The sequence below is a fragment of the Rhodoferax sp. genome, assembly GCF_028714215.1.
GTDB lineage: Bacteria > Pseudomonadota > Gammaproteobacteria > Burkholderiales > Burkholderiaceae_C > Rhodoferax.
The window spans coordinates 1-112,284 of sequence record NZ_JAQTMS010000002.1 but is presented as its reverse complement, the minus strand read 5'-3'; the positions used below and the strand labels follow the sequence as shown (position 1 = coordinate 112,284).

The window sequence follows — 112,284 nt, the reverse complement described above, 5'->3', positions numbered from 1 at the left end:
GCACGCGCAGCCTGAATATCAATGGTCGCTTTATGCCCGTGCTTTGCTAGCAAATGGAGCAAGTTGCTTCCGTTGAGCAAGGTCAGCGGCTTCCCCTTGGCAAACTCGTAGGAATCAGCGCCGTAGTCTGCTGTGGTGACAAGAATGCCTTTTGTTGCACCTTCATTCATGACAGTGCCGTACAAGTCACGCACCGCCGACACTCCAACCACGTTGGTATAGCGCTTGGCCTGGATGACAATTTTTCCTCCCCTTATCGGGTCTGGATCAAACGCGACGGCATCAACACCACCATCGCGGCTAGCCTGCGTAATGCGCACCTCGCCACCGGTAGTGCGAAACTCTTTTTCAAATAATTCACGTACCAGGTGCTCAAAGTCTTCCCAGTCCATCGCTGCCAGGTTGGTTGCTTCATCCAGGCCGTCTGCAACGGCATAGGCGTCAACGAATCTGCTGTCGGACTTTTCAATCCACAGAATGGGGGCAACCGGCGACAGACCATGCAGTTGACTGCTGCCAACCCCTTTCAGCTTCTTGAAACATGCCTTGGGGTCGATGTTGGCGAGTTGGATCGCCATGAATTCCTCTTTGCTCGCCTGTAGTGACAACACGCAGGCCGTGGTGTTATGTCCATTGGTCTTGTCAACCCCGTGAACAATGCCATTGAAGACGATCGCGTCCAGCGCGTTGGCATAGTCAGACTCAAATAGTTCATGCACGGTTCTTAATGTGATTTGATACAAAGCCGAGTCGTAAAGAGCATTGGTTTCGCGCTCACCGAAAAATGATTCTTTCAGCTCATCCCTAGTTACCAAGTACTTCACCTCTTTTAGCGTTGGCATGTGCGACGGCGCGGGTAGCGTGAAGTTGACCACAAGAGTTTTGATGTCTGCCAAGTAATCAATCTCCCATTCGCGCGGGAAGTGCTCCGGATACTCCGAGGCATTGAGTACCAGGTCGAAATAATCAAACACAGCGCCGGTCTCCAGCGCTTCAAAATTTGCCTTGTGTTTGTCGATGCTTTGATTGTGTTCTTCCTGCTGAATCTCAAAAGCAGTCTTGGCAGCCTGATAACGACTTAAATCTTGCTCAAATGACAGTTTCACCCTCTCAGTTTCAGTGTCCAGTTGAGCTTTCAGGCGTGCGTTTTCCTCTTCTCCTTTTTGTTTAGCTTCACACCATAATTCCGTCATCCGATCAAACTTGGCCTGCAATAGTCGCTCATTTTCAACATTCACTTGTGCGCAGCGCGCAACCCAGTCAGGAAGAGCAAGTTGACAAGCTGCGTCAGCCATCTCCTGCTTGCGCTTTTCGGAGGTAAACAGCCTTGCAAAGAAACCTAAGACTGGACGAAATTCTTGGTCAAATGGAGAAGGTTGGCGTGGAACGGATGTCAGATTCGACGACGCGACCAGATCGGCATTGAAACGTTTGTCTGCGCGGTCCGGTTTGGGTGGAACGTTAATGTAAGTTGGCTCGGCAACCTGCGCCCGTCTTGGTCTGGGTTGAGAAAATTTTTCTCGGCGCTTGAGCCTGTCCCAATTCACCATGTCGTTTACCGAAAGGGTGTGAGTCAGCAAGCCCTTGACCGCATCAATGGCGTCAACCGCCTCCTGGGTGCGCTCCTGGGCCGTTTTGGCTTGATCTTCCTTATAGGACTGCAGCTCTTCTCTAGACTGTTGTTTGTTGCGCAGATCAGCCTGACGATTTGCCTCCTTCTTCTCTCTGTCTTGCAGAGCCGCCTGCTTGCGGGACCATGCCACGTTCCACTCTTGTTCCAGCGCCCCCGCCTTTTCTCGCACAACGAACTGATTGGAACCTGTTATTACTCTGCTTTTTCCAAGTCCGTCGTGGGTGACCGTGACTGTGTATACATCGCGTGCCATTATTTTCCCCTCCTATCATTGAACAAACCTCAATTCGCATTCAGCCATGTGCGGTCCTGGGTCGCGCAAATCGTAGTTGGCGGGGGGTGTGAGTGGAAAAAAACCGAGTGAGTGGGGGAATTACCACTCCCCGGTCTCCACCCGAATCGCCACCTCGCAGTCATCGAAAATTTCCAGTTTCGCAATTTTCACCCGCACGCCCAGCACGCCCGGCAATTGCAGCAAACGGTTGGCGAGCTTGCCGATCAGGGTTTCCAGCAAATGGACATGTTCGGCGGTGCACTCGTTGATGATGATCTGGCGCACCATGCGGTAATCCAGCACGCGCTTGATGTCGTCGTCGTGCGGCAGCAGGGGTTGCTGGCCGAGGTTGAGTTCGGCATCGACCTGAATCGGTTGCGGCGCCGATTTTTCCAGCTCCAAAATGCCCAAGCTGGCATTGAACCGCAAACCGGTAAGCGTGAGGGTCTGGCGACCTGGGGTATGGGGCATGGTGAAGTACCGTAAAAAAGGTATCGGTTCGCTGCTAGTACTCAGACACAGAGGTGTCGGAACAAAATGAAAGCGATGGATTCGCGCTCAGGCCTAGGCGCAAACCGCAGACATAGCTGTAGCTATGGCGAGGCTGAGGCCCGCGGCTCCAAGTCTGCTGAGCAGACTTGGACGGGCCGAAGGGCCGGAGCTCAGCGACGGCGCGGCCTGCAAGGCTTGCAACGACGGCATGGGTGCGAAGACGCGCTTTCATGTTTCGATATTTCCGTGTCTGAGTACCTGGGCATCACAGCAGGGAGAAATCGCGTTCGAATTTCATCAGGTGCTGGCCGCCATCGACCAGCAGGGTGGTGCCGGTGATGGATTGGTTGTCGATCGCAAATTTGACCGTGGCTGCCACATCGGCGGCGGTTGAGGAACGGCCCAAGGGCGACAACTGGTGCAGCGCCTCGAACTTCTTCTGGCTCAGCAGGTGGCTGGTGAGGGTCAGGCCGGGCGCCACGCCGACGACCCGAAGCTGCGGGCTCAGTCCCATGGCCAGCATGGTGGTGGCGGCTTCCAGCGCCGCCTTGGACAGCGTGTAGCTTAAAAAATCGGGGTTCTGGTTCCACAGTTTCTGGTCCAGCAGATTAACCACCACGCCCAGCGGCCGGCGCGCTTGCGCGCTGGCCGACCCATCGCGGCCCAGCACATGGGCATGCAGGGCCTGCGCCAGAATAATGGCGGCCCCGGTGTTGCTGCGCAAGTGCTTGTCCATGGCGGCAAAGCTGAAACTGGCCACCGTGTCGTGTTCAAAAGTGGAAGCGCTGTTGACCACCGCGTCGACCCGGCCGAATTGCTGGATCACTTTTGGCAGCAAATTGCGGACTGCCGTCTCATTTGTCAGATTGGCCCGAAAAGCGGCACTGCGGCCGGCCAATTGGGCGCAGTCAGCCACGGTCTTGGTGGCTTCTTCCAGTGAATCCCGGTAGTGCACGGCCACCTGCCAACCGTCTTTGGCCAGCGCCAGCGCAATTTCGCGACCCAATCTTTTGGCGGCGCCAGTGACTAGAACGGTGCGGGCAGGAGCGGGTGCGGACATTCGAGGACAATTCGGGCTGTGATGACAACAGCCTACAGTTTAACGAGCGCCCTGCACAGCCATGTGGCGCAAACCATTGCCGCGGCCGGCGGCTGGATCGGCTTCGATCAGTTCATGGCGCTGGCCTTGTATACGCCGGGCCTGGGTTACTACGCCAACGACAGCGTCAAATTCGGCACCCTGCCGCACGGCCGTCAGGCCGGCCAGCTGCTGCCGGGTAGCGACTTCGTGACTGCCCCCGAGATGACGCCGCTGTTTGGTCAGACGCTGGCGGCCCAGGTGGCGCAAGCCCTGGAGGTGACGCAAACCAGCGAGATCTGGGAGTTTGGCGCCGGCTCCGGCGCGCTGGCGCTGCAATTGCTGGAGAGCCTGCAGGCGATGGGTCGGCCGTTGCCGCGTTACCGCATTGTCGAGCTGTCCGGCAGCTTGCGTTCGCGCCAGCAAAAGACGCTGGAAAAGTACGTCCACAACGTGCACTGGGTCAGCGAGTTGCCGGACGCCTTGCAAGGTGTGGTACTCGGCAATGAGGTGCTCGATGCCATGCCGGTCAAGCTGCTGGCCCGCAGTAGCGGCGTCTGGTACGAGCGCGGCGTGGCCTTGGCAGCGGCTGCGCAGCCATCGCAAGCCGAGGCGGCAGCGGCGTTTGTCTGGCAAGACCGTCTCACCGATCTGCGTCCGCCGGTCGAGATTGACGGCGCGCACGACTATCTGACGGAAGTTCATCTTCAGGGCGAGGCTTTCATTCGGACACTGGCCGACAAGCTGCGCGTCGGCGCGGTCTTTCTGATCGACTATGGTTTCCCGGAGCACGAGTACTACCACCCGCAGCGCCACATGGGTACCGTGATGTGCCACCGTGCCCACCAGTCCGACGGTGACCCCCTGTCGGACGTGGGACTGAAAGATATCACCGCGCACGTCAATTTCACCGGTATCGCGCTGGCCGCACAGAACGCCGGCCTGGGGGTGCTGGGGTATTGCACGCAGGCGCGGTTCCTGATCAATTGCGGCCTGGCCGGGCACCTCGAAAATGCGTCTCTGGCGATGCGGGTGCAGGCACAAAAACTGATCATGGAACATGAAATGGGCGAACTGTTCAAGGTTATTGGCCTGTACCGCGGCGAACCGTGGGATGCCATCGGTTTCGCGCAGGGCGACCGGACCCATACGCTTTAAGCGAGCGACACAAAGGCTGGAGGCGGGGCTTGAAGTCGGCCGGTTTAACCTCTATCTAAGAGGCTGAAAGGCACTTCCATGAGCGATTTCCTGCACCTTGTCTGTCCCCATTGCCACACCACCAACCGGGTGCGTGGCACCGATCTGGCCCGGGCACCTGATTGCGGTAGCTGCCACAAGCCGCTGTTCGTGGCCCATTCGCTGGCACTCGATGAAAGCAATTTTGAGCGTCACATCAGCCGCAACCAGATTCCGGTGCTGGTGGATTTTTGGGCGCCCTGGTGCGGGCCCTGTCGCCAGATGGCGCCGGCGTTCGAGCAGGCGGCGGCGCAACTGGAGCCCCGGGTGCGGCTGGTCAAGGTCGATACCGAAGCGTCGCCGCAACTGGGTGCGCGCTTCAACATCCGCAGTATTCCGACACTGGCCCTGTTTTCCAACGGGCGCGAAGTGGCGCGCCAGCCGGGCGCCATGGGGGCGGCCGACATCGTGCGCTGGACGCAGCAACAAGCACGCTTCAGTTGAACGGTTTGGCGGCCAGGAAAGTTTCGAAATCACTCGCCGACATCGGCCGCGCGAACAGGTAGCCCTGACCATAGTCGCAACCGGCTGCCGTCAGCAGGTCGCGTTGCTGCACCGACTCGACGCCCTCGGCAATCACTTTCATACCCAGTTCGTGCGCCATCACGATGATGGCCTTGCACAAGGCCAGATCGGTGGAGGTGGGCACCAGGTGGCGCACAAACGACTGGTCGATCTTGATGAAATCGATGTCGAATTTCTGCAAATAAGAGAGGGACGAATAGCCGGTACCGAAGTCGTCCAGCGACACCGCGATGCCGGCACGATGGAGTTCCAGCAGTTGCTGGGCCACGCTGGCGCTGGAGTTGAGCAGCAGCCCCTCGGTGATTTCCACCACCATGCTCTGGCCCGGTAGACCCAGGGCGTCGAGTTGGCGCAACCATTGCTGGTCGATACTGCAGTTGTGGTGAAACTGGACCGGCGATTTGTTGACGCTGATCTGGAATTGGGGGTCCAGCCTGGCGCGCCAGCTCTGTGCCTGTAGCGCCGCTTGCTGGAATACCCATTCACCGATATCGACGATCAGGCCACTGGTCTCGGCAATCTCGATGAATTCGCCAGGGCTGACGAGTCCGCGGGTCGGGTGCTGCCAGCGGATCAATGCCTCGGCTTTGCGGATGGTTCCGGTGGCGAGCTCGACAATGGGCTGGTAAACCATCCGGAATTGCCGGTCGGTCAGCGCCGTGCGCAGGTCATTGCCCAAACGCAGCCGGTTTTGCGCTGCTTCCTGTAGCGCCGGCGTGAAGAAGCTGAAGCGATTGCGCCCGGCCCCTTTGGCGACATAGAGCGCCTGGTCGGCGTTTTTGAAAAGGTCCTCGATTTCGGTGGCATCGTGCGGGTAGATCGTGACCCCGATGCTGGCTGAGATAAAGATGGTTTCGTGGTTCAGGCGGAACACGGTCTCCAGCGTACGCAGCAGTTTCTGCAGGATGCCCTCGGCGCTGCTGGCGTCGGTCAGCTCGGTCAGGATGACGGTGAACTCGTCGCCACCCATGCGCGCCACGCTGTCGGACTCGCGCACACAGTTGCGCAGGCGCCGGGCGGCTTCGATCAGCAGCAGGTCACCGCTGTCATGCCCCAGCGTATCGTTGACTTCCTTGAAATGGTCCAAGTCAATGAACAACAAGGCCAGTTGCTGGCCGTCACGCCTGGCTTTCTTGATCTCCTGTTCCAGTCGCTCGTGCAGCATGCGGCGATTCGGCAGGCCGGTCAGTGCGTCGATATGGGCTTGCTGCCAGATCAGAGATTCCGACTTCTTGCGCTCGGTGATATCGGTGTGGGTGCCTATCATGCGCAGCGGCTTGCCCTGGGCATCGCGATTGATCACCATGCCGCGGGACAGCACCCATTTCCAGCTCCCATCCTTGCAACGCAGGCGGCGTTCATTACTGAAAGTAGGTGTCAGGCCGTCGAAATGGGCCTGCCGGTCAAGCTGCAGCTGGGCCCGGTCATCGGGGTGGGTGCGCAGGTCGAATTTGTCGACCGGATCGATTGCATCGTCGTCGCCATAACCGTACATTTTCAGCAAACTCTTGGAGAAAAATTCTTCATCGGTTTGGATGTACCACTCCCACATGCCGTCTCCGGTGCTCTCCAGCGCCAGTTTCCAGCGCTGCTCGTTTTCGCGCAAGGCGGCCTCACTGTGCTTGCGTTCGGTGATGTCGGTGTGGGTGCCTATCATGCGCAGCGGCTTGCCCTGGGCATCGCGGCTGATCACCAGGCCGCGCGTCAAGACCCATTTCCAGCTGCCGTCCCGGCAGCGCACCCGATGTTCATTGACGTAAGTCGGTGTCAGGCCGTCAAAATGGGCCTGGCGGTCGCGCAGCACTTGCGCCTGGTCATCGGGATGGGTGCGCGTGTCTATTTCGTCGCGATCGAGTTCTTCGTGCTCGGCAAAGCCGTACATTTCCTTCAGACGTTTCGAAGAAAACCGCTCGCCGGTCTGGACGTGCCAGTCCCACACACCGTCGCCGATACTCTCCAGCGCCAGCTTCCAGCGTTGCTCGTTCTCGCGCCATGCCGCCTCGGCCTGCTTGCGTTCGGTAATGTCCTGCAGCATCGCCGTGCGCTTCACCGGTCGACCTTGCTCCCAGGTGGTTGCGCCCATCGAATGAACCCAGATGTGGCGCCCCTTGGCGGTGATCATCTCGATCACGAAATCATGGGTTTTGGGCTGATTGACGACGTCCGCGTAAGACGCCTTGACCACGACGCGCGATTCGGGTGTGAAAAACTGACTGGTCGTGGCCAGCTCCGGTGAGTACTGCTCGGGCGAAGTTTCAAGAATGCGGTAAACCCCCTCCGTCCAGAACAGCCGGTCATTGGCGATATCGGCATCCCAGCCACCGACCCGGGCAATGGCGTGGGTGGCATTGATCAGCAGGTTCAACCGCTGCCGGTCGGCCTCGGCCTGAACGTAGTCGGTCACATCGGTGAAGGTGCGCACCATGCCGCCGCTGGGCAGGGTTTGCGTCTTGACTTCCAGTGTCCGCCCGGCCGGCGTCACCCGCAAATAGCGCTGCGGGATCTCGCCCTTGCCGGCGGCTGCCACGTAAGCGCGCGCGTGGCTGTCGACCAGACCCTCGGCCGGACCGAAGTCGCCTCTTTCGAGCTGATAGCGGGTCAACTCCTCGATGCTGGAACGACTCGCCAGCAGGCTCTCCGGTAGCTCCAGCAACTCCGCCACCCGGTGATTGAAGGTGCTTACCCGTCCATCGGCATCGGTCATGAAAATGCCCTGGCTGATGCTGTCCAGGGTGGTTTGCAGCAGTTGGGATTTTTCGTTCAGTTGCGCGTTCATCTCCAGCAGCGTGATCTCGGTCAGCTTGCGTCCGGTAATGTCACGCATGGCCACCAGGGCCGCCGGTTTTCCCTCGAAGATGATGGGCATACCCTGAACCTCGACGTCGATGGCCGTTCCATCGAGCTTGAAATATTTCAGTTCGCGCATTGTCGTTGCGCTGCCCTGGTCGAGAATGCTCTTGGCACGGGCCAGGGTGATTTGATGAAAGTCCGGATGCACCAGGTCGAGGATCGATTTACCTACCAGCTCTTGCGCCGAGCGTGCGCCAAACAGCTTGACGGCCGCCTGATTGACGTACAGCAGCTTCCCGTCGCGATGAATATTGAACGCTTCGGGCGACCACTCGATCAAGCTGCGGTAACGGTCTTCGCCCTCGGGCAACACCGCCTCCAACGGTGCTGGTCGAGCAGGCGCCATCTCGTCGTTCGGTGGCAGGGCGTCGTTCACGTTTCTGCCGGGCAGGTGGGCCGTTCAGCGGCTGCTGGCCGAGGCTGCCAAACGGTAGGGCTCTTCGAATGCCAGAAAGTCTTTCTCGGCCAGCGCCAGACTGATCCAGGCCTGCACGCCGGGCAGCGCGCAAACGCGTTCCAGGTACTCGGAAATGTCGGCTGGCAGCGGCAGCGCGTAGCTTTTCAGGCGCATGCAGACCGGGGCGAAGTAGGCGTCAGCGATGCTGAAACCACCAAACAGCAGGGGGCCGCCATATTGGCTCAGCAACTCGCGCCACATGGCGACCAGACGTTCCACGTCGGTCCGCACCGCCGGCTTGTCGCGCCAGATCAGCGCCCCGGTGTCGGCCAGCGCGGCTTCGATGTTCATCGGACAATTGCCGCGCAAGGCGGTGAAACCGGCATGCATCTCGGCGCACAGGCTACGCGCCCGGGCTCGGGCTGCCTTGTCCTGCGGCCACAGCGCTTTGTCGGGGAACTGCTCCGCCAGGTACTCCGCAATCGCCAGCGTGTCCCACACCACCAGCTCGCCGTCCACCAGCACCGGCACCTTGCCGGTGGGAGTCAGCGCCTTCATGGTGCGCTTGAAACCGGAGCCGGCGTCCTCGTCGAACGAGTCAAAACGGACCATCACCTCCTCGAACGGGATGCCGGCCTGCTTCAGCAGCACCCAGGCGCGCATGGACCAGGAGGAATAGTTCTTGTTGCCGATGTAGAGCTTGAGCATGGGTTTCTCCAAAACGTCACAATTCTATTCAGATCAACCGGCCGCGCGAGTCGCCACAAGCGCAAGCGCGGCGGCCGGAGTGACCCGTCAGGCCCGCTCAGGGCAGGTCCAGGCCCGGTTCGGGCGCACTGGCGTCGCGCGGCCCCACCAGTCCCAGACGCGCTTTCAGCGACTGCGGCTGACCGGTCATCAGCGCCGCATAGCTGCTGGTGTTCGACAGCACCTTCTTGACGTAATCGCGGGTCTCTGTAAAAGGGATGTTTTCAATCCAGATGGCGGCTTCCAGCAGCGGCGCGCCATTTTGGCCGCGCCAGCTGCGGGGTCGGCTGGGGCCTGCGTTGTAGGCAGCAGCGGCCAGTGGCAAGGAGCCGTCGAAGCCGTCCAGCAGCAGCTTGAGGTAGCCCACGCCGATCGCGATGTTGGTGTCGCGCTCGTTGATCTGGTACGGCTTGAAATGGGGCAGGCCGATTTTTTTCGCGGTCCAGCGCGCGGTGGGCGGCATCACCTGCATCAGACCGGCGGCGCCGACCACCGACTGGGCGTCCATGATGAAGCGGCTTTCCTGCCGGATCAGGCCGTAGACGTAGGCCGGGTCGATGCCCGTTTGAGCCGCGCGTTGCAGCACCGCTTCCTTGTGCGGCATGGGAAAGCGCTGCTCGAAGTCGATCTGGGCTTTGGTCCGCTCGCTGGTGTTGATGCAACGGTCCCAAACCTCGCGCTGGCAGGCCAGATCGGCCGCCGCCAGCAACTCGCGGTCGTTCATGCCGCCGCGACTGTGCAGGCTGGTGCTGTAGTTCCACTCGCGCACGCCGTCGCTGCGCAAACCGATCTGGATCGCGTACAGGCCGCGCTTCAGACCTGCGTTCAGGGCAGCGCCGTCCTTCTCCTCGGGGCGCAGGGGTTCCGGGCGGGCCGGTACCGTGATGCCCCGGCCCAATTCTTCCAGCGCCAGTTGTTCGTAAAAACCGCGTACGCCGGCAATGCTCTCCAGCAGATTCCTGGCCGCGGTGCGGTCGGGCTCGGTCCGGGCCAGCTTCAGCAGGGCCCGGGCTTGCCAGTAGACCCAGACCGCTTCCTGCCGGACCGGAAGGCTCATCGCCCGGGTCGCGCCCAGCACCTCCTTCCATTGGGACTGGCGCAGGGCGGCGCGAACTTTCCAGCCGAGCTGGCTGTCGCTCAAATCGCTGTCTTTGGCCTTGGCATAGTGCTGCAAGGCGTCGCTGCCAGGGCGCTGCGCCACCTGTTTGCCGATCACGCCCCAGACCCATGAGCGCTGCTCGGGGCTGAGGTGCACGCTCCAGTGGTTCTCCAACAGGCTGGCGGCCTTGTCGGGCTCGCTCAGGGCCAGGCGGATCAAGGCCAGCACGACCGCTTCCTTGCCGGTGCGGCCGGCCGCACCGACGCGCTTGGACAGGAAACGGGTTGGATCCTTGCTGATCTCGTCAATCGGTGCGGCCGCTGCCGGCGAGATGATCTCGGCCGCCAATCTGGCGACTTTGGGGCGATTGGCCTCCATCGCCAGCCGCGCCTTGCGCCAGACGTCGGCATCGCTCAGTTGTTGGGCGGCATACAGGTGGGCCGCGGCAAAGAAACAAGCGTCGTCGGCTTCCCTTTGCCCGTACCACTGGCGCTTCAATTCGTCGGCGCGCTCCACGCCGCCCGGGAGCGGCTCCAGGGCCAGCGCATAGCAGCGCACCTCGCGGTCGTCGTTCATGCGAAACAGCGGCAGCTGGGCGGCAAAGTCGCTCCAGTAGCGGCGCTGACCCAGCAGCAGCAGCCAGTCGTCGCGCAGGCGGTCTTCCTGGTAGCTGCCGGCAAAACGGGCAAAGAATTGCTCCACTTCACTGGGGACAGCAGTGTCGAGGCGGGCGCGCAGTTCCCAGTAGGCGGCCCAAGGTTCCAGCAAATGGTCGCGGACTTGCGGCAGCAGCGCCGTCAGGCGCTTGCTGTTGCCGCTTTTGAAGGCTTGGCTCATTTCCAGAATCGCCTCGTCGCCATGGACCTTGGTCGCGGCCGGGGGCTGCGCCCGCACCGGCGAGATGGCTGTCAGCAACAGGCAGATCGGGAGCGCAATCGATGTCAAAATGGCGTGAAACTGCATGTGGGGATTATGGACAACTTGAATGGAAAAAAGGCGCTTGAGAAAAAAGCACTGCGCAAACTCCTGATTGAGCAACGTCTGAACCTCCCGGATCGCCGACAACGGGTCGATTTATTGCAGCGCGTGTTGCGCATCTGGCTGGTCGGCCGGCCCGATAGCGTGATCGGCGCCTATTGGCCGATCAAGGGTGAGTTTGATCCGCTGCCAGCCCTGCACCGCTGGAAGGAAGATGGTGAACTGATCGAGCAGCCGCAACCGCGCCGGATCGGTTTGCCGGTGGTCGACAAGGTTCACAAGAGCATGACTTTTCATGCCTGGTATCCGGGCTGCCCGATGGAAGAGGACGCCTACGGCATTCCCAAGCCCAAGGACACCGAGGTGATCACTCCGACCCTGTTGTTTGTCGCCTGTGTCGGCTACGCACCGGGCGGTTATCGGCTCGGTTACGGCGGTGGTTTCTACGATCGCATGCTGGCCAAACTGGAGCCGCGGCCGTTCACCGTGGGGCTCGGCTTCGCCACCGATTTTCTGCCGGATTTCGAGCCCGAGCCGCATGATCTGCCGCTCGACGCGATCCTGAACGACAACGGCGTGGTCTGGCCGGCCTGAACGGGCTTACAGGGTCTCGCCGATCGCCAATCGCGTCAACTCCGCCTGCGCCGTCAGCCACTCGCAGAAGGCCCGGACCTCGGGCCGGGCGGCACTGCGCGGGCCGACGATCAGCCAGTAGGCCAAAGGCGAATCCAGGCGCATGCCTGGCAAAACCTCCACCAGGTCGCCGCTGGCCAGGCTGTCCGCCACCAGCGGCATGCGCGCCAGCGCCACGCCTTGCCCAGTCAGCGCCGCCTGCGCAATTTGGTGGGCGTAGTTGAAGTAGAGCCAGCGCTTGGGTTCCAGTTTTTTTAAATCGTGCTGATCCAGCCAGCGCCGCCAGGTCAACCACTCCAAAGATCGCGTCTGGTGCGCGACGCTGTCCTCTATCAAAGCGAAATGCGCCAGATCCTCCCCACGTTTCAGGGCGTGGCCGCTTTTCAGCAGCCAGGGGCTGGCCACGGCGGTCAGTTGTTCCCCGAACAGGCGTTGCGCATGGGCCGGCACGGTGCCGGGTTGTTTGTAGCGCAGCGCCAGGTCGACGTCGCTGGTGTCCAGGTCGACCGCCACATCGGTGGCATCAATCCGGATGTCGATGTCGGGGTGTTCGCGCTGAAAGGCCTCCAGCCGCGGGATCAGCCACATGGAGGCAAAGGAGGCCCAGGTGCTGATGGCCACATTTTTGCGCCCGGCGCTGCGCCGGATCTGCCGCACCGCGCCGTCCATGCGTTCCAGCGCCGGTACCACCGCGCGCAGCAACTGGGCGCCGGCGGCAGTCAGCTCGACCGCCCGCGTGTGGCGCAAAAACAAGGCCACGCCGACCTCGTCCTCCAGGGTTTGAATCTGGCGGCTGATGGCGCTTTGGGTCAGCGACAACTGTTCCGACGCGGCGCGGAAGTTGAGGTGCCGCGCCACCGCCTCGAAGGCGCGCAACTGGCCGACCGAAATCGGTCGCGTGCGCTGCTGTTTTTCAGAGTGTGGCATCGGTACGAGGGTTCGAATGGGTCAATCAATTGATGCGTAAATAGAATCAATAGCTTATCCCGAATTCATTGGACGAACAAGCTTGTCGAAGCCATCATGGGTACCCAACTGAACCCAAGGAGGCTGTCATGACGAGCCAAAATAATCTTCCATTCCAATTCTCCGACGCCGGCCCCGCCGTCGCGGGACGCTGGCAGCTGGCGGCCGGACGCGCCATCAGCCTGCGCCCGCGTCAGGCCGGCATGCTGCGTATTACCCAGGGGCGGGTCTGGGCCACGTTGGACGGCCCGCAGCGGGGGGCAGGCAACGAATCGGGCGATCGTTTCTTGCAGCGCGGCCAGCGCCTGCCGGTAGGCGCCGGGCAGCACCTGGTTCTGGAGCCCTGGCCTGACTCGGGCGAGGCGCCGGTTTACTTCGAGTGGACACCTGTTGCCGCAGCGGTAACCGCATCCGCAGCGCGCTGGAATGCGGCGGTGATTGAGCCGCTGCACGAGGCCGGGCAGGCTGTGTTGATGGCCGGCAGTGCCTTGGGCCGACTGGCCCTGGGGCTTGCCGGTTACGCCGAGTTCCTGGTCGCCGGGCGCGGGCGGGTGCTGTCCAAATGTGAAGCTAACCCGCCTTGACGCCGGAGCGTGATTTGCTCGGAGCCTTGGTTTTGGTCTTGGCCGCGCGGCGCACGACGGGTTTCGATTGATGCGCCTTGAGTGCCGCTTCCAGCGCCAGCCGGGCCCAGGGTGCCATCAGTTGCGTCGACTCCATGGCGTCATCGGGTGCGCTGTAATAGTTCATGCTCTTGGCCTGGCCTTTTGCCAGGTAGGTAAAACGCGCGCAACCGGCGGCTTCAAAGACCGGCCGCGACGATTCGTCGGCTTTGAGCCAGAGTTTCTCGCCGTCACCCAGATCGACCAGCAAGGCCAGCGTCAAGCCGTCGCTGCTGATGCCGTAGCCGCCGAACATGCGGCGTGCCAGACAGGGACCGGCCGCGCTCAGCAGGTCGCAGCAGTACTGGGCAAATTCGTTGCGGGGGGCCGCCATGGGTAAATCCTTGGGATGCTCAGCATTCGACGATGTTGACCGCCAACCCGCCGCGCGAAGTTTCCTTGTATTTGGTTTTCATATCGGCGCCGGTCTGACGCATGGTCTTGATCACGTTGTCCAGCGACACCACGTGCTGGCCGTTGCCGGCAATCGCCATGCGGGCGGCGTTGACGGCCTTGACCGCGCCCATCGCGTTGCGTTCTATGCACGGCACCTGCACCAGGCCGCCAATTGGGTCGCAGGTCAGGCCCAGGTTGTGCTCCATGCCGATCTCGGCCGCGTTTTCCACCTGCTCGGGGCTGCCGCCCAGCACCGCTGCCAGTCCGGCGGCGGCCATTGAGCAGGCAACGCCGACCTCGCCCTGGCAGCCGACCTCGGCGCCACTGATGGATGCATTGAGTTTGTACAACATACCGATCGCTGCGGCGGTCATCAGGAAGTCGATCACCGCCTCGGTCCCTTGGTCCTGGCCGTTGCGCTGGCCGTGGTTCAGGATAAAGCGGTCACAGTAATGCAGGACCGCCGGGATGACACCGGCGGCGCCGTTGGTGGGGGCCGTCACGACGCGGCCGCCGGCCGCGTTTTCTTCATTCACGGCAAAGGCCCAGACATTGATCCAGTCCAGCACCGACAGCGGATCGGCCAAGGCGCGTTCGGCGCGCTCGCGCAGTTGCGCCGCCAACAGCGGCGCACGACGCTGCACCTTGAACGGGCCTGGTAGCGTGCCCTCGCTGTTCAAACCGCGCTGCACGCATTCGCGCATCACGCGCCAGATATCCAGTAGTCCGGTCCGGATTTGCTGGTCGCTGCGCCAGGTTCGTTCATTGGCCCACATCACTTGCGCAATGCTCAAACCATGTTGCTGGCAAATGGCCAGCAGATGGTCGCCCGAAACAAAGGCATGCGGCACTTTTTGATAGGCGCTGAGCACGGCCTCGTTGGCGGCGCCCGCGGTGACCACAAAACCGCCGCCGACGCTGAGGTATTTGGCTTCCCTGAGCAGGTTTCCCTGGGCGTCCAGGGCGCTGAATTTCATGCCGTTGGGGTGCTCGGCCATGGCCTCGCGCCGGTACATCAACAAGTGCTCCGGTTCCCGGAACGCGATCATTTTGTCGCCCAGCAAGGGGAGGATTTGCTGGCTGCGCACCCCCTGCACCATGCCGGGCACGGCTTGCACGTCGACGCTGTCCGGCGCGTGCCCCATCAGGCCCAGCATGACCGCGATGTCGGAGCCGTGGCCTTTGCCGGTGGCACCCAGCGAGCCGTAAAGCTCGCAGCGCACACCCTCGGTGGCAGCGAGCAGGCCGTCACGTTGTAGCGCCAGGGCAAACAGGCGGGCCGCCCGCATCGGCCCCACGGTGTGCGAGCTGCTGGGCCCGATCCCGATTCTGAAAAGGTCAAAAACACTGATTGCCATGGCCCGATGTTAGCGACTTGGCGCCATCAGCGAGCGGGCATCGGCTGCATAGTCCTGCAAGGTTTCAAGCAAGCGCTGGCGCTGGGCCGGCGTGGCGCTGTTGTGCAGGGTGGCCAATAGCCGGCAATTTTCCTGGGTCGATCGTTCCGCGTAACTTCGATAGTCCGCAGCGGGCGAGTTCAGGGTGCGCTCCAGCAGGGCGTGGACGGCTGTTTTGACGTGGCCCGCCGGCCCCGGGTCGGCCTGCAACTGGCGCAATGTTTGCAGCGCGTCCTGCTGGCGGCGCAGTGTTTCCCGGTATTTCACATCTGCATCGAAAACAGAGCGCGCCACGCTGGCGCGCAACATCGCCAGTTGGGCTTCCTCCAGGGGTCCGTAGAAGTGCTCGGCCCGGTCCGTTAACTGCTGGGCGCGCCGGGCGGCCTGTTCTGCTGCGGAGTTGTCGAGCCACTCGGCGCGCCATTTCCCATTGCGCTTATTGAACTGGCGTGCCAGATGCTCAAGTTGCGTGGCCGTGAGGGTGGGCGCCAGAGCTACCAGCGTGGGCTCGGCCCGATCGAGCAAGACCTGCAGCCGTGGCCGCAGTTCCTCATACAAGGTACAGACTTGCAGCGGGGTCACCTCAGTGGCGGCCAGGCGCTGCAGTCTTTCCAGCGTGCTGACGTATTGGGGGAGTTCCATTTGCCGATGCCAGGCTTGCAGGGCAGTCAGGTCGGAGCGCAGTTTGAGCGACTGCGTTTCGTTCAGGTCGAGGTAACTGTCGAGCCACCAGTAGGTCAGCTCGGGGGCGTTGTTGTAGCTCAACTTGACGGCGCTACAGCCCGACAAGCCCAGCGTCGCCAGCACCAGCAACAGCGCACCGATAATGTGGCGCAGGCAAGAGAACTGACTTGGCAATCGAACGGAGATGGGCATGACGGATTATTCAACAAACGCCACAACGCCGGGCGCGCTGGACGTGGTGATCATGGCGGCGGGCAAGGGCACGCGCATGAAAAGCAAGCTGCCCAAAGTGCTGCACCGCTTGGCCGGGCGGGCCCTGTTGCAGCACGTGGTCGACACCGCGGCTGAATTGGCGGCGCGTCAGGTGGTGGTGATCAGCGGCCATGGTGCTGCCGAAGTGGAACTGGCGCTTAAAGCGGGCAGCAGCACGGCGGCTGGATTGGCGATTGATTTTGTGCGCCAGGAGCCGCAGTTAGGCACCGGCCATGCGGTGCAGCAGGCAGTGCCGGTGCTGCGCGATGACGGCATCGTGGTGGTGCTGTCGGGTGATGTGCCCTTGATCCGCAGCGACACCTTGCGCCAGTTGATTGCGGCCTGCGGCGGCAACGCCCTGGCGCTGCTGACGATCGAATTTGCCGACCCCGCCGGCTATGGCCGTATTGTTCGTGACGGCGAGGCGGTACGCGCCATCGTGGAGCAAAAAGATGCCACGCCCCAGCAACGTGCCATTACCGAGGTCTACAGCGGCATCATGGCGGCGCCGGCCAGGCAACTCAAGGCCTGGCTGGCACGCCTGGACAACCGGAACGCGCAAGGCGAGTATTACCTCACCGACGTTGTGAAATTTGCCGTTGCCGAGGGCATGGCGGTGGTGGCGCACAGAATCAGCGACGCCTTGCAGGTGGCGGGCGTCAACAGTCCGCTGCAATTGGCTGAACTGGAGCGGGCCTATCAAATGCGAACAGCGGTGCAGTTGATGGAGCAGGGCGTGCGCCTGGCCGACCCGGCGCGGCTGGATGTGCGGGGTGATTTGCAGTGTGGGCAAGACGTCTCGATCGATGTCAACTGCGTCTTTGAAGGTCAGGTGCGCCTGGGCGATGGCGTGACGATCGGCGCCAACTGCGTGATCTCCAATGCCACCATTGGCACTGCCGCAGTGATCCACCCGTTTACCCATATCGAGGGCGGCAAGGCGGGGAGCAAGGACTCCGTCGAGGTTGGCGCCGGCGCGCTGATCGGTCCGTTCGCCCGCTTGCGCCCGGGGGCCAAGTTGGGCGAGCAGGTCCACATCGGCAATTTCGTCGAGGTCAAGAACTCCACCCTGGCCAAGGGCGCCAAAGCCAATCACCTGGCCTATCTGGGCGACGCGACGGTGGGTGAGCGCGTGAACTATGGGGCCGGCAGCATCACCGCCAATTACGATGGCGCCTTCAAGCACCGTACCGTGATCGAGGCCGACGTTCACATCGGCAGCAACTGCGTGCTGGTGGCTCCGGTCACCATTGGCGCTGGCGGCACCGTGGGCGGCGGCTCCACCATCACCAAAGACACGCCGCCGGGCGCCTTGAGCGTGGCGCGCGGCAAGCAAGTGAGCATTGCCGACTGGAAGCGGCCGGCAAAGTAGTAGCCCCCCGCAGGGACTAATTTTGGCTTACGCCGAACTTTGTTTCCTTGGGGCGGCCCGGCGAAAAAATCAGGCTGAACCCGGTTTCGATGGCAGCGTCAGGCGGGCGCCGAATTTGCTGCGCTTGACGCTGAAGAAGGTCTTCACATTGCGCACATTGGCATCCGCGGTAAAAAGCCGTTGCACCAGGGCCAGGTAATCGGGCATGTGGGCCGCGTGCACCACCAGGCAAAAGTCCGGTCCGGGTGAAACCCGGTAACACTGCTGCACCGCGTCGTCGAGGGCGACGCGCTTCTCGAACGCTTCCAGGGCGTCGCTGTCCTGGCGGTCCAGGGTGATTTCAACGATGGCGCACAAACCGTGGCCGGCCAGCATCGCCAGCTTGTCGACGCTGAGCACGGCAATCTCGCGCTCGATCAGCCCGGCGTCGTGCAATCGTTTGACGCGCCGCAAGCAGGTGGGGGGTGAAATATGAACGCGCGCCGCCAACGCCTGGTTGCTCAGCGAGGCGTCGGTCTGCAACTGTTCCAGCAGTTGCAGGTCTACCGAATCAAGGCTTGCGGGTTCCATGGCTTCATGACGATTCGCCTAGGCAGACGCGCCGGGTTCAGGGTTTGCTGGCGGCAGCACGGCGGCGGCGTTCCAGAAAGGCCTGCAGTTCGCCGACCACGCCCTTGCGGAAGGCCAGCACGCACAGCACAAATATCACACCAATGATCACCGTGACCCAGGCCCCCACCTTGTCGGCCAGCGTGTCCTGCAGCGAGATCACAATACCGGCGCCCATCACCGGGCCGAAGAAGGTGCCGACACCGCCCAGCAAGGTCATCAGAATCACCTCGCCCGACATCGACCAGTGCACGTCCGAGAGCGTGGCAAAACCCATGATCAGGGTTTTCAGCGAGCCCGCCAGTCCGGCCAGGGCGGCCGACAACACAAAGGCCAGCAACTTGTAGCGATCGACCTGGTAGCCCAGTGAAATGGCACGTGGCTCGTTTTCCCGGATCATCTTCAGCACCTGGCCGAAAGGCGATGTGACGATGCGCGAGATGGCCAGAAAAGTGGCTACAAACACGGCCACCACCAGGTAATACATGGCGGTGTCGGACTTGAGCGAGAGCAGGCCCAACAAAGCCCCGCGCGGCACGCCCTGCAAGCCATCTTCACCGCCGGTGAAAGGCACTTGCAGACAAACAAAATAGACCATCTGGGCAATCGCCAGCGTGATCATGGCAAAGTAAATGCCCTGGCGCCGGATCGCCACCAGGCCCACCAGCAAACCGATCAGGCCGGAGCCCAGCATGCCAGCGAGAATGCCAAGTTCAGGGGTGAAATTTTGCGACTTGATGAACCAGCCGGTGATATAGGCAGCCGAGCCAAAAAACGCGGCGTGACCAAAAGACAGTAATCCGGTAAAGCCCAACAGCAAGTTGAAAGCACAGGCAAAAATGGCAAAGCACAGCAGCTTCATCACAAATACCGGATACAAGCCCAGCATCGGCGCCAGCAGTGCCAGCAGCAGCAGCGCGACGTAGGTGAGGCGAATCAGTTTGGCGGCTTGGTTCATGGCTTAAGCCTCTTTGCCAAACAGGCCGGTTGGCCGGATCATCAGCACAATGACCATGATGACGAACACCACGATGTTGGACGCCTCCGGGTAAAACACACGTGTCAATCCTTCCACCACGCCCAGGCCCAGGCCCGTCAGAATGGAACCCATGATGGAACCCATGCCGCCGATCACCACCACTGCAAACACGACGATGATCAGGTTGGAGCCCATCAGCGGATTGACCTGGATGATGGGCGCGGCCAGCACCCCCGCCAGCGCCGCCAGCGCGGCACCGGCGCCGTAAGTCAACATCACCATGAGAGGCACGTTGATGCCAAAGGCTTGCACCAGCTTGGCATTTTCAGTGCCGGCGCGCAAGTAAGCGCCGAGCCGGGTGCGCTCGATCAGGTACCAGGTACCCAGACACACAGCCAACGAGGCCAGCACCACCCAGGCACGGTAGTTGGGCAACACCATGAAGCCCAGATTGGTGGCTCCCGAGAGCAGCTCGGGCACCGGGTAGGACTGGCCAGACACGCCATATTGATCGCGCAACAGGCCTTCGAATATCAGTGCCAGCCCGAAAGTCAGCAGCAAGCTGTACAAGGGGTCCAGTCCGTACAAGTGTTTGAGGAACAGGCGCTCAATGGCAACGCCAACAATGCCGACCACCAGCGGTGCCAGGATCAGCGCGAACCAGTAGTTAACGCCCCATTTGTCGAGCATGATCCAGGCCGCGAATGCGCCCAGCATGTAGAGCGCGCCGTGGGCAAAATTCACAATGTCGAGCAAGCCGAAGATGACTGCCAGTCCGAGGCTGAGCATGGCATAGAACGCGCCGTTGACGAGCCCCAGCATCAATTGGCCCAAAAAGGCCTGGACGGGAATGCCGAATATTTCGTTCATGACTTATCAGGTTGGCGCGACACAAAGAACTGACCGACCACGGTCGGTCAGTTCATCACCGTTACTTCCAGAGGGCACACTTGCTGTCGGCCTTGCTGGTCCAGGCGGCTTCGCCTTTGATGACCTGGGCCACGTTGTAATAGTCCCAGGGCTCAGTGGACTGCTCCGGCGTCTTGACCTGCATCAGGTACATGTCATGCACCATGCGGCCGTCGCCGCGGATAAAGCCGCCCTTGGCGAAGACATCGTTGATCTTGGTCTTGCGCATCTGTGCCAGCACCTTGTCGGTGTCGTCACTGCCGGTGGCCTTGACCGCGTTCAGGTACTGCAGCGCGGCGGAATAGTCGCCCGCCTGCACCGAGGAGGGCATGCGCTTCATCTTGTCGAAGAAACGGCGCGCCCAGGCACGCGTTTCGGCGTTCTGGTTCCAGTACCAGCTGTCGGTCAGGTACATGCCTTGCGTGGTCTTGAGCCCCAGCGCGTGGATGTCGTTGATGAAGACCAGCATGCCGGCCAGCTTCATGGTCTTGGTGACGCCGAATTCGTTGGCCGCCTTGATCGTATTGACGGTGTCGCCGCCGGCATTGGCCATGCCCAGAATCTGCGCCTTGCTGGCCTGCGCCTGGAGCAGGAAGGACGAAAAGTCGCTGGCCGCCAGCGGGTGCCTGACCGAACCCACCACGGTGCCGCCGGCCGCCTTGACCACCGCCGCCGTGTCATTTTGCAGCGCCGTGCCGAAGGCATAGTCGGCGGTCAGGAAGAACCAGCTCTTGCCGCCGGATTTCACCACCGCGCCGCCCGTACCCTTGGCCAGCGCCACCGTGTCGTAAGCCCAGTGAATCGTGTAAGGCGTGCATTGCTCGTTGGTCAGGGCCGAACTGGCGGCGCCCACGACCAGGAAAGGTTTCTTCTTTTCAGCAGCCACCTTGGACATGGCCAGGGACACGGCCGAGTTGGTGCCGCCGATCAGCATGTCCAGGCCTTGCGTATCGAACCACTCGCGCGCCTTGGTCGCTGCCACGTCGGCCTTGTTCTGGTGCTCGGCGTACAGCACCTCGATCTTCTTGCCATTGATCGTACCGCCCATGTCGGCGATCGCCATGCGGATGGCCTCGACCCCACCCATGCCGTCGATATCGCCGTACACGCCAGCCATGTCGGTGATGATGCCGATTTTGATGACGTCGCCAGAGATCTGGGCTTGTGCTGGCGTTGCGGCGGTAAACATCGCCGTCACGGCCAGCGCGCAGGCCGCTGTCAGTTTCTTCAGTTTCATGATGTCTCTCCTGATAAGGTGGTGGTTGAAAAACGCGGGGAAATGGACAAGTGGCCAGGGCTGGAAGCAGGCTAAACGCCCAGGTATTCTTGCAGCATGGCCATGTTTTGGGTCAATTCATTCTGGGCAAATTGCTTCACGATGAGGCCGTGTTCCATCACGTAAAAACGCTCCGCCAGCGGAGCCGCAAAGCGGAAGTTCTGCTCCACCAGCACAATGGTGTAGCCCTTGGCCTTGAGCGTGAGAATCATCTCGGCCAGTTTTTGCACGATCACCGGTGCCAGACCTTCCGAGATTTCGTCGAGCAGCAGCAAGCGCGCGCCGGTGCGCAAGATGCGCGCCACTGCCAGCATCTGCTGTTCACCGCCCGAGAGGCGGGTGCCGGGACTGTTGGCGCGTTCCTTGAGGTTCGGGAACATGTCGTAGATTTCATCGACGCTCATGCCACCGGGTGCCAGCGTGGGCGGCAGCATCAGGTTTTCCTCGGCCGTCAGGCTGGCAAAAATGCCGCGCTCTTCCGGGCAGTAGCCGACGCCCAGGTGGGCCACCTTGTGCGGTGCCAACGTGACGGTCTCTTTGCCATGGATCTTGATGCTGCCTTTGCGCGCGCCGGTCAGGCCCACGATGGCGCGCAGGGTGGTGGTACGCCCGGCGCCATTGCGTCCCAGCAGCGTCACCACTTCGCCCTGGCGCACCGTCAGGTTCACGCCATGCAGGATGTGGGATTCGCCATACCAGGCGTGCAGGTCTTCAATCCGCAGCAGCTCCTTGACCATTTAATGAGCACCTTGTAATTCGGTATCGACAGTTCCCATGTAGGCTTCGATCACCTGCGGATTTTTGGAAACCTCGGCATAGCTGCCATCGGCAATGATGGCGCCGCGTTGCAGCACCGTGATGCGGTCGGCGATTTTGGCCACCACATTCATATTGTGTTCCACCATCAGGATGGTGCGCCCGGCAGAGACTTTTTTGATCAGTTGCGTGACGCGGTCCACGTCCTCATGGCCCATGCCCTGGGTCGGCTCATCGAGCAGCATCAATTCAGGCTCCAGCGCCAGCGTGGTGGCCAGTTCCAGCGCGCGCTTGCGGCCATAGGGCAGGTTGACCGTCAGTTCGTCGGCAAAGTCCTGCAGGTCGACCGCCGCCAACAACTGGCGGGCGCGCTCATGCAAATGGAACAGCGTGTTTTCGGCTTTCCAGAAGTGAAACGAAGTGCCCAGGTTGCGCTGCAACGCGGCACGCACGTTCTCCAGCACCGTCATGTGCGGGAAAACCGCCGAAATCTGGAACGAACGGACTATGCCGCGGCGCGCCGTTTGCGCCGGTTTTTCGAGGGTGATGTCGACGTCGTTGAACTTGATGCTGCCCTTGCTGGGGTGCAAAAACTTGGTCAGCAGATTGAAAAAAGTGGTCTTGCCAGCGCCATTGGGGCCAATCAACGCATGGATGTGGCCGCGCCTGACCTTCAGGTCGACCTGGTTGACTGCCACGAATCCCTTGAATTCCTTGGTCAGTCCATGCGTTTCAAGAATGAACTCCGATGACAAATTGTGCTCCGGTGGCGGCGATTGAATTGGCGGGCACGCCGGCCCGCAACAGAAGATCAGGCATGCTAACGAGTTGCGCGGCGGGACGATAGCGGGTTTGAACTTAGGTAGTTTTACTTGTCGCCCGACGCGACAAAAGTGACTTGTTGGCGCTGCCATCGCAGCTTTGTGTCAGCCGCATGCATTTATTGGCTAACTATATTTCATAATTATTGTTAGATTGAAATATATTATCAATACTCTTGTATGAAGAAATATAAAACCAAATTTCAATAAATTTAGACTACATATTTCTTTCTGGTGCTTTTACCATTGCCCCATTCATTGATTGGAGCAATTTATGTGTGGCATTGTCGCTGCGGTCTCGACCCGCAACATCGTTCCCATCCTGGTGCAGGGTCTGGCAAGGCTGGAGTACCGCGGCTACGATTCCTGTGGCGTCGCGGTGGTCGCCAACGGTTTGCAACGTGCCCGCAGCACCTCAAGGGTTGCTGAGCTGGCCGAACAAGTGAGCGCCAGCAAACTTGAAGGCACCACGGGCATTGCCCACACCCGCTGGGCCACGCACGGGGCGCCGCTGGTGCACAACGCGCACCCGCATTTCAGTCACGGCGCCGGGCCCGACGCCGCCGGTCGGCCCGGCCGGGTCGCGCTGGTGCACAACGGCATCATCGAAAACCACGACGAATTGCGGCTCGCGCTGGAGCGCAAGGGCTATGTGTTCCAGAGTCAGACCGATACCGAAGTGATCGCTCACCTGATCGACAGTCTGTACGACGGCGACTTGTATGAGGCGGTCAAGGCGGCGTTGCCCCAGTTGCACGGTGCCTATGCCATTGCCGTATTCTGCAAGGATGAGCCGCATCGCCTGATTGGCGCACGCGCCGGCTCACCGCTGGTGCTGGGTGTCGGCAAAGACGGTCAGGAACATTTTCTGGCCAGTGATGCCATGGCCCTGGCCGGTGTCACCGATCAGATCGTCTACCTGGACGAAGGTGACGTGGTGGACTTGCAACTGGGCAAATACTGGCTGTTCGACAAAGCCGGCAAGCCGGTGGCCGGCGCGCAGCGTCCTGTGAAGACGGTGCTGGCACACAGCGGAGCCGCCGAGTTGGGACCGTACCGCCACTACATGCAAAAAGAGATTTTCGAGCAACCCCGCGCCATTGCCGACACCTTGCAAGGCGTGGACGGCATCGTGCCCGAACTGTTTGATGGCAGCGTCAGTGCGGCGCGGGTCTTCAAGGAGATCGATTCGATTTTGATTCTGGCTTGCGGCACCAGCTATTACGCCGGTTGCACCGCCAAATACTGGCTCGAGAGCATCGCCAAGATACCGACCCAGGTCGAAGTGGCCAGCGAATACCGCTACCGCGATTCGGTGCCCAATGCCAGGACGCTGGTGGTCACCATTACCCAATCGGGCGAGACCGCCGACACGCTGGCGGCCCTGCGGCACGCGCAAAGCCTGGGCATGACGCACAGCTTGACCATCTGCAATGTGGCCACCAGTGCCATGGTGCGGGAGTGCGAGCTGGCCTACATCACGCGCGCCGGGATCGAAATCGGTGTCGCCTCGACCAAGGCCTTCACGGCGCAACTGGCGGGCCTGTTCCTGCTGACGCTGGCGCTGGCCCAGGCCAAGGGCAGACTCAGCGAAGCCGAAGAAGCGCGTCACCTGAAAGCCATGCGTCATCTGCCCACCGCCTTGCAGGCGGTGCTGGCGCTGGAGCCGCAGGTGATTGCCTGGGCCGAGGACTTCGCCAAAATGGAAAATGCGCTGTTCCTGGGCCGTGGCCTGCACTACCCGATCGCACTGGAAGGCGCGCTCAAACTCAAGGAAATCAGTTACATCCACGCCGAGGCCTATCCGGCCGGCGAACTCAAGCACGGCCCGCTGGCGCTGGTCACCAGTGCCATGCCGGTGGTGACGGTGGCGCCCAACGATGCGCTGCTGGAAAAACTCAAGAGCAACATGCACGAGGTGCGGGCGCGCGGCGGCGTGCTGTACGTGCTGGCCGATGCCGACACCAGAATCGAGAATGGCGAAGGCCTGCACGTGATCCGCATGCCCGAGCACTACGGCGAACTTTCGCCCCTGCTGCATGTGGTTCCCCTGCAGCTGCTGGCCTATCACACCGCCTGCGCCAGGGGCACGGATGTCGACAAGCCGCGCAATTTGGCCAAGAGCGTGACGGTGGAGTAGTGTTGGTGGCGAGATTGCTAATTGTTCATGGCCAAGACTGTCGCCAACCGGGAGAAGGACCGGGAATTCAACATGGCCCTGCCGCGCCAAGGGTACGTGAAGGCCAAGGCGGCAATCGACATGGTCGTTTGGATGCCGGAGGACGATGCGAAAAAGCGAGACATGCGCGCGTGCATCTGGCGTTGGGCGAAGGCACTTAAAGAGCGTGGCTACGAGCTTCCGGACGGGTAGCCCTGCGCTGGCAAGGAGCGAAAGAGTTACGAGTGCTCAGACCTGTAGAGCTGATTGAACTTGTTAGCGAAGCCGCGGCGAACCAGCCGCTCTGCGGGCACGACCGCGAGCCGAGGAGGCGATTTTGGCCGAAACCAATATCCGTGCAACAACGTCCAGCTGATGGCGACGTATTTGGTGTGGAGTTGCGCCAAAGCGGCGAGAAGTTGGCGCAAGGGCAAACTTCTGATGAAGGCTTGGCAGTTCCTGAAGGAGCGCGGCCGTATCAAGCTTTGATAAGCGTGGTGAAGGCAGGTTTATCATCAGGGTATGACCAGTGCCCCCGATTTGGCGCAGATTCGCTTCGACAACGCCCTTGCGCTGTTTGATGAATTTGTCCGCAACACCATCAAACAGCCGGATGCCGCCACACTGCGAGGACTCGAAGGGCGTTTTGCAGAACGGGTGCAGATACAAGCCAGCTACTGGAGCCAGATCAAGAGTCGATCACGCCAGATTGGTGAACGGCTGGCGCGACAGTTCGAGCAACTTTGCCACAAGCCGCACGGCTGGATGGACCAGCAGCACGGCGCTGGCGCACGCGCCGCCGAACCCGTCCCGACACCCGAATTGCCCAGTGACAGCCACGCTCCCAGGGATGACGACGAACGTTTCATAGTCGGACTGGTGCTGACCTACTACCGACGCCACCCACAGCGCGCGCGCACGCGCTTGCTCGATTTGTTGGGGGAAGTGCTAATGCCCACCGCGAACACCGCGCCACCGCTGTCGCCTGGCAGGGCGGGGGAGTCGGAGCTGCCAGCAAAACGCGCGCCCACATCAGCCGAAGCCCACGCGCTGTGGTTGCGGTCACAAGCCGGTGTGGCGCCACTGCGACAAAAGAAATAGCGCATCGTCCATTTTGATAAATATATCTTGCTCAAGATAATATGTGGTTTATCATTTGAGCAAGTTTGTTGTCGTGTCGCTGCCCCGGCCACCCATCACAACATGTCCGATCAACCTCAAAGCCCTCCGCCTAATGGTCTTGCCTGTGCCTGAAATTGCTGACGACTGCACCCGCTTCGCGTTGCAGCCGGGCATTCAGGACGGCCATGAGCGGTCGGGTTTTATCAATCTTCGCGCCCCGCCCGGGGCATCGTGAACTGACCTCGGTAGCGCGAGGTTCTTGTTCATGACGGCCCGGGTGCAAACCAGCCCCGGGCCGTTTTCATTTGTGTTGCCAGTGTTTGACCAAAGGAGCATGTCATGACAGAAAGGTTGGCCTCCACAACTTTGCCGCTGTATCGCCCCCGCAGCTACTCGGGCCGTCGCTTGCTGGCTGTAGGGCTGCGCACTGCGAGTTTGGTACTCGTCCGCCTGGCGCGCCAACTGACTGCCGCCGAGCGGATGCGCGAACCTGTCGCCGCCCGCGCACCGATGCTGGAGTTCTACGCCGAAGCCGGCGCCCAGGAAGGCGCGCTGTATGTCGATGGCAAGCTATTCTGCTATCTGCCTGGGGTCACCAGGCTGTAGTATTGCGAGCCGATTGCAGAATGGCGCACGATATGCGTGTAGGCTTGTTCAAGCGCGAGTCCAGAACCACGTGCGCGATGATAAGGGCCGGCATGGCGGCGACGGCCCGCAAAACCTGGACTGTGGCGAAGCCCATCGACAAGCTGCGGAACAAGCTCGACATCTGCATCGCGGTGCACAACAACTATGAGTTCTTCTGAATAGTCCCCAACTGCTATTCGAGCAATGCAGAAGTGTCCACTCCGGGGTACCGCTCCTTTAATGCTTTTAGGCCCTCAATTGCCCGGCTCCGCCACCCAGGCTCTTGACTGATTAGCCCGTCCCATGTCTGGCTTAGCAGTTCGGAGTCATGCTTGGCAAGGTAGTCGATGAGCGATGCCGCCTGGGCCAAATCCTTGGTAGCCTTAACCCGCATGTTTTGAGGTCTCTCACCATAGACCAGCAACTTGTGCAAAGCGTACTTTTCCGGCGGTGGCGCGTTGACCGTGATGGGTCCGCGCTGCGCGAGCAGAGTTACCTGAATCGGCGCTTCCATGGAGAACTCCATGAATTTCAACGGCTGCATTGTTGCGTTCAACGCCTTGATGAGAACGGGAGTGTCACCGCCCCGGTGACTACAGGTCACGAAATCGATTTGCAAATCCTGTTCATCGGATTTCACGTAGGTGGTCAGACTCTTGACTGGAACGAATCCCCTCTTTAGGGCTTCGATTTCGCTGCCCATGTCCATGGTGACGTCCGATGGAATAGCAACGGAGACATTGCGCCCTGCAGGCGCAGAGTCCAAATCCACGGTTTGTGCCGCAGATTGCCAACGAATGCCAAGGTAGTTCTGGTAGGCCATATAAACGTGTGTTCCCATCAGTATTCCTCCGGCCCGGAAGAAACCCGCGTCCGCCAAGCGTTCAATGATTTTTGCGTGCGCGGCGACAATGGAGGGGCAACCCGCTGCGATAGCTTGGCGAGTGAGTTGGCGCAGGTGCACCTTCTTGTCGTCCCCGCTACGATGGAGCGCCATTAACTCGGTGAGTTCGTCAGATGCCGAGCCCAAGAAGATCTGCATCTGCCTTCCGGTAAGGTCCGGTGTCTGGTAATACCAATACTCCCTTCCCTTCACCACTTTCTTGGAGAAGCTGCCCGGTAACTCAGCCACCGTCCGTACGTCCTCTGATCGGCTGGCGCTGCTAGCGACGCATAGGCGGTTTGAGCTGCGGTAGAGTGTGGCTGCGCGGCCCGATGAAGAGGTCATTGACGGCTCGCAAGGTTTGCCCATCCGGCATCGTGGCCCGCGCCATGGTGACAGCCTTGACGATGCGCCGATCCAGGGCCACCTCCGGTAGCACCCGTTTCAGATCCTTGGCCTCGAACGGCAGCAGGCTCGTAAAAATGACAGGTTGAAACGATGAGAGAGGTGCTTTCGCCGCCGCAACGTGGTAAGTCATCACTCATCGGTCCCATGGAAAGACCCTCGGTTTGCCAAGCTCTCTTTCTTTGGACAAGGGTGAGGTTTGCAAAATATATAAGATACATACATAATGCATCTTATTGGAATGAGCATGATCACAACCACCTCAAATCAGGCGGCCTCCAGACAGATTCGCTCACAAATTGCCCAGCGCGGCAACGGCATCGAACTGCCTGTTGGTCTCAAGCCGGTGGGCTGCCCGGCTTATGCCAGCGCCCATGAATTGGCTGAAGACAACACCTGCGGCTGCGGCGAAAGCCTCAGCCTGAAGGCGGGTGCGGGCGAGGCAGGTGCGGCATGAGTGCCATACTGCAAAACCTGGTCAACCAGCCCTACAAACATGGCTTTGTCACTGACATCGCGTCGGATGTGGCGGAGAAGGGCCTGAGTGAAGACACCATCCGGTTGATCTCCGCCAAGAAGAACGAGCCCGAGTGGCTGCTTGAATTCCGCCTGAAGGCGTTTCGCCACTGGCTGACGATGACCGAGCCGCAGTGGGCCAATGTCAAGTATCCAAAAATCGATTTTCAGGCCATCAGCTACTACGCGGCACCCAAACCGAAGGCCAAGTTAAAGAGCATGGACGAAGTCGATCCCGAACTGCTGCGCACCTTCGAAAAACTCGGCGTGCCGATGCACGAGCGCGCAGCGCTGGCGGGCGTGGCGGTTGATGTGATTTTTGACAGCGTCTCGGTGACCACCACCTACAAGGCCAAACTGGCCGAGGTCGGCATTATTTTCGGGTCGATCTCCGAGGCGGTGCAAAACCACCCCGAGCTGGTTCAAAAATACCTCGGCAGCGTGGTGCCGGCCGCCGACAACTATTACGCTGCGCTCAACTCGGCGGTGTTTACCGATGGTTCGTTTTGCTTCATCCCAAAGGGCGTCAAGTGCCCGATGGACTTGTCCACCTACTTTCGCATCAACACCCAGGACACCGGCCAGTTTGAACGCACCTTGATCGTGGCCGAGGAAGGCGCCTCGGTGTCTTACCTTGAAGGCTGCACGGCACCCAAGTTCGACACCAACCAGTTGCACGCCGCGGTGGTTGAGCTGGTGGCGCTGGACAATGCCGACATCAAGTACTCAACGGTACAAAACTGGTACGCAGGCGACGAAAACGGCGTGGGCGGTATTTACAACTTCGTCACCAAGCGTGGCCTGTGCCGGGGCGTCAACTCGCGGATTTCATGGACCCAGGTGGAGACCGGGTCGGCCATCACCTGGAAGTATCCGTCGTGCATTCTGCTGGGCGACCACTCGGTGGGCGAGTTTTACTCGGTCGCGGTGACCAACCACCACCAGCAGGCCGATACCGGCAGCAAGATGATCCACATTGGCAAGAACACCCGCAGCACCATCGTCAGCAAGGGCATTTCGGCAGGTCAGTCGAGCAACAGCTACCGCGGCCTGGTCAAGGTGATGCCCAGCGCCGCGGGTGCGCGCAACTATTCGCAGTGCGACTCGATGCTGGTCGGGGCCCAATGCAGCGCCAACACTTTCCCCTATATCCAGGTGCGCAACCAAAGCGCCCAGGTTGAGCACGAAGCGTCCACCTCAAGAATTGGTGAAGACCAGATGTTCTATTTCGCGCAACGCGGGATCGGCGCCGAGGAAGCCGTCTCGATGATCATCAACGGTTTTTGCAAGGACGTGTTTCGCCAGTTGCCGATGGAATTCGCGGTCGAAGCGACCAAATTGCTGGGGTTCAAGCTTGAAGGGAGCATCGGATGATTGTTCAAGATAGCCAGACATTGCTGGCGGTGCGCGGCCTGTGCGCCAGCGTCAATGGGATCGAAATTCTCAAGGGTATGAACTTCGGCGTCAAGCGCGGAGAAGTTCACGCCATCATGGGCCCGAACGGATCCGGCAAGAGCACCTTTGCCAAGGTGTTGGCGGGCCACACCGCATACCAGGTGACGGGCGGCGAGGCGCTGTTTGAGGGCAAGAACCTGCTGGAGCTGTCCCCTGAAATGCGCGCCCGCGCCGGCCTTTTTCTGGCCTTTCAATACCCGATCGAAATCCCCGGCGTCGGCAACAGCCAGTTTCTGCGTTTGGCCTACAACACCGTGCAGGCCCAACGTGGCCATGACGAGCTGGACCCGCTGGAGTTTGACGACCTGGTGCGCGAGAAGATGAAGCTGTTGGAGATGAGCCCCGAGTTTCTGGAGCGCAGTGTCAATGAAGGCTTTTCGGGCGGCGAGAAGAAGCGCAACGAGATTTTGCAGATGGCGCTGCTTGAGCCCAGCCTGGCTATTCTCGACGAGACCGACTCCGGCCTCGACATCGACGCGCTGCGGGTGGTGTCGCAAGGTGTCAATCGCCTGGCCAACAAGGACAACGCCATGGTACTGGTCACGCACTACCAGCGCCTGCTGAACTACATCGTTCCCGACTACGTGCATGTGATGAGTGCCGGGCGCATCATCCGCACCGGCGGCAAGGAACTGGCACTTGAACTCGAAGAACGCGGCTACGACTGGATTGAGGCCGAAGCCGAGGCCACGGGGGCTGTGTCATGAACAGCCGGACTGCGCTTGTCACTGAGCGAGGGGTTCTGGATGGCCTGCTTGCAGGCCTGACGCAAACCCCGGGCCGCGCGGTGCCAACGCAGTCGCAGTGGCTCAAAACACTGCGCGCCCAGGCACTGGAGCGTGTGGGCGCACTCAGGCTGCCCAGCAAGCACGATGAAGCCTGGCGTTTCACCAGCCTGGCAGCCTTTACCCAACAGTCGTTTCATCCCCTGGGCACGCCGAGTGCCTTGCAACCGGACGATATGGAACACCTCCACATCGAAGAGGCGACGACGCGGCTGGTTTTTGTGGACGGCGTTCATGCGCCACAACTCTCCAGCGTCTGCTCCGATGCCAGCTTGGTCGTGGGCACCTTGGCATCCAGGATGGCCACGCAGGCGTCCAGCATTGCGCAGCATCTAGGCCAGCACGCTGTATTTCAAGATGCATTGTTTGCGGCACTCAACACCGCTTTTCTGACGGATGCGGCCGTGCTGGTCATGCCGTGCGACACAGCACTTGCCACACCCGTGCATGTGCTCTTTATTTCGACGCAGCCCGAGGTGGCCAGCCACCCACGCCTGTTGCTGGTGGCCGGTGCGGGAAGCAAAGTGACTTTGATCGAAGACTATGTGGCCTTGCACCCAGGTGCCTATTTCACCAATTCAGTCGCTGAGCTGGCTTTAGGCGCGAACGCGCAGGTCGCGCATATTCGCATCCAGCGTGAAAGCCGACAAGCCTTTCACATGGCCAGTTGCGCGGTGTCGCTCGGCGCTGCCAGCCGCTACCACTCGGTCAGCATCGCCCAGGGCGGGCAGATTTCGCGGCTCGACCTCAAGCTGCTGCAGACCGCCGATGTGGCCGAATGCACGCTGGACGGATTGGCATTGATTGGTGGCGAACAACTGGCCGATACCCACACTTTCGTCGACCACGCCAAGCCACACGGCGTCAGCCGCCAGTTGCACAAATGCATTGTGGGCGGGGCCGCGCATGCGGTCTTTAACGGCAAGGTGATGGTTCGCCCTGGGGCGCAAAAAACCGTTTCAACACAATCCAGCCGCAACCTGCTGCTCTCTGGTCAAGCGCTGGTTGATACCCAGCCGCAACTCGAAATTTTTGCCGACGACGTGAAATGCACGCACGGCGCCACCGTCGGCCAGCTCGACAGCGAGGAGGTTTTCTACCTGCAAAGCCGCGGCTTGCCAGAGGCGGTGGCGCGCAATCTGCTGACTTACGCCTTCGGTGCTGAAGTCATCAACCGCATTCCCGTCGCGTCACTGCGACGCCAGCTTGAGCAGACGGTGCTCCAGCAGACCACAGGCCAGCCATGAGCAACACACCCGCCTTCCCTACGCTGCCGGCTTTTGACGTGGCCCGCGTTCGCGCTGACTTTCCGATACTCAAGCTCACGGTGGCGGGCAAGCCGCTGGTCTATCTGGACAACGCGGCGTCGAGCCAGATGCCGCAACCGGTGATCGATCGCCTGCTGCGCTACCAGACCACGGAGCACGCCAACATTCACCGCGCGGTGCATTACCTGTCCGAAACCGCCACCATCGCCTACGAGGCGGCGCGCGCCAGACTGCAACGCTTTATCCATGCGCGTGAAGCGCGCGAGGTGATCTTCACCAGCGGCACCACCGAGGGCATCAACCTGGTGGCGCATGGCTGGGGCCGCAAGAACATCAACGCTGGCGACGAAATTATCTTGACCGTACTGGAGCACCACTCCAACATTGTGCCGTGGCAAATGCTGGCGACCGAGAAAGGCGCAATCCTTCGCGTAGTGCCCATCAACGACGCCGGTGAACTGCTGCTGCACGAGTATGAAGCACTCTTCAACGAACGCACCCGCCTGGTGAGCGTCGGCCACGTCTCGAATGCGCTGGGCAGCATCAATCCGGTGAAAAAAATGATCGCGTTCGCCCATGCGCGCGGCGTGCCGGTACTGGTCGATGGCGCGCAGGCCGCACCGCACCTGGTAGTGGACGTGCAGGATATGGACTGTGATTTTTATGCCTTCTCGGGCCACAAGATGTGCGGCCCGACCGGTATCGGCATCCTGTATGGCCGCGCCGCGCTGCTCGAAGCGATGCAGCCGTTCAAGGGCGGTGGCGACATGATCCATACCGTCATGTTTGAGAAAACCACCTACGCGGCCATTCCGAACAAGTTCGAGGCCGGCACGCCGCCCATCGCCGCCGCCATCGGCCTGGGCGCCGCGGTGGACTACCTCAGCAGCATTGGTATGCCAGCCATTGCAGCGCACGAGCACGAATTGCTGCGTCATGCAACTGAACACTTGAGCGCACTGCCCGGTGTGCGCCTGCTGGGCACCGCGCAGGACAAGGCCGCGGTGCTGTCATTTGCCGTGCAGGGTATTCACCCCCACGACGTGGGAACCGTGCTGAACCAGGAAGGCGTTGCGGTGCGCACCGGCCACCACTGCGCGCAGCCCTTGATGGCCCGCCTGGGCGTGGTCGCCACCTCGCGCGCCTCGTTTGCGTTCTACAACACGCTGGCCGACGTGGACGCGCTGGTGGCTGGCATTCGCAGTGTTCAAAAGGTATTCGCATGAGCACCGCGCCGGGCCGTCCCCAAGCAAGCTCGCACCGCAGTGCGCAGCACGAAGGTACTCCAGTGAGCACCGATGCCAAAGCCCTGTACCAGGAAGTGATCCTGGACCACAACCGCAAGCCGCGCAATTACGGCAAGCTGGAGCACCCCAGCCACCATGCCGAAGGGGTCAATCCGCTGTGCGGCGACCACATTCATGTGGCGCTCAAGCTTGCGGGCGACACCATCAGCAGCATCGCCTTTCATGGGGAATCGTGCGCCATCTGCAAAGCGTCGGCGTCGATGATGACGGCAGCGGTGAAAGGCAAGAGCCAGAGCGACGCGCAGACGCTGATCCGCGAGTTTGTCGACATGGCCACCGGCCGCATCGTCGCCAAAGAGGGCCCCCACATCGGCCGGCTGGCAGTGTTCTCTGGCATCAGCGAGCTGCCGATGCGCGTGAAGTGCGCCATCTTGCCGTGGCACACGCTACAGGCCGCGTTCAACGCCCAAGCCAGCACGTCGACCGAGGCCGAAGCGGATCCGATGCACGCCCCGCTAGGCGACGCTTGACGCGACCCGTGGTGGCTTGACCAAGCGGACAAAGACATGCCAAAAATCGCCGAAATAGAAAGCACGCCGAACCCGAACGCGAGGAAGTTTGTCTTGCGCGAGCCACTCACATGGGGCATCGCGCATTCGTATGAAAACGCCCAGCAGGCCCAAGGCGATGCACTGGCCGGCGCGCTGTTCGCCATTGATCATGTGACCAACGTTTTCTATATTGACCGCTGGCTTACCGTGACGCAGGACGGCAAGGCCGACTGGGACGCATTGGCGCGCGAAATTGCGGTTCCCTTGCGGGCTGCGCCGGCGGCCAGTGAACGGTCGGCCGCAGCTGTTTTTGAAGCGCGCGCCAGTGTGGCGGATTTGAGTGCAGAAGACCGCCAGCGTCTGGACGATATTGAGCTGGTACTGGAGCAGGAAATCAGGCCTTACCTGCAAAGCGACGGCGGCGACCTGCACGTTCTTGGCCTGAGCGGTAACCAGCTCATCGTGCACTACCAGGGCGCTTGCGGCACCTGCCCGAGCGCGATCTCGGGCACTCTGCAGGGGATTGAGAGTCGGCTGCGCATGATTGAGCCCGACATCGAGGTCGTTGCCGCTTGACGCCCCGCATTCACTCGTCATCACCTGCGTCAACCATTGGTAATTTCCGGCTTAGGTAAGCGTTCAAGATTGCAACTGTGAATTCCGAAGAAATCAAATTAAGGAAAGCTTTCCTGCGAAAAGAAATGCTTGCCAGGAGATTGACAATCAGCCCTGAGCAACGTCATGTATGGAGCAATGAAATCTCCCGCCTTCTGATAAACGCATTTCCAATGCTCAACAGCATGACCATTGGAATGTACTGGCCCTACCAAGGTGAGTTTGATCCACGTTTTGCTATTCGTCATTTTCGCGACACAGGCGCACGGGCGGCGCTACCGGAAGTGGTGCAAAGAAATGGGGCGCTGCGGTTTCGACAGTGGTGGCCCGGCGCATCCATGACCAAGGGCATATACGATATACCAGTACCTGACGGCACTGATATCGTGGAGCCACAGGCTTTCTTGATGCCGCCGGTGGGATTTGATGGCAGGGGCTACCGCCTTGGGTATGGTGGGGGCTTTTACGACCGGACCTTGGCGGCACTTGCCCCCAGGCCGCTCACGATTGGCGTTGCGTTTGAGATCTCGCGTGTTCAAACAATTCACCCGCAAGAATTCGACATTCGGATGGATTACGTGGTCACGGAACTAGGTGTTTTCAAGACTCCGGCCTGTGCCACGTAGTGCACACTTGTGTGCAACACCCTTGAAGAAGAAGTAAGTGCTGGCAACTCAGTCCACGGCCGCCATGAGATAGACCTTCAATACCCCTGCTGCGTGATCATGCGGCGCACCACCTGTATGCCTTACCGCAGTTTGGTGCGATATAAGGATCGCGCCGCCGCCGGGCAAGACCAGGCAGTTGATCGCGGTGGCGGTGGCGCACGTGACCCAATGTCCGTATTGCATTCGCGGCCACACATCTTCGTTTCTCTTTGGCCGAGTTACTTACCGTTCCCATCATGGTGTGGTTGATTCACCTGGTTTCCAGAATCAATAATGCGGCAACCGACTACCACGCAGGTTTCACCCTGGCGGTGATTGCTCCGATACCGCTGTGGCTCTCTTCGCTGACGCTGTTCGTGCCGAATCTGTTCGTCGGTGTTGTCATCGGGGGCTCGCGCTGTTGTGTTCAGTTGGACTGATCTATCGCGGCGTGCATGCGTTGTTTTACATGCGCGAGGATATCAAGGCGCTGCAAATGGCAACGGTGATTGCTGGCGCTGGACTGTTCATGTGGTTGATACTCATGCAGATCGTCCTAATCCACCGATGACACAGCACCGTGAAGCACGCTGCGCAATTGGTCTGCAGCCAGGCATCGATTGGGTCTGGATGAGAGAATAACTGCTCACAACGATTTTGGGATGGATGCTGCCGTGCCGAAGCTTAAAGCGCTGCCCCTCGATAAACACGATTTTGAAGTACTGTCCGATTTTCGTTATCAGATACGGAAGTTCGTGCGCTTCAGCGAGGAAGTGACACGCCAGCATGGTGTAACGCCTTTGCAGTATTTGCTGTTGCTGCATGTCAAGGGGTATCCCGGTCGCGACTGGGCAACCGTCGGCGAACTCGCGGAACGCCTGCAGGCGCAACAGCATGGTGTTGTCGCGCTGATTTCGCGCTGCGAGAAGCTGGGTTTTGTCGAGCGTCGTCGTTCCTCAGAGGATCGGCGACGGATTGAAATTCATCTGCTCAAGAACGGTGAAAAAGTACTCAATAAACTGGCGCGTCTGCACCGGACCGAGTTGCTGTCCTTGCGTGGCCGTTTCGTTGTACCGGATGTAAGGGCTTTTGACTCCGCATAGACTAGGTCAATCCACCCTGAATGGCACCATCAAAAAAACGTCACAGTGAAATGGCGAAAGGAAAAACCTGGGAAATCGCGAACAATTGGGCCGCTTCGACCAACCTATGATTTCCTCAACAACGCCGTTCCGTCTTCCGCGTTTAAGCAGCATGTCTTAACGCATGCTCGAGGTCAGCGATCAGGTCGTCCGGATGCTCTATGCCCACGCTGAGCCGGATCAGCCCTTCGGCAATTCCGTTTTGGGCCCGCACCGCAGCCGTGACAAAGCTGTGCGTGGTACTCGCCGGATGGCAGGCCAGGCTGTCCACATCACCCAATGAGACCGCCTGGGTGAATAGCTGGAGCTGGTTCAACACGGCCGCAGCCGCAGAGCGCTCGTTGCGCACCAGCTCGAAAGCCACCATGCCGCCAAAGCCGCCCTGCAACAGGCGCCGCGCCAGCGCATGCTGCGGATGACAGACAAGACCCGGGTAATGCACCACCCGCACCGCAGGGTGGCTCGCCAGGAAATGGGCCACCGTGAGCACGCCACGCGCCTTGGCAAGGGCGGCCACCTCAGCCAGATCATGCGGGCGCAGGCTGGGGTTGGTCAGCGTCTCTACCCAGACCATGCGTGTATCCGGTGTGAGGCTGGCAGCCAAGCCCTGCTGCGTGGCGTCGACAACCCGGATGCCAAAACGCTCGCCCAATTGGCGAAAAAACCCCTCGGTGCCGCCATACAACGGCCCGAGGAACGCTATTTCATCCCCCGGATTCAATAGCCCCAACAGCACAGAACACATGGCCGCCGTGCCGCTCCCAAAAGCCACTGCCGCCGGCGCGCCTTCCAGGTTCGCCATCTTGGCCTCCAGCGCCGCCACGGTGGGGTTGGCAAAGCGGCTGTAACGGTAGCCCGGCGTCTCGCCGGCGAAGATGGCGGCGCCCTGCTCCAGCGTGCCGTAGCCAAAGGCGGTCGTCTGGTTGATGGGCGTGGCGATGGCGCCGGTGCCCGGGTCAGGGTGCTGCCCGGCATGGACGGCGCGGGTGCGAAAGTGAGTCATCAGTGAGCTCCAGGATTCACAAATGCTTTTCGGTGAAAGGGGCAAGCGCCGGTAGCAAGTCAAAACGCCGCAGCAGATCGAGCAGCAGGCCTATAAATGCAAGGCTCCAGGTCACCAGCGCCACGATCAAGAAAAGTTTCGGCAAAAATTCCAGAAGTTCAAATTCCATCGCGTGCAACATTTGGTGCGTGCAGGTTGCGTACATGCCAAGTGGGAACACCGCCCCCCAGTACAGCGGGTCATAGTGCATCGGAAAGCGCTTGTAGACGTGGCGCCAGATGCTCAGCAACACCAGCATCGGAATCCACCAGGTACCGGTGGCCCAATAGAACACCGTGAACCCCTTGAGAAAAGGCAACAACGACAACAGGAACGGCGCATCGTGCGCATTGATGATCAGCAGCGACCCGGCCAGCGTCGAGATCGACATGGCACCCATGTTGATCCAGTAGGGCGGAGACAGGTCCCCCGGCGCGAACCGGAAGAAGGTGTAGCGGTAGAAAATCAGCGACATCATCCAGATGTACAGCATGCCGCCCCACAGCCACATCGACAGCGCCAGAAAGTTCATCTCCAGCCGGTAGGGCTGGGCCACATGCGCCGCCAGCATCGCAGACAGCACGGCAACCGATTGCGTCGCCACCACCGCCAGCAGCCAGGCGCCGCTGATGCCTTGGTCCAGCGTTGGCTTGTGTTCCTTGACGGTGAAGGCCGTAAAGATCGCATAGGTCAGCCCAAGCCACAACACCAGCGCCACAATCCACAGCAGCAGTCCGATGCGATAGTCGGCAAGCAACAACACATACTGCGCCCCCAGCACGCCGGTCCCGGCCACCATGGTAAAAAATCCGGGACCGCGCAGATGATCGATCAAGTCACTGAAAAGACGCCGGGGAAACCACAGCAGGCGTCCCAGCGTCAGCAGCCACAAGACCGCATACATCACGTTGTTCAGGTAGAACAGCGTGCGCGCAAGCTGTGACCAGCCCTGCAGATGGGCGGCAATGGAGACGATGCCGGTGGCCATCACCAGGCCGAAATACGCCGGTGCCAGGCCGGCCAGATCAGTCCGCAGGCGCGTCTGCAGTGCGGGCTTGACCGGGCGCTCGCCCGTTGCGCTATCGGTGCTTGGCGAAGTCATTGATGGTGGACGACGGGCTGCGACGCAAACGTGATTTGCACGGGCACGGTGGCATAGCCCGAAGCGGGGAACAGCGCGTGGCTTGGCGGGCGCTGCGTCATCGGGTCGATGCGGGTGGTGCCGTCAAGCAGTGCTTGCACTGCTACTCGCAACTCCATGCGCGCCAGTGGCGCCCCGGGACAGACGTGGATACCCGCGCCGTACAGCAGATTGGCGCTTGCATCGCGGTCCAGCCGGAATGACTGCGGATCGGTGAAGACACGGCCATCCCGATTGGCTGCGACCCAGTTCAGGGAAATTCGCTCGCCGGCACCGATGGAGCGCCCGCCGATCTCGACGGCGCGGGTGGTCACGCGCCGGTTCGCCAGCAGCGGACCGTACAGCCGCAAAATCTCCTCAATGGCATCGGGCAGCAGGCCTCGCTGCGTGCGCACTTGTTGCTGCAAATCGGTGTGTTCCGCCAGGTACTGGGCCACAACGCCGACCGCCGCCGAGATCGTGCTGATCTCACCCACCGTCCAGTTGCGCAAGATGCTGGTGATCTCTTGGTCGTTCAACGGTCGCCCCTTGACCTGTTGGCTGGTCAAACCGGTCGTGACATCCTGGGTGCTCTGGATGTCAGCGGCGCGGCGCAGCTGCAGCAGCTTCGTGACGTAACCGGCGAACTCTTGGGCGATCTCCGCCATCGCTTGCCGATCCTGGACCAGGGTGGCGGCGTGGTTCTTCTGCGTCCACCGGCGCAGCGGTTCGTGCATGCTGGCTGGCCAACCGAGAAACGCGCATTGCACCCGAGCCGCAAATGGATGGGCAAAATCACCCATCAGTTCCAGCTCCGCGCGACCGTACAGGGAGCGCACCAGGTCGGCTGCGAGGCTGCGGCATTGTGGCTCGAACTCCTGCATGGTTTGCGGCGCGAAATAGCGCTCGATGACGCGGCGGTATGAGCCGTGTTCGGGGGGATCCATGCCGTTGGGAACCGAGAGATTTTTCGAAACCACGCTGCTGAACGTGACGTGGTCGTTCAGGACGCGGACAATGTCCTCGTGCCGAAACAGCGACCATCCCAGTAAGTCACTGTACGCGACCGGACAGCGTTCACGCATCTCGTCGAAGGCGGCGCGCTGATCGCGCAGCACCGCAGCCGACTTCGGATCCCAGTCCTGGGAACGCGTATGGCTCATGGCGATTGCCCTTCAGGAAACAAAACTGCCCAGCAGCCCGGCTCGCCGGCCAGCAAGTCAAGTTCGGCGCGGAAAGGTTTTTCACACGCTTGGGCGTCCATCTGCCGGGCAATGACTTCGGCCGCCGGCGAGAAATAGGCCACCACCTCGCATTGCAGGCGTCCCTCCAATTCATGCCGCGTAAAAACGGCCATCGCCGCCGGTCGGCCAGCAGCCGCAAACAGAGCCGGGAACAGGTCCTGGATCTGAGCCTTCGGCGCGTAAGCCAGAACCCCATCGCCGAGCTGCTTTGCGAACCATGTGTGCATACGATTTACTCCTGCGTCGCGCCTTGCTTCCAAGACCCGATTTGAACCATGAAATGACTGTCGAACAAGGGGTTCTCGTTCACCCCTTCCTTTGCATAGCCTCGCGGGTTGCACACCACCCGTGTGCCGTTGAGCATGTAGTCAAAACTGTCATGGGTATGACCGTGCACCCACAATTGCGCGCGCTGACCGTCAGCCAGATGCTGCAGATCGGATACAAAGCAGCCATTGAGCCATGAGCCGGCAAACCGCGAATGAATACTTTGGCGCGAAGGTGCATGGTGCGTGATGACGACCGTCGGCCCCGCATGGGGCTCGGCCAGCCGGCTTTCAAGCCACTGGGCGTCAATGCGGCACAGGGCGGCGGCGTCATCGGGCGCGAACAGTCTTGCCATGGGCTCGTCCACATGGATGATGCTGAAATCACGCATGAAACGTTGCGCCTCACGCATCGCCAGCGACCGTTGCTCGTTGTCAGTCCAAAGCATGAAATCAGTCCATAGGGTGGTCCCCAGAAAACGTACCCCTTTGATAATCACTTGGTCATTGTCGAGAATGCGAACATTCGTTCCGGCGCACAGTTGTTTGAGCTCATCTACGGCACCCGCAATGCTGCCGCCGTAGAACTCGTGGTTGCCGGGAACGTAAAGCACTGGTTTGGCAAAGCCCAGGGCCCAGGAAGCCGCCTCCTTCGGGCGGGCGACATCACCTGCCAGAATGACCACATCGGCGTCATTGCGGGGTATCTCCAATGCACCGCAGCTGAGATGCAGGTCAGACAGAATATTGAGTTTCATAGGGGGACATCTGCCAGCCAGATAACCGACCTGGCTGAACCCTGCCCAGTTTATCCATTTATATCATGCTGTGATGCATTAGCCATGAAAGATGATGGGAAACGTGCTGGTTCCTTTCCGACCGATCGTCATAGAGTGTTCGCCGTCATGAACGAGGCGTCTTGCTACCCAGTATGGCAACTTTGAATTGCATATCGGTGAGGTCTGCGGCTTGTGCCTGCATCAACGCTTGAGCTCTGCTCGTTTGACCGTCACGCAGGCCCATTCGTCAGCATCGGGAAGAGCCGCCTTGGTTCGGGTGATGACTTTCCACTTTGGCGCCAGTTCTGCATTCAGTGCGATGAAGTCCTGCTGGTCGGCGGGTACGTCTTCTTCTGCAAAGATCGCGTTGACTGGGCACTCTGGAACACAGACCGCGCAGTCAATGCATTCGTCTGGATCAATTACCAGGAAGTTGGAACCTTCACGAAAGGCATCCACCGGGCACACATCGACACAGTCGGTATATTTGCAACTGATGCACGACTCGGTTACAACGAACGTCATGATTTACCCATTTTGTTCAAGCAGCAAACTCCTGCGGAGTAACTGTTGTTGGTCAAGATGACTCGTTGCCGAATCCGCTTTCAACGCATTGTTCGTGTGTGGCGTGCGGATCGCGCAGTGTGATGCGCGGCACCTCGTCGAAAAAGTCGGGAAAGTTCACCGAATCGATCAACGGCAAGCGAAGTCAATCACGATGGCGCCCGACTCCCGTTGCACGTACTCAATGGAGACAGCGTCGCCGTAGCGGGCGGTGAGTTGGTTTAACAGGGGAATCGGATCGTGGTCGTTGCAAAAGCGCATGGTCTCACCGGGCTGTAGCGAATCGAGCGCGCCAAAAATGGCGGCATGACGGAAACGCTTGGCAACGCCGCGCGCATCGAATGGGTAGATGGCTTCGGGGGTAACGTGGTTGGTAGCGCAGGAACTCATAGTGAAACCTCTTGTCGTTGGTAAAAAGAAATAGCCCTGTCATTCTTGGTCTGACAGGAGGTGTTGCTGGCGAAAGCGTTCTCGTTTGAGCAGCCGCCTGCGCAATGCGCGCAAGCGGATGGAACAGACAATCGGAAGACATGCTCCCGTACTTGAATTGTTTATAAGATTCATTTTAAATACTGCTTATAGCGGAGATCAACCCTTAACCCCTCAGCCAATGATGGGATACGTGTTCCGTCATCTATTTCGACGCCGCCCTGAGCCGCCGAAAATTCGACCCGAATGACGTCGAAGCGGGTAGTGCATACGTCGAGGCCCATGTGCCTTATGTCCATTAGATGGAACGGCTATGGAAGGCCGCACACGGCGCGGCACATGCACATGACCAGCATCGCGCCGGGCACGATTGAGAGCAAACAGACCTTTGGCATGCGCCAACCCAAGGAAACAGAAGAGACGTCAGGCGAGGAAGGTTTTTCGTCCTTGCTTTTGCTTGTCGTGGGTGTAAATGCAGGCTATATTTGATCGAACCCCCGCCAAGGGAGAAGGCTCGCACGGGTTGAGCGTGACCGCAAAAACAGCATGAGAACGCCCAATGTCCAAGCAACTGATTGAATTCACCACCGACAAGCACTTTATCCGGCGCGTGCGCGAACTAAAGACCATCGAAATCATGGTCCGTATGTACTGCCGCCATCACCATGGGAGCAGGCCGTTGTGCGCCGACTGCACCGCACTGCTTGACTATGCCCAGCGCCGTCTGCAACGCTGTGTGTTCGGCGATGCCAAGCCGAACTGCGCCAAGTGCGTCGTGCATTGCTACAGCACGGACATGCGTGAAAAAATAAGGATCGTGATGCGGTGGGCCGGGCCACGCATGCTGCTAAGACACCCCATCCTCGGCATCTTGCACTTGCTTGCCGACCGTAGACCCATACCGGTGCTGCCGGCCAAGCGCCAATTGAAAGCCGCAACTGCGAAACAATCCAGCAACGATCAGTCTGTTGCACCATAGCAGTTAACTGCAATAGGATTGATGCCTCACCGTTTTTGCGTCGAAGTCCGCAGTGCGCGTAAAAAACCCATTCAAAGTATGAAACAGAATGACCGCTGCGGCCGGCAGCGTGAATGTATCTAATCTCAGCCGGCTTCGATATAGGGAGATGTGAGGTCCATATGACGCCCGACGCAAGCATTTTGATGAATGACTCCGCATCGATGGGAGAGGAAAAGCATTGAAACCGATCCCCAGCAAGCCAGCGGCCCTAACCAACACTTCACGTGCAGTGAATTGCAACCGTGTAACTCCACCCTGGAGGCCGATCTGGCTACTGGCCGCACCCCACCGCCTGGCTTTCTTCATGGCTGCGCTCATGCTGGTGATGAGTTCCATATGGTGGGCAATCGTATTGATGACGCGAGTTCTCGGCACGGCATTGTTCTGGACCGTGCCGGTTTCGGCGGCGCATGGGTTGCTGATGACGATGGCGTTCATGCCACTGTTTTTCGCCGGTTTTCTTTTTACGGCCGGACCCAAGTGGCTGGGCCTTCGGGAGGTCACAGCGCGCAGTTTGTTGCCCGGCTTGATGCTTATGCTGGTGGGCTGGGTCAGCGTCCTGATCGGCTTTCATACCTACGCTCTCGTGTCCTGCGCAGGCATGACATCGGTCGCTACCGGCTGGACAATTTTGAGCGTGAAGTTCTTCACGATGGTGCGACGAAGCAATCTGCCGGACCGTGTCCACGCCCGCGTGGTGGCATTCGCGTGCGGCATAGGTGCCATGGCGTTGTGGTCCATCACTGCATCACTGGCCAGCAATTCAGAGCTACTCTTGCGAACCGCCACACAGGTGGGTCTATGGGGATTTATTGCGACGATATTCGCGGTGGTATCGCATCGCATGATTCCATTTTTCGGCGCCAGCGCAGTTCCGTTTCTTGATGCCTGGCGGCCGCTGTGGTTGCTGTGGGCGACGGTGGCTATGCTGTGGCTGGAGGCGGTGTTTAGCGCAGCGGAATTGTGGTACTGGCCTTTGTCAGCCGCAGTGCGGTGGTGTCAGGTCACCGTCGAATTACCAGCCTCCCTTTTGCTGCTCTGGTTGGCCGTGCGCTGGGGTCTGGTGCAGAGCCTGAAAATCCGACTACTCGCCATGCTTCACGGCGGCTTCGCGTGGCTTGGAATTTCTTTCGCGCTGAATGCCTTGTCCCACGCACTGATGGCGCTGACGGGTGGAGAACTCTCTTTGGGACTGGCTCCTTTGCATGCCATGACCATGGGCTATCTAGGCGCCACCATGTTCGCGATGACCACGCGGGTAAGCAGTGGACGCGGTGGCCGACCTGTCGCCGCCGACAACATAGCGTGGACCTTGTACTGGATACTGCAGGCCGCCGTGCTGTTGCGTGTCGTCGCGGCAATTTGGCCCGCAGCTGGCATACCGTTCACGCTGCTGGCGATTGCAGCATGGACAGCGGCCACGCTAGGCTGGGCTCTCCGGTATGGCCGCTGGTTTGGTCGCCCCCGCCTGGACGGCCGACCCGGTTAGTGTGAAATATTCGGGCTAACTGCCGAACACCCGTGACGCATGCACCCCCAGACCCGTAGCGACGCTGGCCAGGCGATCGCCATGCACGGGGCGTGCAGTGGCAAAGCGGGCAGACAAACGTTCGGTCAGCGGCGCCAAGCCGGTGGATCCGCCGGTGAAGTACAGCGCGTCTATGCGCTCGGGTGCCAGACCGGCGGCACGCACGGTCTGCACCGCTGCCCGGGCGATGCGATCGAGGTCGGTGCGGATCGCGTCCACCGCCAGCGCCTGGTCTACCGTGACGAGCAGACCCGGAGCCAGCGCGTCGAGCGCCACCTGAGCCGGCGTGCCGGCAGCAGCGCTGATCTTGGCGGCCTCGCTCTTGGCGGCCAGTTCGTGGCCCAGGCGAAGCTCCAGCACGCGCATCAGTCGGCGGTGCAGCTCGGGGTCGGCGAACCAGTCGGCCATGGCGCGCCACTCCGCTACGCGCCGTGGGCGGTAGCAGGTGTTGATCAGATGCCAGGTGGCGAGGTCGTGGTAGATCGTGCTTGGTACTTGGCGTGCGCCTGGCCCGCCAGGTCCATAAGCACCCAAGCCGACCAGCGGCAGCAGCGCAGCCAGCTCGATCTGTCGGTCGAAGTCGGTGCCGGCGATATGCACGCCGTGGTTGGCCAGGATGTCGCCGCGACGGTCGGCGCGCAACCGGCGCATGGGGCCCACGCGCACGACGCTGAAGTCGCTGGTACCGCCGCCGATATCCGCCACCAGCACGAGCTGCTCCTGCGACACCTGCTGTTCATAGTCAAACGCTGCTGCAATCGGCTCGAACTGGAACCGCACATCGGTAAAGCCGGCGGCCTGCGCAGCGGTTGCCAGCGTGGCTTGGGCACGCGCGTCGCGCTCCGGGTCGTCGTCGACGAAAAACACCGGGCGTCCCAGTACCACGCGATCGAGCGGCTGCCTGGCAGAGGCCTCGCCTGCGTTTCTGAGGTGGCGCAGGTAGCCGGTGATCACGTCCAGGTAGCGCACGGCGTAGCCGTTACCAAGGTCCGTGGTCTGCTCCGCAAGGTTCGAGCCCAGGATGGATTTGAGCGAGCGCATCAAACGGCCCGCATACCCGTCGACGTAGGCCGCCACGGCAGCCCGGCCGTAGGCGCGCGGCAGGGCACCCTCGGGACGGTGCACGCCGTGGGCTTGGGCGGCCTCGTGCTCGTCGGTAAAAAAGAACACCGCCGTGGGCATGGTCGGCTGCTGGTCCTCCAGTGGCACCAGCCGCGTGCCGCACGGGGTGTTGGCAACCACCACGCTTGAGTTGGAGGTGCCGAAGTCGATTGCGCAATAGCTCATGAGGCGGGCGATTGTAGTGGGCGGTTCTTCTGACCGTTCAACTGGCAAAAAAGTTGCGGTCACGCGGCATCGACATTTCCGTCATCCCGAGCCGGTTGCCGGTTTCGTGAGCTGCGGCCGCATGAACGGCAATCGGCTTGAGCCAACAAAGGACCCCGAAGAGTCTTCTTTCACTTTGGTCCGGTCGCAGTGCGGCTAGCGAGAACTCAAGTGTCTCACCAGAGTAGGATGTGGCGGTGCGAAACCCACCCGAGACTGTGACCCGGAAAGCTTCCATGTCCGCGCCCAGCGGCGACCCGCGCCGGCGACTCCACCCCGACGTCTTGAAGCTCGGTTGGGTGAGCTTTCTCACCGACCTCAGTTCGGAGATGATCTTTTCGGTGTTCGCGATCTTCTTCACCACCGTGGCTGGCGCTTCCAGCGCTTTGCTGGGGCTGATCGAAGGGCTGGCAGATTTCTCGGCTTCGTCGCTCAACTACCTGGCCGGCTGGCTGTCGGACCGCAGCGGTCGGCGCAAGTGGTTCGCCACCGCCGGTTACGCCTTCTCCACACTGGCCAAGCTGATTCTGCTGGTATCGTCATCGGTCGTCGGTTTAAGCCTGTTTCGCGTCGTTGAGCGGCTGGGCAAGGGTTTTCGCGGGCCACCTCGTGATGCCTGGCTGTCATCGATCGGTGGGAAAGACACGCGCGGCTATGCGTTCGGTGTGCACAAGGCGCTGGACAAGGCCGGAGCGGTACTCGGGCCGCTGGTGGCTTATGGACTGCTGTCGTGGCTGGGAGAGTCGACCCGCACCTACAGCACTTTGTTTCTGGTGGCCTTTGTGCCCGCGGCGATCAGCGTGGCGGTACTGACGCGCATCCCGGACCAACCGGGCGCCGCGCATGAGCGCGAGAGCGTGCGGCAGAACTGGCAGCGACTCAGCCCCGGGTTCAAACGCTTCCTGCTGCCGGCGGGATTGTTCGCGCTGGCCTATTTCAGCCTCGGCTTCATCTTGCTCAAGGCCCACGCCGTGGGCTTTGGCGTGACCGACATCGTGCTGCTCTACGCACTGTTCAATACCACCTGTGTCGTGGCCGCGCCCCTGGTGGGCAAGCTGGGCGACCGGGTCGGTCGCAGCCGCATCCTGCTGCTGGGGTATGCGCTCTACGCGGCGATCAACCTTTGGCTGGTGGTCGCCAGCAGTCGATGGGAGATGGTGGCTGTGTTCGCGATCTACGGGCTGTTCTATGCGATCGACGAGTCGCAGAGCAAAGCTTTCATCGCCGACCTTGAGCCCGAGCGGCGCGCCAGCGCGGTGGGCATCTACAACTTTGTCACCGGCCTGCTGTATCTGCCAGCCTCCCTGGTGGCCGGGGCCCTGTGGGTTTCCTCGCCGAACCTGGCATTTGCCGTGGCGGCGACACTCTCGCTGGCTGCCATGCTGGTTTTTGTGACCTTGCGGCCGGCCGACCAGCGGCCCGCCTGACGCCGCCCGCAAGAGCTGTTCAAGGGATTGGCCAGGCGGTGATTTTCGGAAGCGGCAGATCTTGAGGCCCGATGGCGGACCCACGAATTCCAGCCAAAGTCCAACCGGGTCCACCAGGCGAGCGTGGTCAAAGTGACTCGGCAAACAGCTTGAGTTTCCCCAGCGCCACGTCCCACTCCCTGCCGATGACCTCCAGCGTTCGCTTGGCCTCTTCGATCTGCCCCGGATCGAGTTGCCACAGTCGTTCCCGTCCCTGCTTCAGGTCGCGCACCACGCCGGCGTCGGCCAGCACCTGCAGATGCTTGGTGACGCCCTGCCGGCTGATTTCGGTGCTGGCCGTCAGTTGCGCGATCGAGAACGCACCGCCCGCGCAGAGCAGCGCCACCAGCTTCAGGCGCGTCGGGTCGCCCAGTGCCGCGAAGACGCTCGCCAGCGTTTCGCTGGAGCGCATGATCGCGGACAGGCCGGTGTCGCGCGGGCCTGTGCCCACCGCCTTGCGGTTACGCGCTGACATGGCGCGCGACGTTGTCTAACTGCACTGCCCAGCCGCGGCCGTTCATGCGGAACGCTTCCAGGCGGCGCTGCGGCGCTACCTTGTCGAAACCGGATTCGACCACCGTCAGCAGCGTAGCGTTGCCGGGCGCGTCCTTCAGCGTGAAGGTCACCCGTGTCGGCTGCTCCTTGGTGTAGTCGACGCTCGGATCGATGGCATAGGGATGCCAGCGGTACGAGAGCAGTTCTGGTGCTTCGATGCGCTCGATGACCACGTCGAACCAGACGTGTTCGTGACCGCAATGGGTGATCTGTCCACGCGCGCGCTGCCCGGGTGCAAAGGTCTGGCCTTTCAGGTTGGCGCCGAACCAGGTGCCGAAGTCCTCGGCGTTCGAGAGCGCGCGCCAGACGCGCGCCCTGGGAGCATTGATGACGACGCTGCGTTCGATGCGGTCGGTGTCCGGGTTGGTATTCATGTTGTGTTCGCTCCTGGCTTCTGATTTCACTTAGCACTTGTCGCCGCGTTGATGGGGCGTGCCGCGGCCGCTCTCGGCGAATTGTTGCAGACTGCCCAGGAAATGCCGCCAGCCGTTGTTGCACAACTCGTAACATTCGAGGGTAGATCCGTGGTGAGCGCGGCATAGGTCGCGGCGGGGTTCGCCTTGACAATCAAACTCTGTTGGTAGTGGTTCATGAGAAGCCCCAATTGGGCAACAAAATGGTTGCATGTTGGAGTATGAGGCAACTCGCCCAAAAATGCAACCGATGGGTTGCCTTGGTGACTACCGGCGGCCCTAAACGAGGCCCATCTCCCGCCCCTTTGCGCCGGGGAAGATGCGATCGATTTGTCCCGCATTGAGTCCGTACAGGCGTGCAAACAGGCCCCCAAGAATGGCCCGGTATTCGTTCAGCACCGGGAAGTCGCGATTCTGAAACAGGCTGGCCGGGTCGATGCGCGTTTGTTCACCCAGGATTTTCCCGCCGCGCACCGCCCCGCCCAATAGCCAATACACGGTGCCGTGTCCATGGTCGGTGCCACGGTTGCCGTTTTCGCGCAGGGTGCGGCCGAATTCGCTGACCACGATCGTCACGGTGTCGCGCCATTCGGCCCCCATCTCGGTGGCGAACGCGGCCAGACCGCGGCCCAGCTCATCCAGGCGTCCCGCCAGGTAGCCGGTGGCGCCACCTTCTCCGACATGGGTATCCCAGCCGCCGACATCGACAAAGCCGATGCGGTACTTGTCTTTCATCAGCCTGGCGATCCGCCGCGCCTCCAGCGCGAACCCTTTGGCGCTGACCGCATTGCGGTTGGCGGCGTCCATTTCGCTGGCCATTTCCCGCATCACATCGTCGCGCACGACGAAGCCTTCGGTTACCTGCGGCGCCAGGGTCGTACCCTGGTACATGGATGCAATGAGGCGGCTTTGCCGTGCATCCAGGGATGGTTTTGCGAGGGAACGCAACGCCGTGTTCGGCACCATCAAGTCACCCTGCAATATCAGCGGCAGCTGATCGGTGAAGGACATGGCGCCGCCGTCGCCCAGCGTCGCCGCCAGCCGGTTGAGAAAGCCCGAGCGGTAATTCCGGCTGCGCTCCAGGGGCTGGCCCAGCTCGATGCTGTCCTGCGTTTCAAAATGACTGCGCGAGGTGTCCCCCGTTCCGGCAAACGGAACAAAGGCAGCCTGACCCTTGGTGAACAAGGGGTAGACGCTGTCGCGCAGCGCCGGATGCAGTCCCCAATCGCCATCCAGCGCCAGCGCTGAATTGGGCTCGGTGCCGGGCCGCGCCACGGCGATGGTGGGCCGCGCTTCGTAATAGAACGGGCTGGAGGTCGGAACCAACAGGTTGGCTGCGTCATAGCCGCCGCGCAGAAAAACCAGCAGCAAGCGCGTGTTGCTGGCCGGCGCGGCCCACAGGCTACCGGCCAGGGGAGTCAGCGCAAGTGTGGCGCAGGTTTGCAGCAGGACACGGCGATTCATGGGGAGTCCTCACCTTCAGCGGTACATCATTTCGGGCGACGACAGCAGGAAGGCATTCCATTCCTGTGGCGAGCCGGCCTGCTCCAGTGCCAGCTGCGTCGCCGGGCTCAACGTTTTCTTCAGGGATTCGAAATACACCGGGTTGGCCAGTTGCGGAAACGCCGGTCGCTCCAGCGGCTGCGGTCCGTCGGTCTTGAACAGACCGGCACTGCCTGATCCAATGACCTTGGCGATTTCGAAGCGCGTGCTCATTTGTCCGGGGCTGGCCCAGGCGGTCTCGATCATCGGATAACCGTCGGGTGTCTGTCTGCCATAGAGCGGTTCACCCATGCGGTTGAGCCAGTTCAGCATTGGTCCGGCATTCAGGATAACTCTGTCGTCATAAGCCAGGCGCACGCTGGATACGACGTAATGCATTGGGTCCTTGAACTTGTGGCCCAGCGATTGCGCGAATTCCTCTGACGTGAACAGCGTGCGCAGGGTTGCCGCAATGTCGCCATCGGTGCGCAGATAAGTCTGCGACATGCGTTCCAGCAGCGGCGCCGGCGGCGCGTCCGAGACGAAGAAGATGGCCAGTTTGTTGCTGAGGAAACGGGCCGTGGCGGGTTGCCGGCTGAGCAGGTCGATCGCCGCATCGAGTTCGGCCAGACCGCGGCCACGCACGGTCTGCCCCAGCAGTTGTTTGTCGCCGTAATCGTGTCGATTCGGATTGAACTCGAACAAGCCCTGGCGCAGATACTGGGCTTGCAAGTCGCGCCGCACCTTGGGCGTGGTTGCTCCCAGGTTGACGCCGACGCCGGTCAGGATGCGCGCCAGTTCCTGCACATCGCGCTGGCTGTAGCCGCCGTTCACGCCCAGCGTGTGCAGTTCCATCAACTCGCGGGCATAGTTTTCGTTCAGGTGGTTGACGGCATTTTGTTCGTTGTCCAGATAGCGCAGCATGGCCGGGTGATGCGCCGTGGCCGACAGCAAATCACGAAACTTGCCCAGTGCGTGAGGGCGAATCGCACGCTCCTCATAGTCGCCCAGCAGGGCGCGCAGATTGTGTTTGCCTTGGTGCACACTGAAGTGATTCAGCCAGAACCAGGTCATCTGCTCCTGCAACTGGTTGGGTGAATACAGGGCTCTGAGCAGATCCCGGGTTGCGGCTTCGCGCGCCAGCCGGTTCAGCTCCTGCTGGTAGGCCTGCTGCGCCGCTTTCTTGTCGTCATCGTTGGCAACCGCGTCGGCATTTTTGCGGCGCTGCTCCAGATCCTGGTTCAGCCAATCGAGCGGACGTTGCGTTATCGTCATCGCGTCGATCTGCGCTTGCACGGGCGGCGGCAATAGCGTCGGACCCGGATGCAACTGCTGATCGAGGTAGCGCTGGAGTCCCAGCGCATCGACCTGCCGAGTCGCAGACAAATTGACACCCCAGGTCACCCGGTTGAGGACCTTGACAACTTCGGATGGCCCCAGCAACGACGGCCTGTCTTCAGGCGTCACCCGCGCCCCTGAACCGGGGCTCGGCGCCGCGCAGCCCGCCAATAGGCCTAACAGCCCGCAGGCCAGCGGCAAAATCAACCGATGAGAGGAGAAGGCAGCCATCTGTGCTCCATGGATATAGCTACTGTCAATCGTCTGCATGGCCGGAGGCACGACGGTGGAACTGTCAGGACAAACGAACACATGACGACAGCCGGATTGCAGTGTTCACCCAGAACGCGGCCGGCCGGCTGGTCGATGACCTGGCGAGCGTCGATCTCGCGACAATTTGTAAGCGCGGTGGCTGACGTGACGATTTTGGGCGTCGTCCTGTTCAAGTGTCGGTCACGGCTTGGCAGGCCGCTCGAAAATAGATGAGGTGTTAGCATGAAGAAAGTCTGGTCCACTGCCGTTAAAGAACCAAGACCGGTTGAAATGCAATGACTCAAACCAAAGTTACGCTCAGAAGCATTATTTGTCACCCGTTGTTGAGTTGCGCCGTTGTTACGCCGGTGGCTGAGGCTGCTCGAAGAATGGCAGAGATGCAATGCAGTTCGATCCTGGTCGAGGATGAAGGGCAGTTTGTGGGCATCTGGACCGAACGCGACGCCCTCGCCATCGACCTGTCGACTCCGGGGTCCGGCCTGGCGCCGATTTCCCGGTCGATGTCGTCCCCGGTCAAAACCATCCATATCGACACCAGCCTGGGCGATGCGGCCCTGCAATTCCGGCGCGACAACGTGCGCCATTTCCTGGTGTTCGACGAAACGGGTGAGCCCAAGGGCATCGTGTCGCAGACCGACGTCGTGATCAACCAGGGCGTCGAGTATTACATCGCCTTGCGTGATGTGAAATCGGTATTCAGACGCAAGCTGCTGATTCTGCCTGGCGGCATGCTGGCGTCGAAGGCGATTCTGGAAATGGGGCAGGGTGGCTTCGATGCTGTCGTGGTTGCTGCGCCGGACGGTGGTCAGGGCATCTTTACCGAACGCGATGCGGTGCGTCTGATCGGTTCCGGCCGGTCGCCGGTGACCATCGGGGAACTGGCCACTTTCCCGCTCGTCACCATTTCCCAGAGTTCCAGCCTGTACCAGGCGCGCAAGCATTTCATCGAAAAGAATATCCGCCATCTGGGCGTCAGCGACGACGCTGGTGAGCTGCTGGGCCTGATCTCATTTACCGATATCCTGGCCAACATCGAAAGTGAATACATCCGTGAGTTGGAAGAGGCCCTGAAGGACCGCAACGAAAGGTTGGAACTTTCCAGCAAACACCTGCGCCTGGCGGCCAAGGTGTTCGAGAGCACCTACGAAGGCATCTTCGTGACCAATGCCGAACAGATTATCGAATCGGTCAATCCGGCCTTCAGCACGATCACCGGCTACGAGGCGCACCAGGTGATTGGCCGGAAGCCGTCGATCCTGTCCTCGGGTCGGCACGATAAAGCTTTCTTCGAGTCCATGTACAAGGCCTTGGCCCGGGTCGGACACTGGCAGGGGGAAATCTGGAACAGACGGCGCGACGGCGAACTCTACGCGCAATGGATTACCGTCAACGCGGTGAAGAATGATGCCGGTGAAGTGAGCAATTATGTTGCCGTTTTTTCTGACATCACGCATCGAAAAGTGGTGGAAGAGAAGTTGAATTTTCTGGCCCAGCACGACGCCCTGACCCGCCTGCCGAACCGGGTGCTGCTGGAAGACCGGCTGCTGCGCGCCATTTCCCGCGCCCGGCGCTCCAGCAAGAGACTGGCGGTGATCTTCCTGGACCTGGTTGACTTCAAGAAGGTCAACGATTCGGTTGGTCACCACGCCGGCGATCTGTTGTTGCAGATCGTGGCGCAAAAATTGTCTTCCTGCGTCCGTGCCGAGGATACCGTGGCGCGCCTGGGAGGCGACGAATTTGTCGTGCTGCTGGAAGAAATCAGTACTAACCTGAATATTTCCCTGGTTGTGGAAAAAATCCTCCATTCCCTGTCGCAGCCGGCAATGGTGGACGGCCGGCAGGTCAGCGTTGGCAGCAGCATCGGCATCGGCCTGTACCCGCAAGACGGGCAAGACGCCGGCGACTTGATCAGGAATGCCGACGCGGCCATGTACCGGGCCAAGCTGCAAGGAGTGAATACTTTTTGTTTTCACTCCGAGCCGGGGACTGTCTGACGGGTGGCGAGCCGCGCCGTCATCCGGACGGGGCTGCATCCGGGTTTTGACAGTCGCTAAAAACTATACTATAGTGATATCACTTTGATCTCAGTGACAAATTCTCTGATGGGGATCAAGGCAGTCTTCGATCATGGGATTGGAGCATCAACAGAGGATGATTATGGAAATACAGGCTTCCAATGAATACCAGGCTAAAACCGGCAACGGTTTTGCCGCCGTGGCGATCGGGATTGGCTTGATCCTGGGAGCGGCCCTGATGGTGACACGGGCACCGAGCGGGCCCACGCTGATACTGAGCGCATTGGCGCTGCTGGGCGCACTGGGGTGCCTGGCCGGCTTGTACACGCTGAACCCGAATCAGGCGGCCCTGCTGAAGCTGTTTGGCAGCTACCGGGGTACCGACCGGGCCGAAGGATTGCGCTGGTGCAATCCGTTTTGTAGCCGTAGCAAGGTCTCGACCCGAGCCTACAACTTCAACAGCGAGAAGCTCAAGGTCAATGACTTGCGCGGCAACCCGATCGAGATCGCGGCGGCGATCGTCTGGCGCGTGGAGGATACGGCGCGCTGCAGCTTTGACGTGGAAGATTTCGAGTCCTACGTGTTGACGCAGGCCGAGGCGGCGGTGCGGCACCTGGCATCCAGCTACGCCTACGACAACCTGGACGAAGTTGCGGGCGCCAGTCCGGCGGAAATCACGTTGCGCTCAGGCGGGGAGCAGGTTGGGACCGCCTTGCGGCACGAATTGCAGGACCGGTTTTCGCTCGCTGGCATTGTGGTGGTGGATGCCAAACTGACGCATCTGGCCTATGCGCCCGAAATCGCCGGTGCCATGCTGCGGCGCCAGCAGGCGCAGGCCATCATCGCGGCGCGCAGCCTGATCGTGCAGGGCGCAGTGGGCATGGTGGAATTGGCCTTGAGCGGCCTGCAGGAGCGTGGCCTGGTTGAACTCGATGACGAGCGCAAGGCGGCGATGGTGACGAATCTGCTGGTGGTGCTGTGTTCCGATCATGACGCCCAGCCGGTGGTCAACACCGGCACCTTGTACAACTGACTTGGGACCCTCCCTGCATGGCAAGCCCCGACAAGAAGTCCTTCGCCCTGCGCGTTGATCCGGTCTTGTGGACCCAGATTGAGCGGTTGGCGGCGGCGGAACTGCGCAGCGTCAATGCCCAGGTGGAATACTTGTTGCGTGAGGCAGTGCGGGCTCGGGTGGGCAGTCCGGTGTCGCTCAAGCCAGCCAAATCAAGAGGGAACGGCTGAGGGTTTTGCTTCACCGTGCCGCCGCCACCCGACTTGAAGGTGACCCAAACCATGACCTTGGTACCGAGACGGCAAACGCGCAGGCACGCATCGAGCCTTTTTCCTCAATGCGACAATGTTTCGCCGAGCCGATTTCTGGCCCCTCTTCGCCACCGGATACCTTGCCATGGCAGAACCACAAACGCTGACCATCACCGCCGCTGACCACCATAGCTTTAGCGCAAGCCTTTATCCGACGGAAGATCCGGTCGCGCCGGTGCTTATCTTCCTCTCGGCGCTTGGAACGCCAGCGCGGGTGTATGGGCGGTTGGGCCGGGAGATGGTGCAGCATGGCGTGCAAGTTTGCGCGCCCGACTGGCGCGGCATCGGCAGCAGTTCCATCCGCGCCGGCCGGGCCAGCGACTTTGGCTATCGCCATCTGATCGAGCTTGATCTGGCGGCCTTGATCGAGACCGTCAGGCAACATTTTCCCGAGTCCCCGATTTGGCTCGGCGGCCATAGCCTGGGGGGACAGTTGGCCCTGCTCGGCGCTGCCGCCAACCCTGGCCCCATCGCCGGCGTGGCCTTGATCGCCAGCGGCAGTGTGCATTGGCCTTGCTACGCGGGCAAGTTGCGTCTGGCGGTTCGCTCCCTGGTGTTTTTGTCACGGTTGGCAAGTCCAGTGTTGGGCTATTTTCCTGGCGCCCGCGTCGGCTTTGGCGGGCGCGAGGCGGCTGGCGTGATGCGGGACTGGAGCCATCTGGTGGTTACCGGCAAGTACCGGCCGACGGGATCGGACGTGGACTATGAGCACGCGCTGCGCTTGCTCAAACTGCCGGTGCTGGCGCTGACCTTTGCCGGCGATGCCTGGTCACCCGAGCCAGCCGCAAAAGCCTTGTTGAGCAAGCTGCCGGGTAAGGCTGCAGTTCATTGGCACTGGCGCAATTCGGACACTGCGGGATTGACGGTCGATCACTATTCGTGGATCAAGCAGCCGGCCCTGGTGGCTCCGGCCGTCGCGCGGTTCATCCGCCAACGGCACCCGGATTGACAGCGCCCTGATCCAGCGCATCGATTCCCATGGACAGGTTCCAAACCATGACCACTGCAACGCCCACCCATTTCACCGCCGTCCCGCTGGACAAAGCTTACCGTCTGCTGAACCACGGCCCGACCGTTCTGGTGTCATCCGCTCACATGGGCGTCAGCAACGTGATGGCGGCGGCGTGGTCGATGCCGCTGGACTTCGACCCACCCAAACTGACCGTGGTGATCGACAAATCCACGCTGACCCGTGAACTGGTCGAGGGCAGCGGCCAGTTCGCGCTGAATATTCCATCGCGTGCCCTGGCAGCCCAAACACTGGCCGTCGGCACCGACAGCGCCAGAGTGGTTCCGGACAAGCTGAAGAAACACGGCATCACCACTTTTGCCGCGCGTCAGATCGTGGCGCCACTGGTGCTGGGTTGTGTCGGCTGGCTGGAGTGCCGGGTCGTTCCCGAACCCCACAACCAGCAGACCTACGACCTGTTCATCGGCGAGGTCGCCGCCGCGTGGGCCGATGCACGGGTCTTCCATGAGGGACGCTGGCAGTTCGATCAGGCGCCTGACGATTTGCGCACCCTGCACTATGTGGCGGGCGGCCAGTTCTATGTGATTGGCGAGTCGCTGCTGGTCGGTTAAAGCGCGGGCGGTACCGGTTTGCGAGCGTGCGGACGCTAAGAGCGCTACGCCAATTTCAACTCCGAGACAAGCCTTGTAAGGCCAACGCCGAGCGGCGGCCCTGTTGACCTCCTGGTGGCTTTTGCCTGCCGGCCATGGCCTGGATCGGTTCAGCGTGCGCGACCCTGCCGCCAGGTTTCAAGCAGGTTTGGGCCTTGTGGCTGGTGCTGGGCAATTCCTGTGACCGTGGCGAAGGAGAGTGCTGCCAAACAAATATCGATCGCAATTTGACGATGCGAATGATTCTCGTTTAGAATTGACGCATGCAAACTGAAAAGTTTGTGCCCACCGAGTCGATCCTGTTCAATGCCTCTCCACAAGAAAGAACCCACGATGAAAACCTTGTCACTTCGTTCGACCAGCATGGCGATCGGTATCGCCTTGCTGGCGGCAACCATTTCGAGCACAAGTTTCGCCGCTGATCTGGATGTTTCACTGGTCATCAAAAACCACCGCTTCGAGCCCGCCGAGCTCAAGGTGCCGGCCCATCAGCGCGTGCGCTTGACCGTTCACAACCAGGACAACACTCCCGAGGAATTCGAAAGTCACTCCTTGAATCGGGAAAAAGTTGTCCCTGGCGGGTCGAAGGCCGTGCTCTTCATCGGTCCCCTAAAGCCCGGACGGTTTGAGTTTGTTGGTGAATACAACGAGGCAACGGCCAAGGGTGTTGTCATTGCCGAGTAACGGCTGGTTCAACGAAAGCCAATCATGTTTGCCACTGGTCTGATCGTCTTCCGAGAAACACTTGAAGCGGCCCTGTTCGTGGGCATTGTCGCCGCCGCCACGCGGGGCCTTGAGCGTCGCGGTCTCTGGATCGCAGGCGGCGTTCTGGCGGGCCTGACGGGCGCGCTGTTGCTGGCCGCCGGTATGGAGAAAGTCAGCGTCTGGGCCGATGGCATCGGTCAAGACCTGTTGAACGTGGGCATCATCACCCTGGCCCTGGCCATGCTCGCGTGGCACTGCGTTTGGGTTTCCACCCATGGTCGGGAAATGGCCCAAGAGGCCAGGCAAACGGGGCGGTCGGCAGCCGAGGGCACGGGTTCACTGCGGGCGCTGACTCTGGCGGTGGCGCTGGCGGTCCTGCGTGAAGGTGCAGAGACAGTTTTGTTTGTCGCCGGCTTCATGTCCGGGTCGGCGGGTAGTGGGTTGCCGATGCTGCTGGGCGCGCTGACCGGACTGGCCCTGGGCTCCCTGGCGGGGCTGCTGATTTACCTTGGTCTGGCCCGCATCAAAACGCAGCATTTGTTTTCCGTGACCAACGCATTGATTCTGGTTCTTGCTGGAAGCCTTGCCAGTCAGCTGGCTAAAACGCTGATCCAGGCCGGCTTGGTGGTGCATTGGTCGGAGCCGCTTTGGGATGGGTCGTTGGTACTCTCAAACGAGTCGTCCCTGGGCATTCTGTTGCACGCTTTGATGGGCTACGACGCCAGCCCCTCGGGCTTGCAGTTGCTGTTCTATGCGGGGGCCATTGGAATGATTTGGATGGCCAGCCTGCAAGCCAGAAATTGGCAAAAACGGGATCGCACTGATGCCGTGATGCGTTAGCTTTCAACCCAACTTTTCCAAGGAATCCAATGCGATATACAAAACTCGCAGGGGCGGCTGTTGCCTTCTGCATCTCTCTGGTGCCTGTGATGGCTTATGCCGGACCGAATGACGAAATCAGCATGCCAACGGTGGAGCCGGGCGAGCGGGAAATTGACTTCAAATGGGGTTCTCAAAAAAGCGCAGATGGTGCCCGTGGAACTGCTATTTCCCTGGGTCTTGCGTACGGAATCAGCGCGTGGTGGTCAACCGAAATCTATGCCAATTACAAACAGGAGCCAGGAGCGAGCAATTCCTTCGATGCCTGGGCGTGGGAGAACCGCTTTCAGTTAACCGAAACAGGGCGCTATCCGGTCGATGTCGGTTTCATGTTCGAGATTGAACGCCCGAAAGATCAGACCGAGGGCTACGAGCTCAGCTACGGTCCCCTGTTTCAGGCGGAGTGGGGCAGGGTCCAGGGGAACTTCAACTTGCTGATTCAAAAACATGTCAGAGGCAGCGCCGCGTTCGATACCGAGTTGCACTATCAAGGCCAGTTGAAATACCGGCAACTAGAACAGTTTGAATGGGGTGTCCAGGCCTTTGGTTCTTTAGGGCCATGGGATCACTGGAGTCCATCGGCGCAGCAAGAGCACAAATTCGGGCCTGCCCTGTTCGGCAAGATCAGGACCGGAACCGGGTCGGCCATCAAGTGGAACGCGGCGCTTCTTCGTGGGAGCAACGCTGCCACACGAACCACGATGCGGTTTCAGGCGGAGTACGAGTTCTAGCGCGAATAGCTTGACTGCACAAAATAGTGCACATCGACAAACAGGTATTCGTGACCTCGGTTGACAGCCACAGGAAGTCGTCTAGACTGAATCTGCTCACGACCTCAATTGCCCGAATGTAGCCTTTGTGACGACCGCCAAAATCCCGCTCATCGATGCCGCGCATTGCTCTGGCTGTGGGCGCTGCATTGCCGCCTGTCACCTGCGGCTGTTCGCCTTTGAACGCCAGGGATGGAGAAAAATTGCCGTGCTGCACGACGGCGACCGCTGTAGTGGCTGCGGCAAATGCGCTGCCATGTGCGCTATCGACGCGCTGGTCATGCAAGAGCGGGCGGCCCTCCCTGTGGCTTGCCTCGCCTGCTAGGGCGCCTTGACCGGAAATTTACCGTCCCGCTGCTGCTTCTTGAACCACTGTCTGAGCATTCGTTCTTCATAGCCAAAGCGGGTCGTTCCCAAACTGGGGGTGCTGGACAGAAAGTCCATGTCCTTGATGTCTTCCTGGCCTGTTACCAGGGTTTCCCGCGTGGGGCTTTTCAGGGTGTAGGTCAGAGACATCCTGGGCCAATAGATGTCCTTGACGACGCGGATGTCCTGCCACCGGGCATCGTGCATGCCGTTGACCTGGCCGGCCAGATCGAGATCGGTGACGGTGACCTCGAACAGATAGCCGTCCGGGAGCTGTTGTGCCAGATCGGCAAAGATCGATTCGAAGTCCTGGAACAATTTCGCCCGGAAATTGTCCCGCAACTCGGTGCCTTCGCGAATGTCGGTGTATTTGTCCGGCTCCTGCCATGTGACTTTGGCTTCGCCGGCGTAGGCGGCGCAGCCGATGAGCGACATTGCCAGCCAACCCAAAAGAAGCTTTTTCATGCCGAAACCTCCTGCTCCCGTTGCCACGGACCGTTTGCGCTTCTGGATGAAGCCGCTTGATTATCGGGGATGCCGTGTCATCGGGCCAATTTCAGAGACGGAACCACTTTGCCCCGAATGCTCACCCGCCGCGCAGACCCGGCCGGCAAGTCCGGCCCGCCAAACGGCTCGTCAATGGGGCTCCGCAGCAGCCGGCGCGGAAGCCGGTTGCGAGGCGGCCAGCGGCGCCAGGGTGGCCGGCGCATCTGCCGAAATCCTGGACACCCAACCGCCGTTGGCCCATTCGGCGTAGCGCCAGTCGCCATCGATTTGCTCAACGCCCGCAGGAGCGGGGCCAAGTGGCAGCTCCGGCACACCGTCCAGGGCGCGGGCCATGTAGGCGATCCAGATCGGCAGGGCCAGACCGCCGCCGGACTCCCGGTCGCCCAGACTGCGCGGGTCGTCATAGCCCATCCAGGCCACCGCCACCACGCTCGGATGAAAGCCGGCAAACCAGGCGTCCACCGCGTCGTTGGTAGTGCCGGTCTTGCCGTAAACGTCGCCGCGTTTGAGCTCGCGCTGGGCTCGCTCGGCGGTGCCGATGCGGGTGACATCGTGCAGCAGGCTGGTGGTGACAAAAACATTGCGTGCCGGCAGCGCTCGCGTCTCCTCCGTCAAGGGCGCGGCGGGCGGCGCCTCGAACAGAACCTTGCCCTGGGCGTCGGTGATGCGCTCCACCAGCACCGGGTTGACGCGCCAGCCGCCGTTGGCAAACACGGCGTAGGCCTGCGCCAGTTGCAGCGGCGTGGTGCTGCCGGCACCCAGCGCCAAGGTCAGGTTGTCGGGCTGGCGCGCCGCATCCAGGCCGAACCGTTCAATCCAGTCGCGCTCCGGGCCTATGCCTACCTGCTGCAGCAGGCGCACGCTGACCAGGTTTTTGGAGCGCGTCAAGGCTTCGCGCATGGTGATGGGGCCGTCGTAGCGGCCGTCGCTGTTCTGCGGCGACCAGCCGTTGGCGGCGGTGAACGGGGCGTCGTCGATCACGCTGGCCGGCATTACGCCATGCTCCAGCGCGGCCGAATAAAGAAACGGCTTGATGCTTGATCCCGGCTGGCGCCAGGCCTGCGTGACGTGGTTGAATTGTTGCCGCGTGAAATCGAAGCCACCAACCAGCGCTCGCACCCGGCCGCTGACCGGGTCCAGTGCAACAAAAGCACCTTGCGCTTGCGGCCACTGCGTGAAGACCCAGGCCTTGCCTTGCTGCATGACGCGCACGACGGCGCCCCGGCGCAGCGCCACTGCGGCTTTTGCGTTGGGCGCCAGCGCCGCCTTGACCCACTTGAGGCCGTTGCCCGTGATGGCCACGCGCTGCCCGGAAGCCAGTTGCAGCGTGACCTCCATGGGTGTCGAGCGCAGCACCATGCCGAGGCGCAGCAACTCGTCGTCGCGATGATCCTTCAGCACCTGCGCCGCCGCGCGCTCCACCTCGGGGCCGTCGCCGGCCGGCAGAGTCTCCCGGTCCTCCGGGCCGCGCCAGAGCCCTTTTCTATCATGTTCAAGGACCGCGTGCCGCAGTGCGTTCCAGGCGGTTTGCTGATCTTGCGCGCGCAGCGAGGTCTGCACCCGGATACCGCTGGAATAGGCTTCCGTGCCAAAGCGTTCGACGACGGCGCGGCGTGCCATCTCGGCCACATACTCGGCATGCAGCGGCACTTGCAGCGGCGAGCGGATGTTGAGCGGCTCGGCCCTTGCCGCCGCCAGTTGCCGCTCGTCGATAACGCCGGTGGCGCGCATGCGTGTCAGCACGATGTGTTGGCGCTGGATCGCGCGTTTCAGATTGGTGACCGGATTGGCGTACAGCGGGTTCTGCGGCAAGCCGGCCAGCATCGCCACTTCTGCGATGCTCAACTTGTCCAGCGGCTTGCCAAAATAAACCTGCGCCGCGGCAGCGAAACCATAGGCATGCTGGCCCAGGTAAATCTCATTCAGGTACAACTCCAGAATGCGGTCCTTGCTCAGCTGCTGCTCGATTTTCAAGGCGATCAGCATCTCCTTGATCTTGCGCTCGGCGGTCTGCCGGTTGCTCAGGAAAAAAGTCCGTGCCACCTGCTGCGTGATGGTCGATGCGCCCTGGCGCCGGCCACCCGACAGCATCGTCAGCAGCGCCCGCGCCATGCCCTTGGGATCGATGCCGCCATGTTCCCGAAAACGCGCATCCTCCACCGCGATCACGGCGTCTTGCAGCAGTTTGGGCATCTGGGCGATCGGCAGGAACTGTCGCCGCTCCAGACCGAATTGCGCAATCTCGACGCCGTCGGCGGTAAAGATCTGCAGCGACTGGTGCGGCCGGTAATTGATCACCCGGTCCAGCGGGGGCATTTCCCAGGCCGCTGCCGCGGCCGGTATGGCGGCGGCGCTCAGCAGCAGCGCCAGCGCTATCTTCAAGGCACAAAAAATTCGATACAACATGCGGGAGGAGTAATGGAGGGGGCCGGAACTTGGTCAGCGAGCATACACGCAGATCGTCGGGCCAAACCCCGTTCAGCCTTCCGGGTGGATCAGGCTGGTGGGGCACTCAGCTCCGCGGCTGTCCCCCGGCCTTCGGCCTCCGCCTTCATGCCGCTGCGCTGAGCGCCCCTCCAGCCTGATCTTGCAAGCGGGGTTGGTGTGCGACCGGCGAAAACCACCGACGCTCGCCACCGCGGCGCCCTCGACCCACACACGCCTGGGCCTCGTTCTTGACTTGCGAAAGCAAGCTGCATCAGGCAGGCTTGGCTGGAACGGTGTCGTGAAGTTCGGAACACTCAACAATCAAAACGCCCCATTTGATTGACGAAACTTCGAACTGCCAGGCGCGTTAGCTGCTAAGGTTGGCCTACCCCTTTGAAAGCGGCAAGACCCATGACCGACAACCCCGATGCTCCTGATGCGATTGACCCCTCCGTGCGCCAGCGGCTGCTCGATGCGGCGCGCGCGAGTTTTCTGGCCGACGACTACCACAAGGTCTCGACGCGCCTGATCGCCGACCGGGCCGACGCCAATGTCTCCATGATCCGCTACTACTTCGGCAACAAGGAGGGCTTGTACGAGGAGATGATCCGCGAGACCCTGGCTCCGCTGCTCAAGGTGCTGGACGGGCAGATGCTGAGTTCCGTGGCCGGCTTCAAGGACTTCCTGCGGCTGTACTACGACACCATGTCGCAGCAGCCCGAGTTTCCCAAACTGATCCTGAAAGTGCTGGCCCTGAACCAAGGCCCCGGGCGGCGCTTTATCCAGCAACTGCTGGAACGCGGGCGCAGCCGCGCAGCGCAAAAAGTACAAGACCTCAAGGCCACAGGGCAGGCTGCTGGGGCACTGGACCCGGACATAGTGCGCCTGGCGTTTGTCAGTCTGGCCATGATGCCCATGTTGCTGAAAGACATTTTTGAAGAGCAGATGGGCAAGCCCATGGACGCCGCCTTTCTCGAACGCCTGGCGGCCTTCAACGGCCACCTTTTTGCTTCCGGCCTGGCGCCGGGCAGTCTTTCTTAGCAGGAGCCCCCATGTCATTCCAGAAAAACGCCGGCGCGGTGCGCCGCTTCGCGAAACTGATGAAGTTCGCGGCATGGCTGCAAAACCTTCCCAACAAGCTGACGCTGGCGCCGTTTCGGCTGATGCAGATCGGCTCGGCCTTCTGGCAGTCGCGCGCGCTCTACGTGGCGGCCCGGTTGGACCTTGCCACCGTCCTGGGCGAGCAGAGCCTGACGGCGCAGGCTCTTGCGGCGCGGGTTTCGGCCCAGCCGGACGGCGTCTTCCGGCTGCTGCGTATGCTGGCGGCGCTGGGCGTATTCGAAGAAGTGTCGCCCCGGGTCTTCCGGAACAACACCCTGTCGGCCTGTTTTCGGCAAGACCGGCCCAACAATGTGCGCGCCATGATCCTGATGCACAACTCGCCCGAGATGAGCGTGCCCTGGTTTGAGGCTCTGGAGCAGGGCGTGCGCGCCGGCAGCGTTCCGTTCCAGACGGCCCACGGCAGCGAGCTGTATGCCTACATGGAGGATCACGCCGAATTCGACGCCTTGTTTGCGACGGCGATGGACAGCGTGGAGGCCTTGACCGGCGATCGCTTCGCCACCGATTTCGACTGGGGTCGCTTTGATCGCGTGATCGATGTCGGCGGCTCCAAGGGCAGCAAGTCGGTCGCCATCCTGAAGCGCCACCCGGCTCTCCAAGCCCTGGTGTTCGACCGGGCGCAGGTGGTGGCAACGGCGCCGGCCTATTGGCGCAACCGGGAAGCGCCCGCCTTGCTGGCTCGCCTGTCGTTCGAGGCTGGCGACTTGCTCAGCTCCATTCCGACAGCGAAAGGCGACAAGGACATCTACCTGCTGTGCGTCGTCCTGCATGGCATGGACGACGCGAGTTGCGTCCAGGCGCTACGGAATCTTGCCCGCGCCATTGGCACAACCGGTGCCCGCATCGCCCTGCTGGAACTGGTGGTGCCGGAAGTGAAAGCCGATCTGGCCAGCGCCTCCTTCGACCTACAGATGTTCATGGGAACCCGCGGCAGGGAAAGAACGCTGGTGGAGTGGCAAAGTCTTTTCGAACGCTCCGGCCTTTTGCTGGAAGAGCAGGTGGGACTGCAATCGATGGGCAATATCCTGCTGCTCAAGGTGAGGGACTAAAGCCAAGTCAGGGGGCGGCGAGCCCGCCTCCCTGCCTGTCACTCGCGTTCTGGACAGGCCCTGGGCGGATATGCGTAAATCGCGCCTGTTTTCATTTTTTCCAGGACCACCATGTCGGACACCCTCCACTACCGTGTTTGCCCCTTGTGCGAAGCCTGCTGCGGCCTTGAGATCAAGGTCAGGGATGGCCAGCCGATCAGCATCCGCGGCCATGCCGCAGACGTGTTAAGCGCGGGCTACCTGTGCCCCAAGGGCGTGGCACTGAAAGATTTGCACGAGGACCCGGACCGGCTGCGCACCCCGCTGATCAAACGCGACGGAGTGCACCAGAGCGCCACCTGGGACGAGGCGTTTGCCGAGATCGAACAGCGCCTGCCGCCGCTCATGGCAGCGCATGGGCGCAACGCCACCGTCGTGCTGGTGGGCAACCCTTCGGCGCACAAGATCGGGCTGCTGAGCTACTTCCCCAAGCTGGTGCGCGCGCTGGGCACGCAAAACGTTTTTTCGGCCTCGACGCTGGACCAGATGCCCAAGCAGCTGGCCAGCGGCAGGCTGTTCGGCCATTGGCTGTCGATCGCGCTACCCGACATAGACCGCACGGATCTGCTGCTGGTCATAGGCGCCAACCCGCTGGCCAGCAACGGCAGTATGTGGACCGTGCCGGACTTCAAGGGCAAGGCCAAGGCGATGCAGGCGCGCGGCGGCAAGCTGATCGTCATCGACCCGCGCCGCACAGAGACGGCGGCCGTCGCCGATGCGCACCATTTCATCCGGCCCGGTGCCGATGTGTTTCTGCTGGCGGCCATGGTGCATACCTTGTTTGCCGAAGACCTGGTGCGCCTGGGGGTCGTTGAAAACTGGGTCAATGGCGTCGACGAGGTGCGCGCCGCGGTGGCGCCGTTCAGCCCCGACGCGGTGGCGCTGCGCTGCGGCTTGTCAGCGCCGACCATCCGCAGCCTGGCCCGTGAACTGGCCGGCGCCGAGCGCGCCGCCGTCTATGCGCGCATCGGCACCTGCACCCAGGAGTACGGCACGCTGGCGAGCTGGCTGGTGGATGTGCTCAACGTGCTGACCGGTCACCTGGATATGCCGGGCGGCGCCATGTTCGCCAAGGCTGCGGCTTTTGCCGCCAACACCATGGGCCGGCCGGGCGTCGGCAAAGGCATCGCCACCGGGCGCCATCAGGCCCGGGTCAGCGGCGCCCCCGAGGTGTTTGGCGAACTGCCCATCACCTGCCTGGCCGAGGAAATCGAAACCGCCGGCGCGGGCCAGGTGCGCGCCCTGATCACGGTCGCCGGCAACCCGGTGCTCTCCAGTCCCGACGGGCCGCGGCTGGCGCAAGCGCTGGATAGCCTGGACTTCATGGTCAGTCTGGACATCTACCTGAACGAAACCACGCGCCATGCGGACGTCATCCTGCCCGGTCTGTCGCCGCTGGAGGAGATGCATTTCGACATGGCTTTTCCGCAGCTGTCGTGGCGCAACCAGGCGCGCTACAGCCCGCCCGTGCTGCTGCGCCCGGCCGGTCAACCGGAGGAATGGCAGACCCTGCTCAAACTGGCGGCCATCGTGCAGGGCAAGGGCGCGCAAGTGGATGCCGATGCGCTGGACGATGCGCAGTTTGCAGAAGATGCGCAACGCCTGTTTGGCGCCCAGGCCGACGCCGTGCTGCGCGCCACCCAGGGCTTGCGCGGGCCGCAGCGCGGCATCGATGTGGCGCTGCGCAGCGGCCCCTATGGCGACCGCTTTGGTTTACAGCCGGACGGTTTGAACCTGGCCAAAGTGATGGCGTCGAATGCCAGCGGCGGCATCGACCTGGGCCCGTTGCAACCGCGCATTCCCGAGCTGCTGCGTACCGCCAGCGGCAAGATCGAGCTGGCACCGGCGTCGTTCATCGCCGACCTGCAACGCCCCATCGCCGATCTGCAACGCCCGGCACCCGAGCTGGTGGTCATAGGCCGGCGTGACGTGCGCAGCAACAACAGCTGGATGCACAACCTGCCGCTGCTGGCCAAGGGGCCTATGCGCTGTACCGCGCTGGTGCACCCGATCGACGCGGCGCGCCTGCAGCTGACGGACGGCGCGCTGGCGACCCTTGAAAACGGAGCGCGCCAGGTGCAGGCCCAGGTCCAGATCAGCGACCAGATGATGCCCGGCGTGGTGAGCCTGCCGCACGGCTGGGGCCACCATCTGCCGGGCGCCCGACTGACGCTGGCGGCACAGCGTCCCGGCGTCAACCTGAATGCCTTGCTGGACGACCAGTTGCGCGACCCCTTGTCCGGCAACGCGGTGCTGGGCGGCGTGGCGATTACCATGCGGCCATGACTTCCATTTCTCCATCCCATGGCGACCGCGCCGTCGCTCCCTCTGCGTCCCGGTCGGCCGGGTACAAAGCGCTGCTCAGGCCCCTGTTGTTTGTGTTTGTTGCGGCCGCCCTGGCCTTGGCTTTTGCACTGCTTGGCAGCGAGGTCGGGGAAGGCGAGACGCGCACTTTCGACCTGCAGATGCTGCAGCTCGCGCAAGCGCTGCGCGCCGCCTATCCCGGACTGGCGGAAGTGATGCGCGACCTGAGCGGCCTGGGCAGCACGGTGGTGCTGACGCTGTTCACGCTCGCCACCGTGGGCTATTTGCTGCTGGTCTCGAAAAAGACCACTGCCTTGCTGGTGGCGGCATCGGCGCTGTCCGGCACAGTGCTGGTCAGCGTCTTCAAGGCGCTCTTTGGCCGCCTGCGCCCGGACGCCGCCTACGCCGCGCTGACGGCCTCCGGCCTGAGCTTTCCCAGCGGCCATGCCAGCATGTCGGCGCTCGTGTTCCTCACCCTGGGCACCGTGATTGCAAGCAGCCGCAGCCGCCTGAGCGAGCGCGCCTACATTCTGCTGACCGCCATCCTCATGACGCTGCTAGTGGGACTGAGCCGCATCCTGTTGGGTGTGCACTACGCCACCGATGTTTTCGGTGGCTGGGCCTTCGGCTCGGCCTGGGCCATGGCGTGGCTGGTGTTGGCCCGTCACCTGGGCCGCTCACAAGACTGACCTCAGCCGCCGTGGCCGTTCTGCGCCAGCAGCTTGCCCATGCTGATGCGCGGCTCGACGGCATAGCCCAGGGGCGCATAGAAAGCCGCAACCGCTTGATTGCCGGCCAGAATCTGGAGATTGACCTTGACGCAACCCCGGGCCGCCAGGGCGCGTTCGGCATGTGTGACCAAGGCAGCGCCCAGGCCTTGCTGGCGATGGGACGGGTGCACCGCGACCGAGTAGAGCCAGCCCCGGTGCCCGTCGTAGCCGGCCATGATGGTGCCCACCACGCTGTCGCCAGCCAGCGCCACGAAGAACAGGCGGTCCGCCAGCGCCAGCTTCTTGTCGATCGTCAGCGCCGGCGCGTTGTGGGGCGCTTCATAACCGAACACCGCTTGCCACAGCGCGATCACCTGGGACCGGTGCAGGGCGTCCTGGTACAGCGAAAGCGCCGGCTGCCCGGTTTGGGATGCAGCGCTGGTGCCGAGCGGTGCCGCGCCCTCTTCGTGGCGCAGTGCGGCCAATACCTGGCGTAGCAGCGCCAGCCCCTCGCGCACTTCAGCAGGTGTGCTGTTGAGCGCCGGCATGAAGCGCAGGCTGTTGGGGCGCGGGGCGTTCAGCAGCAGACCCTGCGCGCGGGCCAGGGTGACCACTTGCGCCGCTAGGTCGCGCCCCAGTTCCAGCGCCAGCAGCCAGCCGTGGCCCCGAACTTCACCCAACTGGAACTCTTGCGCCAACTCGCTCAAACCGTCCGCCAGCTGGGCGCCGACGGCACGGCTGGCTTCGAGGAAGCCATCCGTCAGCAGGCTGCGCATGACGGCTACGCCGGCCGCGCACATCAGCGGGTTGCCGCAAAAAGTGCCGCCCTGGTCGCCCGGCTCGAAACAGCAGCAGGCCTTTTTGGCCAGCAGCGCCGAGAGCGGGGCGCCGCCGCCCAGGCCTTTGCCCAGGGTCATGATGTCGGGCTCGACCCCGTAGCGCTGGTAGGCGAACAGCGTTCCGGTGCGGCCGCAGCCGGTCTGCACTTCGTCAGCGATCAGCAGCAACTGGTGGCGGTCGCACAGTTCCCGCAGCCCGCGCAGGAATTCGATGTCGGCCGGAATCACGCCGGCTTCGCCCTGGGTCGGCTCCAGCATGATGGCCACCGTGGCCGGACCGATGAGGGCACGCACCGAGTCCAGATCGTTGAAGCGGGCTTTGCGAAAACCCGGCACTTGCGGGGCAAAAAGACTATCCCAGCCGGCCTTGCCGCTGGCCGACATGGTGGCCAGGGTGCGGCCGTGAAAACCATTGTTGAAGGTGATGATCTCGAAGGCGCCGCTCTTGTGCAACTGGCCCCATTTGCGCGCCAGCTTGATGGCGCCCTCGTTGGCCTCGGCCCCCGAGCTGGCGAAAAAGACCTGGTCGAAGCAACTGTTGCGGGTCAGCAGTTGGGCCAGTTCGAGGGCCGGCTCGTTGTAGAACGCCGGACTGGGATTGATCAGCGTGCTGGCCTGGGTCGACAGGGCCTGCGCCAGCGCGGCCGGCGCGTGCCCCAGGCAATTCACCGCCCAGCCCTGCACCCAGTCCAGATAGCGTCGGCCCTGGCGGTCGTAGAGATAGGCGCCGGCGCCGCGAACGAAGACAAGGTCCGGACGCTGGGTGACGGGCATCAGGCTGTGAGGGGCTGGGGCTGGGGCCGGGGTTGCCATGGGCATGCAAATTCTCCTGGGTTGAGGTACAAAAACAAAAAGGCCACGGGGTGAGCCGTGGCCTTGTCGGGAAATCCAATGTGCGAGAGATCAGGTCATCAGCATCTCATCCATCGCTATCGATCTTCCGGCAACGCGGCACGGCCCGCCTGACTGGCGTCGGGCAGAAGCATTGCGTCGGAAAAATCGGTAGGAGTGAAGCACGGGCTCGATACTAAAGTCGGTTCGGCCGGCCGTCAACCGTTGCGCCATCGTGTAGGCTGCGTACAACATGGGCCCGGCCTTACTCGGTACCCAAGGATCAGCCCCTAAATTCTCTTTCCTTCATCGGCGCCAGCGCTTAAGATACCGGCGCGACCTGGAGGAAGTGAAATGTGCAAGAAACTGATACTTGGCACTGCCGCGGTAATCGGGGCGGCGCTGCTGACGGCGTGTTCGGTCAGGAATGTGAGCTACAGCAAGGACGTGCAACCGATTCTCAGCAAGAACTGTTCCGAATGTCATGTGCCAGGCAAGCCCGGCCAGGAAGCCAGCGGACTCGATACCTCCAGCTACCAGTCGCTCATGAAGGGCGGCAAATTCGGCCCGCTGATCAAGCCTGGAGACGCCTTCACCAGTACCTTGAACATGCTGGTGGAGGGGCGCGCGCATTCCGCCATCCGCATGCCCCACGGCAAGGAAAAACTGGCCGACAAGGATATCGAAACGCTCAAGGTCTGGGTCAACGAAGGCGCCAAGAACAACTGAGCGCAGCCGGGTCAGGCGCTGCGGATTGCGGGCTCATGACCCGGCGCCAACGGCTTTGCGCCGGCTTGCCGGAGCACCTTCGTCGCTGGCTTCTGCTATCGTCCAGCCATGCAACCAACCAACACCAGCCAACTCGAAGCCTTCTTCCGCCAGCACGGCATTCGCGACGTCGAATGCCTCTTCGCCGACATCTCCGGTTACCCGCGCGGCAAGCTGATGCCGGCGTCCAGTTTTGCTGCCGGCGCCGAACTGCGCATCGCGCAGGCGATTCCGATGCAGGCGGTGACCGGCGACTACTCCTACGACCCCATTTTTCCGGACGCCGACCCGGATGTGCGATTGCTGCCGGACTACGCCACGCTCAAGCTGTCGCCCTGGTCCAGCGTCCCGCGCGCCGTGGCGATTCACGACTGCATCGAACTGAACGGTGAACCCTGTGTCTTTGCCGCCCGCTCGCTGCTCAAAATGGTGCTGGCGCGCTACGCGGCGCGGGGCTTGACGCCGGTGGTGGCGCCCGAGATCGAGTTTTACCTGACCGCCCCCAACGTCGACCCGAGCCAGCCGCTGCTGGCCCCGGCGGCGCGCAATGGCCGCGCCGAGGTCGGCCAGTCGGCCTTCAGCCTGAATATGCTCAATGAACTGGCGCCGTTCTGGGATGAGTTTCGCGCCGCACTGGACGCCTTGGGCGTGCAGGCCGACACCTGGATTCACGAGGTCGGGCCAACCCAGTACGAGATCAACCTGCTGCACGGCGACGCGCTGGCGCTGGCCGACCAGGCCTTCTGGTTCAAGTACGCGGCCAAGGAGACTGCCATCAAGCACGGCCTGAACGCCGTCTTCATGGCCAAACCGATTGCCGGCGCGCCGGGCAGTTCCATGCACTTGCACCAGAGCGTGCTGGACGCCCACGGGCGCAATATCTTCAGCAGCGAGGAGGGCGCCGAGAGCCCGCGCTTTCGGCACTTCATCGCCGGCCTGCAAACCCATGCGCCGGACCTGATGCTGATCTTTGCCCCGCATGTCAACTCTTATCGCCGCTTTGTCAGGGACAGCCAGGCGCCGGTCAACCTGCACTGGGGTTACGACAACCGCACCACCGGTCTGCGCATTCCGGTCAGCGGCCCCGCCGCGCGCCGGGTCGAGAACCGCATTGCCGGCGCCGACGCCAACCCCTATCTGGCGATTGCCGCCTCGCTGGCCGCCGGACTGGCCGGCATGGATGAAGCCTTGACGCCGACCGAGCCGATTGCGGTCACAGCCAGCGCCTACGATCAGGCGCATGCGCTGGCGCGCAGCTTCTTGCCGGCGCTTGAGCAGATGGAGCGCAGCGCCTCCAGTCGGCGCCTGCTGGGCGATGCTTTCGTCACCGGCTTTTGCGCCGTCAAGGCGCTGGAATACGACAGCTACCTGCGCGAGATCAGCGCCTGGGAGCGGCGCTTTTTGCTGCCGCAGGTTTAGCTATCCCCTGCATAACTCGCGCCGCACGCCGGCAAGCGGCAATCGCTTTCGCAAATCGAAGTCTGAAGTCTCGACTTTGGATTTGACCTTTACGCTTTTTTTACGGCCGCTTGATAAATCTCATCCCCGTTTTTACGCCCGGATAAGCAAACTTCCGTCATTCATTTGACTCGGGAGTTGCTCATGGATATCGTTTTTGTCGCCGCCGGCGCCGGCCTGTGGGGCCTGATGGTGCTGTTGGTTTGGGGCTTCAGGAAGCTCGAAAAACCGCAAGGGGGCCGGCCATGATCAGCCTCACCGTTCTTTACGGTTTGGGTGGCGTTTGCGCCGTCCTGTTGCTGGCCTATCTGGTCTATGCGCTGATCCGCGCCGAGGAATTCTGATGACTACTTCCTCTTGGGGTCTGTTGGCCCTCTACCTCGTTTTGTTGCTACTGGCGGCCTGGCCGCTGGGCATCTGGCTGGCGCGCCTGAGTTCCGGCAACCTGCCGCGCTGGATGCAACGGGTCGAAGCGCCGCTGTACCGTCTGGCGGGCACCTCCCCTGACAAATCCATGAACTGGTCGCACTACGCGCTGGCCTTGCTGGCCTTCAATGCGCTTGGCGTTTTCGCGGTCTACGCCTTGCAGCGCGTGCAGCTCTGGCTGCCACTCAATCCGGCTGGCATGGCCAATGTGTCGCCCGACTCGGCCTTCAACACCGCCGTCAGCTTTGTCACCAACACCAACTGGCAGGGCTATGGTGGCGAGTCGACCATGAGCTATCTGACGCAGATGCTGGTGCTCGCGGTGCAGAACTTTTTGTCTGCTGCGACCGGCATCGCCGTGGCGTTCGCCCTCATTCGCGGCTTCGCCGCGCGTCCCACCGGCGCGGAGCAGGAGCGCGCCCGTCTCGGGCACGTCGGCAACTTCTGGGTCGATATCACGCGCATCACAAGCTGGTTGCTGTTGCCACTGTCGCTGGTCTTTGCCGTGGTTCTGGCGGGGCAAGGCGTGATCCAGAACTTCGACGCCTACAAGGACGTGGCGACACTGGAAGTCAACGCTTACCAGCAGCCCAAGAACGGTGCCGATGGTCAGCCCTTGAAAGATGCCAAGGGCAACCCGGTCATGGAAGACCTGAAGACCGCCACGCAAAGCCTCGCCATGGGTCCGGTCGCGTCGCAAGAGGCGATCAAGATGATAGGCACCAACGGCGGTGGCTTCTTCAATGCCAATTCGGCCCACCCTTATGAGAACCCGACCGCGCTGAGCAACCTGCTGCAGATGCTGGCGATCTTCCTGATTCCGGCGGCGCTGTGCTTTGCCTTCGGCCGCGAGGTCGGCGATCTGCGCCAGGGCTGGGCCGTGCTGGCGGCAATGACCGTGATGTTTGTCATTGCCGTCATCGTCATCACGCCCGCCGAGCAGGCCGGCAATCCGCTCATCGGTGCCCTGGGCGTCGACCAGACCGCCAGCAGCCTACAGTCCGGCGGCAATATGGAAGGCAAGGAGGTGCGCTATGGCATCAATGCGTCCAGCCTGTTTGCCGTCATCACCACCGCTGCCTCGTGCGGTGCCGTGAACGCCATGCACGACTCCTTCACGCCGCTGGGCGGCATGGTGCCGATGGTGATGATCCAACTGGGCGAAGTGGTGTTCGGCGGCGTCGGCTCGGGCCTCTACGGCATGCTGGTGTTTGCCATTCTGGCGGTGTTTATCGCCGGTTTGATGATTGGCCGCACGCCGGAGTACTTGGGCAAGAAGATCGAGTCGCATGAAATGAAGCTGACCTCGATCGCCATTCTGGTGACGCCCATTGTGGTGCTGATTGGTACCGCGATCGCTGTCGTGGCTGGCGACGGCAGGGCCGGTATCGCCAACCCCGGCGCGCACGGATTTTCCGAAATCTTGTACGCCTTCAGCTCGGCCGCCAACAACAACGGCAGCGCCTTCGCCGGTCTGTCGGCCAACACGCCGTTTTACAACGGGATGCTGGGCCTGGCGGTGTGGCTGGGACGCTTCGGCGTGATCGTGCCGGTGCTGGCGATTGCCGGCGCGCTGGCGGCCAAGAAACGCCTGCCGGTGACGGCCGGAACGATGCCGACCCACGGCCCGCTGTTCGTGGCGCTGTTGATCGGCACCGTGCTGCTGGTGGGCCTGCTCAATTACGTGCCGGGGCTGGCGCTAGGCCCCATGGTTGAGCATCTGATGCTGTGGCCTGGTCATTGAAGCGCCGAGGCAAATCATATGAAAACGAAAACTTCTCTAACGCTGTTCGATCCGGTGCTGGTCATGCCCGCCATCAAGGCTTCCTTTACCAAGCTGAGTCCGCGTGTGCAATGGCGCAACCCCGTCATGTTTGTGGTCTATATCGGCAGCATCCTGACCACCTTGCTGGGCCTGCAGGCGCTGCAAGGCAAGGGTGAGGCCTCCGTCGGCTTTATCTTCGCCGTGGCGCTGTGGCTGTGGTTCACCGTGTTGTTTGCCAACTTTGCGGAAGCACTGGCCGAAGGCCGCAGCAAGGCGCAAGCGGCCTCGCTGCGTACCCTGAAGAAAAGCACCTGGGCCAAAAAACTACAGGGGTCGAAACAGGGCGCACGTTTCGCCGCCGGGCCGCCCCAAGGCGAAACAGCCCCCTCGGGGGGCAGCGCAGCACACGAAGTGGCAAGCGTGGGGGCTCGCTCTTGGCTGCCGGAGCAGGCAGAAAACCTGAGAAAAGGCGATGTGGTGCTGGTTGAAGCCAACGAGATGATTCCGCTGGACGGCGAGGTCATTGAAGGCGTGGCCTCGGTCGACGAGAGCGCCATCACCGGTGAATCGGCACCGGTGGTGCGCGAATCGGGCGGCGATTTCTCAGCTGTGACCGGCGGCACGCGCGTGCTGTCCGACTGGCTGGTGCTGCGCATAACGGTCAATCCGGGCGAATCGTTCCTGGACCGCATGATCAGCATGGTGGAGGGCGCCAAACGCCAGAAAACACCCAATGAAATTGCCCTCACCATTTTGCTGGTGGCGCTGACCATCGTGTTCCTGGTGGTCACGGTCACGCTGTTGCCCTACTCGATGTTCAGCGTGGAAGCCGCCAAGGCCGGCAGCGCGGTGAGCCTGACGGCGCTGGTCGCTTTGCTGGTGTGCCTGATTCCGACCACTATCGGTGGCTTGCTGTCGGCGGTGGGCGTGGCGGGCATGAGCCGCATGATGCAGGCCAATGTGATTGCGACCTCGGGCCGCGCCGTGGAAGCCGCTGGCGACGTCGACGTGCTGCTGCTGGACAAGACCGGCACCATCACTCATGGCAACCGGCAGGCCACCCGGTTCCTGAGCGCGCCTGGCGTATCGGAGCAGCAACTCGCCACTTTTGCCATGCAGGCGTCGATGGCCGATGAGACGCCCGAAGGCCGCAGCATTGTCGCGCTGGCCCAAAAACTGAATGCAGCGCAAGCACTGGTCGGTGCGATGACCGAGGTTCCCTTTACTGCCCAGACCCGCATGAGCGGCGTCGACGTTAGGAATAGCGATGGCAGCACACGCCAACTGCGCAAGGGCGCGGTCGATGCCATCCGCAAACACATCGAATCCCTGGGCGGCAGCGTCCCGGCAGAAGTGGTCCGGGCTTCCGACGAGATATCACGCCGCGGCAGCACGCCGCTGGCAGTGTCCGATGGCAAGCTCGTGCTGGGCGTGGTGGAACTCAAGGACATCGTCAAGGCTGGCATCAAGGAGCGTTTTGGCGAGCTGCGCCGCATGGGCATCAAGACCATCATGATCACCGGCGACAACAAGCTCACTGCGGCGGCCATTGCGGCCGAAGCTGGTGTCGATGATTTCCTGGCCGAGGCGACGCCAGAGGACAAGCTCAAGCTGATACGCCAGTACCAGGCTGAGGGCCGTCTGGTGGCCATGACCGGCGACGGCACCAACGACGCACCGGCGCTGGCGCAAGCCGACGTGGCGGTGGCCATGAACAGCGGTACCCAGGCCGCCAAGGAAGCCGGCAACATGGTCGATCTGGATTCGAACCCGACCAAGTTGCTGGAAGTGGTGGAGACCGGCAAGGCCTTGCTGATGACGCGCGGCTCGCTCACCACCTTCTCGATTGCCAACGACGTGGCCAAGTATTTCGCCATCATCCCGGCGATGTTCGTGAGCACCTATCCGCAGTTGTCGGCCCTCAATGTGATGCAGCTGGGCAGTCCTTCCTCGGCCATTTTGTCGGCCGTGATTTTCAATGCGCTGATCATCGTGGCCCTGATTCCGCTGGCGCTGACGGGTGTCAAGTACCGGGCCATGGGCGCCGCCGTGCTGTTGCGCCGCAATCTGCTGATTTACGGCGTCGGCGGTTTGATCGTGCCCTTCATCGGCATCAAGGCCATCGACCTGTTGCTGGTCGCCATGCGCTTGGCCTGAGCTGGCCTGACGCAAGCAAAGTTAAAGGAATCCTCATGAGAAACATTCTTCGCCCGGCACTGGTCCTCTTCCTGGTGCTGACCCTGGTCGCCGGTGTGGCCTACCCGCTGCTGGTAACCGGGATCGCGCAGTTGCTGTTTCCGGCGCAGGCCGGCGGCAGCCTGATTCAGCGTGATGGCAAGGCGGTCGGCTCCGCCTTGATTGGCCAGAATTTCAGCGACGCTAAACACTTCTGGGGCCGTCCTTCCGCCACCAGCCCGATGGCCTACAACGCCGCGAATTCCAGTGGCTCCAACTTGGGTCCGCTGAACCCGGCCTTGACGGACGCCGTGAAGGGCCGTGTCGAAGCCTTGCGCGCCGCCGATCCCGGCAACTGGGCGTCGGTGCCGGTGGATCTGGTGACGGCTTCTGCCAGCGGCTTGGACCCGCACATCAGCCCGGCCGCGGCGCGCTACCAGGTGGCCCGGGTGGCCAAGGCGCGCGGCCTGGCGGTCGAACGAGTGCAGGGCCTGGTGGAGCAGCAGACCGAGCCGCCGCTGCTGGGTTTTCTGGGTGAATCCCAAGTCAACGTGCTGAAACTCAATCTGGCGCTGGAAGATCTTCGTTGAACAAGGCGATGGTGCTACCCTGCGCAAAACAATTTTGAAAACCCGATGAAGCAGACATCTCATGGCTAGTTTTCCGGATGCCCGCCCGGACCCTGATCAACTGCTGGAGCAAATCCGCAGCCAGGGGGAGCGCGCGCGCCAGGGGAAGCTGCGCATCTACTTCGGCGCCGGCGCCGGCGTTGGCAAGACCTACGCCATGCTCAATGCGGCGCAGCGCGAACAGCGCGCAGGACGGCAGGTGCTGGTCGGTGTGATCGAAACCCATGGCCGCGGCGAGACCGCCGAATTGCTGGCGGGCCTGCCGCAATTGCCGCAGCGCGAGGTGCCCTACCGCGGCCGCACCCTGTTTGAATTCGACCTCGACGCCGCTCTGGCGGCGCACCCGGCGGTGCTGCTGGTCGACGAGCTGGCGCACAGCAATGCCCAGGGCTCGCGCCATCCGAAGCGCTGGCAGGACGTGCAGGAGTTGCTGGACGCCGGCATCGACGTCTGGAGCGCTCTCAATGTGCAGCATCTGGAGAGCCTCAATGGCACGGTGGGCGCCATTACCGGCATCCGCGTGCACGAGACCGTGCCCGACACCGTGCTGGACCGCGCCGACGAGATCATTCTGGTCGACGTAACACCCGACGAACTGCTGGAGCGCCTCAAAGCCGGCAAGGTCTACCTGCCGCAACAGGCGGAGCGCGCGGCGCAGAATTTTTTCCGCAAGGGCAACCTGATCGCGCTGCGCGAGATTGCCTTGCGCCGCACCGCCGAGCACGTGGAAGACGACGTGCGCAGTTACCGCGTCGAGCAGTCGCAAGCCGGCGGCGCTATCGCCCGTGCGCCGGCCTGGAACACCTCGGGCGCCATCCTGGTGTGTGTCGGCCCCCATGAAGGTGCCGAACATGCGGTGCGCAGTGCGGCCCGGCTGGCCGGCCAGCTCAATGTAAGCTGGCATGCGGTCTACGTGGAGACCCCGGCACAGCAGCACTTGCCGGCCGCGGTGCGCGACCGCACGCTGGCGGTACTCAAACTGGCCGAGGAACTGGGCGCCGGCACCGCCGTGCTGACCGGCAGCGACGTGGCTACCGAGCTGGTGCGCCAGGCCGATACCCTGAACTGCGCCACCCTGGTGACCGGCCGACCCAGCGCGCGGCGCTGGCAGGCGCTGTGGCGCGTCCGGCGCCCCACCGTCACGCGCCAGCTCGCGACCCTGGCGCCGGCGCTGGACATCGTCGAAGTCGGCGTCGCCGACAGCACACGCCGCTTGTCGCCGGCCTTGCCGCGCGACGGCCGTGATGAAGAAGCTGCAACGCTGTGGCGCGAGGCCTGGCCGGCTTATGCCTGGACCGCTGCCGTCTGCCTGTCGACCACGCTGCTGGCCCTGCCGCTGGCGCCGCTGTTCGACCTGGCCAATATCGTGATGCTGTTCCTGCTCTACGTGGTGCTGGTGGCGGTGAAACTGGGGCGCGGCCCGGCCATGCTGGCCGCCGTCTTGGGTGTCGCCTCATTCGACTTTTTCTTTGTGCCGCCGCGTTTCTCGTTTGCCGTCAGCGACGTGCAATACCTGATGACGTTTGCCGTCATGCTGGCGGTCGGATTGATGATCGGTCAACTGACGGCGCGGCTGCGTTTTTCGGCCCGCATGTCGGCCAGCCGGGAGCGCCGCGCGCGCGCCCTGTTCGAGCTGACGCGCGATCTGTCGGCCGCGCTACAAGCGGTGCAAGTGGTGGAGCTGGGCGAGGCGGCGGTGCAGCGCAGCTTTGGCGGCCAGGCGCGGGTGCTGCTGACCGACGCCAACGACCAGTTGCTGCTGACCGATGATCTGCCGGAGTCCATCGATGCCAGCATCGCCGATTGGGCTTTTCACAACGGCCAGCGCGCCGGTTTGGCCACCGCCACGCTGCCGGCCCACACCTGGCATTACGTGCCGCTGCGGGCGCCGATGCGGATTCGCGGTGTGCTGGCGCTGCAACCGGCGCATCCGCGCTGGCTCATGATTCCCGAGCAGGTGCAACAGCTGGAGACGCTGGCGCGTCAGATCGCCATTGCGCTGGAGCGGGTGCACTATGTTGAGGTGGCGCAAGCGGCGCTGGTGCAAATGGAGTCCGAGAGCCTGCGCAGCGCCTTGCTGGCGGCGATCTCGCACGATGTGCGTACACCGCTGACGGCCCTGGTGGGACTGGCGGAATCGCTGGAGCACTCGGCACCACCGCTGGCGGCCGAGCAGGCCAGTTCGGCCCGCGCCATCGTGCAGGAGGCGCGGCAGCTCAATGCGCTGGTCACCAACCTGCTGGACATGGCGCGCCTGCAAAGCGGCCAGGCCAATCTGCGCAGCGACTGGCACTCGGTCGAAGAGCTGGTCGGCAGCGCCATCCGCGCGGCACGTCATGCCCTGATTGATGCGGTGGTGCAAACCGAGCTGCCGGCCGACTTGCCGCTGGTCGAGTTCGACGCCGCCCTGATGGAGCGGGTGCTGGTGAATCTGCTGGAGAATGCCGCCAAATACGGCACTGACGCGAGGCCTGACAGCCGGCCTATCCTGGTCAGCGCCAGCGTCACGCCGACAACACTGGTGCTCAGCGTGCGCGACCATGGGCCGGGTCTGCCAGCGGCCAGCCTGGGCCAGGAGCACACGCTGTTCGAGAAATTCACACGCGGCAAGACCGAGTCGGCGACACCGGGTGTCGGTCTCGGGCTGGCGATCTGCAAGGCCGTGGTGGAAGCGCACCGGGGCCACATCACGGCGGCCCAGGCCCTGGGCGGTGGCGCCGAATTCATCCTGACATTGCCGCGCAAACCGCCGCCGGAACTCCCCGACAACCTCGATGCCTGACGATCAACCGCTGCTGCGCTTGAAGGCATCCTGATTCCCGTCCCCGGCCTGACCGCGACTTGGGGTGTGAGTAACGACAAATGTAGAGACAAACGCGTATAATTAGAGCGTGAAAATAGCGGGGTTGCGACTGGGACGAAGGCAACTGGCCGAAGTGCGGCAAGCATGGCGTTTCCCGAGAGGAAATAGAACAGGTTCTCCTTGGGACGCCTGCCGTCATGCCAGACCCTAACCCGGATGAGCCGCGCATGAGGGCCATCGGAAAGACGGAGACTGGGCGCTACGTCTTTCTGGTTTTCATGCTACGCAAGGTTGACGCCAAGACCATGCTTCGCCCCATCAGTGCCCGCTACATGCACCAGAAGGAGATCGATCACTATGAAAACCAAATCTAAGCCCATGCCAACACTCGCGAGTGATGCGGATGCGGAGCGATTCGTTGATACGGCAGACCTTTCGCATTACGACCTGTCAGGCTTCAAGCCAATGCGCTTCGAGGTCGAGCCGAAGGCTGCGGCGCTGAACATGCGGCTTCCTCAAAACTTGCTTGATGCTTTGAAGGCAAAGGCGAAGGCCAAGGGGATACCGTACACGCGCTATGTTCGTTTGTTGCTTGAGACTGATGTTGCGCACTGAGCATGGTCACAAAACGGACTCTCGAGGAAAACCTAGCCTTGGCAAGGCTAGAGGTACTGCTGCGAAGAAGGAACCATAGAGAGATCCGGAACCAAACGCACTGTATGCTGCCACCTGAGTTCCCGGGCAGCGACAATGCCTAACCTGGAACCACATCCCAATGTCTGCCCCCGTTGCCGTCATCGTTGAGGACGAGCCCCAGATTCGCCGCTTTGTGCGCGCGGCGCTCGAAGCCGAGGGCTGGCAGGTGCATGAAGCCGACACGCTGAAAAAGGGTTTGATCGAAGCCGGCACCCGCAAGCCCGATCTGCTGGTGCTGGACCTGGGCCTGCCCGATGGCGACGGTCTGGAACTGATTCGCGACGTGCGCGGCTGGTCCGCCGTGCCTATCGTGGTGTTGTCGGCGCGCGCCGACGAGGCCGACAAGATTGCCGCCCTGGATGCCGGTGCCGACGACTACCTGAGCAAGCCTTTCGGCGTTGGCGAACTGCTGGCCCGGGTGCGTGCCAACCTGCGCCGGCCGCGCGCCGCGCCCGGCGAGGGTGCGGCAGAGGCATCCGCTGACAATGATCCGGTGTTCAGGTTCGGCGAAGTGGAGGTGGATCGGCAGGCGCGCATTGTGCGACGCAACGGCGCCGAGGTGCACCTGACGCCGATCGAATACCGCTTGCTGACGGTGCTGGTCGCCAATGTGGGCCGGGTGCTGACGCACCGCCAGTTGTTGCGCGAGGTCTGGGGCCCGTCACATGCCCAGCAAAGTCACTACCTGCGGATCTACATGGGGCATTTGCGCCAGAAGCTTGAAATCGATCCGGCGCAACCGCGCCATTTGCTGACCGAGACCGCCGTCGGCTACCGGCTGCTACTTTAACCAGGGTTCGAAGGCCTTGGCCAGCCGCTGTAGCACGGCCGGGTCCGGCAGCGGCAGGCGAATGCTGGCCTGCCCGGTGACCGGATCGCGCTCGATCGCCGGCGGCGCCGCGCCCGTGCCAGCGGCACCCCGCGCCGCCGCCAAACCCTGCAACAGTGCGGCGCCAGCTTCCAGGATGGCGGCCCAAGGGTCGGCGGCTGCGACCGGCGAAGGCGCGGGTTCGGTGACGGCTGCGGTGGCCTCGGGGCCGGTTGGCGCCACGCTTGCCGTGGCATCGGAGGCTGCTGTGGACCGGTCCATGGACTCGGCAACAGCGGGTGGCTGCACGTCGACGCCCGGATTGGGCTGCGCATCCCCCTCGTCCTCGCCCATGGCGCCGGCCACCTGTTCCACGCGCTTCATGAACTGGGACAAGCGCGTGCCTTGCATGAACACATCAACCTCGCCACCATCAAGCACCCCTGCGAACAGCGACTTCTTGAAGGCCAGCACTGACAATATGCCCTCCTCGATGCTGCCCTGGCCGACAAAATTGATGACCTGCACGCCACGCGACTGGCCCATGCGGTGCACCCGGCCGATGCGCTGCTCCAGCACCGCCGGGTTCCAGGGCAGGTCCATGTTGACCAGCACGGCCGCCGCGTGCTGCAGGTTCAAGCCGACGCCGCCGGCGTCGGTGGAAAGAAACAGGCGGCAATCCGGATCGTTGTGGAACTGCTCCACCAGCGCGCCACGCTTGTCGCCGGAGATGCTGCCGCTGAACAGCACATGACCCCAGGGCCGCATTTGCCGCGTGAGCGCCGACGGGCCGCCCCTAGGCGCGAGGGCTCCCTCGGGGGGCAGCGCAGCACACGCAGTGGCAAGCGTGGGGGTGCGCATTGCCAGGCGGCGCCGAATCAGCTCATGGGTGCCCAGCCATTGGCTGAAAACCACCGCTTTCGCGCAGGGGTCCTCGAACAGTTCGTCCAGCAGCGTCATCAGCTCGTCCACCTTGTGGCCGTGGTCGCTCTCGTGGTCGAGCAGAAATGTGCTGTTGCAAGCCATGCGCATGTTCTGCAAGGCGCAGCGCAAGCGGCGTTGATCGACGTCCGACAGGTAGCCGGTCTTGCGCCAGCGCAGCACGATGCGCGTAACGATCTGGCCGTTCTCGTCGTGGTGCACGCGTTGCTGGGGCGTCAGCGGCACGAAGACGCGGTTGTCCACCCGCTCGGGCAGTTGGGTCAATACTTCGGCCTTGCGTCGGCGCAGCATCACAGGCGCGAGCGTCTGCCCGATGCGGTCCAGCGCCCGGTAGCCAATCACACGTCCCGCCTCGTCGCGCATCTGGTGCTCGTCGAGCAGGCGCCAGGTCGGTCCGAGCCGGTGCTGATCCACGAACTGGACGATGGAGATCAACTCCTCCAGCCGGTTTTCCAGCGGCGTGCCGGTCAGTACCATGGCGTAGGGGCTCTTGATGCGCTTGAGGGCGCGCGCGGCGATGGTGTTCCAGTTCTTGATGCGCTGCGCTTCGTCGGCAATCACCAGGTCAGGCGCCCAGGCAGCGATCAGATCGGCGTCGCGGGCCAGCGTCTCGTAGTGGGTGATCTTGCAAAATACTTCTTCGCGGTACTGATTCTGGCGTTGCGCGCGCAGGCCGTGGATCACCTGCACCTCGCGCTCGGCAAAGTGCGCAAATTCGTTCTTCCACTGGTGCTTGAGCGAGGTCGGACACACCACCAGCACCCGGCGCACGCCGAAGTGGCGCGCGAACAGCTCGGCGGCGGCGATCGCCTGGATGGTCTTGCCCAGGCCCATCTCGTCGCCGATCAGGCAACGCCCGGTGCGCGCGGCAAACAGCGCACCCTCCACCTGGTAGGGGTAGAGCTTGACCTTCAGGAGCCGCTTGAGCGCCTTGTCGCGGATGCCCTTCGGGTAGGCCGCCACCAAAGCCGCGTAGCGGCGCTCGCCGTCTCGGATTTGGGCGATGAACTGCCAGACGTCGTCGTAACAGCGCAGCTCATGATGGCAGTCCTGCGCAGCTTGCAGCAGGCTCTCCAGTTGGTCTTGCCGCTCCCATGGCAAGGCCCAGCCAGCGCTGCTATCGAACAGTAACTCTGCCTGTTTCAGCAAAGTTCCGGGGCAGGTCGTACCGGCCGAAAAGCGCACGCGACGCTGGCCCGCATAGTCGAGCCAAATCTCGCTGTAAGTTGGCTGGAAACCGTGTTGGAGGGCCGCTTTGCCGCCACGCCTGGCCTGTAGCTTGGCGAGCGTGAACTCGATGTGCTTGCAAGTGCCCAGATCATTGGTTGCGTAGTCCGGGCAGGTGCAGAAATTCTGCCCCAGCGCCGGGCCCCGAATCGCCACTCGGTAGCGCGTACCGCTGTCGGGGTTGCTCACGCGGAAGTCGGAAAACACCGGCTCGCTCCCCAGGTTTTCCAAGCCGAAGGACTGCTCGCGGCCAAACTGCCGGCGCAGTGCCGTTTGCCAGTCCGTGACCGCCAGTTCCGGCGGGCGGCGCAGGCGCGAGAGGCGGGGTTCGGTAGGCTTGGCGGTCTTGGTTTTCTTTGGTGCGGTTTTGCGCTTGCGAGCAGTGGACATGGTTGGGCTGGGTTGACGCGAGTGGTGGGTGATGGCCTGGATTTTCGCTTACGGGGAGCGGAATTTCGTGCTGGACAAGACGGCTGACGGCAAGATCGAATTTCCGTACGATGCAGTGCATGTGGATTTCTTGCTGAAGGCGGCGTGATCGCGCGGGCTGCGTACGGCAAGCCTGCGCTGCCTGAGCTGGCAAAACGCCTCTCACTGCCGAGTTTGGTAGAGGCGTTTCTGCCCAAGCCTTTGAAGCTATCGCCAGCTTCATCTGGGGTTTCCAATTCTCTCGACAGTGTGGAGAGAATTGAGTTGGTGGCATTTCAGGCTGAAAAGCGCACAAGAGGCAGTGTCTGGGATTTACCGCCCCTTGGGGTAGCCCCCATAATCCAACTAAACAAAAAAGTAGCAATTTTGTCCGCTCTTCTCACTCCCTATCAACGCCAATACGTCGCGTGGCTGCTGTCGCGCCCCATGAACGTGGCGAATCTGCCGATGGCGCAGAGGCCCGTTGTCGCCCTGGCGCAGGATGATTTGTTTGACGGGGATGCGGCGTGACACAGCCCAAGATCATCATCATTGCCGGGCCGAATGGCGCGGGAAAGACCACCTTTGCGCGTGAGTTCTTGCCCCAGGAGGCGGGTTGCCCCGTCTTCGTCAATGCCGACTTGATTGCCGCCGGGTTGTCACCCTTTGCGCCGGAGCGTGCGGCCATCCAGGCCGGGAGATTGATGCTGGAGGTTATTGCGCAGCATGCGAGCCGGCGGGAGAGTTTTGCCTTTGAAACCACTTTGTCTGGCAGAGGTTACGCAAGGCAGATTCCGCAATGGCAGGCTTTCGGCTATTGCGTCGAGTTGTTTTTTTTGAGTTTGCCTTCGGCGGATATGGCGGTACAACGTGTGGCCGAGCGAGTTCGCCAAGGTGGGCATGACATTCCCGAGGCTACGATTCGCCGACGCTTCGACTCGGGCGCGCGACTGTTCCGCGACGTGTATCAACCCTTGGTGGATAAATGGGTTCTTTATGACAACTCGGGCGACGAGCCTGCAATGATGGACTGGAGCGACAAGCCATGACTACACCGAAGCAAGTAAATGAGCCCATGCCTGCCTACGGCAAGATACCGACGCTCACTGATGCCGACATCGAGGGATCGTTGAAGGCCCTTCGGAGGGCGGCCGTTCGTGCGCGTCAGCTTGCGCTGCAGACCGGCACCGATTTGATTGTGATGCGCTCAGGTCAGGTGGTTCGCGCGTCGCCACAGCAGAAAACGACGTCATGAGCCAGCGCGAAGTCAACGCCATCACAGGCCGCCTGAGCCTGCGCCCGCCTCAATCTGAACACTGGCCAAGCTGGCAGTGCTATTTGCCGGATCAGATCCGACATGACGTGTGGCAATGCTCAGGCCGCCGCCTTCACCTTCAGCCGCCAGGCATGTAGCAACGGCTCGGTGTAGCCGCTGGGTTGTGCCAGGCCTTTGAACACCAGGTCGCACGCTGCCCTGTACGCCATGGAGGTCTCGAAGTGACCCGCCATGTTCTTGTACAGCGGGTCGCCGGCGTTCTGCTGGTCCACCACGGCGGCCATGCGCTGGAAGGTTTCTTTCACTTGCGCTTCGGTCACCACGCCATGGTGCAGCCAGTTGGCCATGTGCTGGCTGCTGATGCGCAAGGTGGCGCGGTCTTCCATCAAGGCCACGTTGTGGATGTCGGGCACCTTGGAGCAGCCGACGCCCTGGTCGACCCAGCGCACCACATAGCCCAGAATGCCCTGCGCGTTGTTGTCGAGCTCCTGCTGTTTTTCCGCGGCGCTCCAGTTCGGGTTGCTGGCCACGGGAACGGTCAGCAGGCCACTCAGCAGGCTGTCACGTTCCTTGCCGGCGTTGATTTTTTCCAGCTCTCTTTGCACCTGGCTGACCAGCACCTGGTGGTAGTGCAGGGCGTGCAGGGTAGCGCCGGTGGGGCTGGGCACCCAGGCGGTGTTGGCACCGGCCTTGGGGTGGGCAATCTTCTGCTCCAGCATGGCCTTCATCAGGTCCGGCATGGCCCACATGCCCTTGCCGATCTGCGCTTTGCCGCGCAGGCCGCAGGACAGGCCCACCAGCACGTTGTTGCGCTCGTAAGCCTGGATCCAGGCGCTAGTTTTCATGTCGCCCTTGCGGATCATGGCACCGGCCTGCATGGCGCTGTGCATCTCGTCGCCGGTGCGGTCCAGAAAGCCGGTGTTGATGAAGGCGACGCGGCTGCTGGCGGCGGCGATACAGGCTTTCAGATTGACGCTGGTGCGGCGCTCCTCGTCCATGATGCCTAACTTGACGGTGCTGTCGGGCAAGCCCAGCATTTTTTCGACGCGGCCGAACAGCTCGCTGGCAAAAGCGACTTCGGCCGGGCCGTGCATCTTGGGCTTGACGATGTAGACCGAGCCCTTGCGCGAGTTGCGAATGCTGTCCTTCTTGCTGCGCTTCAAATCGTGCATGGCAATGGTGGTGGTGATCACGGCGTCCAGGATGCCCTCCGGGATTTCACGCGTGACGCCTTGCTTGTCGGTGTACAGAATAGCCGGGTTGGTCATCAGGTGACCCACATTGCGCACAAACATCAGCGAGCGCCCATGCAGCCGCACCGCCTTGCCCTTGCCGGAGGGCGGCGTGTAGAGGCGGTCGGGATTCAAACCACGGGTGAAGGTCTGGCTGCCCTTGCTGACCTCTTCGGTCAGCGTGCCTTGCAGCATGCCCAGCCAGTTGCTGTAGGCCAGCACCTTGTCGTCGGCGTCGACCGCGGCCACCGAGTCTTCCAGATCGAGGATGGTGGAGAGCGCCGCCTCCAGCACCAGGTCGCTGATGCCGGCCGGGTCACTGGCGCCGATGGGCGTGGCGCGGTTGATCTGAAGGTCCAGATGCAAGCCGTTGTGGCGCAGCAGCACAGAGGTGGGCGCCTTGGCCTCGCCCTGGTAGCCGATCAACTGCGCCGGGTCTTGTAACCGGCTGCTGCTGCCGTCGGCCAGTTTGACGCTCAGCTTGCCGTCCTTGATGCGGTAGCCGATGGAGGCTACGTGCGAGCCCTGGCGCAGGGGCGCGGTGCGGTCCAGCACATGGCGCGCGTATTCGATGACCTGGGCGCCGCGCCTGGGGTTGTAGGCCTTGCCTTTTTCGTTGCCATCGGCCTCCGAAATCACATCGGTGCCGTACAGCGCGTCGTACAGACTGCCCCAGCGCGAATTGGCGGCGTTCAGGGCGTAGCGGGCGTTCAGGATAGGCACCACCAGTTGCGGGCCGGCCTGCACCGCCAGTTCGGCGTCCACCTTGGAGGTGCTGATACGGACTTTTTTCGGTTGCGGCACCAGGTAGCCGATTTTTTCCAGAAAAGCGCGGTAGGCTGGCATATCCGAGATCGGTCCGGGGTGCGCCGTGTGCCAGGCGTCCAGCTCTGTTTGCAAGCGCTCGCGCTCCTTCAGCAAGGCGATGTTTTTCGGTGCCAGGTCGGCCACCAGGGCGTCAAAACCTTTCCAGAACCTGGGCCCGGCGAGGCCCGTGCCGGGCAGGACTTTGCTCTCGATGAACTGGTGCAGAACGGTGGCGACTTGCAGTCGGTGGATGGGGGTACGTGCGGTCATGCTGTCGGACTCTGATTAAGGGGAGGAGGTTGGAAAAAAGCTGAGGACGTCGCGCAGGTTGCTGCCGCTGCGCGTGGGCTGGGTGCCCAGTTCTTCGAACGGCAACTGGTAGCGGTTGACCCACAGCGTCCGGTAGCCGTACCAGGTGGCGGCCAGCGCGTCCCAGGCGTTGCTGCTGACGAAGAGCATCTGCCTGGCGGCCAGGCCGGTGGCCTGCTCGCCCAGGGCATAGGCGTCGGGGTGGGTCTTGTATTTGCGGATCGGGTCGACGCTGATGACGTGGTCCAGCAAGCCGTCCAGTCCGGCCGATTTGACCGCCAGATTCAGCATGGCGGCGTCACCGTTGCTCAGGATGCCGGTGGGGATGCCCCTGGCCTTGAGTTCCGTCAGCACCTGCCGGTTCTCGGGAAAGGCGCTCAGGTGCCGGTACTGGTTCATCAGGCGCTCGATCTGGCTGTCGAATGCGGTGCTGAGCGTCGACGATGGCGCCGGAACCACGATGCGTTTGATGGCGTACACCAGCGCCGCCCGGGTCAGCTCCCAAAACGGCTGGTAGTGGGCGCCGTGGTTGCTGGTGGTCACGAGCCGGGTGTATTCGATCTGCTTGTCGCGCCACAACACGCTCAGCGCCTGGCCATGGCCGGGAAACAACTGCTCCGCCAGCAAGCCCACGCTGTAAACATCGAACAAAGTGCCGTAAGCGTCGAACAGCACGGCACGCGGCACTTCGAGCCTGGGGGCTCTGGATTTATCGGCGCTGGCGGGACTTGTCTTTGACATGTCCCTACTTTATTCGACACCTCTTATGTGATTAATGCCCAATAAATCTGTTTATCTGTGACAAAAATAACGCCAATCATTCAAATCTGCACCCGCGTCCCAAGCTCGATAACGCAGTTGTTGGGCAGCCGGAAGAAGCCCGCCACGCTGCCGGCATTGCGTGACATGAGGGCAAAGAAGGCTTCGCGCCAATGCGCCATGCCGGCGCCGCGGGTCGGCACCACCGTTTCGCGGCTCAGGAAATAAGAGGTTTCAAACAGGTTGATGGCCAGCCCCTTGGCGCGACAGAGTTCCAGTGCCTGCGGGATATCGGGCGTGTTCTTGAAACCGTAATTGACCTGTACTTTCCAGAAGCCGGCCACCATGGGTGTGATCTGCACCCGCTCCTCGAACGCAATCCAGGGCACTTCGTGGAACACCACGGTCAGGATCACGTTGCGCTCGTGCAGCACCTGGTTGTGCTTCAGGTTGTGCATCAAGGCTTGCGGCACCGTTTCCGGGTTCGCAACGGCGTACACCGCGGTGCGCGATACGCGGTGGATGCCGTCGCTGGCCAGCGCCGTGACGAAGGGCAGCAGCTCGGGGTCGTCGTTGCGCAGGCTCTCCAGCAGCAACTCACGGCCGCGCCGCCAGGTTGCCATCACGGTGAAGATGGCCAGCCCCAGCACCAGCGGGAACCAGCCGCCCTGCAGGAACTTGAGGGCGCAGGAGATCACCAGCAAGCCGTCCAGCGCCAAAAACACGCTGGTGGCGGCGAGGGTCACCGGCAGCGAATAACCCCAGCCGAAACGCAGCACGAAGAAGGCCAGGATGGTGGTGATCAGCATCGTGACCGTCACCGCAATGCCATAGGCCGCGGCCAGCGCGGAAGAACTGCCGAAGCCCACCACCGCCAGCAGCACCGCCACCAGCAAGGCCCAGTTAACCTCCGGCATGTAAATCTGGCCGGCCTCCTTGGCCGAGGTGTACAGCACTTGCAGCCGGGGCAGCAGGCCCAGTTGGACCGCCTGCTTGGTCATGGAATAAGCGCCTGAAATGACCGCTTGCGACGCGATCACGGTGGCCAGCGTGGCCAGCACCACGGCCGGAATCAGCCAGACTTGCGGAAACATGCGGTAAAACGGATTTTCAAGGGCCGACGGATCGCGCATCAGCAGCGCGCCCTGGCCCATGTAGTTGAGGGTCAAGGCCGGCATCACCAGGCCGATCCAGGCCAGCTGGATCGGGCGTTTGCCGAAGTGCCCCATGTCGGCATACAGTGCCTCGGCCCCGGTGAACGCCAGCACGATGGCGCCGACGGCGACAAACATATGCCAGCCTTGCGCGCGCAGGAAGAAAAATGCGTTGAGCGGGTTCAAGGCGGTGAGGATCAGCGGTTGCTGCACGATTTGCGCCAGTCCGGTGGCCGCCAGCACGCCAAACCAGATCACGATGATGGGGCCGAACAGCCGGCCCACCACGGCGGTGCCGAAGCGCTGCATGGCAAACAGGCCGATCAGCACCGTGACCGAGATCGGCAGCACATAGGGCTTGAGCAGGGGTGTCGCCACCTCCAGGCCTTCGACCGCGCTCAGCACCGAAATCGCCGGCGTGATCACGCTGTCGCCATAGAACAGCGCGGCGCCAAAGACGCCGGTGAGCAGTAACACAGTGTGCCGCCGCGGGGTCTTGCCGGCGGCATGCGCCGCCAGCGCGGTCAAGGCCATGATGCCGCCCTCGCCGCGGTTGTCGGCTTGCAGGATCAGCAGCACGTATTTCAAGGTGACGACCAGCATCAGGCCCCAAAAAATCACCGAGACGGCGCCCACCAGTTGCGTTGCATCCAGGGGCACGCCGGTGGCGGGGCTGAAGACTTCCTTCATGGTGTAGAGCGGGCTGGTGCCGATGTCGCCGTACACCACGCCCATGGCACCCAGGGTCAGTACGGACAAGCCCTCGCGGCCAGAAGATTTACCCATTGCAATCGATCAACAGTGAAGAGGGCGCCACTGTGGCCCTTCCCCTATCAGGAACGCATAAGGATGCGCCGGGCCGGGGCGCCGCCGCCAGGTCAGACGTCCGCCAGCCGGTAGCCGACACCGGTTTCGGTCAACAGATGGCGCGGCTCGCTCGGATCGCGCTCGATCTTGGCGCGCAACTGGGCCATGTACAGGCGCAGATAGTGGGTGTGCTCGGTAAATTCGGGGCCCCACACGTCAACCAGCAATTGCCGGTGCGTCACCACCCGGCCGGCGCTGCGCACCAGCCGTGCCAGCAGTTTGAACTCGGTCGGTGTCAGGTGCAGCGCCTCGCCGTCGCGCTCCACCAGGTGCGCCGCCAGATCCACGCGCAGGTCTTCCAGCTCATGCGTGGTGACGGCGGCGGCCAGGCTGGTGCCGCGATGGCGCAGCGCCACCCGCATGCGCGCCAGCAACTCGTCGACGCTGAACGGTTTGGTCAGGTAGTCATCGGCGCCGGCGTCCAGTAATTCGATTTTCTGCGCTTCCTGATGCCGGGCCGACACCACGATCACCGGCGTGGCGTGCTGCTTGCGCAGCTCGCGCACCAACTGCACGCCGTCCCCATCGGGCAAGCCCAGATCCAGCACGATCAGGTCCGGCAGCTTGTGCTTCAGCATGGCGCGGGCCTCGCTCAGGGAGACCGCGGTCTGCACGACAAACCCTTCCACCGACAAAGAGGCTTGCATCAGCGAGCGTATCGCGCGGTCGTCCTCGATCACCAGCACCTGCAGGCTCATGGCAATTCCTTCTCGGGTTGCGGCTCGGCCAGCGGCAAAGTGGCCACGAAGCAACTGCCGCCACCGCTGCGCGGGCGCAGCGTCAGGCTGCCGCCATGCGCCACGGCGATGGCGCGGCACAAGGCCAGGCCCAGCCCGGCGCCGCGCTGGCCGGACTGGTCGCCGCGCCGATAGGGCTCAAAAATAAGTTCCTGTTCCTGCGGAGCAATACCGGGCCCCCGGTCCTTCACCGAGATCGTCAGGGCGTCGGCTTCGGCCGTGACGATCAGGTCGATCGGAGCGCTGCTGTATTGCAGCGCGTTGTCCAGCAAATTGCCTATCATTTGCGCCAGCAGTACCGGGTCCGCCTTGAGCAGCGGCAGGCCGGCCGGGACCCTTGATTTGATGCGCCTGCCGGTGTCGCGCTGACGTACCCGCGCCAGCACCGCGCCGACGATTTCCTCCAGCGATTCCCAATCCCGTTTCAGTTCCATTTGCTGGCTGGTCAGGCGCACCAATTGCAGTGTGTTCTCGGTCACCGTGGACAGGTACGCGGCCTCACTGGCAATACTGCCAAGCAGCCGTTCCTGGTCCGCCGGGCTCAATTTTTCGCGCTGGGTTTGCAGCGCCGAGGCGGCGCCGACAATGGTCGCCAGGGGGGTGCGCAGATCGTGCGAGACGGCGGCCAGAAAAGTGCTTTGCAGTTGCTGGCGCTGGACCTCGATCTGCGCCGCATGCATGGACGCCGTCAGGCGAATCCGCCACAAGGTTTGCGCCAGCAGCGCGCACAAGGCCTGGGCGTGTTCGCGGCCGTCGTTGTCGTCGGAGCGTGCCGGCAAGACGCGGGCCGCGCCCAGCACCTGTCCTCTGTCGCCCAGCGGCAAATACCAGGCGTTCAGTCCGGGCCAGCGTCCCGTGCCAGGCCCCAGCACGGCGCACTCGTTGATGCAGCAGCGCAAACCATCGCGCTGCTCGTCCGGCAGTTCACCGCCACCCTGCAACGCATTCGCCGGATCCAGCAACAGCAGGGCGTTGGGTCCGTCAAAGGCCGCGTTCAACGCGCCCTGACCCAGCGCCGCAACCTCCTCGGCGGTGCTGGCCAGCGCCAGGCTTGACGCCAGGGCCTGCAACTGCCGTGCCCGTTGCGCGTTCAGGGCGGCATGGCGCGACTCGCGCCGCACGCCGGCCGCCAGGTGGCTGATGACCAAAGCCAGCACCAGCATCACCACCAGGGCCACCAGGTGCTCGCGGCTCTCCACGTCAAAAGTCCAGCGCGGCGGGACAAAAAAGAAATTCAACGCCGTCACCGCCCCGACAGCGCATACCGCCGATTGCACCCAGTCCAGTTTGTAGGCGGCAATGACGATCGCCAGCACATAAAACATGGCTTGGCTGGTCAGCGACACATAGGGGTCCAGCAGGGCGCTGCCCAAGGTCGCGGCGCTCAGCAACAGCGCGACGAAAGCCCAACTGCGGACCGAGTGGGCGCCTTGCTCTGGAACCGGGGCAACATCAACCATGCGCTCAGCGTACCACCGCTCGCATCAGGATTGCATCAGGAAGACCAGGCGGCTGGGCCGACAGGTTGATAATCGGCGCTCATGAGCAAGCTCAAGCAACTTGAATCCTTTGTCTCGGTCGCCACCCGCGGCAGCCTGACCGCGGCGGCGCGCGCCGAAGGCGTGGCGCCGGCCATCATGGGGCGCCGGCTCGATGCCCTGGAAGAACGGCTGGGCGTCAAGCTGCTGGTGCGCACCACCCGGCGCATCAGCCTCACGCACGAGGGTAGTGCGTTTCTGGAAGACTGCCAGCGCCTGCTGGCCGACCTGGCCAATGCCGAGGCCAGCGTGTCGGCCGGCGGCGTCAAGGCCAGCGGCCATTTGCGCATCACGGCGCCGGCCGGTTTTGGGCGCCGCCACGTGGCGCCGCTGGTGCCGCGCTTTCGGGAACTACACGCCGATGTCACCATTTCGCTGAACCTGAGCGACCGCGTGGTCGATCTGGCGGCCGAGGGCTTCGACTGCGCGGTGCGGGTCGGCGACATGCCGGACTCCAGCCTGATCAGCGTGCGCCTGGCCGACAATCGCCGCCTGTGCGTGGCCACGCCCACTTACCTGCGGCAGCACGGCACGCCCCTGCACCCGGCCGAGTTGGTCAATTTCGATTGTCTGACCATGTCCAGCGATGCTTCGCAAACCCGGGGTTGGGCTTTCACCATGCCCAAGGGCGAAGGCAGCGAGCTGATTTATCTGAAACCCGGCGGGCCGCTGAACTGCTCCGACGGCGAGGTCTTGCACGACTGGTGTCTGGCCGGTTATGGCATTGCCTGGCGCAGCACCTGGGAGGTGGAGGCCGAGGTTGCGGCCGGCGCCCTGGTGGCGGTGCTGGAAGATTTTGCGGCGCCGGCGAACGGTATTTACGCGGTCTTTCCGCACGCCAGGCACATGCCGCTGCGGGTGCGCCTGTGGATCGATTTTCTCAAGCACCATTACAGCCAGGCCGGCTTCTGGCGCGCCCAATGATTTCCGGCGGGCCGGTCGCCGGCAAGGGCGTCATCCTGTGCGCCGACGACTTTGCCGTGCATGCCGGCGCCTCGCTGGGCATTGCCGCTCTGGCGCGCCAGGGGCGCCTCAGCGCCAGCAGCGTCATGGTGTTGTCGCCGCGCTGGCCGCAGGATGTCGGCTTGCTGCGCGCGCTGCCGCAGGCCATTGATGTCGGCCTGCACCTGGACTGGACCAGCGAGTTTGCGGTCGCCAGCGGGCACGGCCTGTCCTTGCCGGCGGCCATGCTGAAAGCCATGCTGGGCGGCTTTGCCCGGGGCGCCGGCGCGCGCCTGACGCGCTCGGTGATCGAGCGCCAGCTGGACCTCTTTGAGGCCCACTGGAAGGCGCCACCGGATTATGTGGACGGCCACCAGCATGTGCAGCAGTTCGCCGGCATTCGCGAAGCGCTGGTGGCCGCGCTGGTCAGCCGCTATGCCGGCCGCGGCAGTTCCAGCCCGTTGCCCTACCTGCGGATTTCACGCGCGCCGCCGGGCCAGGCCGATCTGAAAAGCCGGGTGATCGCCGCCCTGGGTGCCGAGCCGCTGGAACAACTGGCGGCGCAGGCCGGCATCCATGGGGCCGGCAGCTTGTCGGGCATCTACGACTTTGCCGGCGACGAGGCCCGCTATGGCCGGCTGATGGCGCACTGGCTGGCTGGCGCACCGGAGCGCAGCATCATCATGTGCCACCCGGCACAGACAGCGCCGGCGGACGATGCCATCGGCGCGGCGCGGGCGCGGGAGTTCGCTTATCTCGGCGGCAGCGATTTCCCGGCCGCGCTGGCCCAGGCCGGCGTCCGGCTGGTTCGGGGCGTTGCCGCGCAGTCGTGATCTGGTTGGCCGCCCCTGGCCGCCGCCAAGCCGGTCCATTTAGAATCCGCCGGTGAATACTTCGCTGACCGAACGTCAAAAATCCTGGCTGTTATTGGCCGCCTTGTGGTTGTTGCTGTTGCTGCTGGCGGCGCTGCGGCCGCTGGCGGTGCCGGACGAGGGGCGTTACGGCGAAATCGGCCGCTGGATGCTGCAAAGCGGCGACTGGCTGACGCCGCGCCTGAACGGCATTCCATTCTTTCACAAGCCGCCTTACCTGCACTGGCTGGAGGCGATCTCGCTGGCCACCTTCGGCATCAACGAGCTGGCCTTGCGCCTGGTGCCGGCGCTGCACGTGGGCTTGATGCTGGTGGCCTTGTACCTTGCGGCACGCTCTATCGGCGGCGAGCCCCTGGCGCGTCGCGCCGCCCTTATGCTGGGCACCAGCCTGACCTTTTTGATTGGTGGTCAGTATGTCAACCACGACATGCTGGTGGCGAGTTGGATCGGAATTGCGATCTGGTGTTTTGCCTTTGCCTTCATGGCCGGCGACAAGCCCAACGCGACGCTGGCCCGGCTCGGCTTTGCGGCCTGCGCCCTGGGCATGCTGAGCAAGGGCTTGATCGGCATTGCACTGCCCGGCCTGGTCATTTTCATCTGGCTGATCTGGACCCGCCAGTTCAAAAAGATCTTGCATTTGCCCTGGCTCAGCGGCCTGGCGCTGTTTGCCGTGATCGCCCTGCCGTGGTTCGTCGTTGCCCAGCAAAAATACCCGCAGCTGTTTGACTACATGTTTGTCAACCAGCATTTCAAACGCTACACGGCCAGCACTTACAACAACCCGCAGCCCTGGTGGTTCTACCTGGCGGCGCTGCTGTTGTTGTTGTTCCCCTGGGTCTTTTTCATAGGGGGCCAATGGCGTCGGCAAGTCAGCCAGGCACCTGCAGTGGCGCCGCTGGTGGCCAAAGAGTGGCGCAGCTTGTGCTGGATCTGGGTCGTCGCCATCACCGTCTTCTTTTCGATTCCCAATTCGAAACTGGTTGGCTACATAGAGCCGGTGATTCCGCCGCTGGCGCTGCTGGCGGCTCTGGGCTGGCAGCGGGGCATGGCGCAACGCGCGCGCGCCGGCCAGATCTTTGCCGCGCTGTGCCTGCTCAACATCGGCATCGCCACGGTCATCGTGACCCAGGTCGCCAAGGTCACGCGCGATGGGCGGGCGCAGGATCTGGCCCAGGTGCTGGCCTGCGCCGCACAACCCACGGACAATGTCTATGTGTCCGGCGCCTACCCCTACGACCTGCCGTTTTATGCGCAGACGCGCAAACCCCTGCTGGTGCTGGAGGACTGGCCGCTGCTGCGCCAGCAGGCCGGCGACGGCTGGCAGCGCGAACTGTTCGAGGGTGCCGATTTCGATCCGCAGGCGGCCCGGGTTTTGCAGTCGCTGGACCAATTGGCGCAGGCTGGCAGCGTCAGCGGCAACTGGTTTGTCGAGCGCGCCGGCAAACCGATAACCGCCGGCCAGACCGGTTGGAAGCTTTTTTATGAAGGGGCCGGCTGGCGGCTCTACCAGTCCGCCAGTCAGTCAGCGCCGAAAGGCCCAGAACCGGCTCAGCACGAAGGTCTGCCCGGCTGCAAAGAGCAGCGCCACAAATAAGGCCAGCAGCGACGGCCAGCGCAGGCCGCGCAACAACAGCACAAAGACGATTTCATTGCTGGCAAAACCGGCGATGGCGGTGACGGCAAAGCGGGCCAGGCTGGTGCCCACACTGGTGGCGGCGTCCTTGAAACTGAGCAGCCGGTGGCCGGCAAAGCTGACAAAAAAGGCAATGCAAAAGCCCAGGGCATTGGCCAGTTCGGGCCACATCGAGCTCCGCGCCAGCGTGAAAACGGCCATGTGCGTGAGGGCGGCGCTGGCCCCCACCAGCAAAAACCAGAAGCTTGAAGGGCTCAAAGCAAGGACGCTTCCCGGTCTTGCGCCGGCTCGGCCTGAGCCTGCGCCAGGGCCGCAGGCAGCCCGCTGCCCTGGCGCAGGCTGATCAGGTAGGCCGGCCGCTGTTTGACCTCTTCATAAATGCGGCCCACATACTCTGCCAGGATGCCGACGGCCAGCAACTGGATGCCACTGAAGAACATCATGCCGACGACGATGGTGGCATAGCCGGGCACCGCGATGCCAGTCAAAAAATATTCCCCCACGACCCAGGCGCCATAGCCCAGTGCCAGCGCCGACAGCACCAGGCCCAGCGCCGTCAAGGCGCGCAAGGGGGCAATCGAAAACGCCAGCATGCCGGTCAGTGCCAGCGAGATCGAGCCGCGCAGTCCGAAATTGCTGCGGCCGTCGGCGCGCGGCAGGGGCTGGTAATCGATGGCCGTGCTGTTGAACCCGACCCAGGCGTACAAGCCCTTCATGAAGCGGTTGCGTTCGGGCAGCCGTTTCAGGGCTTCCACCACCTTGCGGTCCATCAGCCGAAAGTCGCCGGCGTTGGGCGGAATCTTGACCCGGTTGCCGAAGTTCACCAGTTTGTAAAAAAGCCCGGTCAGGCTGACCTGCAGGCTCGACTGGTCGTGCCGGCTGCTGCGCACCGCGTACACCACGTCCGATCCCTGGCGCCATTTTTCCAGCATCTGGGGCAGCAGCGCGACCGGGTGCTGGCCATCGGCGTCCATCAGTATCACGACCTCGCCGCGGGTCGCATCGATGCCGGCGGTGAGCGCCGGCTCCTTGCCGAAATTGCGCGACAGTTTCAGGTAGACCACTTCCACGTGGGCGGCGCACAGCCCCTGCATGACCGCCGCCGTGTCGTCGCGGCTGCCGTCATCGACCACGATCAACTCGACGCGCTGGCTCAGGGACGCCAGGGTGGCCAGAATATGCGGCACCACCGTGCCCAGATTGCGCGCCTCGTTGAAGGCCGGAATCACGCAGGAGATCGAAGGGGACTGGGCGGTGCGGTTCATCATGCCCGCATCATGCCAAAAGAAAACCCCGCCGGGCAAGCCCGGCGGGGAATATTTCTCGACCGATCGATGGATCGTCAGAGGCCGGATAGCGGCTTATTTGCTCAGACAGTCTTTCATGAAGGCTTTGCGCTCGTCGCCTTTTTTGCCGGTGGCTTCCTTGTTGCAGGATTTCATTTTGTCCTGCTGCGTGACCTTCTTGTCGGCCGCCGGAGCGGAAGCCGGGGCCGCCGGGGCGGCCGCCGCCGCTGCCGGTTTGGCGCTCAGGCAATCCTTCATGAAGGCTTTGCGTTCATCGCCTTTCTTGCCGGTGGCTTCCTTGTTGCAATTGGCCATCTTTTGTTGCTGTGGCGTCTTGGCGGGGGCATCGGCAGCATAGGCAGCGCCCAGCGAAACAGACAGACCGACCGCCAGCAGGGTGAATAATTTTTTCATTGTGCTTCCTTAAAAAATGAGGTTGAGGGGGAATCCCGGGACTGGATTCCACCACATAACGCCGGCTCTGGCAAAGCCGATGACAAGGCCTTATCCCGGCGTCCCCGTAAAATCGAAACATGCTGTCCGTAAAAATTGAATTGCTGCAAACCCTGGCCCAGGTGCTGGAAAAAATGTCGCCCGGTGCCGGCGCCAAAGCCGTCTTCGAGTCGCCCAAGGTGGCCGCGCATGGCGATCTGGCCAGCACCGTGGCGATGCAATTGGCGAAACCCCTGAAGCTCAATCCACGTCAGCTGGCCGAGAGCCTGCGCAGCGCCTTGCTCGACACGCCGGCCTTTCAACGCTGGGTCGAGGCGCTCGATATTGCCGGCCCCGGCTTCATCAACATCCGGCTCAAGCCCGAGGCCAAGCAACAAGTGGTGCACCAAGTGTTGTCCCAGGGAGCGCAGTTCGGCTGCCAGCCGGCCACCGGGCAGCGCCTGCTGGTGGAGTTCGTTTCGGCCAATCCGACCGGCCCGCTGCACGTCGGTCACGGCCGCCAGGCGGCGCTGGGCGACGCCATCTGCAACCTGTACCAGACCCAGGGCTGGCAGGTCTACCGCGAGTTCTATTACAACGACGCCGGCGTCCAGATCAACACCCTGGCCACCAGCACCCAGTTGCGCGCCCGCGGTTTCAAGCCGGGCGACCCCGAGTGGCCCAGTGGGGAAAATGCGGCCGCCTACAACGGTGATTACATCGCCGACATCGCCGCCGACTTCCTGGCCAAAAAGACCGTGCGCTCGGATGACCGCGAGTTCACCGCCTCGGGCGACGTCGAGGCGCTGGACGACATGCGCCTGTTCGCCGTGGCCTACCTGCGCCACGAGCAGGACCTGGACCTGAAGGCGTTTGCTGTCCATTTCGACAACTACTACCTCGAATCCAGCCTGTACCTGAGCGGCAAGGTCGACGCCGTGGTGCAAAAACTGCATGACGCCGGCAAGACCTACGAGCACGACGGCGCCCTCTGGCTCAAGACCACCGAGTACGGCGACGACAAGGACCGCGTCATGCGCAAGGGCGACGGCAGCTACACCTACTTCGTGCCGGATGTGGCTTACCACATCAGCAAATGGGAACGCGGCTTCGAGAAGGTGGTCAACATCCAGGGCACCGATCACCATGGCACCATCGCCCGCGTGCGCGCCGGCCTGCAGGCCGCCAACGTGGGCATTCCCCAGGGCTACCCCGACTACGTGCTGCACACCATGGTGCGCGTGGTGCGGGGCGGCGAAGAGGTGAAGATTTCCAAGCGCGCCGGCAGTTATGTGACGCTGCGCGACCTGATCGAGTGGACCAGCAAGGACGCCGTGCGCTTCTTCCTGCTGAGCCGCAAGCCCGACACCGAATACACCTTCGACGTCGACCTGGCCGTCGCCAAGAACAACGACAACCCGGTCTATTACGTGCAATACGCCCATGCCCGCATCTGCTCGGTGCTGGCCGCCTGGCGCGAGAAGGACGGTGGCGATCTGGCGAGCCTGAGTGAGGCCGATCTGACGCCACTGCAAAGCCCGCAGGCCTTGGCGCTGCTGCTGCTGCTGGCCAAGTACCCCGAGATGCTGAGCGCCGCGGCGCAGGATTTTGCGCCGCACGACGTCACTTTCTATTTGCGCGAACTGGCGGCCAGCTACCACAGTTATTACGACGCGGAGCGGATTCTGGTCGACGACCCTGTTGTCAAGCGGGCCCGGTTGGCGCTGGTCGCAGCCACCGCGCAGGTGCTGCACAATGGCCTGGCCGTGCTGGGTGTCAGTGCCCCGCAAAAAATGTAAATCAATAAGCTTGCGGGACAGAGCTTCAGCGCTGTCCCCAACTAAACCAATAACCTTGCGGGACAGACCTTTAGCTCTGTCCCCAACTGATTAGAGAGGGTAGTGCATGAAACAGCAACGCGGCGGAACCATTCTGGGTTTTGTGATCGGCGTCGTGGTCGGCCTGGCGGCCGCTCTGGCGGTTGCCGTCTACGTCAACAAAGTCCCGATTCCGTTCATCAACAAGGGGCAAAGCCGAACCCCCGATCAGGACGCGGCGGAGGTCAAGAAGAACAAGGACTGGGATCCCAATGCCCCCTTGTACGGCAAGAATCCGGCCAAGCCGGCGTCGGCGGCAACGGCCCCGGCAGCCGCCATGGGTGCCGCCTCGGCCCCGATCCCGGCGGCCAAAGCCGAGCTCAAGCCGGCGGTCACGGCCGATCCGCTGGGCGATCTGGTCAAGGCGCGCGCCGCTGCCAGTAACGAACCGTTTATCTACTTTGTCCAGGTCGGGGCGTTCCGCACCCCCGAAGACGCCGAAAGCCAGCGTGCCAAGTTGTCGCTGGGCGGCGTGGAAGCCAAGGTGTCCGAGCGTGAGCAGTCGGGCCGCACCGTTTACCGGGTCCGCGTCGGTCCTTTTGACAAGAAGGAAGAGGCCGACAAAGCCAAGGAAAAACTCGATGCCGCCGGCCAGGAGACGGCCCTGGTGCGGGTGCAGCGCTAGCGGCGCGGGTAGCAACTGCTGGGGTGTTGCGGGAACTTATGGGCCGGCCCCGAGTCCACCTGTTGGTCCGCGCCAAGCCGCCGGCCGGCTCGCGGCGGCGCTTGGTTCCTCGCCGTGACGGATTTGGGTCTTGATTTAACTGGAGTTTTTGAAGATGAAACGTCGTGATTTTTCCCTCGCCTGTGGCGCTGCCGTTGCCGGCTCCGTAATGCTTCAGTCGAACGCGCTGGCCCAGGGCAAGCCCCCGGAATCCGGTGTCGACTATCTGGTGGTGGAAAAACCCGCCGTGGTCGAAGCGCCGGCCGGCAAGATCGAGGTGGTGGAGTTTTTTTGGTACAACTGCCCGCACTGCAGTGCCTTCGAACCGACGTTCGATGCCTGGACCAAGCGCGTTCCCAAGGACGTTGTGGTGCGACGGGTGCCGGTCGCTTTCCAGGATAGTTTTGCACCGCAGCAGCGCCTCTACTACGCCCTGGAGGCGATGGGTTTGGTGGCCAAGCTGCATGCCAAGGTGTTTACCGCCATTCACGTCGAAAAGAAAGACCTGGCCAAGGGCGACGCAATTACCGACTGGGTGGTCAAGCAGGGCGTCGACAAGGCCAAGTTTCTGGAGCAGTACAACTCGTTCTCGGCGGCCACCAAGGCGACGCGTGCCGTCCAGTTGCAAAACGCCTACAAGATCGACGGCGTTCCGGCGTTGGGCGTGGCCGGTCGCTATTGGACCGATGGCGTCATGGCCAAGAGCATGGAGCGTGCCCTGCAGGTGGTTGAGTTTCTGGTAGGGCGCGCCCGAAGCGGCAAATAAGCGCTGTGGACGATGCATGAGGGTCCTGATCGGGCCCTCTTTGCACGGGATGCCGGCCAACTGTCGCCGGTGGTCGTTACAATCAAAAGGCAAGACCTCTGAGCAAGATTCGTGCCTTTATGAAACCACCCCATTTCCCCTTTATTTTGACCGCTGCCCTGGTTCTTTTCACAGGCCTGGCCGACGCTGAAAACGCGGATCGAAACAAGCCCATGAATGTCGAGGCCGACACCATGCGCTACGACGATCTGAAGCAGACCACGGTGTTCGCCGGACGGGTGGTCATGACCAAGGGCACGATCCTGATCCGGGGCGCCCGGATCGATGTGCGCCAGGACCCCCAGGGCTACCAGTTTGGCTTGGTGACGGCGGAGCCGGGCAAGCTGGCGTTTTTCCGGCAAAAGCGCGAAGGGTTGGAAGAATTCTTTGAGGGCGAAGCCGAGTCCATCGAGTACGACGGCCGCGCCGATGCGGTCAAGCTCGTCAACAACGCCCAACTGCGCCGCTTCCGTGGTGCCGCGCTGAGCGACGAGTTCACCGGCGGCGTGATTTTCTACAACAACACCAGCAACCTGTTGAACATCGACGGTGCCCCGGCCAAGGCCGCTGCTGGCGCGCCGACGGGACGTATCCGGGCCATGCTGACGCCCAAGCCGGAAGCCGGCGCGGCAGCTCCGGCCTCGGCCCCGGTCACACCCGCGCTGCGTTCCACCGGCACGCTGGGTCAGGAGAAGAAGTGACAGCAGACGTGACGCCCGAGGGGCAGGTCGCCGAAGCCTCTTCGCGGGTTGATGCGGCCTGCTGCGAGAGCCGGCTCGAAGTCCGCCATCTGCAGAAGTTCTATGGCAGCCGCAAGGCCGTCAAAGACGTGTCCCTGGTGGTGTGCAAGGGCGAGATCGTCGGCTTGCTGGGACCCAATGGCGCGGGCAAGACCACCTCGTTCTACATGATTGTCGGTTTGGTGCATGCCAGTGCCGGCGATATCACGATCGACGGCCAGTCGGTGGCCCACATGCCGATGCACCGGCGGGCCCGCCTGGGCCTGAGCTACCTGCCGCAGGAAGCCTCCATTTTCCGCAAGCTCAACGTTGAAGAGAATGTGCGCGCGGTGCTGGAATTGCAGCGTGACGAGAGGGGCCAGCCGCTGGCCAAGGCGGAGATCGAAAAGCGTCTGACCGGCTTGCTGCAGGACTTGCGGGTCGAGCACCTGCGGCAAACGCCGGCGCTGGCCTTGTCGGGCGGCGAGCGCCGACGGGTCGAAATTGCGCGCGCCCTGGCCACGCAACCGCGCTTCATCCTGCTCGATGAGCCGTTTGCCGGCATCGACCCGATTGCCGTGATCGAGATCCAGCGCATCATCAGTTTTCTGAAGAACCGTGGCATCGGGGTGTTGATCACCGACCACAACGTGCGCGAGACCTTGGGCATCTGCGACCACGCCTACATCATCAGCGATGGCAGCGTGCTGGCGCAAGGCACCCCGGCCGAGATCGTCAACGACGCCGAAGTCCGGCGCGTGTATCTCGGTGAACACTTCAAGATGTAGATGAAACAAGGACTGTCTCTCCGGGTTTCACAGCACCTGGCGTTAACGCCGCAGTTGCAGCAGTCGATCCGGCTGTTGCAGCTCTCCACGCTGGAGCTCAGCCAGGAGGTCGGGCAGATGCTCGACGAGAACCCGTTTCTGGAGCTTGACGCCGAGTCTGCGCCGCGCGAGGAATTTGGTCTGGCGCAAGCCGACACACCACCTCAAAAAGACGAGGCGGAGGCTGAATTTGCCGGCCTGGCGGCGCCTGACTACGCCGCATCGACATCGTCCAGCGTCGAAAATGACGCCGACGCCGCACCCCTGTCGGCCGACGATGGCCAAAGCTGGGAGGGCGACGGCAGCGCCCCCCTGGCGCCCGACGACAGCGAGTGGGGCGGCGATGCCCGGCCCCATGGCAACAACCTCGGCGCCGATGAAGAGACCGACGTGACCGAGTTGGCGCGCAGCCAGCAATCGCTGCAAAGCCATCTGCACGCCCAGGCGCTGGCCTTGCGCCTGAGCGCGGAGGACTGTGCCGCGTTGCGCTTTCTGATCGAGTCGCTGAACGACGAGGGCTATCTGGAAGACACACTGGAGTCGCTGGCGCGGGGACTGGCCGGCCAGGATGAGGAGCAGGTTGAACAACTGGTGCACCACTTCACCGTCGCCCTGGGCTTGCTGCAAAGCCTGGAGCCGGTGGGCGTCGGCGCGCGCGATCTGGCCGAGTGCCTGACGTTGCAACTCAAGGCCTTGCTGAAGCCCCAGCCGGTCGACCCGAGCCAGGTGCTGGCGAATCAAGCTGTGCAGGTGGCGCTGCGCATTTGTGCCCAGCCGCTGGACCTGCTGGCCCGGCGCGACATCAAGCGGCTGACGCAACTGTGCCATGCCAGCGACGCCGCGGTGCGCGAGGCAATTGCCCTGATCGGCCGTCTGGAGCCCAAACCAGGCCGCCGCTTCCTGGATGTGGAGCGCAACATCGTGGTGCCGGACGTGCTGGTAGTCAAGGTCGGCAAAGGCGGCCAGGCCCGGTTTCAGGTCCGGCTCAACCCCGACGTCATGCCGCGTCTGCGCGTGCACGACATCTATGCCAATGCCCTCAAGCAGCACCGGGGCGGCGGCAGCGACGGCGCCAGCTACGCCGCGCTGCAGCAGCGTCTGCAGGAGGCGCGCTGGTTCATCAAGAATATCCAGCAGCGCTTCGACACCATCCTGCGCGTCAGTTCCGCCATCGTCGAGCGGCAAAAGAGTTTCTTCAGCCATGGCGAGCTGGCCATGCGGCCGCTGGTGCTGCGCGAGATTGCCGACGAGCTGGGCCTGCACGAGTCCACCATCAGCCGGGTCACCACCGCCAAGTACATGGCGACACCGTTCGGCACCTTCGAGCTCAAGTACTTCTTTGGTTCCGGCCTGGGCACCGACTCTGGCGGCAATGCCTCCAGCACCGCGGTGCGGGCCCTGATCAAGCAATTCATTGGCGCCGAGAATTTGAAGAAGCCGCTCAGCGACAACCAGCTCTCCGAGATGCTCAAGGAGCAGGGCATAGAGTGTGCCCGCCGCACCGTGGCCAAATACCGCGAAGGGCTGCGCATTGCGCCGGCGTCTTTGAGAAAGGCTTTATGAACCAGCTTCAACTATTTCTCCCCTGTTCCGCCGGTGTTGAAGAGTACCTGGCGGCCGAAGTGCAGCGCATCACCGGTTTGCCGGTGGCCGAGGTGCTCAAGCAGCGTGGCGGCGTGGCGCTGCGGACCAGCTGGCGCGATGTCATGCTGCTCAACCTGCACAGCCGGCTGGCGCAGCGCGTGTTGCTGCTGCTGTCGTACACCGGCTACCGCAACGAGCAGGACCTGTACCGTGCCGCCAGCGAAGTGGCGTGGGAGGTCTGGTTCACGCCGCGCGAGTCGATCAAGGTGGAAGTGACGGCGCAGCACAGCCCGCTGACCTCGCTCAATTTTGCCGCCCTGAAAATCAAGGACGCGGTGTGCGATCGCTTCCGCGTCAAGGCCGGCGGCGTGCGCCCCGACGTCAACACCCAGTGGCCCGATGTGCGCATCTACACGCATCTCGGCACCGACAGTTGCTCGCTCTACATCGACACCTCGGGCGAGCCGCTGTTCAAGCGCGGCTGGCGCCAGGACAAGGGCGAGGCACCGCTGAAAGAGACACTGGCCGCCGCCATGATTGCCGCCAGCGGCTGGCTGGAGGGCGAGGCCGATTTGCTGCCGCTGTACGACCCCTGCTGCGGCAGCGGCACCATCGCCATCGAGGCGGCCCAGATGGCCTGCAATATTGCGCCCGGCAGCTTGCGCCACTTTGCCTTCGAGAAATACCTGCCGTACCAGAAGCACGTCTGGGATGCCATCAAGAAGGAAGCCAGCGACGCCGAAGTGGTCCGGGCCGCCGGCCAGCAAGCGATTATTTTCGGCAGCGACGTGGCGCACCGCATGGTCGACTTTGCCCAGCGCAACGCGCAGCGCGCCGGCGTGGCCGACGTGATCGAGTTCCGCGGCGGCGACGCCTTGCAACGCATGCCGCCCAGCACTACGCCGGGCGTCATGCTGCTCAATCCACCCTATGGCGAGCGGATCGAAGTGGCCGGCGTGGCGGGCGCGCACAAGGGCGGACGCGAGCAGGCGCAGCTGGAGGACGGCGGCGAATTTTTCAGCCGGCTGAGTTCGCACTGGAAGAAGAACTACCCCGGCTGGACCGCCTGGGTGCTCTCGCCGGACCTGAAACTGCCCGGCAAGATGCGCCTGAAAGAATCGCGCCGGGTGCCCATGTGGAACGGCCCGATCGAGTGCCGCCTGTTCCGTTTCGACATGGTGGCCGGCAAGATGGCGGAAAAATTGGGGTCAGATCCCAATTCAGGACCCTGATGCCATCGAAACACGAAGCGGTGAACGAAATTGGGCTCTGACCCCAAATTTCCGATGGCGACCGAAGTTCACACTATCGTCCTGGACACCAACATCGTGCTGGACCTGCTGGTCTTTGACGACCCCGCTGTGCAGGCCCTGAAGCTGGCGCTGGCCGCCGGAGCAGTCCGCTGGCTGGCCACCGCTCCCATGCGCGAGGAACTGCTGCGCGTGCTGGACTACCCGAAGATCAAGGCGCGTCTGGCGCTCCAGCAACTTGATGCGGCGCAGGTGCTGCGGCAGTTCGATGCCCAGGCCCGCTTGGTCGATGTTGCCACCAGGACCAAGCCGACATGCAGCGACCCGGATGACCAGAAGTTCATCGATCTGGCGGTCGCCCATCAGACCACGCTGCTGAGCAAGGACCACGCCGTGCTGTGTTTGAAAAAACGCCTATTGACGTTGGCGGTCAAGGCGCAAACAGTCCTCTGAAGCCGGACCGGGCGCCAACAGAAAAAGAGCCCGCCCGGCATTGCCGGGCGGGCTCCTGTCATGAAGGCGCGGTTGTGCTCAGGCGATTTTGAGCTGATCGCCGATCGCCACGCCACCCTGTGCCGGATCGCTGATGCTGGCTTCGCCGGTCTCCACCCGGCCGGCAAAACGCCGCGAGAAGCCCGGCAAGCCCTTGACCGTCAGCGTGAAGTCGTACCAGTGGCCGCTGGCCTGCAAAGACCAGTGCTGCTCGATCTTGTCCTTGGCCGCCAGCGTGCCGGTCCACGGACCCTCGCTCAGGTAGGCGTTGGCGGTGATGGTGTAGCTGGCCGCCGCGCTGCCATTGTTGACCAGCTTGAGATAGACGTTGCCGTTGGCGATGTCGTAGCAGACCTGCACTTCGGGCAGCGGGTCGGCGGCGGTCGTCACCGCCGTACCGGTGAAATGGCGGTGGTAACCGGCCGGGCCCAGCACCCAGAGGTCGTAGGCGCCGTTGTCGGCGGCCAGGTCCCAGTTGCCGACCAGTTGCTTGCCGGCCTCCACCGTGTAGCGGCGCGGAATCTGGTCCAGGTGCTTGCGATCGTAGACATGGAACACGGCGCCGGCGCTGCCGGTATTGCTGAAGGTCAGCGCGATGGAACTGGCCGACAACACCTTGGCGGCAGTGTGCAATTCGTAGGGCAGGGCACGCGAGGGCCGGCTGCCGGTGGCCTGCGTCGGCAGATTGGGCAGTGCCGGCGTCGGCGGTGTCGTCTTCTTGGTCAGTGCGCGTGCCCGGTTGGCCAGTGCCACGGTATCGGGGAACTTCTTGAGGAACGCGGTGTTGTCCGGGTCCTTGAAGTTGAAGGCGCTGGTCAGATCGCCGCAGACGGCGCGGCGCCAGGCGCTGATGTTGGGCTCCATGACGCCGAAGCGCTGCTCGACAAAGCGGATCACCGAGGTGTGGTCGAACACCTGCGAGTTGACCCAGCCGCCCTTGGACCAGGGCGAGATCACGTACATGGGCACGCGCGGGCCCAGACCGTAGGGACGGTGCAGCGCCAGCGGCTCGTACGGATTGGTCTGGTAGGGCAGGATGATTTCGTGGTACTCGCCTTTGGTGTCCACGGTGGAGGCGCCGGCCAATACCGCTTTCGCCGGATCGGCGTCATAGCTGGTGTAGCTGGGCGCCGCCGGCGGCGGCACGTGGTCGAAGAAGCCATCGTTCTCGTCGAAGTTGACGAACAACACGGTCTTGCTCCAGACCTCGGGGTTGGCGGTCAACGCATCCAGCACCTTGGCCGTGTAGTCGGCGCCCTGCGCCGGGCTGGAGGGGCCGGGGTGCTCCGAGCCCTCGGCGGTCGCCACGATGAAGCTGACCTGCGGCAGCTTGTTGGCCAGCACGTCGGCCTTCAGCAGGTCCAGGTCGCGCGTGCTGACGCCGCGGTCCTTGAGCGATTGCGAATAGCCGGGCTTCATGTAAAACGCGTCACGGAACACCTTGAAGCCGGCCAGCGGGTTGTCGGTGAAATTGTCTTCCATGTTCTCGTAGACCTGCCAGCTGATGCCGGCGCTCTCCAGCCGCTCGGGGTAGGTGGTCCAGCTGTAGCCGCCGTTCTTGCCGGGGTCGGATTCGAACCAGTCGTAGTCGTTGTAGGTGGCCGGGCCATTGGCCTTGCCCAGCGGGTCATTGCTGCCGGTCCAGTTGTACAGGCGGTTGGTGTTGGTGCCGCCCTGGAACGAGCAGTGGTAGGCGTCGCAAAGAGTGAAGGCGTTGGCCATCGCGTACTGGAACGGCATGTCGGCTTCGCTGAAGTAACCCATGGCGTGGTTCTTCTTCCACTTCGGCCAGGCGTTCATGCGGCCGTGATCCCAGGCCGCTTGCGCGTCCAGCCAGGCGTGCGGCGTGCCGTTGACGCGCATGTAGTCGAAGGTCTGCACCGTGTTCAGGCGAAACGGCGCAATCATGCGCGGATTGGCCGGGTCGCTGTCGTTGGCCTGGAACCAGACGTTCTTGCCCTGGTTGCCCAGCGCATCCATGACCGGAATCGGGAACCGGTCGCCGAAGCCGCGCACGCCGGCGAGGGTGCCGAAGTAGTGGTCGAAGGAGCGGTTTTCCTGCGTCAGGATGACGATGTGTTCGATGTCCTTGAGGGTGCCGGTCTGGTTGTTGGCCGGAATCGCCAGGGCTCTGCGGATGGCGGGCGGGAACATGGCGAGCGCGGCCGTGGCACCAGCGGTGCTGACGACGGTGCGCAGGAAGTGGCGTCTGCTAGGGATGGTCATGAAGAGGTCTTGAAAAAAAGTGGAGAGTTGGGAATCGGTAAATGCCGAGCGTGGTCAGGATGCGCAGCGCATTTGCGGCGCCTTGGCGTCGGCGGACGGAGTCTGGCTGTTGCCGCCGCCGCAGGCGCTCAGCAGGGTGCAGGTCAGCAAGAGCGCGACGGCCAGCGGGCGGTACAAAGCAGGCACATTGGCGCGTGCTGTCGTGGAACATGGATTGGGCTTCAAGTAAATCTCCTGATATCCATTGGTGGAAAACAAAACCCGGCCAGCATGACCGGGCAGCCGCCGAGAATACGGGTGGCATAAGACATGGCTGTGACAGCCCGGGCGCCGTGGCAGGGCACAATGCGGCTATCCCCCAACCGAACGCCTGAGCGTCACCATGAACCAAGACTTGCCCCCTGCTGCCGCCTATCCTTCGGGTCTGTCCGCGGCCCTTACAGCGGCGCCGCTGAGCGCCGACGAGTTCGACGAGATCGACGCCATCTTGGACGACCTGCGCAGCCGCTACGACGAGACCCCGCAGTGGGAGTTTTGCGAAGGCTTCATGGCCGCGCTGATCTGCTGCCGCCGCCTCATCCCGCCCTCGGAGTACCTGCCGGTGTTGCTGGCGATCGGCCTGGACGGCGAGGAGGATGAGGGCTCATTTGCCGACGCGGCCCAGGGCCGGCGCTTTTTTGAACTCTGGACGCGGCGCTGGAACGAAGTGGCGCAAGCGCTAGACGCCGAGATCGATTCGCTCGACGACGCGGCCGCCTACCAGCCCGAGGTGATGGACGTGCGGGGCGCCATCGCGGCCTTGCCGGAGGAGGAGCGCGCCACCCTGGAAGGCGACCCGGTGCCTTCCTTCGGCCAGATCTGGGCGCTCGGTTTCATGTATGCGGTGGAGGCTTGGCCCGAAGAGTGGGCGCCGCCGCGCGACAAGGAGGCCGTCAAGTGGCTCGACGAAGCGCTGGACGCCATCGTGGCGCTGACCGAAGACGACACCGAGCCGGCCACGCTGTCGGTGCTGGACGACGCCGCGCCGCCCAGCATCAGCGTGCAGCGCCTGAACGCGTTTGCCGATGCCGTCTGGGCGGTCTACGACTTGCGCGAGCTGTGGCGCAACTTCGGCCCGCGCGTGGAGACGGTGCACGCCGAGGCCAAGCCGGGGCGCAACGACCCGTGCCCGTGCGGCAGCGGCAAGAAATACAAGAAGTGCTGCGGCGCGATGTGAAGCCGTCCGCAGCCGTGCCGTGTCCGCCGGCCCGTCTGTCTAGCCCTTGATCTCGCTGACAATGCGCGCCGCAATCTCGGCCGCCTTGCCGGTGTATTGGACACAGCGCTGACCCAGGCGCTGGTCACGAAACGTGGCTTGGCCTTGCGGGGTATTGAGATCGCATCCCAACAGGACGTGACAGTCGCGGGCGCCAAACTCCTGCTCGAACTCGCGAATGAGCCGCTGCGTTGCCTCGTAGGACGGTTGCACCGACGCCTTGGCTTCGCTGCGACCGAGCGCCAGACTGACACCCATCATTGCGCCGGTGAGCGCCCCGCAAGTGCCGCAGGTTCGGGCCATCCCGCTGCAAAAGGCGGTGGCGGCCCTGGGCAGCAGATCAGACTCGATGCCCTGTGCCCTGGCCAGCGCCAGCACAACGCTCTCGGCGCAATACAGGCCGGAGGCAAACGATTCTTCGGCCGAGTTGCGGACGTTCGATGCAAATTGCGATTCCATGGGTGGCTCCTGAGTACCAGTACTTCCCCCGGGACCGTTCTGCCGGGATCTGTTGAACCGCCGTATTCTGGCATTTTCACAAGATCACATCCGCTCCGCTGCGGGTCACGGACTCTACCGGTATTACTCCGCTCGGGCGCAATAAGCCTCGATCCGATAACCGTCGGGATCGACGACGAAGGCGGCGTAGTAGTTGTCGCCGTAGTCCGGACGCAGCCCGGGGCGGCCGTTGTCCTGCCCGCCCAGCGCCAGCGCGGAGGCATGGAACGCTGCCACGCTGGCGCGGGTCGGCGCTCGGAAGCAAAAATGCAGGCCGGAGCTAGGGTCCGGCGCGACCGGGCTGCCGCTGTGGCTAATCCACAGTTGCACGCCATCCTTGCCGTAGCCCAGCGACGAGTCGCCCGGACTCAGGCAGGTGTAGCCCAAGGGCTGGAGCGCGGCGTCATAAAACAATTTAGCGCGGGCAATGTCCGACACCCCAATGGAAACGTGATCGATCATGTGGCTACTTCCTTGAATGAGTTTTGGAGCCGCCATGGTGGCACGCCGGACGATGCGTGACTTGGGGAAAATTGCTAACATTATTCGCATGGCACGGCATGCTGTTGATATGGGGGAACTGGAGTCCGACGGCCCACCCGGTGCGCCGCAGGCACGCACCATTGCCACCGCGGCCGACTGGGACATCGCCGAATACACCTGCCACTACGGGCCAGGGGATCGCGCCTTTGAAGAACAGCATGGGCACTACACGATTGCCGCAGTGATGCAAGGCCACTTCACCTACAGGACTGACAACGGGCGCGGGCTGATGCAACCGGGCGCCTTGTTGTTGGGCAACCAGGGAAAATGCTTTGAATGCGGCCATGAGCACGGTATCGGCGACCGCTGCATCGCTCTGCATATCGCGCCACAACTGTTTGATGAAATCGCGGCCAGTGTCACCGGCGCGCTGAACTACAAATTCCGCCGCGCGGCACTGCCGCCCATGCCGGGGTTGCTGCCCCAGGTGGCAAAAATCGAAACCCTGGCCAGCCAGGGCGATGCACTGCTGATCGGGCAAAGTGTGCCGACGCTGGTGGCCTCGATACTGTCCGCAGCCTCGGGCCAACAACCGACGCGCCGGGCAGCCACGGCTCGCGACGAGCGACGGGTCAGTCGGGTCTTGAGTTACCTGCAGGCAAACGCCAGCAAGGAATCCCTGGGGCTTGACGAGTTGGCGGATGTCGCCATCATGAGCAAGTACCATTTTCTGCGCACGTTCCAGCAAACGGTGGGCGTCACGCCGCACCAGTACCTGCTGAACCTGCGCTTGCGCGGCGCGGCAGTGCGCTTGGCGACCACAAGCGAGCCGGTCACAAAAGTTGCTTTGGACAACGGTTTTGGCGACCTGTCAACCTTCAATGACCGGTTCAGGCGCGTGTTTGGCACGCATCCCCTAGCCTATCGCGCACGCGGCGGATAGCCCGTTTGGAGTTGGGGCTGGAGACTATTCCCTTGAGCGGCTCAGCTTGCACCCTCCGTCGCCGCGAAAGCTTGCACCAGCATGAGCGCAGCCGAGCGAGCCAGCGCAACGTCCCGTGGTGATGTACCAAGGTCCTGCTCGAATCGCAGGACCAGTTGTGCGTAGAGCTTCAGAAGATGGGCGGTGCCAGCCTTTGGCAAGGACGACAACCGGGCCTCCATGCGAACCACTGTTGCGTCCAGCTCGGCAGTGGACAGTTGTTCAGGATCGGAAGGTTCGGGTGTTCCCTGGTGGTGGACGAGCTGCCAACCGGTTGCACCGCGAGACCAGATTGACGCGCGGCGAGCGCTGTTGGCAAGTTCGCCGCCAGGCCCGAGGTGCGCCGACCTGTACGTCAGCAACGCTGTCGACTGGTCAAGGGACAGAGCATTGAACTCCCCGGACCAAACGTCGGGCCGCTCGTCTTCAGCGAGCAGTCGCTTGATGATGGCGTCACGCGTGTAGCAACGGCCGGATCGGCCGACCTCCGTGAAGTCGGGGTGCAGCAACTCTTCGAGCCGCTCACGCGAGCCGCGAGCGGTGGGGCGATGCAACTCAACCTCAAGTTCGCGCAGTTCGCTCAGCAGCGCTGCCTCTTCCATAGTCGACCCAATGTCCGCCGCCAGCGCGGAGCGCTGGATGTTCGGAGGAATGAATGGTGGGTGATTCATGGCTGAGCTCCAACGAAACCGATGGCTTGTTGCAAGTGTGGAATGACGTCCTATTTCAGGGGTAAAGATCGGACAAAATCGAGTGCACAGGTCAACAGTTTATGGCGGAGCGAATCGTCGCCATAGGCCTGGGAATCGGCGCGAACCCAACCCTGCATGCGCCGGGTGCCCGAGAACATTGGAACAATGCCCGGGGTTTGAAGCGCCCACCCATCCTTGTCTTTGCCTAAACGCACCAGCATTCCGTCAGCGCGTGCGCCGCACAGCAGCCTGCCGTCCAGTAGCCAGGCCCAGCCGCCGAACATGGCCTTGTCTGTGATGCCCGGTTCCGCTCTCAGCTCATCGTTCAGCAGTTCTTCCAGGCCTTTATCGCGTGCCATGATTCATCCGATTCTGGGTGGCGCAACCGTTTGTGGGGGAGTCGATAAATAAGCGTGGGTCAGGTCTGCGGGACGATTGCATAGTCCGGTGCGAATGCTACTACTGTTGCCGTTGATTCTGCAAAGTTCGAGCGCATGCGCGGGCATCCATGCCGGTCAGATGGACTGCCAGGTTAACGAGGAGGTTGGCAGGGAAAAACTCTCGTCGGGAGAGCGGAATTCCGGCACCCGTCATCAACGCTGCCGCGACGACGACGGGTGCTTGGGTGGTCATACGCCGCTGGGGGTCAATTTCCGCTCCCCTTCAACACCGCCGTAACGTCGCCAATATTGGCGCCAGCGAGTCGGGCCAATTCACTTGAGAAGGTGTCTATGGCGGCAGGTTCTACCGCCAGGTCGAACTCCGCCAAATTGTTATCGGAACGGGCGTTATGGCAGGCAACAATATCCGCGACCTTTACTCTAACAAGCACGTGTCCGGAACCATCTACGCAGAAAAAGTGAACGCTGAAGTAGGAGAGGCGGTCGCTGGAATACGTTGAAAAGTGGACTTCATCGGCTGTCGATTTCGGGAAGCCGCCGATTGCTAGCGACAACTTTGTCATTTCTTGCCTTGTCGTATAGCAGCGCGCCTCTCCGCAGAATTTGCCATTGGCGGCGCAAATGGCAATTTCAAAAAGGCCGTCATCCTCCCAGACGGAACTAATCAAATGGGAGATCCCCCGGCTTTGCCGGGGTGGCAGTAGGAGTTTGACATATACGTAGGTGTCCATCGCAGAAACTACCAATCGTGAGCCGCCAAGCAAACGAAAGGAGAAACTGGATGGA

The 112,284-nt window shown here is 62.5% G+C and carries 112 protein-coding genes and 2 pseudogenes (1 of these 114 only partly in view); 64 read left to right on the top strand and 50 right to left on the bottom strand.

The window, feature by feature from the left end:
- The 3 genes from PHS32_RS01550 to PHS32_RS01540 form a co-directional block, all read right to left on the bottom strand.
- On the bottom strand, positions 1-1,886 hold the 5' portion of the coding sequence (locus PHS32_RS01550) for a restriction endonuclease (protein WP_301076994.1). 10 nt of this gene lie to the left of the window's left edge; only the first 1,886 of its 1,896 coding nucleotides appear in the window; the start codon lies at positions 1,884-1,886; its stop codon lies beyond the left edge, outside the window.
- Between the two features lie 120 nt (positions 1,887-2,006).
- Entirely contained in the window at positions 2,007-2,378 is a 372-nt protein-coding gene (locus PHS32_RS01545) for a dihydroneopterin aldolase (protein ID WP_301076993.1), read from the bottom strand.
- A 286-nt stretch (positions 2,379-2,664) separates the two neighbouring features.
- Complete coding sequence (locus PHS32_RS01540; RefSeq protein ID WP_301076992.1) at positions 2,665-3,459, bottom strand: SDR family oxidoreductase; 795 nt, start codon at positions 3,457-3,459, stop codon at positions 2,665-2,667.
- 21 nt (positions 3,460-3,480) lie between these two features.
- Here PHS32_RS01540 and PHS32_RS01535 point away from each other — a divergent pair, with 21 nt between their 5' ends.
- Positions 3,481-4,635 carry an SAM-dependent methyltransferase gene (locus tag PHS32_RS01535; protein ID WP_301076991.1) on the top strand — a complete coding sequence of 385 codons (1,155 nt, stop codon included), beginning with the start codon at positions 3,481-3,483 and terminating at the stop codon, positions 4,633-4,635.
- Positions 4,636-4,713: 78 nt separating this feature from the next.
- On the top strand, positions 4,714-5,157 hold the full coding sequence (gene trxC, locus PHS32_RS01530) for a thioredoxin TrxC (protein ID WP_301076990.1): 444 nt from the start codon (positions 4,714-4,716) through the stop codon (positions 5,155-5,157).
- On the opposite strand, the gene PHS32_RS01525 is transcribed toward trxC, so the two are convergent.
- The 3 genes from PHS32_RS01525 to PHS32_RS01515 all read right to left on the bottom strand — a co-directional run bounded on the left by PHS32_RS01525 (position 5,150) and on the right by PHS32_RS01515 (position 11,294).
- Positions 5,150-8,464 carry an EAL domain-containing protein gene (locus tag PHS32_RS01525; protein WP_301076989.1) on the bottom strand — a complete coding sequence of 1,105 codons (3,315 nt, stop codon included), beginning with the start codon at positions 8,462-8,464 and terminating at the stop codon, positions 5,150-5,152. The genes trxC and PHS32_RS01525 overlap by 8 nt on opposite strands.
- 24 nt (positions 8,465-8,488) lie before the next feature.
- Positions 8,489-9,193: a glutathione S-transferase family protein gene (locus PHS32_RS01520; protein WP_301076988.1), complete on the bottom strand. Its 705-nt coding sequence runs from the start codon at positions 9,191-9,193 to the stop codon at positions 8,489-8,491.
- A gap of 97 nt (positions 9,194-9,290) precedes the next feature.
- Positions 9,291-11,294, bottom strand: coding sequence for a lytic transglycosylase domain-containing protein (locus PHS32_RS01515; protein WP_301076987.1), 2,004 nt, complete (start codon positions 11,292-11,294; stop codon positions 9,291-9,293).
- A 9-nt stretch (positions 11,295-11,303) separates the two neighbouring features.
- Between PHS32_RS01515 and PHS32_RS01510 the strand changes: the two genes are divergently transcribed.
- The gene (locus PHS32_RS01510) at positions 11,304-11,903 is read left to right on the top strand and encodes a 5-formyltetrahydrofolate cyclo-ligase (protein ID WP_301076986.1); all 600 of its coding nucleotides are present in this window, start codon (positions 11,304-11,306) and stop codon (positions 11,901-11,903) included.
- A gap of 6 nt (positions 11,904-11,909) precedes the next feature.
- Here the strand turns inward: PHS32_RS01510 and PHS32_RS01505 are convergent, their stop codons facing one another.
- Entirely contained in the window at positions 11,910-12,869 is a 960-nt protein-coding gene (locus PHS32_RS01505) for a LysR substrate-binding domain-containing protein (protein ID WP_301076985.1), read from the bottom strand.
- A gap of 128 nt (positions 12,870-12,997) precedes the next feature.
- On the opposite strand from PHS32_RS01505, the gene PHS32_RS01500 reads away from it, so the two are divergent.
- Positions 12,998-13,492 (top strand): DUF2917 domain-containing protein, encoded by a 495-nt coding sequence (locus PHS32_RS01500; protein WP_301076984.1) that lies wholly within the window; start codon positions 12,998-13,000, stop codon positions 13,490-13,492.
- On the opposite strand, the gene PHS32_RS01495 is transcribed toward PHS32_RS01500, so the two are convergent.
- Genes PHS32_RS01495 through PHS32_RS01485 form a run of 3 tightly spaced genes read right to left on the bottom strand, consistent with a single transcriptional unit; the run spans position 13,479 to position 16,239 of the window.
- A complete protein-coding gene (locus PHS32_RS01495; protein ID WP_301076983.1) occupies positions 13,479-13,904 on the bottom strand; it encodes a TfoX/Sxy family protein in 426 nt (141 codons plus the stop codon). The two genes, PHS32_RS01500 and PHS32_RS01495, sit on opposite strands and share 14 nt — an antisense overlap.
- A gap of 19 nt (positions 13,905-13,923) precedes the next feature.
- Positions 13,924-15,324 carry an L-serine ammonia-lyase gene (locus PHS32_RS01490; RefSeq protein WP_301076982.1) on the bottom strand — a complete coding sequence of 467 codons (1,401 nt, stop codon included), beginning with the start codon at positions 15,322-15,324 and terminating at the stop codon, positions 13,924-13,926.
- A gap of 9 nt (positions 15,325-15,333) precedes the next feature.
- Positions 15,334-16,239 carry a DUF6279 family lipoprotein gene (locus tag PHS32_RS01485; RefSeq protein WP_301076981.1) on the bottom strand — a complete coding sequence of 302 codons (906 nt, stop codon included), beginning with the start codon at positions 16,237-16,239 and terminating at the stop codon, positions 15,334-15,336.
- Here PHS32_RS01485 and glmU point away from each other — a divergent pair.
- Positions 16,238-17,671 carry a bifunctional UDP-N-acetylglucosamine diphosphorylase/glucosamine-1-phosphate N-acetyltransferase GlmU gene (gene glmU / locus PHS32_RS01480; RefSeq protein WP_301076980.1) on the top strand — a complete coding sequence of 478 codons (1,434 nt, stop codon included), beginning with the start codon at positions 16,238-16,240 and terminating at the stop codon, positions 17,669-17,671. The genes PHS32_RS01485 and glmU overlap by 2 nt on opposite strands.
- Before the next feature lie 69 nt (positions 17,672-17,740).
- Here glmU and PHS32_RS01475 read toward each other — a convergent pair whose 3' ends face one another.
- From PHS32_RS01475 to PHS32_RS01450, 6 genes are all read right to left on the bottom strand, one after another.
- Positions 17,741-18,241 carry an Lrp/AsnC family transcriptional regulator gene (locus PHS32_RS01475; protein WP_301076979.1) on the bottom strand — a complete coding sequence of 167 codons (501 nt, stop codon included), beginning with the start codon at positions 18,239-18,241 and terminating at the stop codon, positions 17,741-17,743.
- Between the two features lie 37 nt (positions 18,242-18,278).
- Complete coding sequence (locus PHS32_RS01470) at positions 18,279-19,238, bottom strand: branched-chain amino acid ABC transporter permease (RefSeq protein WP_301076978.1); 960 nt, start codon at positions 19,236-19,238, stop codon at positions 18,279-18,281.
- 3 nt (positions 19,239-19,241) lie between these two features.
- Positions 19,242-20,129, bottom strand: coding sequence for a branched-chain amino acid ABC transporter permease (locus PHS32_RS01465; protein WP_301076977.1), 888 nt, complete (start codon positions 20,127-20,129; stop codon positions 19,242-19,244).
- Between the two features lie 61 nt (positions 20,130-20,190).
- Positions 20,191-21,405 carry an ABC transporter substrate-binding protein gene (locus tag PHS32_RS01460; RefSeq protein WP_301076976.1) on the bottom strand — a complete coding sequence of 405 codons (1,215 nt, stop codon included), beginning with the start codon at positions 21,403-21,405 and terminating at the stop codon, positions 20,191-20,193.
- A gap of 71 nt (positions 21,406-21,476) precedes the next feature.
- Positions 21,477-22,181: an ABC transporter ATP-binding protein gene (locus PHS32_RS01455; protein ID WP_301076975.1), complete on the bottom strand. Its 705-nt coding sequence runs from the start codon at positions 22,179-22,181 to the stop codon at positions 21,477-21,479.
- On the bottom strand, positions 22,182-22,955 hold the full coding sequence (locus PHS32_RS01450; protein ID WP_301076974.1) for an ABC transporter ATP-binding protein: 774 nt from the start codon (positions 22,953-22,955) through the stop codon (positions 22,182-22,184).
- A 340-nt stretch (positions 22,956-23,295) separates the two neighbouring features.
- Between PHS32_RS01450 and glmS the strand changes: the two genes are divergently transcribed.
- The 5 genes from glmS to PHS32_RS01425 all read left to right on the top strand — a co-directional run bounded on the left by glmS (position 23,296) and on the right by PHS32_RS01425 (position 27,107).
- Positions 23,296-25,161 carry a glutamine--fructose-6-phosphate transaminase (isomerizing) gene (gene glmS, locus PHS32_RS01445; protein ID WP_301076973.1) on the top strand — a complete coding sequence of 622 codons (1,866 nt, stop codon included), beginning with the start codon at positions 23,296-23,298 and terminating at the stop codon, positions 25,159-25,161.
- Between the two features lie 27 nt (positions 25,162-25,188).
- Positions 25,189-25,392: a hypothetical protein gene (locus PHS32_RS01440; RefSeq protein WP_301076972.1), complete on the top strand. Its 204-nt coding sequence runs from the start codon at positions 25,189-25,191 to the stop codon at positions 25,390-25,392.
- A gap of 309 nt (positions 25,393-25,701) precedes the next feature.
- On the top strand, positions 25,702-26,280 hold the full coding sequence (locus PHS32_RS01435) for a hypothetical protein (protein ID WP_301076971.1): 579 nt from the start codon (positions 25,702-25,704) through the stop codon (positions 26,278-26,280).
- 360 nt (positions 26,281-26,640) lie between these two features.
- A complete protein-coding gene (locus PHS32_RS01430) occupies positions 26,641-26,907 on the top strand; it encodes a hypothetical protein (protein WP_301076970.1) in 267 nt (88 codons plus the stop codon).
- Positions 26,908-26,927: 20 nt separating this feature from the next.
- Positions 26,928-27,107, top strand: coding sequence for a hypothetical protein (locus PHS32_RS01425; RefSeq protein ID WP_301076969.1), 180 nt, complete (start codon positions 26,928-26,930; stop codon positions 27,105-27,107).
- A gap of 14 nt (positions 27,108-27,121) precedes the next feature.
- Here the strand turns inward: PHS32_RS01425 and PHS32_RS01420 are convergent, their stop codons facing one another.
- Positions 27,122-28,060: a nucleotidyltransferase domain-containing protein gene (locus PHS32_RS01420; protein ID WP_301076968.1), complete on the bottom strand. Its 939-nt coding sequence runs from the start codon at positions 28,058-28,060 to the stop codon at positions 27,122-27,124.
- 31 nt (positions 28,061-28,091) lie between these two features.
- Positions 28,092-28,349 carry a hypothetical protein gene (locus PHS32_RS01415; RefSeq protein ID WP_301076967.1) on the bottom strand — a complete coding sequence of 86 codons (258 nt, stop codon included), beginning with the start codon at positions 28,347-28,349 and terminating at the stop codon, positions 28,092-28,094.
- A gap of 114 nt (positions 28,350-28,463) precedes the next feature.
- Between PHS32_RS01415 and PHS32_RS01410 the strand changes: the two genes are divergently transcribed.
- The 11 genes from PHS32_RS01410 (at position 28,464) to PHS32_RS01360 (ending at position 36,403) form a co-directional block, all read left to right on the top strand.
- A complete protein-coding gene (locus PHS32_RS01410) occupies positions 28,464-28,673 on the top strand; it encodes a hypothetical protein (RefSeq protein ID WP_301076966.1) in 210 nt (69 codons plus the stop codon).
- Positions 28,670-30,106, top strand: coding sequence for a Fe-S cluster assembly protein SufB (gene sufB / locus PHS32_RS01405; protein WP_301076965.1), 1,437 nt, complete (start codon positions 28,670-28,672; stop codon positions 30,104-30,106). Before PHS32_RS01410 ends, sufB begins: the two co-directional genes overlap by 4 nt.
- Positions 30,103-30,894, top strand: coding sequence for a Fe-S cluster assembly ATPase SufC (gene sufC, locus PHS32_RS01400; protein WP_301076964.1), 792 nt, complete (start codon positions 30,103-30,105; stop codon positions 30,892-30,894). Before sufB ends, sufC begins: the two co-directional genes overlap by 4 nt.
- Complete coding sequence (gene sufD / locus PHS32_RS01395; protein WP_301076963.1) at positions 30,891-32,219, top strand: Fe-S cluster assembly protein SufD; 1,329 nt, start codon at positions 30,891-30,893, stop codon at positions 32,217-32,219. The genes sufC and sufD overlap by 4 nt, the downstream gene beginning before the upstream one ends.
- Positions 32,216-33,466 (top strand): cysteine desulfurase, encoded by a 1,251-nt coding sequence (locus PHS32_RS01390; protein ID WP_301076962.1) that lies wholly within the window; start codon positions 32,216-32,218, stop codon positions 33,464-33,466. The genes sufD and PHS32_RS01390 overlap by 4 nt, the downstream gene beginning before the upstream one ends.
- Positions 33,463-34,017 (top strand): Fe-S cluster assembly sulfur transfer protein SufU, encoded by a 555-nt coding sequence (sufU, locus tag PHS32_RS01385; RefSeq protein ID WP_366143455.1) that lies wholly within the window; start codon positions 33,463-33,465, stop codon positions 34,015-34,017. Before PHS32_RS01390 ends, sufU begins: the two co-directional genes overlap by 4 nt.
- A 36-nt stretch (positions 34,018-34,053) precedes the next feature.
- On the top strand, positions 34,054-34,614 hold the full coding sequence (locus PHS32_RS01380; protein WP_301076961.1) for a NifU family protein: 561 nt from the start codon (positions 34,054-34,056) through the stop codon (positions 34,612-34,614).
- Positions 34,615-34,691: 77 nt separating this feature from the next.
- Complete coding sequence (locus PHS32_RS01375; protein ID WP_301076960.1) at positions 34,692-35,279, top strand: 5-formyltetrahydrofolate cyclo-ligase; 588 nt, start codon at positions 34,692-34,694, stop codon at positions 35,277-35,279.
- A 142-nt stretch (positions 35,280-35,421) separates the two neighbouring features.
- On the top strand, positions 35,422-35,595 hold the full coding sequence (locus PHS32_RS01370) for a carboxymuconolactone decarboxylase family protein (RefSeq protein ID WP_366143457.1): 174 nt from the start codon (positions 35,422-35,424) through the stop codon (positions 35,593-35,595).
- Positions 35,531-35,740, top strand: a complete 210-nt coding sequence (locus PHS32_RS01365) for a hypothetical protein (RefSeq protein WP_301076959.1) — start codon at positions 35,531-35,533, stop codon at positions 35,738-35,740. The genes PHS32_RS01370 and PHS32_RS01365 overlap by 65 nt, the downstream gene beginning before the upstream one ends.
- A 222-nt stretch (positions 35,741-35,962) precedes the next feature.
- Complete coding sequence (locus tag PHS32_RS01360; protein ID WP_301076958.1) at positions 35,963-36,403, top strand: helix-turn-helix domain-containing protein; 441 nt, start codon at positions 35,963-35,965, stop codon at positions 36,401-36,403.
- Between the two features lie 142 nt (positions 36,404-36,545).
- Here PHS32_RS01360 and PHS32_RS01355 read toward each other — a convergent pair whose 3' ends face one another.
- From PHS32_RS01355 to PHS32_RS01325, 7 genes are all read right to left on the bottom strand, one after another.
- Complete coding sequence (locus tag PHS32_RS01355; RefSeq protein ID WP_301076957.1) at positions 36,546-37,445, bottom strand: PLP-dependent aspartate aminotransferase family protein; 900 nt, start codon at positions 37,443-37,445, stop codon at positions 36,546-36,548.
- A gap of 16 nt (positions 37,446-37,461) precedes the next feature.
- Positions 37,462-38,586 carry a tellurite resistance/C4-dicarboxylate transporter family protein gene (locus PHS32_RS01350; RefSeq protein ID WP_301076956.1) on the bottom strand — a complete coding sequence of 375 codons (1,125 nt, stop codon included), beginning with the start codon at positions 38,584-38,586 and terminating at the stop codon, positions 37,462-37,464.
- Entirely contained in the window at positions 38,583-39,767 is a 1,185-nt protein-coding gene (locus tag PHS32_RS01345) for a cytochrome P450 (RefSeq protein WP_301076955.1), read from the bottom strand. The genes PHS32_RS01350 and PHS32_RS01345 overlap by 4 nt, the downstream gene beginning before the upstream one ends.
- A complete protein-coding gene (locus tag PHS32_RS01340) occupies positions 39,764-40,075 on the bottom strand; it encodes a hypothetical protein (protein WP_301076954.1) in 312 nt (103 codons plus the stop codon). The genes PHS32_RS01345 and PHS32_RS01340 overlap by 4 nt, the downstream gene beginning before the upstream one ends.
- A gap of 5 nt (positions 40,076-40,080) precedes the next feature.
- Complete coding sequence (locus PHS32_RS01335; RefSeq protein WP_301076953.1) at positions 40,081-40,872, bottom strand: metallophosphoesterase; 792 nt, start codon at positions 40,870-40,872, stop codon at positions 40,081-40,083.
- A 222-nt stretch (positions 40,873-41,094) separates the two neighbouring features.
- Positions 41,095-41,418: a ferredoxin FdxA gene (gene fdxA, locus PHS32_RS01330; RefSeq protein ID WP_301076952.1), complete on the bottom strand. Its 324-nt coding sequence runs from the start codon at positions 41,416-41,418 to the stop codon at positions 41,095-41,097.
- Positions 41,419-41,586: 168 nt separating this feature from the next.
- Entirely contained in the window at positions 41,587-41,847 is a 261-nt protein-coding gene (locus PHS32_RS01325) for a DUF2249 domain-containing protein (RefSeq protein ID WP_301076951.1), read from the bottom strand.
- A gap of 384 nt (positions 41,848-42,231) precedes the next feature.
- On the opposite strand from PHS32_RS01325, the gene PHS32_RS01320 reads away from it, so the two are divergent.
- From PHS32_RS01320 to PHS32_RS01310, 3 genes are all read left to right on the top strand, one after another.
- Positions 42,232-42,375, top strand: coding sequence for a hypothetical protein (locus PHS32_RS01320; RefSeq protein ID WP_301076950.1), 144 nt, complete (start codon positions 42,232-42,234; stop codon positions 42,373-42,375).
- Positions 42,376-42,445: 70 nt separating this feature from the next.
- Complete coding sequence (locus PHS32_RS01315) at positions 42,446-42,865, top strand: nitrous oxide-stimulated promoter family protein (RefSeq protein ID WP_301076949.1); 420 nt, start codon at positions 42,446-42,448, stop codon at positions 42,863-42,865.
- A 271-nt stretch (positions 42,866-43,136) separates the two neighbouring features.
- Complete coding sequence (locus PHS32_RS01310) at positions 43,137-44,396, top strand: NnrS family protein (RefSeq protein ID WP_301077076.1); 1,260 nt, start codon at positions 43,137-43,139, stop codon at positions 44,394-44,396.
- A gap of 15 nt (positions 44,397-44,411) precedes the next feature.
- Here PHS32_RS01310 and PHS32_RS01305 read toward each other — a convergent pair whose 3' ends face one another.
- A complete protein-coding gene (locus PHS32_RS01305; protein ID WP_301076948.1) occupies positions 44,412-45,722 on the bottom strand; it encodes an Hsp70 family protein in 1,311 nt (436 codons plus the stop codon).
- A 275-nt stretch (positions 45,723-45,997) separates the two neighbouring features.
- Between PHS32_RS01305 and PHS32_RS01300 the strand changes: the two genes are divergently transcribed.
- Positions 45,998-47,188 (top strand): MFS transporter, encoded by a 1,191-nt coding sequence (locus PHS32_RS01300; RefSeq protein WP_301076947.1) that lies wholly within the window; start codon positions 45,998-46,000, stop codon positions 47,186-47,188.
- A 127-nt stretch (positions 47,189-47,315) separates the two neighbouring features.
- Here the strand turns inward: PHS32_RS01300 and PHS32_RS01295 are convergent, their stop codons facing one another.
- The 4 genes from PHS32_RS01295 to PHS32_RS01280 form a co-directional block, all read right to left on the bottom strand.
- The gene (locus tag PHS32_RS01295) at positions 47,316-47,639 is read right to left on the bottom strand and encodes a metalloregulator ArsR/SmtB family transcription factor (RefSeq protein ID WP_301077075.1); all 324 of its coding nucleotides are present in this window, start codon (positions 47,637-47,639) and stop codon (positions 47,316-47,318) included.
- 49 nt (positions 47,640-47,688) lie between these two features.
- Positions 47,689-48,156, bottom strand: coding sequence for an SRPBCC family protein (locus PHS32_RS01290; RefSeq protein WP_301076946.1), 468 nt, complete (start codon positions 48,154-48,156; stop codon positions 47,689-47,691).
- Between the two features lie 318 nt (positions 48,157-48,474).
- Entirely contained in the window at positions 48,475-49,659 is a 1,185-nt protein-coding gene (locus PHS32_RS01285) for a DUF1501 domain-containing protein (RefSeq protein WP_301076945.1), read from the bottom strand.
- A gap of 15 nt (positions 49,660-49,674) precedes the next feature.
- Positions 49,675-51,246, bottom strand: coding sequence for a DUF1800 domain-containing protein (locus tag PHS32_RS01280; protein WP_301076944.1), 1,572 nt, complete (start codon positions 51,244-51,246; stop codon positions 49,675-49,677).
- Between the two features lie 317 nt (positions 51,247-51,563).
- On the opposite strand from PHS32_RS01280, the gene PHS32_RS01275 reads away from it, so the two are divergent.
- The 9 genes from PHS32_RS01275 to PHS32_RS24200 all read left to right on the top strand — a co-directional run bounded on the left by PHS32_RS01275 (position 51,564) and on the right by PHS32_RS24200 (position 58,925).
- Positions 51,564-53,282: a diguanylate cyclase gene (locus PHS32_RS01275; RefSeq protein WP_301076943.1), complete on the top strand. Its 1,719-nt coding sequence runs from the start codon at positions 51,564-51,566 to the stop codon at positions 53,280-53,282.
- A gap of 157 nt (positions 53,283-53,439) precedes the next feature.
- On the top strand, positions 53,440-54,336 hold the full coding sequence (locus PHS32_RS01270; RefSeq protein ID WP_301076942.1) for an SPFH domain-containing protein: 897 nt from the start codon (positions 53,440-53,442) through the stop codon (positions 54,334-54,336).
- Between the two features lie 17 nt (positions 54,337-54,353).
- Positions 54,354-54,545, top strand: coding sequence for a hypothetical protein (locus tag PHS32_RS01265; protein WP_301076941.1), 192 nt, complete (start codon positions 54,354-54,356; stop codon positions 54,543-54,545).
- A 166-nt stretch (positions 54,546-54,711) separates the two neighbouring features.
- Complete coding sequence (locus tag PHS32_RS01260; RefSeq protein WP_301076940.1) at positions 54,712-55,575, top strand: alpha/beta fold hydrolase; 864 nt, start codon at positions 54,712-54,714, stop codon at positions 55,573-55,575.
- A 47-nt stretch (positions 55,576-55,622) separates the two neighbouring features.
- A complete protein-coding gene (locus PHS32_RS01255) occupies positions 55,623-56,207 on the top strand; it encodes a flavin reductase family protein (RefSeq protein ID WP_301076939.1) in 585 nt (194 codons plus the stop codon).
- Between the two features lie 372 nt (positions 56,208-56,579).
- Positions 56,580-56,930 (top strand): cupredoxin domain-containing protein, encoded by a 351-nt coding sequence (locus PHS32_RS01250; RefSeq protein WP_301076938.1) that lies wholly within the window; start codon positions 56,580-56,582, stop codon positions 56,928-56,930.
- 24 nt (positions 56,931-56,954) lie between these two features.
- Positions 56,955-57,791, top strand: a complete 837-nt coding sequence (locus PHS32_RS01245) for an FTR1 family protein (RefSeq protein WP_301076937.1) — start codon at positions 56,955-56,957, stop codon at positions 57,789-57,791.
- Between the two features lie 29 nt (positions 57,792-57,820).
- On the top strand, positions 57,821-58,561 hold the full coding sequence (locus tag PHS32_RS01240) for a hypothetical protein (RefSeq protein ID WP_301076936.1): 741 nt from the start codon (positions 57,821-57,823) through the stop codon (positions 58,559-58,561).
- Positions 58,562-58,688: 127 nt separating this feature from the next.
- Complete coding sequence (locus tag PHS32_RS24200) at positions 58,689-58,925, top strand: 4Fe-4S dicluster domain-containing protein (protein WP_366143454.1); 237 nt, start codon at positions 58,689-58,691, stop codon at positions 58,923-58,925.
- Here the strand turns inward: PHS32_RS24200 and PHS32_RS01235 are convergent.
- Together PHS32_RS01235 and PHS32_RS01230 are read right to left on the bottom strand one after the other, a co-directional pair.
- Positions 58,922-59,431: a DUF3016 domain-containing protein gene (locus PHS32_RS01235; protein WP_301076935.1), complete on the bottom strand. Its 510-nt coding sequence runs from the start codon at positions 59,429-59,431 to the stop codon at positions 58,922-58,924. The two genes, PHS32_RS24200 and PHS32_RS01235, sit on opposite strands and share 4 nt — an antisense overlap.
- 171 nt (positions 59,432-59,602) lie before the next feature.
- The gene (locus PHS32_RS01230) at positions 59,603-61,855 is read right to left on the bottom strand and encodes a PBP1A family penicillin-binding protein (RefSeq protein ID WP_301076934.1); all 2,253 of its coding nucleotides are present in this window, start codon (positions 61,853-61,855) and stop codon (positions 59,603-59,605) included.
- Between the two features lie 456 nt (positions 61,856-62,311).
- On the opposite strand from PHS32_RS01230, the gene PHS32_RS01225 reads away from it, so the two are divergent.
- From PHS32_RS01225 to PHS32_RS01210, 4 genes are all read left to right on the top strand, one after another.
- A complete protein-coding gene (locus PHS32_RS01225) occupies positions 62,312-62,941 on the top strand; it encodes a TetR/AcrR family transcriptional regulator (protein WP_301076933.1) in 630 nt (209 codons plus the stop codon).
- A gap of 11 nt (positions 62,942-62,952) precedes the next feature.
- The gene (locus PHS32_RS01220) at positions 62,953-64,071 is read left to right on the top strand and encodes a methyltransferase (RefSeq protein ID WP_301076932.1); all 1,119 of its coding nucleotides are present in this window, start codon (positions 62,953-62,955) and stop codon (positions 64,069-64,071) included.
- A gap of 111 nt (positions 64,072-64,182) precedes the next feature.
- Positions 64,183-66,396, top strand: a complete 2,214-nt coding sequence (locus PHS32_RS01215) for a molybdopterin-dependent oxidoreductase (protein WP_301076931.1) — start codon at positions 64,183-64,185, stop codon at positions 66,394-66,396.
- Positions 66,393-67,103, top strand: coding sequence for a phosphatase PAP2 family protein (locus PHS32_RS01210; protein ID WP_301076930.1), 711 nt, complete (start codon positions 66,393-66,395; stop codon positions 67,101-67,103). The genes PHS32_RS01215 and PHS32_RS01210 overlap by 4 nt, the downstream gene beginning before the upstream one ends.
- A gap of 2 nt (positions 67,104-67,105) precedes the next feature.
- Here PHS32_RS01210 and PHS32_RS01205 read toward each other — a convergent pair whose 3' ends face one another.
- The gene (locus PHS32_RS01205) at positions 67,106-67,498 is read right to left on the bottom strand and encodes a GNAT family acetyltransferase (RefSeq protein WP_301077074.1); all 393 of its coding nucleotides are present in this window, start codon (positions 67,496-67,498) and stop codon (positions 67,106-67,108) included.
- A gap of 102 nt (positions 67,499-67,600) precedes the next feature.
- A pseudogene (locus PHS32_RS01200) lies at positions 67,601-68,776 on the bottom strand (acetylornithine transaminase); the annotation flags it as partial.
- 372 nt (positions 68,777-69,148) lie between these two features.
- On the opposite strand from PHS32_RS01200, the gene PHS32_RS01195 reads away from it, so the two are divergent.
- From PHS32_RS01195 to kdpE, 10 genes and pseudogenes are all read left to right on the top strand, one after another.
- The gene (locus PHS32_RS01195) at positions 69,149-69,523 is read left to right on the top strand and encodes a c-type cytochrome domain-containing protein (protein ID WP_301076929.1); all 375 of its coding nucleotides are present in this window, start codon (positions 69,149-69,151) and stop codon (positions 69,521-69,523) included.
- A gap of 108 nt (positions 69,524-69,631) precedes the next feature.
- Complete coding sequence (locus tag PHS32_RS01190) at positions 69,632-70,981, top strand: glutamine synthetase family protein (protein ID WP_301076928.1); 1,350 nt, start codon at positions 69,632-69,634, stop codon at positions 70,979-70,981.
- Between the two features lie 284 nt (positions 70,982-71,265).
- Complete coding sequence (gene kdpF / locus PHS32_RS01185) at positions 71,266-71,364, top strand: K(+)-transporting ATPase subunit F (protein ID WP_301076927.1); 99 nt, start codon at positions 71,266-71,268, stop codon at positions 71,362-71,364.
- The gene (gene kdpA, locus PHS32_RS01180) at positions 71,364-73,190 is read left to right on the top strand and encodes a potassium-transporting ATPase subunit KdpA (protein ID WP_301076926.1); all 1,827 of its coding nucleotides are present in this window, start codon (positions 71,364-71,366) and stop codon (positions 73,188-73,190) included. The genes kdpF and kdpA overlap by 1 nt, the downstream gene beginning before the upstream one ends.
- An 18-nt stretch (positions 73,191-73,208) precedes the next feature.
- Positions 73,209-75,368: a potassium-transporting ATPase subunit KdpB gene (gene kdpB / locus PHS32_RS01175; protein WP_301076925.1), complete on the top strand. Its 2,160-nt coding sequence runs from the start codon at positions 73,209-73,211 to the stop codon at positions 75,366-75,368.
- A gap of 35 nt (positions 75,369-75,403) precedes the next feature.
- Positions 75,404-75,976, top strand: a complete 573-nt coding sequence (gene kdpC / locus PHS32_RS01170) for a potassium-transporting ATPase subunit KdpC (protein WP_301076924.1) — start codon at positions 75,404-75,406, stop codon at positions 75,974-75,976.
- A 61-nt stretch (positions 75,977-76,037) separates the two neighbouring features.
- A complete protein-coding gene (locus tag PHS32_RS01165) occupies positions 76,038-78,797 on the top strand; it encodes a DUF4118 domain-containing protein (RefSeq protein ID WP_301076923.1) in 2,760 nt (919 codons plus the stop codon).
- Between the two features lie 143 nt (positions 78,798-78,940).
- Positions 78,941-79,192: pseudogene (locus PHS32_RS01160) on the top strand (BrnT family toxin); the annotation flags it as partial.
- Entirely contained in the window at positions 79,176-79,433 is a 258-nt protein-coding gene (locus tag PHS32_RS01155; protein WP_301076922.1) for a CopG family antitoxin, read from the top strand. The pseudogene PHS32_RS01160 and the gene PHS32_RS01155, both read left to right, overlap by 17 nt.
- A gap of 160 nt (positions 79,434-79,593) precedes the next feature.
- Complete coding sequence (gene kdpE / locus PHS32_RS01150; protein WP_301076921.1) at positions 79,594-80,304, top strand: two-component system response regulator KdpE; 711 nt, start codon at positions 79,594-79,596, stop codon at positions 80,302-80,304.
- On the opposite strand, the gene PHS32_RS01145 is transcribed toward kdpE, so the two are convergent.
- Entirely contained in the window at positions 80,296-82,881 is a 2,586-nt protein-coding gene (locus tag PHS32_RS01145) for a DEAD/DEAH box helicase (RefSeq protein WP_301076920.1), read from the bottom strand. The two genes, kdpE and PHS32_RS01145, sit on opposite strands and share 9 nt — an antisense overlap.
- Before the next feature lie 144 nt (positions 82,882-83,025).
- On the opposite strand from PHS32_RS01145, the gene PHS32_RS01140 reads away from it, so the two are divergent.
- Genes PHS32_RS01140 through PHS32_RS01130 form a run of 3 tightly spaced genes read left to right on the top strand, consistent with a single transcriptional unit; the run spans position 83,026 to position 84,154 of the window.
- Positions 83,026-83,430, top strand: coding sequence for a hypothetical protein (locus PHS32_RS01140; protein WP_301076919.1), 405 nt, complete (start codon positions 83,026-83,028; stop codon positions 83,428-83,430).
- On the top strand, positions 83,427-83,948 hold the full coding sequence (locus PHS32_RS01135; RefSeq protein ID WP_301076918.1) for a zeta toxin family protein: 522 nt from the start codon (positions 83,427-83,429) through the stop codon (positions 83,946-83,948). Before PHS32_RS01140 ends, PHS32_RS01135 begins: the two co-directional genes overlap by 4 nt.
- Positions 83,945-84,154, top strand: coding sequence for a hypothetical protein (locus PHS32_RS01130; protein ID WP_301076917.1), 210 nt, complete (start codon positions 83,945-83,947; stop codon positions 84,152-84,154). Before PHS32_RS01135 ends, PHS32_RS01130 begins: the two co-directional genes overlap by 4 nt.
- A gap of 119 nt (positions 84,155-84,273) precedes the next feature.
- On the opposite strand, the gene PHS32_RS01125 is transcribed toward PHS32_RS01130, so the two are convergent.
- The 5 genes from PHS32_RS01125 to PHS32_RS01105 all read right to left on the bottom strand — a co-directional run bounded on the left by PHS32_RS01125 (position 84,274) and on the right by PHS32_RS01105 (position 91,500).
- Positions 84,274-86,484, bottom strand: coding sequence for a malate synthase G (locus PHS32_RS01125; RefSeq protein ID WP_301076916.1), 2,211 nt, complete (start codon positions 86,482-86,484; stop codon positions 84,274-84,276).
- Between the two features lie 15 nt (positions 86,485-86,499).
- Positions 86,500-87,264 carry a haloacid dehalogenase type II gene (locus PHS32_RS01120; RefSeq protein WP_301076915.1) on the bottom strand — a complete coding sequence of 255 codons (765 nt, stop codon included), beginning with the start codon at positions 87,262-87,264 and terminating at the stop codon, positions 86,500-86,502.
- A gap of 80 nt (positions 87,265-87,344) precedes the next feature.
- A complete protein-coding gene (locus tag PHS32_RS01115) occupies positions 87,345-89,222 on the bottom strand; it encodes a potassium transporter Kup (protein ID WP_301076914.1) in 1,878 nt (625 codons plus the stop codon).
- A 92-nt stretch (positions 89,223-89,314) separates the two neighbouring features.
- Complete coding sequence (locus PHS32_RS01110; RefSeq protein WP_301076913.1) at positions 89,315-90,001, bottom strand: response regulator; 687 nt, start codon at positions 89,999-90,001, stop codon at positions 89,315-89,317.
- Positions 89,998-91,500: an ATP-binding protein gene (locus tag PHS32_RS01105; protein ID WP_301076912.1), complete on the bottom strand. Its 1,503-nt coding sequence runs from the start codon at positions 91,498-91,500 to the stop codon at positions 89,998-90,000. Before PHS32_RS01105 ends, PHS32_RS01110 begins: the two co-directional genes overlap by 4 nt.
- Positions 91,501-91,581: 81 nt before the next feature.
- Here PHS32_RS01105 and PHS32_RS01100 point away from each other — a divergent pair, with 81 nt between their 5' ends.
- From PHS32_RS01100 to PHS32_RS01090, 3 genes are read left to right on the top strand one after another with little or no spacing between them, the layout of a single operon-like run.
- Positions 91,582-92,502: a LysR family transcriptional regulator gene (locus PHS32_RS01100; protein WP_301076911.1), complete on the top strand. Its 921-nt coding sequence runs from the start codon at positions 91,582-91,584 to the stop codon at positions 92,500-92,502.
- Positions 92,499-93,353 (top strand): ChbG/HpnK family deacetylase, encoded by an 855-nt coding sequence (locus PHS32_RS01095; protein WP_301076910.1) that lies wholly within the window; start codon positions 92,499-92,501, stop codon positions 93,351-93,353. The genes PHS32_RS01100 and PHS32_RS01095 overlap by 4 nt, the downstream gene beginning before the upstream one ends.
- Before the next feature lie 52 nt (positions 93,354-93,405).
- Entirely contained in the window at positions 93,406-94,986 is a 1,581-nt protein-coding gene (locus PHS32_RS01090) for a glycosyltransferase family 39 protein (protein ID WP_301076909.1), read from the top strand.
- On the opposite strand, the gene PHS32_RS01085 is transcribed toward PHS32_RS01090, so the two are convergent.
- From PHS32_RS01085 to PHS32_RS01075, 3 genes are all read right to left on the bottom strand, one after another.
- Entirely contained in the window at positions 94,915-95,283 is a 369-nt protein-coding gene (locus PHS32_RS01085) for a GtrA family protein (RefSeq protein WP_301076908.1), read from the bottom strand. The genes PHS32_RS01090 and PHS32_RS01085 overlap by 72 nt on opposite strands.
- Positions 95,280-96,293 (bottom strand): glycosyltransferase family 2 protein, encoded by a 1,014-nt coding sequence (locus tag PHS32_RS01080; protein WP_301076907.1) that lies wholly within the window; start codon positions 96,291-96,293, stop codon positions 95,280-95,282. The genes PHS32_RS01085 and PHS32_RS01080 overlap by 4 nt, the downstream gene beginning before the upstream one ends.
- Before the next feature lie 93 nt (positions 96,294-96,386).
- On the bottom strand, positions 96,387-96,725 hold the full coding sequence (locus PHS32_RS01075; protein ID WP_301076906.1) for a PsiF family protein: 339 nt from the start codon (positions 96,723-96,725) through the stop codon (positions 96,387-96,389).
- Positions 96,726-96,844: 119 nt separating this feature from the next.
- On the opposite strand from PHS32_RS01075, the gene argS reads away from it, so the two are divergent.
- The 8 genes from argS (at position 96,845) to PHS32_RS01035 (ending at position 104,922) form a co-directional block, all read left to right on the top strand.
- The gene (argS, locus tag PHS32_RS01070) at positions 96,845-98,542 is read left to right on the top strand and encodes an arginine--tRNA ligase (RefSeq protein WP_301076905.1); all 1,698 of its coding nucleotides are present in this window, start codon (positions 96,845-96,847) and stop codon (positions 98,540-98,542) included.
- A gap of 106 nt (positions 98,543-98,648) precedes the next feature.
- Complete coding sequence (locus PHS32_RS01065; protein WP_301076904.1) at positions 98,649-99,245, top strand: SPOR domain-containing protein; 597 nt, start codon at positions 98,649-98,651, stop codon at positions 99,243-99,245.
- Between the two features lie 154 nt (positions 99,246-99,399).
- Positions 99,400-100,050 (top strand): thiol:disulfide interchange protein DsbA/DsbL, encoded by a 651-nt coding sequence (locus tag PHS32_RS01060; protein ID WP_301076903.1) that lies wholly within the window; start codon positions 99,400-99,402, stop codon positions 100,048-100,050.
- A 119-nt stretch (positions 100,051-100,169) separates the two neighbouring features.
- A complete protein-coding gene (gene lptA / locus PHS32_RS01055) occupies positions 100,170-100,790 on the top strand; it encodes a lipopolysaccharide transport periplasmic protein LptA (RefSeq protein WP_301076902.1) in 621 nt (206 codons plus the stop codon).
- 8 nt (positions 100,791-100,798) lie between these two features.
- The gene (lptB, locus tag PHS32_RS01050; RefSeq protein ID WP_301077073.1) at positions 100,799-101,596 is read left to right on the top strand and encodes an LPS export ABC transporter ATP-binding protein; all 798 of its coding nucleotides are present in this window, start codon (positions 100,799-100,801) and stop codon (positions 101,594-101,596) included.
- Positions 101,597-103,198: an RNA polymerase factor sigma-54 gene (gene rpoN / locus PHS32_RS01045; protein ID WP_301076901.1), complete on the top strand. Its 1,602-nt coding sequence runs from the start codon at positions 101,597-101,599 to the stop codon at positions 103,196-103,198.
- Positions 103,195-104,451 (top strand): class I SAM-dependent RNA methyltransferase, encoded by a 1,257-nt coding sequence (locus PHS32_RS01040; protein ID WP_301076900.1) that lies wholly within the window; start codon positions 103,195-103,197, stop codon positions 104,449-104,451. Before rpoN ends, PHS32_RS01040 begins: the two co-directional genes overlap by 4 nt.
- A gap of 30 nt (positions 104,452-104,481) precedes the next feature.
- Positions 104,482-104,922 carry a putative toxin-antitoxin system toxin component, PIN family gene (locus PHS32_RS01035; RefSeq protein WP_366143453.1) on the top strand — a complete coding sequence of 147 codons (441 nt, stop codon included), beginning with the start codon at positions 104,482-104,484 and terminating at the stop codon, positions 104,920-104,922.
- A 78-nt stretch (positions 104,923-105,000) separates the two neighbouring features.
- Here PHS32_RS01035 and PHS32_RS01030 read toward each other — a convergent pair whose 3' ends face one another.
- Positions 105,001-107,187 (bottom strand): phosphocholine-specific phospholipase C, encoded by a 2,187-nt coding sequence (locus PHS32_RS01030; protein ID WP_301076899.1) that lies wholly within the window; start codon positions 107,185-107,187, stop codon positions 105,001-105,003.
- Positions 107,188-107,241: 54 nt separating this feature from the next.
- Positions 107,242-107,412, bottom strand: a complete 171-nt coding sequence (locus tag PHS32_RS01025) for a hypothetical protein (protein WP_301076898.1) — start codon at positions 107,410-107,412, stop codon at positions 107,242-107,244.
- Between the two features lie 157 nt (positions 107,413-107,569).
- Between PHS32_RS01025 and PHS32_RS01020 the strand changes: the two genes are divergently transcribed.
- On the top strand, positions 107,570-108,403 hold the full coding sequence (locus PHS32_RS01020; protein ID WP_301076897.1) for a UPF0149 family protein: 834 nt from the start codon (positions 107,570-107,572) through the stop codon (positions 108,401-108,403).
- A gap of 39 nt (positions 108,404-108,442) precedes the next feature.
- Here PHS32_RS01020 and PHS32_RS01015 read toward each other — a convergent pair whose 3' ends face one another.
- Complete coding sequence (locus PHS32_RS01015) at positions 108,443-108,901, bottom strand: C-GCAxxG-C-C family protein (RefSeq protein ID WP_301076896.1); 459 nt, start codon at positions 108,899-108,901, stop codon at positions 108,443-108,445.
- A gap of 123 nt (positions 108,902-109,024) precedes the next feature.
- Positions 109,025-109,402 (bottom strand): VOC family protein, encoded by a 378-nt coding sequence (locus tag PHS32_RS01010; protein WP_301076895.1) that lies wholly within the window; start codon positions 109,400-109,402, stop codon positions 109,025-109,027.
- A gap of 88 nt (positions 109,403-109,490) precedes the next feature.
- On the opposite strand from PHS32_RS01010, the gene PHS32_RS01005 reads away from it, so the two are divergent.
- On the top strand, positions 109,491-110,366 hold the full coding sequence (locus PHS32_RS01005) for an AraC family transcriptional regulator (protein ID WP_301076894.1): 876 nt from the start codon (positions 109,491-109,493) through the stop codon (positions 110,364-110,366).
- Between the two features lie 41 nt (positions 110,367-110,407).
- Here the strand turns inward: PHS32_RS01005 and PHS32_RS01000 are convergent, their stop codons facing one another.
- The 3 genes from PHS32_RS01000 to PHS32_RS00990 all read right to left on the bottom strand — a co-directional run.
- Positions 110,408-111,076 carry a DUF4440 domain-containing protein gene (locus tag PHS32_RS01000; RefSeq protein WP_301076893.1) on the bottom strand — a complete coding sequence of 223 codons (669 nt, stop codon included), beginning with the start codon at positions 111,074-111,076 and terminating at the stop codon, positions 110,408-110,410.
- 50 nt (positions 111,077-111,126) lie between these two features.
- Complete coding sequence (locus PHS32_RS00995) at positions 111,127-111,456, bottom strand: TfoX/Sxy family protein (RefSeq protein WP_301076892.1); 330 nt, start codon at positions 111,454-111,456, stop codon at positions 111,127-111,129.
- A gap of 287 nt (positions 111,457-111,743) precedes the next feature.
- Positions 111,744-112,284: hypothetical protein (locus tag PHS32_RS00990; protein WP_301076891.1), on the bottom strand; the 541-nt coding region annotated here is incomplete at its 5' end.

Coding starts and splice junctions, on each gene's coding strand:
- PHS32_RS01545 (WP_301076993.1), bottom strand. CDS start 2,378: ATGCCCCATACCCCAGGTCGCCAGACCCTCACGCTTACCGGTTTGCGG.
- PHS32_RS01540 (WP_301076992.1), bottom strand. CDS start 3,459: ATGTCCGCACCCGCTCCTGCCCGCACCGTTCTAGTCACTGGCGCCGCC.
- PHS32_RS01535 (WP_301076991.1), top strand. CDS start 3,481: ATGACAACAGCCTACAGTTTAACGAGCGCCCTGCACAGCCATGTGGCG.
- trxC (WP_301076990.1), top strand. CDS start 4,714: ATGAGCGATTTCCTGCACCTTGTCTGTCCCCATTGCCACACCACCAAC.
- PHS32_RS01520 (WP_301076988.1), bottom strand. CDS start 9,193: ATGCTCAAGCTCTACATCGGCAACAAGAACTATTCCTCCTGGTCCATG.
- PHS32_RS01515 (WP_301076987.1), bottom strand. CDS start 11,294: ATGCAGTTTCACGCCATTTTGACATCGATTGCGCTCCCGATCTGCCTG.
- PHS32_RS01510 (WP_301076986.1), top strand. CDS start 11,304: ATGGACAACTTGAATGGAAAAAAGGCGCTTGAGAAAAAAGCACTGCGC.
- PHS32_RS01505 (WP_301076985.1), bottom strand. CDS start 12,869: ATGCCACACTCTGAAAAACAGCAGCGCACGCGACCGATTTCGGTCGGC.
- PHS32_RS01500 (WP_301076984.1), top strand. CDS start 12,998: ATGACGAGCCAAAATAATCTTCCATTCCAATTCTCCGACGCCGGCCCC.
- PHS32_RS01495 (WP_301076983.1), bottom strand. CDS start 13,904: ATGGCGGCCCCCCGCAACGAATTTGCCCAGTACTGCTGCGACCTGCTG.
- PHS32_RS01490 (WP_301076982.1), bottom strand. CDS start 15,324: ATGGCAATCAGTGTTTTTGACCTTTTCAGAATCGGGATCGGGCCCAGC.
- glmU (WP_301076980.1), top strand. CDS start 16,238: ATGACGGATTATTCAACAAACGCCACAACGCCGGGCGCGCTGGACGTG.
- PHS32_RS01485 (WP_301076981.1), bottom strand. CDS start 16,239: ATGCCCATCTCCGTTCGATTGCCAAGTCAGTTCTCTTGCCTGCGCCAC.
- PHS32_RS01475 (WP_301076979.1), bottom strand. CDS start 18,241: ATGGAACCCGCAAGCCTTGATTCGGTAGACCTGCAACTGCTGGAACAG.
- PHS32_RS01470 (WP_301076978.1), bottom strand. CDS start 19,238: ATGAACCAAGCCGCCAAACTGATTCGCCTCACCTACGTCGCGCTGCTG.
- PHS32_RS01465 (WP_301076977.1), bottom strand. CDS start 20,129: ATGAACGAAATATTCGGCATTCCCGTCCAGGCCTTTTTGGGCCAATTG.
- PHS32_RS01460 (WP_301076976.1), bottom strand. CDS start 21,405: ATGAAACTGAAGAAACTGACAGCGGCCTGCGCGCTGGCCGTGACGGCG.
- PHS32_RS01455 (WP_301076975.1), bottom strand. CDS start 22,181: ATGGTCAAGGAGCTGCTGCGGATTGAAGACCTGCACGCCTGGTATGGC.
- glmS (WP_301076973.1), top strand. CDS start 23,296: ATGTGTGGCATTGTCGCTGCGGTCTCGACCCGCAACATCGTTCCCATC.
- PHS32_RS01440 (WP_301076972.1), top strand. CDS start 25,189: ATGGCCAAGACTGTCGCCAACCGGGAGAAGGACCGGGAATTCAACATG.
- PHS32_RS01435 (WP_301076971.1), top strand. CDS start 25,702: ATGACCAGTGCCCCCGATTTGGCGCAGATTCGCTTCGACAACGCCCTT.
- PHS32_RS01430 (WP_301076970.1), top strand. CDS start 26,641: ATGACAGAAAGGTTGGCCTCCACAACTTTGCCGCTGTATCGCCCCCGC.
- PHS32_RS01425 (WP_301076969.1), top strand. CDS start 26,928: ATGGCGCACGATATGCGTGTAGGCTTGTTCAAGCGCGAGTCCAGAACC.
- PHS32_RS01415 (WP_301076967.1), bottom strand. CDS start 28,349: ATGACTTACCACGTTGCGGCGGCGAAAGCACCTCTCTCATCGTTTCAA.
- PHS32_RS01410 (WP_301076966.1), top strand. CDS start 28,464: ATGATCACAACCACCTCAAATCAGGCGGCCTCCAGACAGATTCGCTCA.
- sufB (WP_301076965.1), top strand. CDS start 28,670: ATGAGTGCCATACTGCAAAACCTGGTCAACCAGCCCTACAAACATGGC.
- sufC (WP_301076964.1), top strand. CDS start 30,103: ATGATTGTTCAAGATAGCCAGACATTGCTGGCGGTGCGCGGCCTGTGC.
- sufD (WP_301076963.1), top strand. CDS start 30,891: ATGAACAGCCGGACTGCGCTTGTCACTGAGCGAGGGGTTCTGGATGGC.
- PHS32_RS01390 (WP_301076962.1), top strand. CDS start 32,216: ATGAGCAACACACCCGCCTTCCCTACGCTGCCGGCTTTTGACGTGGCC.
- sufU (WP_366143455.1), top strand. CDS start 33,463: ATGAGCACCGCGCCGGGCCGTCCCCAAGCAAGCTCGCACCGCAGTGCG.
- PHS32_RS01380 (WP_301076961.1), top strand. CDS start 34,054: ATGCCAAAAATCGCCGAAATAGAAAGCACGCCGAACCCGAACGCGAGG.
- PHS32_RS01360 (WP_301076958.1), top strand. CDS start 35,963: ATGGATGCTGCCGTGCCGAAGCTTAAAGCGCTGCCCCTCGATAAACAC.
- PHS32_RS01355 (WP_301076957.1), bottom strand. CDS start 37,445: ATGACTCACTTTCGCACCCGCGCCGTCCATGCCGGGCAGCACCCTGAC.
- PHS32_RS01350 (WP_301076956.1), bottom strand. CDS start 38,586: ATGACTTCGCCAAGCACCGATAGCGCAACGGGCGAGCGCCCGGTCAAG.
- PHS32_RS01345 (WP_301076955.1), bottom strand. CDS start 39,767: ATGAGCCATACGCGTTCCCAGGACTGGGATCCGAAGTCGGCTGCGGTG.
- PHS32_RS01340 (WP_301076954.1), bottom strand. CDS start 40,075: ATGCACACATGGTTCGCAAAGCAGCTCGGCGATGGGGTTCTGGCTTAC.
- PHS32_RS01335 (WP_301076953.1), bottom strand. CDS start 40,872: ATGAAACTCAATATTCTGTCTGACCTGCATCTCAGCTGCGGTGCATTG.
- fdxA (WP_301076952.1), bottom strand. CDS start 41,418: ATGACGTTCGTTGTAACCGAGTCGTGCATCAGTTGCAAATATACCGAC.
- PHS32_RS01325 (WP_301076951.1), bottom strand. CDS start 41,847: ATGAGTTCCTGCGCTACCAACCACGTTACCCCCGAAGCCATCTACCCA.
- PHS32_RS01320 (WP_301076950.1), top strand. CDS start 42,232: ATGACCAGCATCGCGCCGGGCACGATTGAGAGCAAACAGACCTTTGGC.
- PHS32_RS01315 (WP_301076949.1), top strand. CDS start 42,446: ATGTCCAAGCAACTGATTGAATTCACCACCGACAAGCACTTTATCCGG.
- PHS32_RS01305 (WP_301076948.1), bottom strand. CDS start 45,722: ATGAGCTATTGCGCAATCGACTTCGGCACCTCCAACTCAAGCGTGGTG.
- PHS32_RS01300 (WP_301076947.1), top strand. CDS start 45,998: ATGTCCGCGCCCAGCGGCGACCCGCGCCGGCGACTCCACCCCGACGTC.
- PHS32_RS01295 (WP_301077075.1), bottom strand. CDS start 47,639: ATGCGCTCCAGCGAAACGCTGGCGAGCGTCTTCGCGGCACTGGGCGAC.
- PHS32_RS01290 (WP_301076946.1), bottom strand. CDS start 48,156: ATGAATACCAACCCGGACACCGACCGCATCGAACGCAGCGTCGTCATC.
- PHS32_RS01285 (WP_301076945.1), bottom strand. CDS start 49,659: ATGAATCGCCGTGTCCTGCTGCAAACCTGCGCCACACTTGCGCTGACT.
- PHS32_RS01280 (WP_301076944.1), bottom strand. CDS start 51,246: ATGGCTGCCTTCTCCTCTCATCGGTTGATTTTGCCGCTGGCCTGCGGG.
- PHS32_RS01275 (WP_301076943.1), top strand. CDS start 51,564: ATGACTCAAACCAAAGTTACGCTCAGAAGCATTATTTGTCACCCGTTG.
- PHS32_RS01270 (WP_301076942.1), top strand. CDS start 53,440: ATGATTATGGAAATACAGGCTTCCAATGAATACCAGGCTAAAACCGGC.
- PHS32_RS01265 (WP_301076941.1), top strand. CDS start 54,354: ATGGCAAGCCCCGACAAGAAGTCCTTCGCCCTGCGCGTTGATCCGGTC.
- PHS32_RS01260 (WP_301076940.1), top strand. CDS start 54,712: ATGGCAGAACCACAAACGCTGACCATCACCGCCGCTGACCACCATAGC.
- PHS32_RS01255 (WP_301076939.1), top strand. CDS start 55,623: ATGACCACTGCAACGCCCACCCATTTCACCGCCGTCCCGCTGGACAAA.
- PHS32_RS01250 (WP_301076938.1), top strand. CDS start 56,580: ATGAAAACCTTGTCACTTCGTTCGACCAGCATGGCGATCGGTATCGCC.
- PHS32_RS01245 (WP_301076937.1), top strand. CDS start 56,955: ATGTTTGCCACTGGTCTGATCGTCTTCCGAGAAACACTTGAAGCGGCC.
- PHS32_RS01240 (WP_301076936.1), top strand. CDS start 57,821: ATGCGATATACAAAACTCGCAGGGGCGGCTGTTGCCTTCTGCATCTCT.
- PHS32_RS01235 (WP_301076935.1), bottom strand. CDS start 59,431: ATGAAAAAGCTTCTTTTGGGTTGGCTGGCAATGTCGCTCATCGGCTGC.
- PHS32_RS01225 (WP_301076933.1), top strand. CDS start 62,312: ATGACCGACAACCCCGATGCTCCTGATGCGATTGACCCCTCCGTGCGC.
- PHS32_RS01220 (WP_301076932.1), top strand. CDS start 62,953: ATGTCATTCCAGAAAAACGCCGGCGCGGTGCGCCGCTTCGCGAAACTG.
- PHS32_RS01215 (WP_301076931.1), top strand. CDS start 64,183: ATGTCGGACACCCTCCACTACCGTGTTTGCCCCTTGTGCGAAGCCTGC.
- PHS32_RS01210 (WP_301076930.1), top strand. CDS start 66,393: ATGACTTCCATTTCTCCATCCCATGGCGACCGCGCCGTCGCTCCCTCT.
- PHS32_RS01195 (WP_301076929.1), top strand. CDS start 69,149: ATGTGCAAGAAACTGATACTTGGCACTGCCGCGGTAATCGGGGCGGCG.
- PHS32_RS01190 (WP_301076928.1), top strand. CDS start 69,632: ATGCAACCAACCAACACCAGCCAACTCGAAGCCTTCTTCCGCCAGCAC.
- kdpF (WP_301076927.1), top strand. CDS start 71,266: ATGATCAGCCTCACCGTTCTTTACGGTTTGGGTGGCGTTTGCGCCGTC.
- kdpA (WP_301076926.1), top strand. CDS start 71,364: ATGACTACTTCCTCTTGGGGTCTGTTGGCCCTCTACCTCGTTTTGTTG.
- kdpB (WP_301076925.1), top strand. CDS start 73,209: ATGAAAACGAAAACTTCTCTAACGCTGTTCGATCCGGTGCTGGTCATG.
- kdpC (WP_301076924.1), top strand. CDS start 75,404: ATGAGAAACATTCTTCGCCCGGCACTGGTCCTCTTCCTGGTGCTGACC.
- PHS32_RS01165 (WP_301076923.1), top strand. CDS start 76,038: ATGGCTAGTTTTCCGGATGCCCGCCCGGACCCTGATCAACTGCTGGAG.
- PHS32_RS01155 (WP_301076922.1), top strand. CDS start 79,176: ATGAAAACCAAATCTAAGCCCATGCCAACACTCGCGAGTGATGCGGAT.
- kdpE (WP_301076921.1), top strand. CDS start 79,594: ATGTCTGCCCCCGTTGCCGTCATCGTTGAGGACGAGCCCCAGATTCGC.
- PHS32_RS01145 (WP_301076920.1), bottom strand. CDS start 82,881: ATGTCCACTGCTCGCAAGCGCAAAACCGCACCAAAGAAAACCAAGACC.
- PHS32_RS01130 (WP_301076917.1), top strand. CDS start 83,945: ATGACTACACCGAAGCAAGTAAATGAGCCCATGCCTGCCTACGGCAAG.
- PHS32_RS01125 (WP_301076916.1), bottom strand. CDS start 86,484: ATGACCGCACGTACCCCCATCCACCGACTGCAAGTCGCCACCGTTCTG.
- PHS32_RS01120 (WP_301076915.1), bottom strand. CDS start 87,264: ATGTCAAAGACAAGTCCCGCCAGCGCCGATAAATCCAGAGCCCCCAGG.
- PHS32_RS01115 (WP_301076914.1), bottom strand. CDS start 89,222: ATGGGTAAATCTTCTGGCCGCGAGGGCTTGTCCGTACTGACCCTGGGT.
- PHS32_RS01110 (WP_301076913.1), bottom strand. CDS start 90,001: ATGAGCCTGCAGGTGCTGGTGATCGAGGACGACCGCGCGATACGCTCG.
- PHS32_RS01105 (WP_301076912.1), bottom strand. CDS start 91,500: ATGGTTGATGTTGCCCCGGTTCCAGAGCAAGGCGCCCACTCGGTCCGC.
- PHS32_RS01100 (WP_301076911.1), top strand. CDS start 91,582: ATGAGCAAGCTCAAGCAACTTGAATCCTTTGTCTCGGTCGCCACCCGC.
- PHS32_RS01095 (WP_301076910.1), top strand. CDS start 92,499: ATGATTTCCGGCGGGCCGGTCGCCGGCAAGGGCGTCATCCTGTGCGCC.
- PHS32_RS01080 (WP_301076907.1), bottom strand. CDS start 96,293: ATGATGAACCGCACCGCCCAGTCCCCTTCGATCTCCTGCGTGATTCCG.
- PHS32_RS01075 (WP_301076906.1), bottom strand. CDS start 96,725: ATGAAAAAATTATTCACCCTGCTGGCGGTCGGTCTGTCTGTTTCGCTG.
- argS (WP_301076905.1), top strand. CDS start 96,845: ATGCTGTCCGTAAAAATTGAATTGCTGCAAACCCTGGCCCAGGTGCTG.
- PHS32_RS01065 (WP_301076904.1), top strand. CDS start 98,649: ATGAAACAGCAACGCGGCGGAACCATTCTGGGTTTTGTGATCGGCGTC.
- PHS32_RS01060 (WP_301076903.1), top strand. CDS start 99,400: ATGAAACGTCGTGATTTTTCCCTCGCCTGTGGCGCTGCCGTTGCCGGC.
- lptA (WP_301076902.1), top strand. CDS start 100,170: ATGAAACCACCCCATTTCCCCTTTATTTTGACCGCTGCCCTGGTTCTT.
- rpoN (WP_301076901.1), top strand. CDS start 101,597: ATGAAACAAGGACTGTCTCTCCGGGTTTCACAGCACCTGGCGTTAACG.
- PHS32_RS01040 (WP_301076900.1), top strand. CDS start 103,195: ATGAACCAGCTTCAACTATTTCTCCCCTGTTCCGCCGGTGTTGAAGAG.
- PHS32_RS01030 (WP_301076899.1), bottom strand. CDS start 107,187: ATGACCATCCCTAGCAGACGCCACTTCCTGCGCACCGTCGTCAGCACC.
- PHS32_RS01020 (WP_301076897.1), top strand. CDS start 107,570: ATGAACCAAGACTTGCCCCCTGCTGCCGCCTATCCTTCGGGTCTGTCC.
- PHS32_RS01015 (WP_301076896.1), bottom strand. CDS start 108,901: ATGGAATCGCAATTTGCATCGAACGTCCGCAACTCGGCCGAAGAATCG.
- PHS32_RS01010 (WP_301076895.1), bottom strand. CDS start 109,402: ATGATCGATCACGTTTCCATTGGGGTGTCGGACATTGCCCGCGCTAAA.
- PHS32_RS01005 (WP_301076894.1), top strand. CDS start 109,491: ATGGCACGGCATGCTGTTGATATGGGGGAACTGGAGTCCGACGGCCCA.
- PHS32_RS01000 (WP_301076893.1), bottom strand. CDS start 111,076: ATGAATCACCCACCATTCATTCCTCCGAACATCCAGCGCTCCGCGCTG.
- PHS32_RS00995 (WP_301076892.1), bottom strand. CDS start 111,456: ATGGCACGCGATAAAGGCCTGGAAGAACTGCTGAACGATGAGCTGAGA.